This window comes from Pseudomonas sp. F2 (genome assembly GCF_057174385.1).
Genome location: NZ_CM169904.1, coordinates 4405550 through 4519864, shown reverse-complemented (window position 1 = coordinate 4519864; position 114315 = coordinate 4405550). Strand labels below are relative to the sequence as shown.

103 protein-coding genes (2 of these 103 only partly in view) are annotated in these 114315 nt (G+C 60.4%); 61 read left to right on the top strand and 42 right to left on the bottom strand.

Annotation, left to right across the window (positions count from 1 at the left end; translation table 11 throughout):
- Nucleotides 1-94: the start of a LysM peptidoglycan-binding domain-containing protein gene (locus tag AC193Q_RS20405; protein ID WP_121182890.1), read on the bottom strand. The gene continues 932 nt to the left of window position 1, outside the view; only the first 94 of its 1026 coding nucleotides appear in the window; it begins with the start codon at nucleotides 92-94; the stop codon falls past the left edge of the window.
- A 159-nt stretch (nucleotides 95-253) separates the two neighbouring features.
- Between AC193Q_RS20405 and def the strand changes: the two genes are divergently transcribed.
- The 5 genes from def to AC193Q_RS20380 all read left to right on the top strand — a co-directional run bounded on the left by def (nucleotide 254) and on the right by AC193Q_RS20380 (nucleotide 4965).
- Nucleotides 254-760, top strand: a complete 507-nt coding sequence (def, locus tag AC193Q_RS20400; protein ID WP_027610272.1) for a peptide deformylase — start codon at nucleotides 254-256, stop codon at nucleotides 758-760.
- 57 nt (nucleotides 761-817) lie between these two features.
- A complete protein-coding gene (gene fmt, locus AC193Q_RS20395) occupies nucleotides 818-1777 on the top strand; it encodes a methionyl-tRNA formyltransferase (RefSeq protein ID WP_047297428.1) in 960 nt (319 codons plus the stop codon).
- Nucleotides 1774-3084 carry a 16S rRNA (cytosine(967)-C(5))-methyltransferase RsmB gene (gene rsmB / locus AC193Q_RS20390; protein WP_121182888.1) on the top strand — a complete coding sequence of 437 codons (1311 nt, stop codon included), beginning with the start codon at nucleotides 1774-1776 and terminating at the stop codon, nucleotides 3082-3084. The genes fmt and rsmB overlap by 4 nt, the downstream gene beginning before the upstream one ends.
- 22 nt (nucleotides 3085-3106) lie before the next feature.
- On the top strand, nucleotides 3107-4483 hold the full coding sequence (gene trkA / locus AC193Q_RS20385; protein ID WP_003220233.1) for a Trk system potassium transporter TrkA: 1377 nt from the start codon (nucleotides 3107-3109) through the stop codon (nucleotides 4481-4483).
- 167 nt (nucleotides 4484-4650) lie between these two features.
- Complete coding sequence (locus AC193Q_RS20380; RefSeq protein WP_007960748.1) at nucleotides 4651-4965, top strand: tetratricopeptide repeat protein; 315 nt, start codon at nucleotides 4651-4653, stop codon at nucleotides 4963-4965.
- Between the two features lies 1 nt (nucleotide 4966).
- Here the strand turns inward: AC193Q_RS20380 and AC193Q_RS20375 are convergent, their stop codons facing one another.
- The 3 genes from AC193Q_RS20375 to AC193Q_RS20365 form a co-directional block, all read right to left on the bottom strand.
- The gene (locus AC193Q_RS20375) at nucleotides 4967-5206 is read right to left on the bottom strand and encodes a PilZ domain-containing protein (RefSeq protein ID WP_007960749.1); all 240 of its coding nucleotides are present in this window, start codon (nucleotides 5204-5206) and stop codon (nucleotides 4967-4969) included.
- A gap of 110 nt (nucleotides 5207-5316) precedes the next feature.
- Complete coding sequence (locus tag AC193Q_RS20370; protein ID WP_041073613.1) at nucleotides 5317-6204, bottom strand: lysophospholipid acyltransferase; 888 nt, start codon at nucleotides 6202-6204, stop codon at nucleotides 5317-5319.
- Nucleotides 6205-6244: 40 nt separating this feature from the next.
- Nucleotides 6245-6802 (bottom strand): DNA-3-methyladenine glycosylase I, encoded by a 558-nt coding sequence (locus AC193Q_RS20365; protein ID WP_047297424.1) that lies wholly within the window; start codon nucleotides 6800-6802, stop codon nucleotides 6245-6247.
- An 81-nt stretch (nucleotides 6803-6883) separates the two neighbouring features.
- Here AC193Q_RS20365 and glyQ point away from each other — a divergent pair, with 81 nt between their 5' ends.
- The 4 genes from glyQ (at nucleotide 6884) to AC193Q_RS20345 (ending at nucleotide 11294) form a co-directional block, all read left to right on the top strand.
- Entirely contained in the window at nucleotides 6884-7837 is a 954-nt protein-coding gene (gene glyQ / locus AC193Q_RS20360; RefSeq protein WP_003187265.1) for a glycine--tRNA ligase subunit alpha, read from the top strand.
- Complete coding sequence (gene glyS, locus AC193Q_RS20355; RefSeq protein WP_047297423.1) at nucleotides 7834-9888, top strand: glycine--tRNA ligase subunit beta; 2055 nt, start codon at nucleotides 7834-7836, stop codon at nucleotides 9886-9888. The genes glyQ and glyS overlap by 4 nt, the downstream gene beginning before the upstream one ends.
- A gap of 4 nt (nucleotides 9889-9892) precedes the next feature.
- Nucleotides 9893-10432 (top strand): D-glycero-beta-D-manno-heptose 1,7-bisphosphate 7-phosphatase, encoded by a 540-nt coding sequence (gene gmhB, locus AC193Q_RS20350; RefSeq protein ID WP_183082868.1) that lies wholly within the window; start codon nucleotides 9893-9895, stop codon nucleotides 10430-10432.
- A gap of 82 nt (nucleotides 10433-10514) precedes the next feature.
- Nucleotides 10515-11294, top strand: a complete 780-nt coding sequence (locus tag AC193Q_RS20345) for a lysophospholipid acyltransferase family protein (RefSeq protein WP_047297421.1) — start codon at nucleotides 10515-10517, stop codon at nucleotides 11292-11294.
- A gap of 167 nt (nucleotides 11295-11461) precedes the next feature.
- Here AC193Q_RS20345 and AC193Q_RS20340 read toward each other — a convergent pair whose 3' ends face one another.
- Nucleotides 11462-12994, bottom strand: a complete 1533-nt coding sequence (locus tag AC193Q_RS20340; RefSeq protein ID WP_121182884.1) for an ATP-binding protein — start codon at nucleotides 12992-12994, stop codon at nucleotides 11462-11464.
- A gap of 167 nt (nucleotides 12995-13161) precedes the next feature.
- Between AC193Q_RS20340 and AC193Q_RS20335 the strand changes: the two genes are divergently transcribed.
- Nucleotides 13162-13881: a response regulator transcription factor gene (locus AC193Q_RS20335; RefSeq protein ID WP_047297419.1), complete on the top strand. Its 720-nt coding sequence runs from the start codon at nucleotides 13162-13164 to the stop codon at nucleotides 13879-13881.
- Nucleotides 13882-14016: 135 nt separating this feature from the next.
- Here AC193Q_RS20335 and gyrB read toward each other — a convergent pair whose 3' ends face one another.
- From gyrB to dnaA, 4 genes are read right to left on the bottom strand one after another with little or no spacing between them, the layout of a single operon-like run.
- On the bottom strand, nucleotides 14017-16434 hold the full coding sequence (gene gyrB / locus AC193Q_RS20330) for a DNA topoisomerase (ATP-hydrolyzing) subunit B (protein ID WP_007960764.1): 2418 nt from the start codon (nucleotides 16432-16434) through the stop codon (nucleotides 14017-14019).
- Nucleotides 16435-16439: 5 nt separating this feature from the next.
- Nucleotides 16440-17543, bottom strand: coding sequence for a DNA replication/repair protein RecF (recF, locus tag AC193Q_RS20325; RefSeq protein WP_003220208.1), 1104 nt, complete (start codon nucleotides 17541-17543; stop codon nucleotides 16440-16442).
- 14 nt (nucleotides 17544-17557) lie between these two features.
- Entirely contained in the window at nucleotides 17558-18661 is a 1104-nt protein-coding gene (gene dnaN / locus AC193Q_RS20320; protein WP_003220202.1) for a DNA polymerase III subunit beta, read from the bottom strand.
- Between the two features lie 39 nt (nucleotides 18662-18700).
- Nucleotides 18701-20224, bottom strand: coding sequence for a chromosomal replication initiator protein DnaA (gene dnaA / locus AC193Q_RS20315; RefSeq protein WP_041073598.1), 1524 nt, complete (start codon nucleotides 20222-20224; stop codon nucleotides 18701-18703).
- 566 nt (nucleotides 20225-20790) lie between these two features.
- Between dnaA and rpmH the strand changes: the two genes are divergently transcribed.
- The 24 genes from rpmH to AC193Q_RS20195 all read left to right on the top strand — a co-directional run bounded on the left by rpmH (nucleotide 20791) and on the right by AC193Q_RS20195 (nucleotide 44848).
- Complete coding sequence (gene rpmH, locus AC193Q_RS20310; protein ID WP_003213577.1) at nucleotides 20791-20925, top strand: 50S ribosomal protein L34; 135 nt, start codon at nucleotides 20791-20793, stop codon at nucleotides 20923-20925.
- 16 nt (nucleotides 20926-20941) lie between these two features.
- On the top strand, nucleotides 20942-21343 hold the full coding sequence (gene rnpA, locus AC193Q_RS20305) for a ribonuclease P protein component (protein ID WP_011336726.1): 402 nt from the start codon (nucleotides 20942-20944) through the stop codon (nucleotides 21341-21343).
- Complete coding sequence (yidD, locus tag AC193Q_RS20300) at nucleotides 21336-21581, top strand: membrane protein insertion efficiency factor YidD (protein ID WP_080921994.1); 246 nt, start codon at nucleotides 21336-21338, stop codon at nucleotides 21579-21581. The genes rnpA and yidD overlap by 8 nt, the downstream gene beginning before the upstream one ends.
- A gap of 2 nt (nucleotides 21582-21583) precedes the next feature.
- Complete coding sequence (gene yidC / locus AC193Q_RS20295; protein WP_027610285.1) at nucleotides 21584-23266, top strand: membrane protein insertase YidC; 1683 nt, start codon at nucleotides 21584-21586, stop codon at nucleotides 23264-23266.
- Between the two features lie 81 nt (nucleotides 23267-23347).
- A complete protein-coding gene (gene mnmE, locus AC193Q_RS20290) occupies nucleotides 23348-24718 on the top strand; it encodes a tRNA uridine-5-carboxymethylaminomethyl(34) synthesis GTPase MnmE (RefSeq protein ID WP_182403187.1) in 1371 nt (456 codons plus the stop codon).
- A gap of 551 nt (nucleotides 24719-25269) precedes the next feature.
- Entirely contained in the window at nucleotides 25270-27168 is a 1899-nt protein-coding gene (gene mnmG / locus AC193Q_RS20285) for a tRNA uridine-5-carboxymethylaminomethyl(34) synthesis enzyme MnmG (RefSeq protein ID WP_095667935.1), read from the top strand.
- On the top strand, nucleotides 27165-27809 hold the full coding sequence (gene rsmG / locus AC193Q_RS20280; protein WP_483878726.1) for a 16S rRNA (guanine(527)-N(7))-methyltransferase RsmG: 645 nt from the start codon (nucleotides 27165-27167) through the stop codon (nucleotides 27807-27809). Before mnmG ends, rsmG begins: the two co-directional genes overlap by 4 nt.
- An 18-nt stretch (nucleotides 27810-27827) precedes the next feature.
- Nucleotides 27828-28625, top strand: a complete 798-nt coding sequence (locus tag AC193Q_RS20275) for a ParA family protein (protein ID WP_041073588.1) — start codon at nucleotides 27828-27830, stop codon at nucleotides 28623-28625.
- Nucleotides 28626-28634: 9 nt separating this feature from the next.
- Nucleotides 28635-29507, top strand: coding sequence for a ParB/RepB/Spo0J family partition protein (locus AC193Q_RS20270; RefSeq protein WP_095667937.1), 873 nt, complete (start codon nucleotides 28635-28637; stop codon nucleotides 29505-29507).
- 148 nt (nucleotides 29508-29655) lie between these two features.
- Complete coding sequence (locus tag AC193Q_RS20265) at nucleotides 29656-30063, top strand: F0F1 ATP synthase subunit I (protein WP_003229783.1); 408 nt, start codon at nucleotides 29656-29658, stop codon at nucleotides 30061-30063.
- A gap of 16 nt (nucleotides 30064-30079) precedes the next feature.
- Nucleotides 30080-30949 carry a F0F1 ATP synthase subunit A gene (gene atpB / locus AC193Q_RS20260; RefSeq protein WP_047297389.1) on the top strand — a complete coding sequence of 290 codons (870 nt, stop codon included), beginning with the start codon at nucleotides 30080-30082 and terminating at the stop codon, nucleotides 30947-30949.
- Nucleotides 30950-31082: 133 nt separating this feature from the next.
- Nucleotides 31083-31340 (top strand): F0F1 ATP synthase subunit C, encoded by a 258-nt coding sequence (gene atpE / locus AC193Q_RS20255; protein ID WP_003097235.1) that lies wholly within the window; start codon nucleotides 31083-31085, stop codon nucleotides 31338-31340.
- Nucleotides 31341-31399: 59 nt separating this feature from the next.
- Nucleotides 31400-31870 (top strand): F0F1 ATP synthase subunit B, encoded by a 471-nt coding sequence (locus AC193Q_RS20250; protein WP_011336718.1) that lies wholly within the window; start codon nucleotides 31400-31402, stop codon nucleotides 31868-31870.
- A gap of 12 nt (nucleotides 31871-31882) precedes the next feature.
- The gene (locus AC193Q_RS20245; RefSeq protein WP_007911956.1) at nucleotides 31883-32419 is read left to right on the top strand and encodes a F0F1 ATP synthase subunit delta; all 537 of its coding nucleotides are present in this window, start codon (nucleotides 31883-31885) and stop codon (nucleotides 32417-32419) included.
- A gap of 21 nt (nucleotides 32420-32440) precedes the next feature.
- A complete protein-coding gene (gene atpA, locus AC193Q_RS20240; RefSeq protein WP_041073579.1) occupies nucleotides 32441-33985 on the top strand; it encodes a F0F1 ATP synthase subunit alpha in 1545 nt (514 codons plus the stop codon).
- A gap of 50 nt (nucleotides 33986-34035) precedes the next feature.
- Nucleotides 34036-34896, top strand: coding sequence for a F0F1 ATP synthase subunit gamma (gene atpG / locus AC193Q_RS20235; RefSeq protein ID WP_007954161.1), 861 nt, complete (start codon nucleotides 34036-34038; stop codon nucleotides 34894-34896).
- Nucleotides 34897-34923: 27 nt separating this feature from the next.
- Complete coding sequence (gene atpD / locus AC193Q_RS20230) at nucleotides 34924-36300, top strand: F0F1 ATP synthase subunit beta (RefSeq protein WP_007954162.1); 1377 nt, start codon at nucleotides 34924-34926, stop codon at nucleotides 36298-36300.
- A 45-nt stretch (nucleotides 36301-36345) separates the two neighbouring features.
- Nucleotides 36346-36771, top strand: coding sequence for a F0F1 ATP synthase subunit epsilon (locus AC193Q_RS20225; RefSeq protein WP_007954164.1), 426 nt, complete (start codon nucleotides 36346-36348; stop codon nucleotides 36769-36771).
- A 117-nt stretch (nucleotides 36772-36888) separates the two neighbouring features.
- Entirely contained in the window at nucleotides 36889-38256 is a 1368-nt protein-coding gene (gene glmU / locus AC193Q_RS20220) for a bifunctional UDP-N-acetylglucosamine diphosphorylase/glucosamine-1-phosphate N-acetyltransferase GlmU (RefSeq protein ID WP_121182877.1), read from the top strand.
- A gap of 158 nt (nucleotides 38257-38414) precedes the next feature.
- Nucleotides 38415-39191, top strand: a complete 777-nt coding sequence (locus AC193Q_RS20215; RefSeq protein ID WP_047297387.1) for a DeoR/GlpR family DNA-binding transcription regulator — start codon at nucleotides 38415-38417, stop codon at nucleotides 39189-39191.
- Between the two features lie 2 nt (nucleotides 39192-39193).
- Nucleotides 39194-41026, top strand: coding sequence for a glutamine--fructose-6-phosphate transaminase (isomerizing) (gene glmS / locus AC193Q_RS20210; RefSeq protein WP_121182875.1), 1833 nt, complete (start codon nucleotides 39194-39196; stop codon nucleotides 41024-41026).
- A gap of 75 nt (nucleotides 41027-41101) precedes the next feature.
- The gene (locus tag AC193Q_RS20205; RefSeq protein WP_047297376.1) at nucleotides 41102-42028 is read left to right on the top strand and encodes a LysR family transcriptional regulator; all 927 of its coding nucleotides are present in this window, start codon (nucleotides 41102-41104) and stop codon (nucleotides 42026-42028) included.
- 102 nt (nucleotides 42029-42130) lie between these two features.
- On the top strand, nucleotides 42131-42757 hold the full coding sequence (locus tag AC193Q_RS20200; protein ID WP_121182873.1) for a glutathione S-transferase: 627 nt from the start codon (nucleotides 42131-42133) through the stop codon (nucleotides 42755-42757).
- 60 nt (nucleotides 42758-42817) lie between these two features.
- Entirely contained in the window at nucleotides 42818-44848 is a 2031-nt protein-coding gene (locus AC193Q_RS20195) for a pyridoxamine 5'-phosphate oxidase family protein (protein ID WP_121182871.1), read from the top strand.
- Between the two features lie 115 nt (nucleotides 44849-44963).
- On the opposite strand, the gene AC193Q_RS20190 is transcribed toward AC193Q_RS20195, so the two are convergent.
- Genes AC193Q_RS20190 through AC193Q_RS20155 form a run of 8 tightly spaced genes read right to left on the bottom strand, consistent with a single transcriptional unit; the run spans nucleotide 44964 to nucleotide 53969 of the window.
- The gene (locus tag AC193Q_RS20190) at nucleotides 44964-46094 is read right to left on the bottom strand and encodes a glycosyltransferase family 4 protein (protein ID WP_121182869.1); all 1131 of its coding nucleotides are present in this window, start codon (nucleotides 46092-46094) and stop codon (nucleotides 44964-44966) included.
- Nucleotides 46095-47225, bottom strand: coding sequence for a glycosyltransferase family 4 protein (locus tag AC193Q_RS20185; RefSeq protein WP_121182867.1), 1131 nt, complete (start codon nucleotides 47223-47225; stop codon nucleotides 46095-46097).
- Nucleotides 47209-48585, bottom strand: coding sequence for a glycosyltransferase family 4 protein (locus AC193Q_RS20180; protein WP_121182865.1), 1377 nt, complete (start codon nucleotides 48583-48585; stop codon nucleotides 47209-47211). Before AC193Q_RS20180 ends, AC193Q_RS20185 begins: the two co-directional genes overlap by 17 nt.
- Nucleotides 48582-49847: an ABC transporter ATP-binding protein gene (locus AC193Q_RS20175; RefSeq protein ID WP_121182863.1), complete on the bottom strand. Its 1266-nt coding sequence runs from the start codon at nucleotides 49845-49847 to the stop codon at nucleotides 48582-48584. The genes AC193Q_RS20180 and AC193Q_RS20175 overlap by 4 nt, the downstream gene beginning before the upstream one ends.
- A complete protein-coding gene (locus AC193Q_RS20170; RefSeq protein ID WP_047297369.1) occupies nucleotides 49847-50644 on the bottom strand; it encodes an ABC transporter permease in 798 nt (265 codons plus the stop codon). The genes AC193Q_RS20175 and AC193Q_RS20170 overlap by 1 nt, the downstream gene beginning before the upstream one ends.
- Complete coding sequence (locus AC193Q_RS20165; RefSeq protein WP_047297368.1) at nucleotides 50644-52086, bottom strand: mannose-1-phosphate guanylyltransferase/mannose-6-phosphate isomerase; 1443 nt, start codon at nucleotides 52084-52086, stop codon at nucleotides 50644-50646. The genes AC193Q_RS20170 and AC193Q_RS20165 overlap by 1 nt, the downstream gene beginning before the upstream one ends.
- 3 nt (nucleotides 52087-52089) lie before the next feature.
- Complete coding sequence (gene gmd, locus AC193Q_RS20160; RefSeq protein ID WP_007960806.1) at nucleotides 52090-53058, bottom strand: GDP-mannose 4,6-dehydratase; 969 nt, start codon at nucleotides 53056-53058, stop codon at nucleotides 52090-52092.
- On the bottom strand, nucleotides 53055-53969 hold the full coding sequence (locus tag AC193Q_RS20155) for a GDP-mannose 4,6-dehydratase (protein ID WP_121182861.1): 915 nt from the start codon (nucleotides 53967-53969) through the stop codon (nucleotides 53055-53057). The genes gmd and AC193Q_RS20155 overlap by 4 nt, the downstream gene beginning before the upstream one ends.
- A gap of 427 nt (nucleotides 53970-54396) precedes the next feature.
- Between AC193Q_RS20155 and AC193Q_RS20150 the strand changes: the two genes are divergently transcribed.
- From AC193Q_RS20150 to AC193Q_RS20120, 7 genes are read left to right on the top strand one after another with little or no spacing between them, the layout of a single operon-like run.
- A complete protein-coding gene (locus tag AC193Q_RS20150; protein ID WP_121187682.1) occupies nucleotides 54397-56004 on the top strand; it encodes a glycosyltransferase in 1608 nt (535 codons plus the stop codon).
- The gene (locus AC193Q_RS20145; protein ID WP_121182859.1) at nucleotides 55998-57302 is read left to right on the top strand and encodes a glycosyltransferase; all 1305 of its coding nucleotides are present in this window, start codon (nucleotides 55998-56000) and stop codon (nucleotides 57300-57302) included. The genes AC193Q_RS20150 and AC193Q_RS20145 overlap by 7 nt, the downstream gene beginning before the upstream one ends.
- Nucleotides 57299-58189, top strand: a complete 891-nt coding sequence (locus tag AC193Q_RS20140) for a class I SAM-dependent methyltransferase (RefSeq protein WP_483878725.1) — start codon at nucleotides 57299-57301, stop codon at nucleotides 58187-58189. The genes AC193Q_RS20145 and AC193Q_RS20140 overlap by 4 nt, the downstream gene beginning before the upstream one ends.
- Nucleotides 58186-59340, top strand: a complete 1155-nt coding sequence (locus AC193Q_RS20135; RefSeq protein ID WP_121182855.1) for an acyltransferase family protein — start codon at nucleotides 58186-58188, stop codon at nucleotides 59338-59340. The genes AC193Q_RS20140 and AC193Q_RS20135 overlap by 4 nt, the downstream gene beginning before the upstream one ends.
- Complete coding sequence (locus tag AC193Q_RS20130) at nucleotides 59334-60161, top strand: class I SAM-dependent methyltransferase (protein ID WP_121182853.1); 828 nt, start codon at nucleotides 59334-59336, stop codon at nucleotides 60159-60161. Before AC193Q_RS20135 ends, AC193Q_RS20130 begins: the two co-directional genes overlap by 7 nt.
- Nucleotides 60162-60221: 60 nt before the next feature.
- Nucleotides 60222-61412, top strand: a complete 1191-nt coding sequence (locus AC193Q_RS20125) for a DUF3142 domain-containing protein (protein ID WP_121182851.1) — start codon at nucleotides 60222-60224, stop codon at nucleotides 61410-61412.
- The gene (locus tag AC193Q_RS20120; protein ID WP_483878724.1) at nucleotides 61399-63531 is read left to right on the top strand and encodes a hypothetical protein; all 2133 of its coding nucleotides are present in this window, start codon (nucleotides 61399-61401) and stop codon (nucleotides 63529-63531) included. The genes AC193Q_RS20125 and AC193Q_RS20120 overlap by 14 nt, the downstream gene beginning before the upstream one ends.
- On the opposite strand, the gene AC193Q_RS20115 is transcribed toward AC193Q_RS20120, so the two are convergent.
- Complete coding sequence (locus AC193Q_RS20115) at nucleotides 63528-64157, bottom strand: LysE family translocator (protein WP_121182847.1); 630 nt, start codon at nucleotides 64155-64157, stop codon at nucleotides 63528-63530. The two genes, AC193Q_RS20120 and AC193Q_RS20115, sit on opposite strands and share 4 nt — an antisense overlap.
- Before the next feature lie 144 nt (nucleotides 64158-64301).
- Between AC193Q_RS20115 and AC193Q_RS20110 the strand changes: the two genes are divergently transcribed.
- The gene (locus AC193Q_RS20110) at nucleotides 64302-64775 is read left to right on the top strand and encodes an Lrp/AsnC family transcriptional regulator (RefSeq protein ID WP_121182846.1); all 474 of its coding nucleotides are present in this window, start codon (nucleotides 64302-64304) and stop codon (nucleotides 64773-64775) included.
- A gap of 33 nt (nucleotides 64776-64808) precedes the next feature.
- Here the strand turns inward: AC193Q_RS20110 and lpdA are convergent, their stop codons facing one another.
- Nucleotides 64809-66209, bottom strand: coding sequence for a dihydrolipoyl dehydrogenase (gene lpdA / locus AC193Q_RS20105; RefSeq protein ID WP_121182844.1), 1401 nt, complete (start codon nucleotides 66207-66209; stop codon nucleotides 64809-64811).
- A 210-nt stretch (nucleotides 66210-66419) separates the two neighbouring features.
- Between lpdA and hflK (AC193Q_RS20100) the strand changes: the two genes are divergently transcribed.
- The 5 genes from hflK (AC193Q_RS20100) (at nucleotide 66420) to cfaB (ending at nucleotide 73785) form a co-directional block, all read left to right on the top strand.
- A complete protein-coding gene (hflK, locus tag AC193Q_RS20100; RefSeq protein ID WP_121182842.1) occupies nucleotides 66420-68381 on the top strand; it encodes a protease modulator HflK in 1962 nt (653 codons plus the stop codon).
- Nucleotides 68378-69424 carry a protease modulator HflC gene (gene hflC / locus AC193Q_RS20095; protein WP_041073820.1) on the top strand — a complete coding sequence of 349 codons (1047 nt, stop codon included), beginning with the start codon at nucleotides 68378-68380 and terminating at the stop codon, nucleotides 69422-69424. The genes hflK (AC193Q_RS20100) and hflC overlap by 4 nt, the downstream gene beginning before the upstream one ends.
- On the top strand, nucleotides 69421-70482 hold the full coding sequence (gene hflK / locus AC193Q_RS20090) for a protease modulator HflK (RefSeq protein ID WP_121182840.1): 1062 nt from the start codon (nucleotides 69421-69423) through the stop codon (nucleotides 70480-70482). Before hflC ends, hflK (AC193Q_RS20090) begins: the two co-directional genes overlap by 4 nt.
- A complete protein-coding gene (locus tag AC193Q_RS20085) occupies nucleotides 70479-72386 on the top strand; it encodes a cation-translocating P-type ATPase (protein WP_121182838.1) in 1908 nt (635 codons plus the stop codon). The genes hflK (AC193Q_RS20090) and AC193Q_RS20085 overlap by 4 nt, the downstream gene beginning before the upstream one ends.
- A 211-nt stretch (nucleotides 72387-72597) precedes the next feature.
- Nucleotides 72598-73785 carry a C17 cyclopropane fatty acid synthase CfaB gene (gene cfaB / locus AC193Q_RS20080; RefSeq protein WP_483878723.1) on the top strand — a complete coding sequence of 396 codons (1188 nt, stop codon included), beginning with the start codon at nucleotides 72598-72600 and terminating at the stop codon, nucleotides 73783-73785.
- 42 nt (nucleotides 73786-73827) lie between these two features.
- On the opposite strand, the gene cls is transcribed toward cfaB, so the two are convergent.
- A complete protein-coding gene (gene cls / locus AC193Q_RS20075; protein WP_095667958.1) occupies nucleotides 73828-75267 on the bottom strand; it encodes a cardiolipin synthase in 1440 nt (479 codons plus the stop codon).
- A gap of 132 nt (nucleotides 75268-75399) precedes the next feature.
- On the opposite strand from cls, the gene AC193Q_RS20070 reads away from it, so the two are divergent.
- A complete protein-coding gene (locus AC193Q_RS20070) occupies nucleotides 75400-75918 on the top strand; it encodes a DUF3617 domain-containing protein (protein WP_027610324.1) in 519 nt (172 codons plus the stop codon).
- A gap of 94 nt (nucleotides 75919-76012) precedes the next feature.
- Here the strand turns inward: AC193Q_RS20070 and AC193Q_RS20065 are convergent, their stop codons facing one another.
- Genes AC193Q_RS20065 through folE2 form a run of 6 tightly spaced genes read right to left on the bottom strand, consistent with a single transcriptional unit; the run spans nucleotide 76013 to nucleotide 81219 of the window.
- Nucleotides 76013-77344, bottom strand: coding sequence for a dihydroorotase (locus tag AC193Q_RS20065; RefSeq protein WP_121182837.1), 1332 nt, complete (start codon nucleotides 77342-77344; stop codon nucleotides 76013-76015).
- Between the two features lie 3 nt (nucleotides 77345-77347).
- Nucleotides 77348-77908, bottom strand: a complete 561-nt coding sequence (locus AC193Q_RS20060) for a gamma carbonic anhydrase family protein (RefSeq protein WP_047297349.1) — start codon at nucleotides 77906-77908, stop codon at nucleotides 77348-77350.
- A complete protein-coding gene (locus tag AC193Q_RS20055; protein ID WP_121182835.1) occupies nucleotides 77905-78780 on the bottom strand; it encodes a metal ABC transporter substrate-binding protein in 876 nt (291 codons plus the stop codon). The genes AC193Q_RS20060 and AC193Q_RS20055 overlap by 4 nt, the downstream gene beginning before the upstream one ends.
- A gap of 11 nt (nucleotides 78781-78791) precedes the next feature.
- Nucleotides 78792-79658 (bottom strand): metal ABC transporter permease, encoded by an 867-nt coding sequence (locus tag AC193Q_RS20050; RefSeq protein ID WP_047297347.1) that lies wholly within the window; start codon nucleotides 79656-79658, stop codon nucleotides 78792-78794.
- Nucleotides 79658-80326, bottom strand: a complete 669-nt coding sequence (locus AC193Q_RS20045) for an ATP-binding cassette domain-containing protein (RefSeq protein ID WP_121182833.1) — start codon at nucleotides 80324-80326, stop codon at nucleotides 79658-79660. Before AC193Q_RS20045 ends, AC193Q_RS20050 begins: the two co-directional genes overlap by 1 nt.
- Nucleotides 80323-81219 (bottom strand): GTP cyclohydrolase FolE2, encoded by an 897-nt coding sequence (gene folE2 / locus AC193Q_RS20040; RefSeq protein ID WP_121182831.1) that lies wholly within the window; start codon nucleotides 81217-81219, stop codon nucleotides 80323-80325. The genes AC193Q_RS20045 and folE2 overlap by 4 nt, the downstream gene beginning before the upstream one ends.
- 84 nt (nucleotides 81220-81303) lie before the next feature.
- On the opposite strand from folE2, the gene AC193Q_RS20035 reads away from it, so the two are divergent.
- Nucleotides 81304-82506: an N-acetylmuramoyl-L-alanine amidase gene (locus AC193Q_RS20035; protein ID WP_121182829.1), complete on the top strand. Its 1203-nt coding sequence runs from the start codon at nucleotides 81304-81306 to the stop codon at nucleotides 82504-82506.
- On the opposite strand, the gene AC193Q_RS20030 is transcribed toward AC193Q_RS20035, so the two are convergent.
- The gene (locus AC193Q_RS20030) at nucleotides 82503-82880 is read right to left on the bottom strand and encodes a hypothetical protein (RefSeq protein WP_047297507.1); all 378 of its coding nucleotides are present in this window, start codon (nucleotides 82878-82880) and stop codon (nucleotides 82503-82505) included. The genes AC193Q_RS20035 and AC193Q_RS20030 overlap by 4 nt on opposite strands.
- A gap of 233 nt (nucleotides 82881-83113) precedes the next feature.
- On the opposite strand from AC193Q_RS20030, the gene zigA reads away from it, so the two are divergent.
- The gene (zigA, locus tag AC193Q_RS20025) at nucleotides 83114-84319 is read left to right on the top strand and encodes a zinc metallochaperone GTPase ZigA (RefSeq protein ID WP_047297343.1); all 1206 of its coding nucleotides are present in this window, start codon (nucleotides 83114-83116) and stop codon (nucleotides 84317-84319) included.
- Entirely contained in the window at nucleotides 84319-84969 is a 651-nt protein-coding gene (locus AC193Q_RS20020) for a DUF1826 domain-containing protein (RefSeq protein ID WP_121182827.1), read from the top strand. The genes zigA and AC193Q_RS20020 overlap by 1 nt, the downstream gene beginning before the upstream one ends.
- Nucleotides 84970-84973: 4 nt before the next feature.
- On the opposite strand, the gene AC193Q_RS20015 is transcribed toward AC193Q_RS20020, so the two are convergent.
- A complete protein-coding gene (locus tag AC193Q_RS20015) occupies nucleotides 84974-85330 on the bottom strand; it encodes a hypothetical protein (protein WP_047297341.1) in 357 nt (118 codons plus the stop codon).
- A 28-nt stretch (nucleotides 85331-85358) separates the two neighbouring features.
- Between AC193Q_RS20015 and AC193Q_RS20010 the strand changes: the two genes are divergently transcribed.
- Nucleotides 85359-86330: a CobW family GTP-binding protein gene (locus AC193Q_RS20010; RefSeq protein WP_121182825.1), complete on the top strand. Its 972-nt coding sequence runs from the start codon at nucleotides 85359-85361 to the stop codon at nucleotides 86328-86330.
- A gap of 1 nt (nucleotide 86331) precedes the next feature.
- Here the strand turns inward: AC193Q_RS20010 and AC193Q_RS20005 are convergent, their stop codons facing one another.
- Entirely contained in the window at nucleotides 86332-86745 is a 414-nt protein-coding gene (locus AC193Q_RS20005) for a DUF3301 domain-containing protein (protein ID WP_025112628.1), read from the bottom strand.
- A gap of 117 nt (nucleotides 86746-86862) precedes the next feature.
- Here AC193Q_RS20005 and pdxY point away from each other — a divergent pair, with 117 nt between their 5' ends.
- Nucleotides 86863-87735 carry a pyridoxal kinase PdxY gene (gene pdxY / locus AC193Q_RS20000; RefSeq protein ID WP_047297339.1) on the top strand — a complete coding sequence of 291 codons (873 nt, stop codon included), beginning with the start codon at nucleotides 86863-86865 and terminating at the stop codon, nucleotides 87733-87735.
- A 95-nt stretch (nucleotides 87736-87830) separates the two neighbouring features.
- Here pdxY and AC193Q_RS19995 read toward each other — a convergent pair whose 3' ends face one another.
- Nucleotides 87831-88313, bottom strand: a complete 483-nt coding sequence (locus AC193Q_RS19995; protein WP_003229693.1) for an acyl-CoA thioesterase — start codon at nucleotides 88311-88313, stop codon at nucleotides 87831-87833.
- Nucleotides 88314-88595: 282 nt separating this feature from the next.
- On the opposite strand from AC193Q_RS19995, the gene AC193Q_RS19990 reads away from it, so the two are divergent.
- Nucleotides 88596-90359 carry a cation:proton antiporter gene (locus AC193Q_RS19990; protein ID WP_121182823.1) on the top strand — a complete coding sequence of 588 codons (1764 nt, stop codon included), beginning with the start codon at nucleotides 88596-88598 and terminating at the stop codon, nucleotides 90357-90359.
- A 21-nt stretch (nucleotides 90360-90380) separates the two neighbouring features.
- Here AC193Q_RS19990 and AC193Q_RS19985 read toward each other — a convergent pair whose 3' ends face one another.
- From AC193Q_RS19985 to uvrD, 4 genes are all read right to left on the bottom strand, one after another.
- On the bottom strand, nucleotides 90381-90788 hold the full coding sequence (locus AC193Q_RS19985) for an SMI1/KNR4 family protein (protein WP_024164487.1): 408 nt from the start codon (nucleotides 90786-90788) through the stop codon (nucleotides 90381-90383).
- A 137-nt stretch (nucleotides 90789-90925) separates the two neighbouring features.
- On the bottom strand, nucleotides 90926-91801 hold the full coding sequence (locus tag AC193Q_RS19980) for a Tim44 domain-containing protein (RefSeq protein WP_121182821.1): 876 nt from the start codon (nucleotides 91799-91801) through the stop codon (nucleotides 90926-90928).
- Nucleotides 91802-91976: 175 nt separating this feature from the next.
- Nucleotides 91977-92417, bottom strand: a complete 441-nt coding sequence (locus tag AC193Q_RS19975; RefSeq protein WP_027610340.1) for an EamA family transporter — start codon at nucleotides 92415-92417, stop codon at nucleotides 91977-91979.
- 141 nt (nucleotides 92418-92558) lie between these two features.
- Nucleotides 92559-94742: a DNA helicase II gene (gene uvrD / locus AC193Q_RS19970; protein ID WP_041073860.1), complete on the bottom strand. Its 2184-nt coding sequence runs from the start codon at nucleotides 94740-94742 to the stop codon at nucleotides 92559-92561.
- A 225-nt stretch (nucleotides 94743-94967) separates the two neighbouring features.
- Between uvrD and AC193Q_RS19965 the strand changes: the two genes are divergently transcribed.
- From AC193Q_RS19965 to AC193Q_RS19955, 3 genes are all read left to right on the top strand, one after another.
- Nucleotides 94968-97874, top strand: a complete 2907-nt coding sequence (locus tag AC193Q_RS19965) for a GGDEF domain-containing phosphodiesterase (protein ID WP_121182819.1) — start codon at nucleotides 94968-94970, stop codon at nucleotides 97872-97874.
- Between the two features lie 127 nt (nucleotides 97875-98001).
- The gene (gene hexR / locus AC193Q_RS19960) at nucleotides 98002-98868 is read left to right on the top strand and encodes a transcriptional regulator HexR (protein ID WP_007962240.1); all 867 of its coding nucleotides are present in this window, start codon (nucleotides 98002-98004) and stop codon (nucleotides 98866-98868) included.
- A gap of 241 nt (nucleotides 98869-99109) precedes the next feature.
- Nucleotides 99110-99322: a PA3496 family putative envelope integrity protein gene (locus AC193Q_RS19955; RefSeq protein ID WP_121182817.1), complete on the top strand. Its 213-nt coding sequence runs from the start codon at nucleotides 99110-99112 to the stop codon at nucleotides 99320-99322.
- On the opposite strand, the gene AC193Q_RS19950 is transcribed toward AC193Q_RS19955, so the two are convergent.
- On the bottom strand, nucleotides 99264-100226 hold the full coding sequence (locus tag AC193Q_RS19950) for a LysR family transcriptional regulator (RefSeq protein WP_041073865.1): 963 nt from the start codon (nucleotides 100224-100226) through the stop codon (nucleotides 99264-99266). The two genes, AC193Q_RS19955 and AC193Q_RS19950, sit on opposite strands and share 59 nt — an antisense overlap.
- A gap of 190 nt (nucleotides 100227-100416) precedes the next feature.
- Between AC193Q_RS19950 and AC193Q_RS19945 the strand changes: the two genes are divergently transcribed.
- Together AC193Q_RS19945 and oadA are read left to right on the top strand one after the other, a co-directional pair.
- The gene (locus tag AC193Q_RS19945) at nucleotides 100417-101832 is read left to right on the top strand and encodes an acetyl-CoA carboxylase biotin carboxylase subunit (protein ID WP_041073867.1); all 1416 of its coding nucleotides are present in this window, start codon (nucleotides 100417-100419) and stop codon (nucleotides 101830-101832) included.
- 11 nt (nucleotides 101833-101843) lie between these two features.
- Nucleotides 101844-103652: a sodium-extruding oxaloacetate decarboxylase subunit alpha gene (gene oadA, locus AC193Q_RS19940; protein WP_121182815.1), complete on the top strand. Its 1809-nt coding sequence runs from the start codon at nucleotides 101844-101846 to the stop codon at nucleotides 103650-103652.
- A gap of 171 nt (nucleotides 103653-103823) precedes the next feature.
- Here oadA and AC193Q_RS19935 read toward each other — a convergent pair whose 3' ends face one another.
- The 3 genes from AC193Q_RS19935 to AC193Q_RS19925 all read right to left on the bottom strand — a co-directional run bounded on the left by AC193Q_RS19935 (nucleotide 103824) and on the right by AC193Q_RS19925 (nucleotide 108041).
- Nucleotides 103824-106127 (bottom strand): autotransporter outer membrane beta-barrel domain-containing protein, encoded by a 2304-nt coding sequence (locus AC193Q_RS19935; RefSeq protein ID WP_483878722.1) that lies wholly within the window; start codon nucleotides 106125-106127, stop codon nucleotides 103824-103826.
- Nucleotides 106128-106386: 259 nt separating this feature from the next.
- Nucleotides 106387-107223, bottom strand: a complete 837-nt coding sequence (locus AC193Q_RS19930; protein ID WP_047297332.1) for an amino acid ABC transporter permease — start codon at nucleotides 107221-107223, stop codon at nucleotides 106387-106389.
- On the bottom strand, nucleotides 107220-108041 hold the full coding sequence (locus tag AC193Q_RS19925) for an ABC transporter substrate-binding protein (RefSeq protein ID WP_121182808.1): 822 nt from the start codon (nucleotides 108039-108041) through the stop codon (nucleotides 107220-107222). Before AC193Q_RS19925 ends, AC193Q_RS19930 begins: the two co-directional genes overlap by 4 nt.
- Before the next feature lie 109 nt (nucleotides 108042-108150).
- Between AC193Q_RS19925 and AC193Q_RS19920 the strand changes: the two genes are divergently transcribed.
- Complete coding sequence (locus AC193Q_RS19920) at nucleotides 108151-109050, top strand: homocysteine S-methyltransferase family protein (protein WP_121182806.1); 900 nt, start codon at nucleotides 108151-108153, stop codon at nucleotides 109048-109050.
- Nucleotides 109051-109138: 88 nt separating this feature from the next.
- Here AC193Q_RS19920 and AC193Q_RS19915 read toward each other — a convergent pair whose 3' ends face one another.
- From AC193Q_RS19915 to AC193Q_RS19905, 3 genes are read right to left on the bottom strand one after another with little or no spacing between them, the layout of a single operon-like run.
- On the bottom strand, nucleotides 109139-109810 hold the full coding sequence (locus AC193Q_RS19915; protein WP_047297329.1) for a GNAT family N-acetyltransferase: 672 nt from the start codon (nucleotides 109808-109810) through the stop codon (nucleotides 109139-109141).
- 12 nt (nucleotides 109811-109822) lie between these two features.
- Nucleotides 109823-110269 (bottom strand): N-acetyltransferase family protein, encoded by a 447-nt coding sequence (locus tag AC193Q_RS19910; protein WP_483878721.1) that lies wholly within the window; start codon nucleotides 110267-110269, stop codon nucleotides 109823-109825.
- A 10-nt stretch (nucleotides 110270-110279) separates the two neighbouring features.
- Nucleotides 110280-110903 carry an FMN-binding negative transcriptional regulator gene (locus AC193Q_RS19905; RefSeq protein WP_095667978.1) on the bottom strand — a complete coding sequence of 208 codons (624 nt, stop codon included), beginning with the start codon at nucleotides 110901-110903 and terminating at the stop codon, nucleotides 110280-110282.
- A 92-nt stretch (nucleotides 110904-110995) separates the two neighbouring features.
- Between AC193Q_RS19905 and pdxR the strand changes: the two genes are divergently transcribed.
- Entirely contained in the window at nucleotides 110996-112558 is a 1563-nt protein-coding gene (gene pdxR, locus AC193Q_RS19900) for a MocR-like pyridoxine biosynthesis transcription factor PdxR (RefSeq protein ID WP_483878720.1), read from the top strand.
- A 32-nt stretch (nucleotides 112559-112590) separates the two neighbouring features.
- On the opposite strand, the gene AC193Q_RS19895 is transcribed toward pdxR, so the two are convergent.
- A protein-coding gene (locus tag AC193Q_RS19895) for a hypothetical protein (protein ID WP_483878719.1) crosses the window boundary here: on the bottom strand, nucleotides 112591-114315 show its end. The gene runs 2790 nt beyond the window's last position; the window shows 1725 of its 4515 coding nt (coding positions 2791-4515); its start codon lies off the right edge, out of view; the stop codon is at nucleotides 112591-112593.

The window sequence follows — 114315 nt, the reverse complement described above, 5'->3', positions numbered from 1 at the left end:
TGTATTGCTGTGGAAAACCATCCCTGAGTTGCACTTGCCCTTGCGCAGCCGCGGCCGTAGCCAGAAGCAGCAGGGCGAGTAGTGTTTTCCTCATGCAGCGAATCCCTTTATCATGTGCGTTCGCGTGAACCGTCAGAGCCCCCGTGGCTCGCTACTGCAAATTGCATTAGCTACGCTTCACAACGGTAGCCTGCATCTTCGGACCTGCCAGGCCATCGACCCGACTTTACTCAATACGTGCAGCAATCAGCCTATGGCCATTTTAAACATCCTCGAATTCCCGGACCCGCGTCTGCGTACTATCGCCAAGCCTGTGGCTGTAGTGGACGACGAAGTGCGTCAGTTGGTCGATGACATGTTTGAAACAATGTATGAAGCGCCGGGCATCGGCCTCGCCGCGACCCAGGTCAACGTGCACAAACGTATCGTCGTGATGGACCTTTCCGAAGACCGCACCGAACCCCGGGTGTTCATCAACCCCGAGTTCGAATCGCTGACCGACGAGATGGATCAATACCAGGAAGGCTGCCTGTCGGTGCCGGGTTTCTACGAAAACGTCGACCGCCCGCAGAAGGTCAAAATCAAGGCACTGGACCGCGATGGCCAGCCTTACGAACTGATCGCCGAAGGCCTGCTCGCGGTGTGCATCCAGCACGAGTGCGACCACCTCAATGGCAAGTTGTTCGTCGATTACCTGTCCACGCTCAAACGCGACCGGATCAAGAAGAAACTGGAAAAGCTGCACCGCCAGAACGCTTGATGCCCCTCTTCAAAGGCTTGCTGCGGCAAGCCTTTTTCTTTTTATGAGACTCCTTTCATGACTGAGCCACTGCGCATCGTTTTTGCCGGCACCCCGGAATTCGCCGCCGAACATCTCAAGGCCCTGCTGAACAGCCCTTACGAGATCGTTGCGGTCTACACCCAACCGGATCGTCCGGCCGGTCGTGGGCAAAAACTGATGCCGAGCCCGGTTAAGCAGTTGGCGCAGGAAAATAATATCCAGGTGTTGCAGCCGCCGACCCTGCGCAACGCTGAGGCTCAGGCTGAACTCGCCGCACTGAAGCCGGACTTGATGGTGGTGGTCGCCTACGGCCTGATCCTGCCGCAAGCCGTGCTGGATATTCCGCGCCTGGGCTGCATCAACAGCCACGCTTCGCTGCTGCCACGCTGGCGCGGTGCGGCGCCGATCCAGCGCGCCGTGGAACACGGTGATGCCGAAAGCGGCGTAACCGTGATGCGTATGGAAGCGGGCCTCGACACCGGACCGATGCTGCTCAAGGTCGTGACCCCGATCAGCGCCAACGACACCGGCGGCACGCTGCACGACCGCCTCGCCGAAATGGGCCCGCCCGCCGTGGTCCAGGCGATTGCCGGTCTGGCTGCCGGAACCCTCGAAGGCGAAGTGCAGAACGACAAGCTCGCCACTTATGCCCACAAACTGAACAAAGATGAAGCGCGTCTCGACTGGAGTCGTCCGGCGCTTGAGCTGGAGCGTCTGGTGCGTGCTTTCAACCCATGGCCGATTACCCACAGCACCCTCAACGGCGAAGCGCTGAAGGTATTGGCCGCGACGCTGGCTGAGGGCAAAGGCGCACCGGGTGAAATCCTCAGCGCCAGCAAGGACGGCCTGATCGTCGCCTGCGGTGAGCAGGCACTGTGCCTGACCCGCCTGCAACTGCCCGGCGGCAAGGCGCTGAACTTCGCCGATCTGTTCAACAGCCGCCGCGAGAAATTTGCCGTTGGCACTGTGTTGGGTGCTGCGGTGGACGCGCAATGAACCCGCGTCTGGCCGCCGCCAAGGCACTCGCCGCCGTGCTCAGTGGCAAGGCGTCGTTGAACAGCTCCCTGCCAACGCAAATGGACAAGGTCGAAGACCGCGATCGCGGTTTCACCCAGGATCTGGCGTTCGGCACTGCGCGCTGGCAGCCACGGCTGTCGGCACTGGCGGAAAAGCTTTTGCAGAAGCCGTTCAAGGCTGCCGACGCCGATGTCGAGGCGCTGCTACTGGTCGGTCTCTATCAATTGCTCTACACCCGCGTGCCGCCGCACGCGGCGATCGGCGAAACCGTCGGTTGCGCCGACAAGCTGAAAAAGCCGTGGGCCAAGGGATTGCTCAACGCCGTGCTGCGCAACGCCCAGCGCGAAAGCGAGACGATTTTCGCGGAACTTGAGCGCGACCCGGTGGTGCGCACCGCCCACCCGCGCTGGCTGCAAAAATCCCTGAAAGCCTTCTGGCCAGAACAGTGGGAAGCGATCTGCGCCGCGAACAACGCGCATCCGCCGATGATCCTCCGGGTCAACCGCCGGCATCACAGCCGCGACGCCTATCTCGGCATGCTCAGCGACGCTGGCATCGCTGCCACGCCGTGTGTTTACAGCCGCGACGGCATCGTCCTCGAAGCCGCCACCGACGTGCGCAGCCTGCCGGGTTTTGCCGCAGGCTGGATCAGCGTGCAGGACGAAGCCGCGCAACTGGCCGCCGATCTGCTCGATCTGGCGCCGGGCCAACGGGTGCTCGACGCCTGCTGCGCCCCCGGTGGCAAAACCTGCCACATCCTCGAAGCCGAACCGGCGCTGGCCGGTGTGGTGGCCGTGGATCTGGAAGCCAAACGTCTGGTGCGCGTAAAGGAGAACCTTGATCGGCTGGGCCTGAGCGCCGAACTGATCGCCGCTGACGGACGCGATACCGCAGCATGGTGGGACGGCAAGCCGTTCCAGCGCATCCTGCTCGACGCGCCGTGCTCGGCCACCGGCGTGATCCGCCGCCATCCGGACATCAAGCTGACCCGTCAGGCCGACGACATCGCCGCCCTCGCGCAACTGCAAGGCGAGCTGCTCGACACCCTGTGGAAAACCCTCGAAGTCGGCGGCATTTTGCTCTACGCCACGTGCTCGACCTTGCCAACCGAGAACACCGACGTCATCGCCGCGTTTCTCGAGCGCACGCCGGGTGCCCGCGAACTGGATCTGGCGACCACCGCCGGGATCAAACAGCCCCACGGTCGCCAACTGCTGGCCCAGCAGGGCGGGCATGACGGGTTCTACTACGCCAAGCTGATCAAGATCGCTGCCGCGCGCGGCTAAACGGATTCAACGGAGTGACTGGATGAAAATCATCATCCTCGGCGCGGGGCAGGTCGGCGGTTCGCTGGCCGAACACCTGGCGAGCGAAGCCAACGACATCACCGTGGTCGACACCGACGGCGAACGCCTGCGCGACCTCGGCGACCGTCTCGACATCCGCACCATTCAGGGCCGCGGCTCGCTGCCGTCGGTATTGCGCCAGGCCGGCGCCGACGATGCCGATATGCTCGTGGCGGTGACCAACAGCGACGAAACCAACATGGTCGCCTGTCAGGTCGCGCACACGCTGTTCCACACCCCGACCAAGATCGCCCGGGTGCGCGAAGCGTCCTACCTCAATCGCGAAGAACAGCTGTTCCAGAATGAAGCGATTCCGGTCGACGTGCTGATCAGCCCCGAGCAGGTGGTGACCAACTACATCAAGCGTCTGATCCAGCATCCGGGCGCGCTGCAAGTGATCGATTTCGCCGAAGGCCAGGCGCAACTGGTGGCGGTGCGCGCCTATTACGGCGGACCGCTGGTGGGTCAACAACTGCGCCAGTTGCGCGAGCACATGCCGAATGTGGAGACGCGGGTCGCGGCGATTTTCCGCCGTGACCGGCCGATCCTGCCGCAGGGCGATACGGTGATCGAGGCCGACGACGAAGTTTTCTTCATCGCCGCCCGTGAGAATATTCGCGCGGTGATGAGCGAAATGCGCCGTCTCGACGAAACCTACAAGCGCATCGTGATTGCCGGTGGCGGGCAGATTGGCGAGCGTCTGGCCGAGGCCATCGAAAGCCGCTATCAGGTAAAGATCATCGAGATGAACCCGGCACGCTGCCGCTATCTCTCCGACACCCTCGACAGCACCGTGGTGTTGCAGGGCAGCGCCTCGGACCGTGATCTGCTGCTGGAAGAGAACATTGCCGACGCCGACATCTTCCTCGCGCTGACCAACGATGACGAAGCCAACATCATGTCGTCGCTGCTGGCCAAACGGCTGGGGGCAAAGAAGGTGATGACGATCATCAACAACCCGGCGTACGTCGACCTGATCCAGGGCGGCGACATCGACATCGCCATCAGTCCGCAACTGGCGACCATCGGCACTTTGCTCGCTCACGTACGGCGTGGCGATATCGTCAGCGTGCACTCACTGCGTCGGGGTGCGGCGGAAGCCATCGAGGCGATTGCCCACGGCGATGCGAAGTCGAGCAAGGTCATCGGCCGGCCGATCGAGAAAATCGGCCTGCCGCCGGGCAGCACGATTGGCGCGATCATCCGCAACGAAGAAGTGATCATCGCCCACGACGATACGGTGATCGAAACGGGTGACCATGTGATTCTGTTCCTTGTGGATAAAAAGCATATCCGCGATGTGGAGAAGCTGTTTCATGTGGGGCTGAGCTTCTTCTGATCCTGAATGAGCGGTGCCTTCATTGGCCCCATCGCTGGCAAGCCAGCTCCCACAGGTTTTTCGGTTGTTCACACATGTGATGTGCACCCGAGATCCTTGTGGGAGCTGGCTTGCCAGCGATGGCGGCACCGCAGATCTTTCTGACGCACTAGAAAAGGACTCCACCCATGCTCGAATCCCTGGAAAAAATGCTCGCCAAGGGTGTGGATAACTCATTGCTGCGCTTCGGCCTGGGCAAGGGTTATCTGGATCTGGGGGAGAACGCCAAGGCTGCCGAACATTTTCAGCGCTGCGTCGGCTTCGATCCGAAGTACTCGGCGGCGTGGAAGTTATTGGGTAAGGCCCAGCTTGCACTGGGCGAGCACGCCGCCGCGCGGCAGGCGTGGGAGCAGGGTCTGGAAGCTGCCCGCGCCCATGGCGACAAGCAGGCGGAGAAGGAAATGACCGTGTTTCTGAAGAAGCTCGACCGCCAGGCGCAATAAGCTAGAGATAGCGCAGGCCAATGCCCTCGGCATCCACCGTCACCACTTCCATTCGCACCCGTGGCGCGCCGGTGGGCAAATCCTGCACCTGGCCATAAACCACCGCACCCTTGGGCAATGACGCCAGACGCGGATGCTGCACATACACGCCGGTGGCCGACAGATTGCGCGTCTGGCCCAGACATTCACCGAAGCTGTCGTGGGTGATCTTGATGCGGAAGGATTTGCGTTGTTCGGACATCTTTATGCGCCCTTGAATGAACGGGGTTGTGGATAAGCCGCGGAAGCAAGATCAAAAGATCGCAGCCTGCGGCAGCTCCTGCAGGTTATCCACAGAGTGTGCCAACTTGGTCAGTACCAGCGCGCTTCGCCCGGTGGACGTTTTTTGAAGCGCTTCATGCTCCACATGTATTGGCTTGGATACGCGGCAACGTAGCGTTCAACGACTTTGCTCATCGCTGCACAGGACTCCTCGGTATCGGTGCTGTACATGGCTTCCGGCGCCGCCTCGAGGATCACTTTGTAGCCGGAACCGTCCGGCAGACGCAGGGCGTGCAGGAACACGCCGACCGCTTTGCCGCCGGCGAGCATGTTCGGCACGAATTTGCTGGTCAGCGCCTGGGTGGCGAAGAACGGCACGAAAATCCCGGCGGATTCGGCCGGTTCCGGGTCAGCCGGAATGCCCACTGCACCACCTTTGCGCACTTCCTTGATGACGCTGAGGATGCCTTCCTTGGTGGAGGCAGCGACCTTGTTGCCCAGCTGCACGCGTTGCTTGCGCAGTAATTCATCCACCGCCTTGAGCTTCGGCGGGCGGTAGAAAATGATCGGTTTGCACTGGCTGCAATAGAAGTGGTTGAGCACTTCCCAGTTGCCCAGGTGGCTGGTGATGCCGACCACGCCTTTGCCCGAGGCCAGCGCCTCCTTGAGGATGTCGAGGCCTTCGACTTCGCGTACCAGATCGATTGAACGCTGGGCCGGCCAGATCCAGGCGCAGGCGCTTTCGGTCAGGGATTTGCCGATGTCTTTCAGGCTCTGGCCGACCAGACGCTCACGTTCGGCCGGATCCATCTGTGGAAAACATTTGGAAAGGTTGATCCGCACCACGTCGCGGGAACGGTTGGGGGTTTTCCACATGATCCAGCCGATCGCCGAACCCACGGCCTGCACGGCCCGCCATGGCAGCAGGGCAAACAGCCGCAGAGCGCCTACCAGCAAGGCGCCTTTAAACTTTTCCACAGGTCACTCCTGATCTTGTGCTGTGCGCGAGGCGGCCATTCTAACCGCCGTTGACCAACTGCGCGTAGCGGTCGCAGTCCTGAGTGTGATCCATGACCATGCCCGAGGCCTGCATCAACGCGTAGCAAATGGTCGGGCCGACGAAGGTGAAACCGGCCTTTTTCAGGGCCTTGCTCATTGCCAGCGCTTCGGCCGTGATCGCCGGGACTTCGCTGCGATCCTTGAAATGATTGATGATCGGGCGATCGCCGACAAACGACCAGAGAAACGCCACCGGGTCTTCCAGCGCCAGCCAGGCCTGGGCATTGCGCCGGGCGGCATTGAGTTTGAGACGGTTGCGGATGATCCCCGGATCGAGCATCAATTCAGCGATTTCGGCGTCGCTCATCTGCGCCACACGCTGCACATCGAAGCCGTACAACACCTCGCGGTAGCGCTCGCGTTTGCGCAACACGGTGATCCACGACAGCCCGGCCTGGAACCCTTCGAGCAAAAGCAACTCGAACAAACCCTGCGCATCGCGTAGCGGCGTGCCCCACTCCTGATCGTGATAAGCCATGTACAGCGGATCTTCGGTACACCAAAAGCAGCGTGGCATAAGGCTCCAGGGGGTGGAGGTGCGACTGAATCGGGTATACTCCCGCTCTTTAAATCGCAGCCCAAGAAACAGGTGAATTTCGTGAGCCAGCCTACGCCAGCCGTGCGTACCTTCCAAGACTTGATCCTCGCGCTCCAGCAATACTGGGCCGAGCAAGGTTGTGTGGTACTTCAGCCCTACGATATGGAAGTAGGCGCCGGCACTTTCCACACCGCGACCTTCCTGCGCGCCATCGGCCCGGAAACCTGGAACGCCGCGTACGTGCAGCCAAGCCGCCGCCCGACTGACGGCCGCTACGGGGAAAACCCGAACCGTCTGCAGCACTACTATCAGTTCCAGGTGGTGCTGAAGCCGAACCCGGACAATTTCCAGGAACTGTACCTGGGCTCGCTCAAGCATGTCGGCCTGGACCCGCTGGTCCACGACATTCGCTTCGTCGAAGATAACTGGGAATCGCCGACCCTCGGCGCCTGGGGTCTGGGCTGGGAAGTCTGGCTCAACGGCATGGAAGTGACTCAGTTCACTTACTTCCAGCAGGCTGGCGGCATCGAGTGCTACCCGGTGACCGGCGAGATCACTTACGGTCTGGAACGTCTGGCCATGTACCTGCAGGGCGTGGATTCGGTCTACGACCTGGTCTGGGCTGACGGTCCGTTCGGCAAAGTGACCTACGGCGACGTGTTCCACCAGAACGAAGTGGAGCAGTCCACCTACAACTTCGAACACGCCAACGTCGACAAACTGTTCGAACTGTTCGACTTCTATGAAAGCGAAGCCAAGCGCCTGATCGAACTCGACCAGCCGCTGCCGTTGCCAAGCTACGAAATGGTCCTGAAGGCCTCGCACACCTTCAACCTGCTGGATGCGCGCCGGGCGATCTCGGTGACCGCGCGTCAGCAATACATTCTGCGCGTTCGCACCCTGGCGCGTTCCGTTGCGCAAGCCTACCTGCTGGCGCGCGCCAAGCTGGGCTTCCCGATGGCGACCCCGGACCTGCGTGACGAAGTACTGGCCAAGCTGGAGGCTGCACAATGAGTGCTCAAGATTTTCTGGTTGAACTGGGCACTGAAGAACTGCCGCCAAAAGCCCTGAACACCCTGGCTGAAGCGTTCCTCGCCGGTATCGACAAGGGCCTGCAAGCTGCCGGCCTGAGCTACGAAAGCAAAACCGTCTACGCTGCGCCGCGTCGCCTGGCCGTGCTGATCACCGCGCTGGCCACCCAGCAGCCGGATCGCAGCATCAACCTCGACGGCCCGCCACGTCAGGCCGCCTTCGACGCTGAAGGCAACCCGACTCAGGCCGCCCTGGGCTTTGCCAAGAAGTGCGGCGTCGAGCTGAGCGAAATCGACCAGAGCGGTCCGAAACTGCGCTACAGCCAGAACATCGCCGGCAAGCCGACCGCGAGCCTGCTGCCGACCATCGTCGAAGATTCGCTGAACGACCTGCCGATCCCGAAACGCATGCGTTGGGGTGCGCGCAAGGAAGAGTTCGTGCGTCCGACCCAATGGCTGGTGATGCTGCTCGGTGACCAGGTCATCGACTGCACCATCCTTGCGCAGAAAGCGGGCCGCGACTCCCGTGGTCACCGTTTCCACCATCCACAAAACGTGCGCATCGGCTCGCCGTCGAGCTACCTGGCCGACCTGCGTGCCGCTTATGTATTGGCCGACGCCAACGAGCGTCGCGAGATCATCAGCAAGCGCACCGAAGAACTGGCGACCCGTCAGGAAGGCACTGCAATCGTGCCGCCGGCGCTGCTCGACGAAGTGACCGCGCTGGTTGAATGGCCGGTGCCGCTGGTGTGCTCGTTCGAGGAACGTTTCCTCGACGTGCCGCAGGAAGCACTGATCACCACCATGCAGGACAACCAGAAGTACTTCTGCCTGCTGGATGCCGAGGGCAAGTTGCTGCCGCGTTTCATCACCGTGGCCAACATCGAAAGCAAAGACCCGCAGCAGATCATCGCCGGTAACGAGAAAGTGGTTCGCCCACGTCTGACCGACGCCGAGTTCTTCTTCAAGCAAGACAAGAAGCAGAAACTCGAAGAGTTCAACCTGCGCCTGCAGAACGTGGTGTTCCAGGAAAAACTCGGCAGCGTCTACGACAAGGCCGAGCGCGTTTCAAAACTCGCGGCGTACATTGCCGCGCGCATCGGCGGCAACGCTTCGTGGGCGGCCCGTGCCGGCTTGCTGTCGAAATGCGACCTGGCCACCGAAATGGTCGGCGAGTTCCCGGAGATGCAAGGTGTCGCCGGTTACTACTACGCGCTCAATGACGGCGAGCCGGAAGATGTCGCGCTGGCGCTGAACGAGCAGTACATGCCACGCGGTGCCGGTGCTGAACTGCCGGCCACCCTGACCGGTGCCGCTGTCGCTATCGCCGACAAACTCGACACGCTGGTCGGTATCTTCGGTATCGGCATGCTGCCAACCGGCAGCAAAGACCCGTATGCCCTGCGCCGGGCGGCGCTGGGTGTGCTGCGCATCCTGATCGAGAAACAACTGGATCTGGACTTGAACGACGCCGTGGCCTTCGCCGTGACTGCGTTCGGCGCCAAGGTCAAGGCTGCCGGTCTGGCCGATTCGGTGCTGGAGTTCATCTTCGACCGTCTGCGTGCGCGTTACGAAGACGAAGGCGTGGATGTCGCCACCTACCTGTCGGTGCGTGCCCTGAAGCCGGGTTCGGCGCTGGACTTCGACCAGCGTGTGCAAGCGGTGCAGGCTTTCCGCAAGCTGCCGGAAGCGGCGGCGCTGGCGGCGGTCAACAAGCGTGTATCGAACCTGTTGAGCAAAGTCGAAGGCTCGGTGCCGACCGTGGTCGAGGCCAAATACTTCGACAACGCCAACGAGTTCTCGCTGTATTCGGCGATCCAGCAAGCGGATCAGGCGGTGCAGCCAATGGCCGCAGCGCGTCAGTACAACGAATCGCTGGCGCGTCTGGCGGCATTGCGCGAGCCGGTGGATGCGTTCTTCGACGCCGTCATGGTCAATGCCGAAGACGCCAAGGTCCGGGCCAACCGCTACGCGCTGCTGGCGCGCCTGCGTGGTCTGTTCCTCGGGGTTGCCGACATTTCGCTGCTGGGTTGAGGGACTGCTGTTGAAACTGCTGATTCTCGATCGGGACGGTGTGATCAATTACGACTCCGATGCTTACATCAAGTCGGTGGAAGAGTGGATTCCGTTGCCCGGTTCGATCGCAGCGATTGCGCAGTTGAGCAAGGCCGGCTGGACGGTGGCGGTCGCCACCAACCAGTCGGGCATTGCTCGCGGCTACTACGACCTCGCCACCCTCGACGCCATGCACGCGCGCTTGCGCGCGCTGGTAGCGGAGCAGGGCGGTGAAGTCGGGCTGATCGTGTATTGCCCGCACGGGCCGGACGAAGGTTGCGACTGTCGCAAGCCGAAACCGGGGATGTTGAAAACCATCGCGGCGCATTACGACGTGGCGCTGACGAATGTCTGGTTCGTTGGCGATAGCCTTGGTGACCTGGAGGCCGCCAAAGCCGTCGATTCACAGCCCGTTTTGGTAAAGACCGGGAAAGGCGAAAAAACTCTGGGCAAGACCCTTCCGGTCGGCACCCTGATTTTTGACGATCTGGCGGCGATTGCCGCAGAACTTATCCACAACTAGAGTGCTTCTGAAGTTCCTGACCAGGGATTGATCGGGAGTGCGCTTGAACAGTCGGGCAGTGCCCGTAACGGTAAACGTCGCCATGTCGATACTGCAGGCCATCAGAATTTTTCTCTTTTACCTGCTGCTGGGCACTACTGCCTTGCTGTGGTGCAGCCTGAGCTTTTTTATCGCGCCCTTTCTGCCGTTCAAGGCGCGATATCGTTTTATCAACGTGTACTGGTGCCGTTGCGCCTTGTGGTTGACCCAGGTGTTTCTCGGCATTCGTTACGAAATCAAAGGCGCGGAAAACGTGCCGGACCGGCCCTGTGTGATTCAGTCGAACCACCAGAGCACCTGGGAGACGTTCTTTCTCTCCGCTTATTTCTCGCCCTTGAGCCAGGTGCTCAAGCGTGAATTGCTGTACGTGCCGTTCTTCGGCTGGGCCATGGCCATGCTGCGGCCGATCGCGATTGACCGCGACAACCCGAAAGCCGCACTCAAGCAAGTCGCAGCCAAAGGCGATGAGCTGCTCAAGGACAACGTCTGGGTATTGATCTTCCCGGAAGGCACCCGCGTTCCCCACGGCACTATTGGCAAGTTCTCGCGCAGTGGCAGCGCCTTGGCGGTGAATGCGGCGCTTCCGGTCCTGCCGATTGCACACAATGCCGGCAAGTTCTGGCCGAAAATCGGCTGGGGCAAGAAGCCGGGTGTGATCACCGTGGTCATCGGTCAGCCGATGTACGCCGAAGGCACTGGACCTCGCGCCATTGCCGATCTGAACGACCGGGTACAGGCCTGGAATGAACAGACTCAGCGCGAAATGGGTTCGCTGCCACCGGCGCCGCAGGCACCTGCCGCGAATGATCAGGTAGCTGTCTGAGATTTGTGGATAACCTGTGTACGGTTTTGTAGAAAAAGCCTGAATATTGAAATTAACTTGTTGATTTACTTATATATTTCTCAAGCTCATAAAACACCGTAAAAGGTGCATAAGTTTTTTTCGGAAGTAAAGAAACCGGCTGATATAGCCGGTTTTTTTGTGCCTGTTCACTCGGCCATCAACGGTAGCTGCAGCCGGAACGTAGTGCCTTCATCGACGATGCTATGGCACTCGATGCGACCGCCATGATGATCGATCACTGCCTTGACCATCGACAGCCCCAGACCGACGCCATCAATTCCCTGCGCCGATGAAAACCGTCGGTATTGAGTGAACAGATCCGGCAGTTCCCCGGCGGCAATGCCTTTGCCCTGATCGGTCAATTCACAGCACAGCCACTCGCCTTGGCAACTGACGCCCAACCGGATAGTGGTGCCTGCCGGGCTGTACTTGATGGCGTTTTCCAACAGGTTGAACAAGGCCCGGGTCAACAGGCCTTGATCCGCGCTGATCAGGCGTTCCTGGGATTGCTCATCCATTGCGTGCAACAGTTTGATGCTTTTCTGCTGGGCAATGGGCAGCGCCTGATCCAGCACGTCCAGCACCAGCATCGCGAACAGACTGGGTTGAAACTGGTAAGCCTCGGATTCCGCACGGGCCAGCAACACGAAACCATCGGTCAATTCCAGCGCGCGGCGTACCTGGCGTTCGATCTGTTCGAACAGCGGTGAGTCCGCTCCGGCTTGATGGCGATGCACATCGAGCAGGGCCAAAATCGCTGAATGTGGGGCGCGCAGGTCGTGAGAAAGAAACCGCAACAAGACCCCACGCTGTTCTTCGGCGGCGCGTTCGGCACTCAGGTCGGTGAGGCTCAGCAGCCAGCCGATGGGGGTATCGCCATCCACCGGCAGCAAAGCCGCGCGCTCCAGACGCAGGCTGCGTTCCTTGTGATCGCGAAACTCCAGCAGCGCCAGGCCGGACAGCGCCGGGCGTGGTTCTGTGGACAACTCCGGGTAACCGAGGCGGGCCAGTTGCTCGACAACGTCGTCACCGACCAGTGGGTCATCGAACAATACGCGGGCCTTGCGATTACCCAGCAGGATCTGTCCCTTGGGATCGCTGATCAGCGTCGCCACCGGCAGGTACTCCAGACCGTCGGCAATGAAGCGCCGGGTATCGCGCGTGCGGCTCATGGCTTGCTCCAGTGCCATGATCTGGCCCTGCAGTTGGTCAGCGCTGGTGAATTGCGCGCGGCGTCGTTCCGGGAATACTTTCGGCTCGCGATCCAGCCGTGCCAGCTCCCAGCCAAAGTACGTCAGCACCACGCTCAGGCGCCGCCAGTTCCAGACCAGGTAGCCGAACAATATGCCAAGCGCTGCCGGCGTTGGTGACCACCAGTGTCGAACTTCCGCCAGTGCGGCGCTGGTGAGCAGCACACCCGCCACCCCGCCCAGCGTTACCCAGATCGCCCAGCGCGGACGCCACGGCAGCAAACCGAGGACAACCGCCACCCATCCCACGGAAAGCAACGCGCTCCAAACCGCTGACGTATCGTGCAGATTAATCTGCGCGCGATACGACAACAGGGCAGTCAGTGGCAACAGCACTAGACTTATCCACAACCACTCACGCCCCAATCGCCGAAACAGGCGCTGCACCTGACTGGGCTCGCGGCTTTCACGCCGACGCGGGCTATTCATGACAAACAGGGCAGGGGACAGTGAATGCTTTCATGGGCCACAGGTCTGAGGATGTAGATCCGAAGAATCATAGCGGACGTCGACCGATGGTGAACGGCTACTTTTATTGCGCAGGCCGAGCCGTTAACGTGGCCGGCCACTGCCCAAGCAACAAGGAACCCACGCTTATGCGCGTTGCGATACTGGATGATGAACCCGCCGAACTGCGTCGGGTCGAGCAAACCCTGCAGCAGATGGCTGCAGTGGGAGAGCAGCCTTGGTCGCTGCACAGCTTCGAACGGGGGGAGGACCTGTTGCGCCAGCTACGTCGGGACACCTTCGACTTGCTGATCCTTGACTGGCAACTGCCGGACATCACCGGCCTGGTGCTGCTGCGCTGGACCCGCGAACACATGGAATCGCCACCCGCCGCGATCATGCTGACCAGCCGCGACGGCGAAAGCGATATCGTCCAGGCGCTGAACGCCGGTGCCGACGATTACGTCAGCAAGCCTTTCCGCCCCAACGAGCTGAAAGCCCGCGTCGCCGCCGTCCTGCGCCGGCACAGCCAGCCACGCAGTAGCGCTGGCGAAGTCCTGACCTTCAATGACCTGACCTTCGACGATGCCGAACTGAGTGTCACCCGCGAGGGAAAGTCAGTCGTCATGACCGAACGTGAATACCGCCTGGCGCGGTGCCTGTTCAGTAACCTGGGTCGGCCGTTATCGCGGGAGTATCTGTACGAACGCTTCTGGCCCCACGAAGAAGTCGCGTCATCACGGCCGCTGGATACGCACATTTATCGCCTGCGCAACAAACTGGGGCTGACGGCGGATCGGGGATGGCAGTTGCTGACGATTTATGGGTATGGGTATCGGTTGGAGAGTGTGATGGTTGCATCCGAGTAAAAATCAAAAGATCGCAGCCTGCGGCAGCTCCTACCGGTAATCCATGTAGGAGCTGCCGCAGGCTGCGATCTTTTGATCTGCCAACAAAAAGGCCAACGCTTGAGCGTTGGCCTTTTGGTTTGACGCCGACCGGGATCAGAAATCCAGGTTGGACACCGCCAGCGCATTGCTCTCGATGAAGTCACGGCGAGGTTCGACCGCATCACCCATCAGGGTGTTGAAGATCTGATCCGCGCCAATGGCGTCTTCGATGGTGACTTTCAGCATGCGGCGCACGCTTGGGTCCATGGTGGTTTCCCACAATTGATCCGGGTTCATTTCGCCCAGACCTTTGTAGCGCTGGATGGTGTGGCGCTTGGTGCTTTCAGCCATCAGCCAGTCGAGGGCTTCCTTGAACTCGGTGACCGCTTTCTTGCGCTCGCCGCGCTGGATGTAAGCGCCTTCGTCGAGTAGGGTGCTCAGTTGAGCGCCGAGGGTGACGACGGTCTTGTAGTCGTTGCTGCCGAAGAAGTCGCGGTTGAAGGTGACGTAGTTCGACAGACCGTGGGAAATCAGCTCGACCTCCGGCAGCCACACGCCACGTTCACGGTCTTCACGCAGGCTGGCCTTGTAGACCAGGCCCGACTTCTCGACGGTGCGCAGACGCACTTCGTACTGAGCCAGCCAGTCTTGCATCTTGGCGTGGTCGCCAAGCATTTCCAGGCTCACGGCCGGCAGGTAGATGAAGTGCTCGGTCAGCTCCTGCGGATACAGGCGCGACAGACGCTTGAGGGTCTTCATCACCATGCGGAAGTCGTTCACCAGACGCTCGAGCGCCTCACCGGAAATGCCCGGGGCCTCTTCGTTCAGGTGCAGGCTCGCATCTTCCAGGGCCGACTGCGTCATGTACTCTTCCATGGCGTCGTCGTCTTTGATGTATTGCTCTTGCTTGCCTTTCTTGACCTTGTACAGCGGCGGCTGGGCGATGTAGATGTAACCGCGCTCGATCAACTCCGGCAACTGACGGAAGAAGAAAGTCAGCAGCAGGGTACGGATGTGCGAACCGTCGACGTCAGCATCGGTCATGATGATGATGTTGTGATAGCGCAGCTTGTCGATGTTGTACTCTTCGCGACCGATACCACAGCCGAGTGCAGTGATCAGCGTGCCCACTTCCTGGGACGAGATCATCTTGTCGAAGCGTGCTTTCTCGACGTTGAGGATCTTGCCCTTCAGCGGCAGGATTGCCTGGGTCTTGCGGTTACGTCCCTGCTTGGCAGAGCCGCCCGCGGAGTCACCTTCCACGAGGTACAGTTCGGACAGCGCAGGATCTTTTTCCTGGCAATCAGCGAGCTTGCCCGGCAGGCCGGCGATGTCCAGCGCGCCTTTGCGGCGGGTCATCTCACGGGCCTTGCGCGCCGCTTCACGGGCACGCGCCGCGTCGATCATCTTGCCGACGACCAGCTTGGCTTCGTTCGGGTTTTCCAGCAGGAAGTCGGAGAAGTACTTGCCCATCTCCTGCTCGACCGCGGTCTTCACTTCGGAAGACACCAGCTTGTCTTTGGTCTGCGAGCTGAACTTGGGATCCGGCACTTTTACCGAGATGATCGCGGTCAGGCCTTCACGGGCATCGTCACCGGTGGTGGCGACTTTGTGCTTCTTCGCCAGACCTTCCTGCTCGATGTAGTTGTTCAGGTTACGCGTCAGTGCGGAACGGAAACCCACCAGGTGAGTACCGCCGTCGCGCTGCGGAATGTTGTTGGTGAAGCACAACAGGTTCTCGTTGAAGCTGTCGTTCCATTGCAGGGCGATTTCCACGCCGATGCCGTCTTCACGCTGGATGTTGAAGTGGAACACCTGGTTGACCGCAGTCTTGTTGGTGTTCAGGTATTCAACGAATGCACGCAGGCCGCCTTCGTACTTGAACAGCTCTTCCTTGCCGCTGCGCTCATCCTTGAGGACGATGCCGACACCTGAGTTAAGGAAGGACAGTTCACGAATGCGCTTGGCCAGGATGTCCCAGCTGAAGTGAATGTTCTTGAAGGTTTCACTGGATGCCTTGAAGTGGATCTGGGTACCGGTGGTTTCGCTGTCGCCAACGATCGCCATCGGTGCCTGAGGCACGCCGTGGACGTAGGTCTGTTCCCAGATCTTGCCACTGCGGCGTACGGTCAGTACCAGCTCTTCGGACAGCGCGTTCACAACCGACACACCTACACCGTGCAGACCGCCGGAGACCTTGTAGGAGTTGTCGTCGAACTTACCGCCAGCGTGGAGGACGGTCATGATGACCTCGGCAGCGGAAACGCCTTCCTCTTTGTGCACGTCTACCGGGATGCCACGGCCGTTGTCTTTAACGGTGATGGACTCATCCGGGTGGATGATGATGCTGATGTCGTCGCAGTGGCCGGCGAGGGCTTCGTCGATCGAGTTGTCGACCACCTCGAACACCATGTGGTGCAGACCGCTGCCATCGTCGGTGTCACCAATGTACATACCGGGACGTTTGCGTACGGCATCCAGGCCTTTCAGCACTTTAATGCTCGTTGAGTCGTACGTATTTTCTTCGCTCAATGCCTTCACTCCCGATGGTCGTGGGTCTGGGTGATACGGCCCTGTTCCACGTGGAACAGAGCGACTGGCGTTTCCGTCTGCCAGCCTTCCCTCAATAATTCGTGATCTACACAGGTGATGAAAACCTGGCAGCGTAAGTCTTCCAGCAAGCGGCACAGCGCGCGGCGGTGGCTCTCGTCCAGCTCGGACGGCAAGTCATCCACCAGATAAATACACTGGCCGCGTCGGGCCTGGCTCACCAGATGCCCCTGGGCAATTCGCAAGGCACAGACCACCAGTTTCTGCTGACCCCGGGACAAAATGTCCGCGGCATTGTGTGCGCCCAATCTAAGACGCAAATCAGCCCGTTGCGGTCCGGCCTGGGTATGACCCATTTGCTGGTCCCGTTGCACGGAGCCAGCCAGTACGGCACTCAATTCCCGGTCCTTGTCCCAGCCTCGGTAATAGCTGAGCGTCAAACCTTCAAGCTCAACCAGTTCGCTCAAGGTTTGTTCAAAGACTGGTTTCAAGGCTTTGATATAAGCGCGGCGGTATTCATCGATTTCAGCGCTGGCCTGGCACAGCTCCCTGTCCCAAACCGCTTGCGAAACGGCGTCAAGTGTACCATGCCGCAGCCAGGAGTTTCTCTGGCGCAAGGCCTTCTGCAAACGCTGCCAGGTCGCCATGAAACGCGGTTCAACGTGGAACACGCCCCAGTCCAGAAACTGCCGGCGAATCTTCGGCGCGCCTTCGAGCAAGCGGAAGCTGTCGGGATTTATCAGCTGCAACGGCAGGATTTCTGCCAGTTGCGCAGCGCTACGGGCGTTCTGGCCGTCGATGCGAATCTGGAACTCGCCCTGACGGTCGCGAGATATGCCCAACGCACTGTGGCCACCCTCGGCCAATTCGACCTGACCGAACACGGTGCAGGCGAGTTGCTCGTACTGGATGACCGGCAACAGCCGCGTGCTACGAAACGAACGGGCAAGCCCCAGCAGATGAATGGCTTCCAGAACACTGGTTTTGCCGCTGCCGTTGGCGCCGTAAAGAATGTTGATGCGGGGGGAGGGGGAGAAGGTCACCGGGTGCAGATTGCGCACCGCGGTGACCGAAACACGACTTAACGACATCCAGGATCAGCTGATTACAGACGCATCGGCATGACAACATAAGCCGAGTCGTCATTGTCGGACTCTTGCACCAGCGCACTGCTGTTGGAGTCGGACAGGATCAGGCGAACCTGTTCGGTGGTCATCACGCCCAGCACGTCGAGCAGGTAGCTCACGTTGAAGCCGATTTCCAGCGAACCGCCGTTGTATTCAACGCCCACTTCTTCTTCCGCTTCTTCCTGCTCCGGGTTGTTGGCCTGGATCTTCAACTGACCGTTGGCCAGTTGCAGACGGATGCCGCGGTACTTCTCGTTGGACAGGATCGCGGTACGGCTGAAGGCTTCACGCAGAGCCTGACGATCGCCCAGTACCAGCTTGTCGCCACCCTTCGGCAGAACGCGCTCGTAGTCCGGGAACTTGCCGTCGACCAGCTTCGAGGTGAAGGTGAATTCGCCGGTGGTGGCGCGGATGTGGTGCTGACCCAGAACGATGCTGACGTTGCCGTCCGGCTCGGTCAGCAGACGCGCCAGTTCGAGGATACCTTTGCGCGGCACGATCACCTGGTGGCGATCCGGCTGACCGATATCGGCCTGCATCGAGCACATCGCCAGACGGTGACCGTCGGTGGCCACGGCACGGATCACACCAGCCGAGACTTCCAGCAGCATGCCGTTGAGGTAGTAGCGCACGTCCTGCTGGGCCATGGCGAAGCTGGTGCGTTCGATCAAACGACGCAGTTTGCTTTGTTCCAGGCTGCAGGTCAGCGAACCCGGGCCTTCCTCAACCGTCGGGAAATCGTTGGCCGGCAGGGTCGACAGGGTGAAACGGCTACGACCGGCCTTCACGACCAGTTTCTGCTCGTCGACCTTGATGTCGATCAGTGCGTCGTTGGGCAGGCTCTTGCAGATGTCCATCAGCTTGCGCGCAGGCACGGTGATGGAACCGGTTTCGGCCGGCTCTTCGAGTTGCACGCGCCCCACCAGCTCGACTTCCAGGTCGGTACCGGTCAGCGACAGTTGCTGGCCGTCGACGACCAACAGCACGTTGGACAGTACCGGCAAGGTCTGTCGGCGCTCGACGACGCCTGCGACCAGTTGCAGGGGTTTCAACAGGGCTTCGCGTTGAATGGTGAAATGCATGGTCTAGTCCCTTGCCTTAATAAGCTGCGCTGGTGTTCATCAAGTGGTCAGTGTACGCAGCAGGTTCTTGTAGTCCTCGCGGATGTCCGCGTCGGATTCCTTAAGTTCGTTGATCTTGCGGCAGGCGTGCAACACCGTCGTGTGGTCGCGACCACCAAACACATCGCCGATTTCCGGCAGGCTGTGGTTGGTCAGCTCCTTGGACAATGCCATGGCCACCTGACGCGGACGTGCCACCGAGCGCGAACGGCGCTTAGACAGCAGGTCGGAAATCTTGATCTTGTAGTACTCGGCGACGGTGCGCTGAATGTTATCCACAGAGACCAGTTTGTCCTGCAGTGCCAACAAGTCCTTCAGGGATTCGCGAATCAATTCGATGGTGATGTCGCGGCCCATGAAGTGCGAGTGAGCGATCACGCGTTTCAGCGCACCTTCCAGCTCGCGGACGTTGGAACGAATGCGCTGGGCAATGAAGAACGCCGCGTCGTGAGGCAACTCGACTTTGGCCTGATCAGCCTTCTTCATCAAGATCGCCACGCGGGTTTCCAGCTCCGGCGGCTCGACGGCAACCGTCAGGCCCCAGCCGAAGCGGGACTTGAGGCGCTCTTCAAGGCCTTCGATTTCTTTCGGGTAGCGGTCACTGGTGAGAATGACCTGCTGGCCACCTTCAAGCAGGGCGTTGAAGGTGTGGAAAAACTCTTCCTGGGAACGCTCTTTACGGGCGAAGAACTGAATATCGTCGATCAGCAGAGCGTCCACCGAACGGTAGAAACGCTTGAACTCGTTGATCGCATTCAGTTGCAGCGCCTTGACCATGTCGGCCACGAAGCGCTCGGAATGCAGGTACACGACCTTGGCATTCGGGTTCTTCTTTAATAGATGGTTGCCCACCGCGTGCATCAAGTGGGTTTTACCCAGGCCGACGCCGCCATACAGGAACAGCGGGTTGTAGCCGTGCTTGGGATTGTCCGCCACCTGCCAGGCCGCCGCGCGGGCGAGCTGGTTGGACTTGCCTTCGACGAAATTCTCGAAGGTGAAGGTGCGGTTCAGGTAACTGGTGTGCTTGAGCGCGCCTTCGACCTGCACTGTGCGCTGTTCGGCGCGAACCGGGGCCTGTTGCGAGGCGGCACCGGCCATCGGGTCAAAGCTGTCGCGGGACGGCTCTTCACTGACTTCCTCGGTTTTCTGCGTCGAGCGCTTGGCCGGGGCTGCACTTGGAGCGGGGGCTGGCGCACTGGCCGGCGCGGTATTGGCCTGCGCCTGGGATACCTGCGCAGCGGCCAACGGCGCATTCGGCGCGGCGCGCGGGGCCGAACTGCGTTTGCTGCCTATTAATAAGGAAAGCGCTGGCGCCATGCCATTGCCGTGCTCATCCAGCAGTTCAAGGACGCGACCGAGGTACTTTTCGTTGACCCAGTCCAGCACAAAACGGTTCGGTGCGTAGACGCGCAACTCGTCGCCTTCGGCTTCGACCTGTAGTGGACGGATCCAGGTGTTGAATTGTTGGGCAGGCAGCTCTTCGCGCAAAAGCTCCACGCACTGCTGCCAAAGTTCCACTGACACGGATATCCCCTAAGTTGAAAGCCGGTGAGGCAAAAACAAGCGGCCATTGTAGCGGCGAGCCGTCCACTTATCCACATGCAGGTGGTGTGGCGAGCATGATTAATCAATGCGTTAACCGGGAAAAAGGCGACCAACGGTGTGTGCATAAGCTCTGTGGATAACCGCCTCTGAGAGCACTGGACAACTGGGGGTAGAACTCGGTGGATAATCAGCCTGTGGATAACAGGTCATTCCACGCACAGGTTATCCGATAGCACAGCACAGGCTGAACACGGTTTTCCACCGTAGTTGTCATTCTCTGTACATCACGCTTTATAAGGCCTGAGCACAGTTATCCACAGAAGAGGGCCGGCCTAGCTTTTACAAGCTTTACAGAAAAGCTTTAAATAATTCCCTTCTTTATTTTTATGTCTGGCTAACAGGATTTCGGTTACATGAGCTCCAGAGATCTATTTATAAGGAAACGCTGGTTGGAAATTGACCTGAAGGCTTGCTTTCTCTAGAATCCCCGGTCTCTTAAAACGGGGGCCATTCCGGCCCGTTGTGGACGAACCAGGTAACACGACATGAAACGTACTTTCCAACCAAGCACTATCAAACGCGCTCGTACCCACGGTTTCCGTGCTCGCATGGCTACCAAGAACGGTCGTGCCGTCCTGTCGCGTCGCCGCGCCAAAGGTCGTGCGCGTCTGGCAGTTTGATAATCCGGCACTGGAGGTGAGTCAGGACTTCAGTCGGGAAAAGCGTCTGCTTACCCCCCGGCATTTCAAGGCAGTCTTTGACTCCCCTACCGGCAAGGTTCCGGGGAAAAATCTCCTGCTCCTTGCGCGCAACAACGATCTTGATCACCCCCGTCTCGGGCTGGTTATCGGGAAAAAGAGCGTAAAGCTCTCCGTTGAGCGCAATCGCCTCAAACGTCTGATGCGCGAATCGTTCCGTCTGCACCAGGATTCTCTGGTCGGCTGGGACATCGTTATCGTCGCGCGCAAAGGTTTGGGCGACGTAGAAAACCCCGAATTGATTCAGCATTTCGGCAAACTCTGGAAGCGCCTGGCCCGTAACAAGCCAGTTCCAGCAGTCAAAACCGAAACTGTAGGGGTAGACAGTCCAGATGCGTAAACTGGCCCTCGTTCCGATCCAGTTTTATCGCTACGCCATTAGTCCTTTGATGGCCAATCACTGTCGTTTCTACCCCAGTTGTTCTTGCTACGCGTATGAAGCCATCGAAAATCATGGCCTTCTGCGCGGTGGCTGGCTGACCTTTCGTCGTTTAGGTCGCTGTCATCCGTGGAATCCCGGTGGTTATGACCCGGTTCCACCTATCCCTACCTCCCGTTCTTCTTCGATGGCCGAGTAATCATGGATATCAAACGCACGATCCTGATCGTCGCCCTGGCAATCGTGTCCTACGTCATGGTTCTTAAATGGAACCAGGATTATGGCCAGGCTGCCCTGCCGACTCAGAATGTTGCTTCCAGTACGACTGCATCCGGTTTGCCGGACACCGTTCCTGGCAATAACGCTTCCGCCAGTGACGATATTCCGCGTGCCGCCAGCGATACCAGCGCACCTGTGGAAACGCCAGTCGCTGCCAGCAAGGATCTGATCCAGGTCAAAACCGACGTGCTCGATCTGGCGATCGATCCACAGGGCGGTGACGTTGCTCAACTGACTTTGCCACTGTATCCACGTCGTCAGGACCGTCCTGATGTGCCGTTTCAACTGTTCGACAACGGCGGCGAGCGTACTTATCTGGCACAAAGTGGCCTGATCGGCACCAACGGTCCGGACGCAAGCCCGGCCGGTCGTCCGGTTTACGCTTCGGAGAAGAAAAGTTATCAACTGGCTGACGGTCAGGACCAGCTGGTTGTCGACCTGAAGTTCAGCAAGGACGGCGTCAATTACATCAAGCGTTTCACTCTGAAACGCGGCCTGTATGACGTGACCGTGACCTACCTTGTGGATAACCAGAGCGCTCAGCCTTGGTCGGGTTCGATGTTCGCCCAGCTGAAGCGCGATGCCAGTGCCGACCCTTCGTCGACCACTGCCACCGGCACCGCGACTTACCTGGGCGCTGCCCTGTGGACAAGTTCCGAGCCGTACAAGAAAGTCTCCATGAAAGACATGGACAAAGGTCAGCTCAAGGAAACCGTCACCGGTGGCTGGGTAGCCTGGCTGCAACACTACTTCGTGACTGCGTGGGTTGCGCCGAAAGGCGAAAACAACATCGTTCAGACGCGTAAAGACAGCAAAGGCAACTACATCATCGGTTACACCGGTCCTTCGCTGACCGCTGCACCGGGTGCGAAAGTTGAAACCAGCGCCATTCTGTACGCCGGTCCGAAAAGCCAGGCCGTGCTGAAACAGTTGTCCCCAGGTCTGGAACTGACGGTCGACTACGGCATTCTGTGGTTCATCGCTCAACCGATCTTCTGGCTGCTGCAACACATTCACGCGATTGTGGGTAACTGGGGCTGGTCGATTATCTTCCTGACCATGCTGATCAAAGGGATCTTCTTCCCATTGTCGGCCGCCAGCTACAAATCGATGGCGCGCATGCGTGCCGTTGCGCCGAAACTGGCTGCATTGAAAGAGCAACATGGCGATGACCGGCAGAAAATGTCGCAAGCCATGATGGAGCTGTACAAGAAAGAGAAGATCAATCCGCTGGGCGGCTGCTTGCCGATCCTCGTGCAGATGCCGGTTTTCCTTTCGCTGTACTGGGTTCTGCTGGAAAGCGTGGAAATGCGCCAGGCGCCATTCATGCTGTGGATCACTGACCTGTCGATCAAGGATCCGTTCTTCATCCTGCCGATCATCATGGGCGCGACCATGTTCATTCAGCAGCGTCTGAACCCGACTCCACCGGATCCGATGCAGGCGAAGGTGATGAAAATGATGCCAATCATCTTCACCTTCTTCTTCCTGTGGTTCCCGGCTGGTCTGGTGCTGTACTGGGTTGTGAACAACTGCCTGTCGATTGCCCAACAGTGGTACATCACGCGTAAGATCGAAGCGGCGACGAAAAAAGCCGAGGCGTAACTTACTCTGTGGATAACACCACTCAAAACGCCCCCTAGTGGGGCGTTTTGCTATCTGCCACTTTTGTCTGGATTCCGGTTTATGAGCGTACCTCGTGAAACCATCGCCGCTGTCGCCACCGCTCAAGGTCGCGGCGGTGTCGGCATCGTCCGTATTTCCGGGCCGTTGGCCAGCGTCGCAGCCAGAGCCATCAGCGGCCGTGAATTGAAACCGCGTTACGCGCATTACGGTCCGTTTTTCAGTGATGATCAGCAAGTGCTGGACGAAGGACTGGCCCTGTATTTCCCGGGGCCGAACTCGTTCACCGGCGAAGATGTGTTGGAACTGCAGGGCCACGGCGGCCCGATCGTTCTGGATATGTTGCTCAAGCGTTGCCTGGAACTGGGTTGCCGTCTGGCCCGCCCCGGTGAATTCAGCGAGCGCGCGTTCCTCAACGACAAACTCGACCTGGCTCAGGCCGAGGCGATTGCCGATCTGATCGAAGCCAGTTCTGCACAGGCTGCACGTAATGCCTTGCGCTCGCTGCAGGGAGCGTTTTCCCAGCGTGTGCATAACCTCACCGAACAACTGATCGGCCTGCGCATCTACGTGGAAGCTGCCATCGACTTTCCGGAAGAGGAAATCGACTTTCTTGCCGATGGCCATGTGTTAAGCATGCTCGACAAGGTACGCGAAGAGTTATCCACTGTGCTGCGAGAAGCCGGACAGGGTGCCTTGTTGCGCGACGGTATGACCGTGGTGATTGCCGGTCGTCCGAATGCCGGCAAGTCCAGCCTGTTGAATGCACTGGCTGGCCGCGAAGCCGCGATCGTGACTGAGATCGCCGGTACCACGCGGGACATTCTGCGCGAACATATCCACATTGATGGCATGCCGTTGCACGTGGTGGACACCGCCGGTCTGCGCGATACCGATGATCAGGTGGAAAAGATTGGTGTTGAACGAGCGCTGAAGGCGATCACCGAAGCCGACCGGGTGCTGCTGGTGGTCGATGCCACTGCGCCGGAAGCGGCGGATCCGTTTGCCCTGTGGCCGGAATTCCTCGAAACCCGGCCAGATCCGGCCAAAGTCACCTTGATCCGCAACAAGGCTGACCTGACGGGTGAGACGATTGCCCTGGAAGTCAGTGACGATGGCCACGTGACCATCAGCCTCAGCGCCAAATCCGCCGGCGAAGGTCTGGAATTGCTGCGCGACCACCTCAAGGCCTGCATGGGCTATGAGCAAACCTCGGAAAGCAGCTTCAGTGCCCGTCGCCGCCATCTGGAGGCCCTGCGCCACGCCAGTGCAGCGCTGGAACATGGTCGTGCACAGCTGACGCTGGCAGGCGCCGGTGAACTGCTGGCCGAAGATTTGCGTCAGGCACAGCACTCACTGGGCGAAATCACCGGGGCATTCAGCTCCGATGACCTGCTCGGCCGGATCTTTTCCAGCTTCTGCATCGGTAAATAAGCTCTCTGCTGTAACCAGACAGGCCCATTCGCGGCCTGTCTGCACCCTCATTTCCAATTCCTTTCTCCAGTGCCGGGCAGATTCCCTCTCCCTCAGCGGATTTCCGTCGGCCGTCGTACAGTCGCTCAGCCGATTTCTGTGGATTAAGCCCTGTGAATAACTGCCACTGAGGGCAGTTGATAACAGGGCTCCAAAACTGGATATAACTGCCTCTGTGGATAACAACCCCATTCATCCACAGGCTTAAACCGGTTATCCAAGGGCCTCATTGGCACCTGGTCACAGGGTTTTGAAACGCTGTACATACTGAAATATAAGGCTTGTAGCGATCTATCCACAGAAAGGATGGTCAATAAGAATAAACATAAAAACAAAGGTTTTATAAATTTCTCTCTTTTTTATTCTTTTGATCTCGAGTTCTCCACAGCTGGTTAAATTTTGTGCAAAGGGTTCTTTAGGAAGGGCGAAGTCCCTATACTTGTCGACCAGGTTCAGAAACCTGATCTCAAACTATTCCTGAATGACCTACTTAAGCAGGCACGAGGTGCGTGGTGGATTTCCCTTCCCGTTTTGAAGTGATCGTCATCGGCGGCGGTCATGCCGGTACCGAGGCAGCACTGGCCTCAGCACGTATGGGGGCAAAAACCCTGTTGCTGACGCATAACGTGGAAACCCTCGGTGCCATGAGCTGCAACCCGGCAATCGGTGGCATTGGCAAAAGCCATCTGGTCAAGGAAATCGATGCCCTCGGCGGCGCGATGGCCGTGGCTACCGACCTGGGTGGCATCCAGTTTCGCGTGTTGAACAGCCGTAAAGGCCCGGCCGTGCGTGCGACCCGTGCCCAGGCGGACCGGATTCTGTACAAGGCCGCTGTCCGCGAAATCCTGGAAAACCAGCCGAACCTGTGGATATTTCAACAGGCTGCTGACGACTTGATCGTCGAGCAGGAACAAGTGCGTGGTGTGGTCACACAAATGGGTCTGCGCTTCTTCGCCGATTCCGTGGTACTGACCACCGGAACGTTCCTCGGTGGACTTATCCACATCGGTTTGCAGAACTTCTCCGGCGGTCGTGCCGGTGATCCGCCATCGATTGCCCTCGCACATCGTCTGCGTGAACTGCCGCTGCGTGTCGGTCGCCTGAAAACCGGTACGCCACCGCGTATCGATGGCAAGTCTGTGGATTTCTCGGTGATGACCGAGCAACCAGGCGATACGCCGATCCCGGTGATGTCGTTCATGGGCAACAAGGAACAGCATCCACGCCAGGTCAGTTGCTGGATTACTCACACCAACGCCCGCACCCACGAAATCATTGCGGCGAACCTCGACCGTTCGCCGATGTATTCCGCTGCCGGCGAGATCGAGGGCATCGGCCCGCGTTACTGCCCATCGATCGAAGACAAGATTCATCGCTTTGCCGACAAGGAAAGCCATCAGGTGTTCATCGAGCCGGAAGGCCTGACCACCCATGAGCTGTACCCGAACGGGATATCCACAAGCTTGCCGTTCGACGTGCAATTGCAGATCGTGCAATCGATTCGCGGCATGGAAAACGCACACATCGTGCGTCCGGGTTATGCGATCGAGTACGACTACTTCGATCCGCGCGACCTGAAGTACAGCCTGGAAACCAAAGTCATCGGCGGTCTGTTCTTCGCCGGGCAAATCAACGGCACCACCGGTTACGAAGAAGCCGGTGCGCAAGGTTTGCTCGCCGGGGCCAACGCTGCGCTGCGCGCCAAGGGCAAAGAAGCCTGGTGCCCGCGCCGCGATGAGGCGTACATCGGCGTACTGGTCGACGACCTGATCACCCTCGGTACCCAAGAGCCGTACCGCATGTTCACTTCCCGAGCCGAGTACCGCCTGATCCTGCGTGAAGACAACGCCGACCTGCGTCTGACCGAAAAAGGCCGCGAACTGGGTCTGGTCGATGACGCGCGTTGGGCGGCGTTCTGCAAGAAGCGCGAAAACATCGAACTGGAAGAGCAGCGCCTGAAAAGCACCTGGGTTCGCCCGGGCACGCAGCAGGGCGATGCGATTGCGGAAAAATTCGGCACACCGCTGACTCACGAATACAACTTGCTCAACCTCTTGAGCCGTCCGGAAATCGACTACGCTGGTCTGGTCGAAGTGACCGGGCAGGGCGCCGAAGATCCACAGGTCGCCGAACAGGTTGAAATCAAGACCAAATACGCCGGTTACATCGACCGTCAACAGGACGAAATCGCCCGTCTGCGCGCCAGTGAAGACACGAAACTGCCTGTGGATATCGATTACACCAACATTTCCGGTCTCTCCAAGGAGATCCAGAGCAAGCTCGGTGCGACGCGTCCGGAGACGCTCGGCCAGGCTTCGCGGATTCCGGGCGTGACCCCGGCAGCGATTTCGCTGTTGATGATTCATTTGAAAAAACGCGGCGCGGGCCGTCAGTTGGAGCAAAGCGCTTGAGTTCTAAGGTCACTTCGCAACACGCCGAAGAGTTATCCACAGGAGCCCGCGCGCTCGGTGTCGATCTCAGCGCAGCCCAGCACGAATTGCTGCTGGGTTACCTGGCCCTGTTGATCAAATGGAACCAGGCCTACAACCTGACTGCAGTGCGCGACCCGGACGAGATGGTCTCGCGGCATCTGCTCGACAGTCTGAGCGTGATGTCGTTTATCGAAGACGGTCGCTGGCTCGACGTCGGCAGCGGCGGCGGCATGCCGGGGATCCCGTTGGCGATCCTGTATCCGGACTCGCAAGTGACTTGTCTGGACAGTAACGGCAAGAAAACCCGCTTCCTGACTCAGGTCAAACTCGAACTCAAACTGGATAACCTGCAAGTTATCCACAGTCGTGTCGAAGCTTTCCAGCCTGCTCAGCCATTTAACGGGATCATCTCCCGGGCGTTCAGCAGCATGGAGAACTTCACCAACTGGACTCGCCATCTGGGCGATGCCGACACGCGCTGGCTGGCAATGAAGGGCGTTCATCCGGCCGATGAGCTGGTAGCATTGCCGGCAGACTTCAAACTCGATAGCGAACACGCCCTGGCCGTCCCCGGTTGCCAAGGCCAACGCCATCTGCTGATACTGCGCCGCACGGCATGATTGGGAACACAAGCAAGAATGGCTAAGGTATTCGCGATAGCGAACCAGAAGGGTGGTGTGGGCAAAACCACCACCTGTATCAACCTCGCAGCATCCCTGGTCGCGACCAAGCGCCGGGTGTTGTTGATCGATCTCGATCCACAGGGCAACGCCACCATGGGTAGCGGTGTGGATAAACATGGCCTGGAAAACTCGGTCTACGACCTGCTGATCGGCGAATGCGATCTGGCCCAGGCCATGCACTTCTCGGAACATGGCGGTTATCAACTGCTGCCGGCCAACCGGGATCTGACGGCGGCCGAAGTGGTGCTGCTGGAGATGCAGATGAAGGAAAGCCGTCTGCGCAGCGCGCTGGCGCCGATCCGTGAAAACTACGATTACATTTTGATCGACTGCCCGCCGTCGCTGTCGATGCTCACCCTGAACGCACTGGTCGCTGCTGACGGGGTGATTATCCCCATGCAGTGCGAATATTTTGCGCTCGAAGGCTTGAGCGACCTTGTGGATAACATCAAGCGCATCGCCGAACTGCTGAACCCCAACCTCAAGGTCGAAGGTTTGCTGCGCACCATGTACGACCCGCGGCTGAGTCTGATGAATGATGTTTCGGCGCAGCTCAAGGAACACTTTGGCGAACAGCTGTACGACACAGTGATCCCGCGCAACATCCGTCTGGCCGAAGCGCCGAGCTACGGTATGCCGGCACTGGCCTACGACAAGCAATCGCGCGGCGCGCTGGCCTATCTGGCCCTGGCGGGCGAAATGGTTCGCCGTCAGCGCAAAAATTCACGCATCGCCGCTGCCCAGCCAACTTAAGGAATCCCCATGGCCGTCAAGAAACGAGGTCTCGGACGTGGACTGGATGCACTGCTGAGTGGTCCGACCGTCAGCGCGCTGGAAGAACAGGCGGCGCAGGCCGATACCCGTGAACTGCAACACCTGCCTCTGGATCTGCTGCAGCGCGGCAAATACCAGCCACGCCGCGACATGGACCCGCAGGCACTGGAAGAGCTGGCGTCGTCGATCAAGGCGCAAGGCGTGATGCAGCCGATCGTGGTGCGCCCGATTGGCGGCGGCCGCTTCGAAATCATCGCCGGTGAACGCCGCTGGCGCGCCAGCCAGCAGGCCGGCCAGGAAACCATCCCGGCGATGGTCCGTGATGTGCCGGATGAAACCGCGATCGCCATTGCGCTGATCGAGAACATCCAGCGTGAAGACCTGAACCCGATCGAAGAAGCCGTCGCCTTGCAGCGTCTGCAGCAGGAATTCCAGCTCACACAACAACAGGTGGCCGAGGCTGTGGGTAAGTCCCGCGTGACTGTGGCTAACCTGTTGCGACTTATTGCACTGCCGGAAGTCATCAAGACCATGCTGTCCCACGGTGACCTGGAAATGGGTCATGCCCGTGCTTTGCTCGGTCTGCCGGACAATCAGCAGGTGGAAGGGGCGCGACATGTTGTCGCACGCGGCCTGACTGTGCGCCAAACTGAGGCACTGGTTCGCCAGTGGTTGAGTGGCAAACCGGAGCCTGTGGAAGCGCCCAAACCCGACCCGGATATCGCCCGGCTCGAACAGCGTCTGGCCGAGCGCCTAGGCTCTGCGGTGCAGATCCGCCACGGGAAGAAGGGAAAAGGTCAGTTGGTGATCGGTTACAACTCCCTCGATGAGCTTCAAGGTGTGCTCGCACACATCCGCTGAAACATTTCCTCATGTAGCGCGCAGTCGGAAATCACTACCTGACAGTTGAATAGGGGCAGAACCGCCCCTATACTCTGCGCGCATTTTGTCGGCACAAATTATGCCAAGTTATTGAATTTCGGCAGCCGGCCATTGGAGAGCAAACGTGATGGAAACCCGCAAGCCAAACCGCCTGCCGTTCCATCGCCTGGCGGTTTTTCCGGTGTTGATGGCTCAATTTGTCATTTTGCTCATTGCCGCTTTGGCGCTCTGGCAATGGCATGGAGTCGTTGCCGGATACTCGGGACTTTGCGGAGGCCTGATAGCCTTGCTGCCCAATGTTTATTTCGCTCACAAGGCATTTCGGTTTTCCGGCGCCCGAGCAGCCCAGTCCATCGTCCGGTCATTTTATGCCGGCGAGGCAGGCAAACTGATTTTGACGGCAGTGCTGTTTGCACTGGTGTTTGCAGGTGTGAAGCCATTGGCGCCGATCGCAGTATTCGGCGCTTTCGTGCTGACTCAGTCGGTCAGCTGGTTCGCTCCCCTGCTGATGAGAACAAGACTTTCGAGACCTTAGGGCGTTTGAGGCAACCATGGCAGAAACAACCGCTTCGGGCTATATCCAGCACCACTTGCAGAACCTGACCTTCGGTCAGCTACCTAACGGCGGCTGGGGCTTTGCCCATTCCGCAGCAGAAGCCAAGGAAATGGGCTTCTGGGCTTTCCACGTCGATACCCTCGGCTGGTCGGTCGCGCTGGGTCTGATCTTCGTTTTCCTTTTCCGCATGGCGGCAAAGAAAGCGACTTCGGGTCAGCCGGGTGCTTTGCAGAACTTCGTTGAAGTATTGGTCGAATTCGTCGATGGCAGCGTGAAAGACAGCTTCCATGGCCGGAGCCCGGTGATTGCACCGCTGGCACTGACCATCTTCGTCTGGGTGTTCCTGATGAACGCCGTCGACCTGGTACCGGTCGACTGGATTCCTCAGCTGGCCATCCTGATCTCCGGTGACCACCACATCCCGTTCCGCGCCGTGTCGACCACTGACCCGAACGCGACCCTGGGCATGGCGTTCTCGGTTTTCGCACTGATCATTTTCTACAGCATCAAGGTCAAGGGCATCGGCGGTTTCATCGGCGAACTCACCCTGCACCCGTTCGGCAGCAAGAACATCTTCGTTCAGGCCCTGCTGATCCCGGTGAACTTCCTGCTGGAATTCGTGACCCTGATCGCCAAGCCGATCTCTCTGGCCCTGCGTCTGTTCGGCAACATGTATGCCGGCGAGCTGGTGTTCATTCTGATCGCTGTGATGTTCGGCAGCGGCCTGCTCTGGCTGAGCGGCCTGGGCGTTGTTCTGCAGTGGGCGTGGGCTGTGTTCCACATCCTGATCATCACCCTGCAGGCGTTCATCTTCATGATGCTGACCATCGTCTACCTGTCGATGGCGCACGAAGAAAACCATTAAGAGCAGCCTCGGCTGATCTGATGTCCCTCCCGGTCAAACGGGAGGGGGCTCTTAACCGGGCCTCTGAAACGATTTGTTTTACCGCTTTAATCTAAAAAACCTAAACCATACGACGTAAAAGTCGGGAGGAAAGATGGAAACTGTAGTTGGTCTAACCGCTATCGCTGTTGCACTGTTGATCGGCCTGGGCGCACTGGGTACCGCAATTGGTTTCGGCCTGCTGGGCGGCAAGTTCCTGGAAGGCGCAGCGCGTCAGCCAGAAATGGTTCCAATGCTGCAAGTTAAAATGTTCATCGTTGCCGGTCTGCTCGACGCCGTAACCATGATCGGTGTTGGTATCGCTCTGTTCTTCACCTTTGCGAACCCGTTCGTTGGTCAGATCGCTGGCTAATTACCCGGATTCTTCCGAGTAATTTGATGTGATGGACAACGTAACTGCGAGGTGTTGGCGTGAACATTAATGCGACCCTGATTGGCCAGTCCGTTGCGTTCCTGATTTTTGTACTGTTCTGCATGAAGTTCGTATGGCCTCCGGTCATTGCGGCATTGCACGAACGTCAAAAGAAGATCGCTGATGGTCTGGACGCTGCCAGCCGAGCAGCTCGTGACCTGGAGTTGGCCCAAGAGAAAGCGGGTCAGCAACTGCGCGAAGCGAAAGCTCAGGCAGCTGAAATCATCGAGCAAGCCAAGAAACGCGGTAACCAGATCGTTGAAGAGGCTGTTGAAAAAGCCCGTATCGACGCTGACCGTGTGAAGGTTCAGGCTCAAGCCGAGATCGAACAGGAACTGAACAGTGTCAAAGACAAGCTGCGCGCCCAAGTGGGCTTGCTGGCTGTCGGCGGCGCCGAGAAGATCCTGGGTGCCACAATCGATCAAAACGCGCACGCAGAGCTGGTTAACCAACTGGCTGCTGAAATCTAAGCGAGGGCGATCATGGCAGAACTGACCACGTTGGCCCGACCTTACGCTAAGGCGGCCTTCGAGCACGCTCAGGCCCACCAGCAACTGGCCAATTGGTCAGCCATGCTCGGCCTAGCAGCAGCGGTGTCGCAAGACGACACCATGCAGCGCGTGCTCAAGGCCCCGCGACTGACGAGCGCAGAAAAGGCCGCCACGTTCATTGACGTGTGCGGCGACAAGTTCGATGCCAAGGCACAGAATTTCATCAATGTCGTTGCCGAAAACGACCGTCTCCCGCTTCTGCCGGAGATCGCCGCTCTTTTCGACCTGTACAAGGCCGAACAAGAGAAATCGGTAGACGTTGAAGTGACCAGTGCTTTTGCATTGAACCAAGAACAGCAAGACAAACTCGCCAAGGTTCTTAGTGCACGACTCAACCGGGAAGTGCGCCTGCAAGTTGCGGAGGATGCTGCCCTTATAGGTGGTGTCGTTATCCGCGCCGGCGACCTGGTTATCGATGGCTCGATTCGCGGCAAAATCGCGAAACTTGCCGAAGCATTGAAATCTTGAGTTTGAAGGGGCAGCAGAGCAATGCAGCAACTCAATCCTTCCGAAATAAGTGAAATTATCAAGGGCCGCATCGAAAAGCTCGATGTGACCTCCCAAGCCCGTAACGAAGGCACTGTCGTCAGCGTATCTGACGGCATCGTGCGGATTCACGGTCTGGCCGACGTCATGTACGGCGAGATGATCGAGTTTCCGGGCGGCGTCTACGGTATGGCTCTCAACCTGGAGCAAGACTCCGTAGGTGCCGTTGTACTGGGCGCATACACCAGTCTGGCTGAAGGCATGAGCGCCAAGTGCACCGGCCGCATCCTCGAAGTTCCGGTAGGTAAGGAACTGCTGGGTCGCGTAGTCGACGCACTGGGTAACCCTGTTGACGGTAAAGGTCCACTGGGCAACACCGAGACCGACGCGGTCGAGAAAGTTGCACCGGGCGTGATCTGGCGTAAGTCGGTAGACCAGCCTGTACAGACTGGCTACAAGGCTGTCGATGCCATGATCCCTGTCGGCCGTGGCCAGCGTGAGCTGATCATCGGTGACCGTCAGATCGGTAAAACCGCTCTGGCGATCGACGCGATCATCAACCAGAAAGACAGCGGCATTTTCTGCGTCTACGTGGCAATCGGTCAGAAGCAATCGACCATCGCCAACGTGGTTCGCAAGCTGGAAGAAAACGGTGCACTGGCTAACACCATCATCGTTGCAGCGAGCGCTTCGGAATCTGCAGCACTGCAATTCCTGGCTCCGTACTCCGGTTGCACCATGGGTGAATTCTTCCGCGACCGCGGTGAAGACGCGCTGATCGTTTATGACGATCTGTCCAAGCAAGCAGTGGCTTACCGCCAGATTTCCCTGCTGCTGCGCCGTCCACCAGGCCGTGAAGCTTACCCAGGCGACGTGTTCTATCTCCACTCCCGTCTGCTGGAGCGCGCATCCCGCGTTTCGGAAGAGTACGTAGAGAAGTTCACCAACGGCGCAGTGACCGGCAAAACCGGTTCCCTGACCGCACTGCCGATCATCGAAACCCAGGCTGGCGACGTTTCCGCGTTCGTTCCGACCAACGTGATTTCCATCACCGACGGTCAGATCTTCCTGGAATCGGCCATGTTCAACTCGGGCATCCGTCCTGCAGTGAACGCCGGTGTTTCGGTATCCCGTGTGGGTGGTGCCGCTCAGACCAAGATCATCAAGAAGCTGTCCGGTGGTATCCGTACCGCTCTGGCTCAGTACCGTGAACTGGCAGCATTCGCCCAGTTCGCTTCTGACCTGGACGAAGCGACCCGCAAGCAACTTGAGCATGGTCAGCGCGTTACCGAGCTGATGAAGCAGAAGCAATACGCACCGATGTCGATCGCTGACATGGCGCTGTCGCTGTATGCCGCTGAGCGTGGGTTCCTGACTGACATTGAAATCGCCAAGATCGGCAGCTTCGAACAAGCGCTGATTGCTTTCTTCAACCGCGATCACGCCGATTTGATGGCCAAGATCAACGTTAAAGGTGACTTCAATGACGAAATCGACGCTGGCCTCAAAGCCGGTATCGAGAAGTTCAAGGCCACCCAAACCTGGTAAGCCGCAGCGGGAGCCGCAAGGCTCCCGCTTGCTAACCTGATAGGTGTTACATGGCAGGCGCAAAAGAGATTCGCAGTAAGATTGCGAGCATCAAAAGCACGCAAAAAATTACCAGCGCCATGGAAAAAGTGGCGGTCAGCAAAATGCGCAAGGCACAAATGCGCATGGCTGCTAGCCGTCCTTATGCGGAACGTATCCGCCAGGTAATTGGGCATCTGGCCAACGCCAACCCGGAATACCGCCACCCGTTCATGATCGACCGTGAAGTAAAGCGCGTCGGTTATGTCGTAGTGAGCAGTGACCGTGGTCTGTGCGGCGGCTTGAACACCAACCTGTTCAAGGCCCTGGTCAAGGACATGGCGGTAAACCGCGAAAACGGCGTCGAGATTGATCTGTGTGTTGTTGGTAGCAAGGGTGCGGCCTTTTTCCGCAACTTCGGCGGTAACGTCGTTGCAGCTATCAGCCACCTGGGTGAAGAGCCGTCGATCAATGATCTGATCGGCAGCGTCAAGGTGATGCTGGATGCCTACCTGGACGGCCGTATTGACCGCCTGTCCGTGGTATCCAACAAGTTCATCAACACCATGACGCAACAGCCTACCGTGGAGCAGTTGATTCCACTGGTGGCGACCCCGGATCAAGAACTCAAGCACCACTGGGACTACCTCTACGAACCAGACGCCAAAGAGCTGCTAGACGGCTTGATGGTGCGCTACGTGGAGTCGCAGGTGTACCAGGCGGTGGTCGAGAACAACGCGGCCGAACAAGCTGCGCGGATGATCGCGATGAAGAACGCTACCGACAACGCCGGTGATTTGATCAGCGATTTGCAGCTGATCTACAACAAGGCGCGTCAGGCTGCGATCACCCAAGAGATCTCGGAAATCGTCGGCGGCGCTGCCGCGGTTTAACGGTTCAAATATTCAGAGGATCCAGCTATGAGTAGCGGACGTATCGTTCAAATCATCGGCGCCGTTATCGACGTGGAATTCCCACGCGACAGCGTACCGAGCATCTACGACGCCTTGAAGGTTCAAGGCGCCGAAACCACTCTGGAAGTTCAGCAGCAGCTGGGCGACGGCGTGGTACGTACCATTGCGATGGGCTCGACCGAAGGCTTGAAGCGCGGTCTGGACGTCAACAACACTGGCGCAGCCATCTCCGTACCGGTCGGTAAAGCGACTCTGGGCCGGATCATGGACGTACTGGGCAACCCGATCGACGAAGCTGGCCCGATCGGCGAAGAAGAGCGCTGGGGTATCCACCGCGCCGCTCCTTCCTTCGCTGAACAAGCGGGCGGCAACGAGCTGCTGGAAACCGGCATCAAGGTTATCGACCTGGTTTGCCCGTTCGCCAAGGGCGGTAAAGTCGGTCTGTTCGGTGGTGCCGGTGTAGGCAAAACCGTAAACATGATGGAACTGATCCGTAACATCGCCATCGAGCACAGCGGTTATTCCGTGTTCGCCGGTGTGGGTGAGCGTACTCGTGAGGGTAACGACTTCTACCACGAGATGAAGGACTCCAACGTTCTGGACAAAGTGGCCCTGGTTTACGGTCAGATGAACGAGCCGCCGGGAAACCGTCTGCGCGTAGCACTGACCGGCCTGACCATGGCCGAGAAGTTCCGTGACGAAGGTAACGACGTTCTGCTGTTCGTCGACAACATCTATCGTTACACCCTGGCCGGTACTGAAGTATCCGCACTGCTGGGCCGTATGCCTTCGGCAGTAGGTTACCAGCCGACTCTGGCTGAAGAGATGGGCGTGCTGCAAGAGCGCATCACTTCGACCAAGCAAGGTTCGATTACTTCGATCCAGGCGGTATACGTACCTGCGGACGACTTGACTGACCCGTCGCCAGCGACCACCTTCGCCCACTTGGACGCCACCGTCGTTCTGTCCCGTGACATCGCTTCCCTGGGTATCTACCCAGCGGTAGACCCACTGGACTCGACTTCGCGTCAGCTGGATCCGAACGTGATCGGCAACGACCACTACGAAACCGCTCGCGGTGTTCAGTACGTGCTGCAGCGCTACAAAGAGCTGAAGGACATCATTGCGATCCTGGGTATGGACGAGCTGTCGGAAGCCGACAAGCAGTTGGTAAACCGTGCTCGTAAGATCCAGCGCTTCTTGTCGCAGCCGTTCTTCGTGGCTGAAGTCTTCACCGGTGCTTCGGGTAAATACGTTTCCCTGAAAGACACCATTGCTGGCTTCAAAGGCATCCTCAACGGTGACTACGACCACCTGCCAGAACAAGCGTTCTACATGGTTGGCGGCATCGAAGAAGCGATCGAGAAAGCCAAGAAACTGTAATCCCGGCGCCCGGCAACGGGCGCTAATTTAGGTTGAGGCAATCAGATGGCTATGACAGTCCATTGCGATATCGTCAGCGCGGAAGGGGAAATCTTTTCCGGCCTGGTCGAGATGGTGATTGCGCACGGTGCACTGGGTGATCTTGGTATCGCTCTGGGTCACGCGCCGCTGATCACTAATCTGAAGCCAGGTCCGATCCGCCTGATCAAGCAAGGCGGGGAAGCCGAGGTGTTCTACATCTCCGGTGGTTTCCTCGAGGTTCAGCCGAACATGGTCAAGGTGCTTGCCGATACCGTGCAACGTGCCGCCGACCTGGATGAAGCTCAGGCTCAAGCAGCCCTCAAGGCTGCCGAAGCTGCTCTGCATGAGAAGAGCGCAGATTTCGATTACGGAGCTGCGTCCGCACGTCTGGCCGAGGCTGCAGCTCAGCTGCGCACCGTCCAACAGATCCGCAAGAAGTTTGGCGGTTAATCCGTCAGCCACTTGTTGTGCGATTGATAAAAAAGGGTAGCCTCGGCTACCCTTTTTTCTTTTCCGATTTTTACAACCCGGTCGCAGTTGCTGACCGCCCAGGATTGGTAGCCAGTCATGTCTCTCGAAATCGTTATTCTCGCGGCCGGTCAAGGCACCCGTATGCGTTCGGCGTTGCCCAAAGTGCTGCACCCGGTTGCCGGCAACTCCATGCTTGGGCATGTTATCCACAGTGCACGGCAGCTCGATCCACAGCGTATTCATGTGGTGATCGGTCACGGTGCCGACGTGGTGCGCGAGCGTCTGGCGGCTGATGATCTTAATTTCGTCCTGCAGGACAAACAATTGGGCACTGGACATGCCACCGCTCAAGCGGTCCCGTTCATCAGTGCTGAAACCGTACTGATTCTTTACGGTGACGTGCCGTTGATCGAAGTCGAAACCCTGCAGCGTCTGCTCAAGCACGTCGTACCGGGGCAGATGGGCCTGCTGACCGTTGAGCTGGAAGACCCGACCGGTTACGGCCGCATCGTGCGCGGGGCTGACGGCAAGGTCGCTGCCATCGTCGAACACAAAGATGCCAGCGAAGCCCAGCGCGCGATCACTGAAGGCAACACCGGCATCCTCGCTGTCCCGGCCAATCGCCTGGCCGACTGGATGAGCCGCCTGTCAAACAACAACGCGCAAGGCGAGTACTACCTGACCGACGTGATCGAAATGGCGGTCAACGATGGTCTGGTGGTGGCCACCGAGCAGCCGCACGACCCGATGGAAGTGCAAGGCGCCAATGATCGCAAGCAACTGTCGGAACTGGAGCGGCATTACCAGTTGCGCGCCGGCCGCCGCCTGATGGCGCAAGGCGTGACCCTGCGAGATCCTGCGCGTTTCGATGTGCGGGGCGAAGTCACCGTCGGTCGCGATGTGCTGATCGACGTCAACGTGATTCTCGAAGGCAAGGTTGTCATCGAGGACGACGTGGTAATCGGCCCGAATTGCGTGATCAAGGACAGCACCCTGCGCAAAGGCGTGGTGATCAAAGCCAACAGCCACATCGAAGGTGCGGTGCTGGGTGAAGGCAGCGATGCCGGTCCGTTCGCCCGTCTGCGTCCAGGCACGGTTCTGGAAGCGCGCGCGCATGTGGGTAACTTCGTTGAACTGAAAAACGCGCGCATGGGCGAGGGCGCCAAGGCCGGGCACCTGACCTACCTGGGCGACGCGGAAATCGGTGCACGCACCAACATTGGCGCCGGCACCATCACCTGTAACTACGATGGCGCCAACAAATGGAAAACCGTGTTGGGCGAGGATGTATTCATCGGCTCCAACAACTCATTGGTCGCGCCTGTGGATATCTCGTCCGGGGCAACCACCGCGGCTGGCTCGACCATTACCCAGAATGTGGATAACGCGCAGTTGGCGGTGGGTCGGGCGCGGCAGAAGAATATCGATGGCTGGAAGCGGCCGGAGAAGATCAAGAAGAGCTGAGTTATCCACAGCTGCTTTTAGATCAAAAGATCGCAGCCTTCGGCAACTCCTATAGAGGATGCCGGGGGCTGCGATTTTTTTATGGCCTGAGCTTGACGATTGAAGGGCAATAGGTTTTTATTGCTTCCGTTATCTTTCGAATCGAAACTTTAGCCGCCATGTCGAAACGCAACACGCCCCAACGCCGCCACAACATTCTCGCCTTGCTCAATGAGCAGGGCGAAGTCAGTGTGGATGAACTGGCCAAGCGCTTCGAAACTTCGGAAGTTACGATCCGCAAGGATCTGGCAGCACTTGAGAGCCATGGTCTGTTGCTGCGTCGTTACGGCGGGGCGATCACCATGCCGCAGGAGTTGGTCGCTGAACCCGGCCAGAGCGTTTCGAAATACAAACAGGCGATTGCCCGCGCTGCCGTCAAACGCATTCGCGAGCACGCCCGCATCATCATCGACAGCGGCAGTACCACCGCCGCCATGATTCCCGAGCTGGGCCAGCAGCCGGGTCTGGTCGTCATGACCAATTCCCTGCATGTCGCCAACGCTTTGAGCGAACTCGAGCACGAGCCGGTGCTGCTAATGACCGGCGGTACCTGGGATCCGCATTCGGAGTCCTTCCAGGGCCAGGTGGCCGAGCAGGTACTACGCTCTTACGACTTCGACCAGTTGTTTATCGGCGCCGATGGCATCGATCTGGTGCGCGGTACCACCACATTCAACGAGTTGCTCGGTTTGAGCCGGGTGATGGCGGAAGTGGCGCGGGAAGTGATCGTGATGGTCGAGGCCGACAAGATCGGCCGCAAGATCCCCAACCTGGAGCTGCCGTGGAGCAGCGTCCATACCCTCATTACCGATGATCGCCTGCCACAAGAGGCCCGCGATCAGATTCAGGCCCGCGGTATCACCGTGATTTGCGCGGCTGTCAGTCAGGAGAAATAAGCATGTGTGGAATTGTCGGCGCAGTTGCTGAACGTAATATCACCGCCATCCTGCTCGAAGGCCTCAAGCGCCTTGAATACCGCGGCTATGACAGCGCCGGTGTAGCGGTTTTCACCAACGACGCAAAGCTCGAGCGCATGCGTCGTCCGGGCAAGGTCAGCGAACTGGAAACCGCGCTGGCCGAACAGCCGCTGGCCGGCCGTCTCGGTATCGCCCACACCCGTTGGGCCACCCACGGTGCCCCTTGCGAACGTAACGCGCACCCGCATTTCTCCGGTGACATCGCCGTGGTGCACAACGGCATCATCGAAAACCACGAAGCCCTGCGTGAGCAACTGAAAGCGCTGGGTTACGTGTTCACTTCGGACACCGATACCGAAGTCATCGCGCACCTGCTGAGCCACAAACTCAAGGATCAGCCTGACCTGACCGTTGCGTTGAAAGCCACCGTCAAAGAGCTGCACGGCGCCTACGGCCTGGCCGTGATCAACGCACAGCAGCCGGATCGTCTGGTTGCCGCACGCAGTGGCAGCCCGTTGGTGATCGGTCTGGGCCTGGGTGAGAACTTCCTCGCGTCCGACCAATTGGCCCTGCGCCAGGTCACTGACCGCTTCATGTACCTGGAAGAAGGCGATATCGCCGAAATTCGCCGCGATAACGTGCAGATCTGGGACGTCAACGGCAACGCCGTCGAGCGCCAGACCGTGCAGTACAGCGATGGCGCCGAAGCCGCCGACAAGGGCGAATTCCGTCATTACATGCTCAAGGAAATCCACGAGCAACCGTCCGTAGTTCAGCGCACCCTCGAAGGTCGCCTGAGCAACAATCAGGTGCTGGTGCAGGCCTTCGGTCCACAGGCTGCCGAATTGTTCGCCAAAGTGCGCAATGTGCAGATCGTCGCCTGCGGTACCAGTTACCACGCCGGCATGGTCGCGCGTTACTGGCTCGAAGAACTGGCGGGTATCCCGTGCCAGGTCGAAGTCGCCAGCGAATTCCGCTACCGCAAGGTGGTGGTGCAGCCGGATACCCTGTTCGTCACCATTTCGCAGTCCGGCGAAACTGCCGACACCCTGGCCGCGCTGCGCAACGCCAAAGAGCTGGGCTTCCTGGCCAGCCTGGCAATCTGCAATGTGGGCATCAGTTCGCTGGTGCGTGAGTCCGACCTGACTTTGCTGACCCAGGCCGGTCGCGAAATCGGTGTGGCTTCGACCAAGGCGTTCACCACGCAACTGGTCGGCCTGTTGCTGCTGACCCTTTCGCTGGGTCAGGTACGCGGCACGCTGGGTAAAGACGTCGAGGCCACGCTGGTGGAAGAAATGCGTCGCCTGCCGACCCGTCTGGGCGAAGCGCTGGCCATGGACAGCACGGTGGAAAAAATCGCCGAACTGTTTGCCGAGAAGAACCACACCCTGTTCCTCGGCCGTGGCGCGCAATTCCCGGTGGCAATGGAAGGCGCCCTGAAGCTCAAGGAAATCTCTTACATCCACGCCGAAGCCTACCCGGCCGGTGAGCTGAAGCACGGCCCGTTGGCGCTTGTGGATAACGACATGCCGGTGGTCACCGTGGCGCCGAACAACGAACTGCTGGAGAAGCTCAAGTCCAACCTGCAGGAAGTCCGTGCCCGTGGTGGTGAACTGATCGTATTCGCTGACGAGAAAGCCGGGATGACCAATGGCGAAGGCACCCACGTGGTGCAGATGCCGCACATCCACGACATCCTTTCGCCTATCTTGTACACCGTCCCGCTGCAACTGCTGTCGTACTACGTCGCCGTGCTCAAGGGCACCGACGTCGATCAGCCGCGCAACCTGGCGAAGTCGGTGACGGTGGAATAAGTTATCCACAGCTGACATTGACCCGCAAAAATCGCAGCCTCGGCTGCGATTTTTGTATCCGACTCGAGGGCATCCATGGACCGCTTCCAGGAAATGCAGATCTTCGCCACGGTGGCTCAGGCGCAGGGCTTCTCGGCAGCGGCGCGACGCCTTGGCTTGTCCGCCGCCAGTGTCACCCGCGCGGTTGCGGCGCTGGAGCAGCGCATCGGTACGCAGTTGCTGATTCGTACCACACGCAGTGTGCATCTGAGCGAAGCGGGGCAGCGTTATCTGGAAGACTGTCGGAGAATTCTCGCCGAAGTGCAGGAAGCCGAGGATTCGGCGGCCGGCAGTCATGCCCAGCCCCGTGGGCAATTGACGGTGACCGCGCCAGTATTGTTCGGTGAGCTGTTTGTCACACCGCTGATGGCGGCTTATCTGACGCAATACCCGGACGTTTCGATCAATGCGCTGTTGGTTGATCGGGTGGTGAGCATGGTCGAGGAGGGCATCGATGTCGCGGTGCGCATCGGTGAGTTGCCGGACAGCAATCAGCACGCAATCCGGGTTGGCGAAGTACGGCGGGTGATCTGTGCGTCGCCGGCCTATCTGGCCCGGTACGGCCGCCCCGAGCATCCACAGGCACTGGCCGGCGCGCCGGTAGTGGCGACCTCGGCCATCGGCCAGTTGCGCAGCTGGCCGTTTGTGGATCAGGGCGAAGCGATCAGCGTGCGGCCTGAACCGAGGCTGGTGGTCACCGCCAACCAGGCGGCGATTACTGCGGCTTGCCTGGGCTTGGGGCTGACCCGGGTGTTGTCTTATCAGGTCGCCGGCAAGGTGGCCTGCGGTGAACTGGAAATTGTCCTCGCCGATTTCGAACTGCCGCCGCTGCCGATCCATGTGGTGTATCAGGGCGGACGCAAGGCACCGGCGCGGGTGCGCAGTTTTGTCGACCATGCAGTGAAAGCCTTGCGAGAGCATCCGGCGCTGCAGAACGCAGCGTTATTTCATCCAGTGAAATAATCGATTGCGATTGGTGGTGATTCTGGTGCTTTGAGGATGGGGGGAAGATGGCCTCCATCGGCGCTGCCATCCCGAACGGCGCCACCTCCAGCGGAGTCGACCATGCAAGCGATCAAACTCTACAACTTCCCGCGTTCCGGCCACGCCCATCGGGTGGAGCTGATGTTGTCCCTGCTGCAACTGCCGACCGAACTGATCCTGGTCGATCTGGCCAAGGGTGAGCACAAGCAGGCGCCGTATCTGGCGATCAACAGTTTCGGCCAGGTGCCGGCGATTGACGATGACGGCGTGGTGCTGGCCGACTCCAACGCGATTCTCGTGTACCTGGCGCTCAAGTATGGCAATGGTCGCTGGCTGCCGACCGATCCGCTGGGTGCTGCAAGGGTCCAGCGCTGGTTGTCGGTCGCTGCCGGACCGATTGCTTTCGGACCTGCTGCTGCCCGCTTGGTGACGGTGTTTGGCGCACAGTTGAATGCTGAAGAAGCGATTACCCGTGCGCACAACCTGCTCAAAGTGATGGACGTGGAACTGGGCAAGACCCCCTATCTTGCCGGCAGCGAGCCGACCATCGCCGACGTGTCCGCCTACAGTTATATCGCCCATGCGCCGGAAGGCAACGTGTCGCTGGACGACTACGCCAACGTGCGTGCCTGGCTGGCGCGGGTTGAAGCCTTGCCCGGTTTTGTCGGCATGCCGCGCACGGTCGCTGGTCTGCAAAAGACTGCCTGAGGTTCAGCCCTGATCTGATCAAGTTATCCACAATGCGCCGGCGGCGCGGGGAGAGGCGTGATGGAACGTTCACCGTGGCACGCTGGCGAGCAACAACTGCAGGCCCATGTCGGCGTCGCCGAGCGCATGGAGGCCTTTGGCCGAAAAGTGATTCGCGACTGGATGCCGGATCAACACCGCGCCTTTTATGAGCAATTGCCGTTCATGCTGTACGGCGCGGTCGATGCTGACGGGCGTCCATGGGCCAGTGTGCTCGAAGGCGCGCCAGGGTTTGCCCATTCGCCTGATCCCGCGCACCTGCATTTCGCCAGCCAACCCGCTGCTGATGATCCAGCGCAATTGCGCAATGGCGAACCGATCGGATTGCTCGGCATTGAATTGCATACCCGTCGCCGCAATCGCCTCAACGGTCATGTCGCCAATCTCACCGAGCAGGGTTTCGAGGTGAGCGTGGATCAGGCTTTCGGCAACTGTCCGCAATACATCCAGCTACGCCAGTTCCAGCGCGTACCGCTGAGCGATCCGCAGACGCGGCCAGCGCAGCACGGCAACGGTCTTGATGACGCGGCCCGGGCGATGATCGAAGGCGCCGACACCTTCTTTGTCGCCAGTTACGTCGATGCCGACGGACAACGTGCGGTGGATGTTTCCCATCGTGGCGGGCAGGCCGGATTTGTCCGGGTTGAAGGTAATCGTCTGACCATCCCGGATTTCGCCGGCAACCTGCACTTCAACACGCTCGGCAACCTGCTGCTCAATCCCAAGGCCGGCCTGCTGTTCATCGACTTTTCCACAGGCGATGTGCTGCAACTGAGCGGGCGGACCGAAATCATCCTTGAAGGGCCGCAGATTGAAGCGTTCCAGGGCGCCGAGCGTCTGTGGACATTCGAGGTCGAGAAACTCGTGCGGCGTCCGGCGGCACTGGCCCTGCGCTGGCGCTTCGACGGTATGTCGCCCACCAGCCTGTTGACCGGCACCTGGGCCCAGGCGGACGCGCGTCTGCAGGCCAAGGCACTGGGTGACCGCTGGCGGCCGCTGCGGGTAACCCGCATCGAAAGGGAGAGCCAGCACATCCGTTCGATCTATCTGCAACCGGACGACGGTGCAGGGATGCCAGTGTTTCAGGCCGGCCAGCATCTGCCGCTGCGCTTCACTCTGAACGGGGAAACGCATATCCGCACCTACAGCCTGTCGAGCGCGCCATCGGATGATTTCCTGCGCATCAGTGTGAAACGCGAGGGCTTGATCTCTGGCCATTTGCACCAGCAGATCCGGGTCGGCGATGTTCTTGAGGCACGGGCGCCACAGGGGCACTTCACGGTGGCGCCGCTGGAACAACGGCCGCTGGTGCTGCTGGCGGCGGGGGTTGGCATTACACCGTTGCTGTCGATGCTGCGCGAGGTGGTGTATCAAGGTCTGCGCACTCGGCGGATTCGGCCGACGTGGTTGCTGCAAAGTTCGCGCAGCCTGGCCGATCAGCCATTTCGCCAGGAACTTGATCGCTTGCTGGAAAGTGCTGGCGACGCGGTACGGGTGATTCGCCTGCTCAGTCAGCCGGAAGCCGATGCGCACGAGGGCGAGGATTTCGACCGCCATGGGCGCATTGATGGGGCACTGCTGCGTGATCTGCTGGAGGTCGAGGATTACGACCAGATCGATTTTGCTGTGTGTGGCCCCGGCGCTTTCACCCAAGGTGTCTACGACGGTCTGCGCGAGCTGGACATTCGCGACGCACGGATTCACGCCGAAACCTTCGGCCCGTCAACGCTCAAGCGCCTGCCGGACCCGGATGCGGTGGTCATCGAGCAGCCACCGGCCGCGATCACGTCAGTGCCGGTGATGTTCGAGCGTTCTGCCAAGGAGGCGCGCTGGCAGCCGGACGGCGGCAGTCTGCTGGAGCTCGCAGAAAGCCGTGGCCTGCGCCCCGAGTTCAGTTGCCGTGGAGGTTCGTGCGGCACCTGCAAGACACGTTTGGTCAGTGGCGCGGTGAATTATCCACAGCCCCCGGCGGACATGCCGGAAGCGGGGCAGGTGCTGATTTGCTGCGCGGTGCCGGCGCAGAGCGAGCAGTTGCTGGTGCTGGATCTGTAACGCAATTCCCCTGTAGGAGCTGCCGCAGGCTGCGATCTTTTGATCCTGGGTTTTTAAAATCAAAAAGATCGCAGCCTGCGGCAACTCCTACAGAGGATTGATGGGTTGTGGTGGATCAGGCGTAAGACAGGTCTTTCTCTTCGAGCAGCTCCTGATACAACGCGGTCCACTTGCGGCCCATCTCGTCGGCGGTGAACAACTGCCGGTACCGCGCCTCGGCCTTGATGCCCATGGCCGCCGCGCGTTCGGGGTTTTCCCAGAGGGTACGCATCGCCTCGCGAAACGCCTGTGGATGACTCGGTGGCACCACCAACCCGGTTTCGTTGTGTATATTGATGTAGCTGGTGCCGGTGCCGATCTCGCTGGAGATCATCGGCTTGCCGTACATCGCGCCTTCGAGCAGCGAAATGCCAAACGCTTCGGAGCGCAGGTGCGAGGGGAATACGATGGCGTAGCTCAGTTGCAGCAGGGCGACCTTGTCTTCATCGCCCAGGCGCCCGAGGAAGTGGATATTTCGCAGTCCCAGCGCGGCAGCCTGAGCATGCAGTTCCAGTTCCAGCGGCCCGGCACCGACGATGACCACTGGATAATCCACGTCCTTCAAGGCATCGAGCAGGATGTGCAGACCCTTGTAATAACGCATGACCCCGACGAACAGGAAAAACTTGTCCCCAAGCTGTTGGCGCCAGCGATTTATGCGTTCGCTGTCGGCCTGTGGATAACCCGCCTTGTTCAAACCGTATGGAATCACCCGGGTCTTGTCCTGGAATTGCTGCAACACGTCGCTGGTGTGCAGGTAGTTCGGCGAGGCCGCGACAATCCGGTCGGCGCTGGCCAGGAAGCGGTTCATCAGCGGGCGGTAGAGTTTGAGCAGATGTTTTTGGCGAATGATGTCGGAGTGATAGGTCACCACGCTCGGTTTGTTCAGGCCACTGGCAAAGTGCACCAGGTCCATGAAGGGCCAAGGAAAGTGGTAGTTGATCACATCGGCTTCGGCCGCCAGTTCGCGAAACTGTTTGAACACGCTCCAGGAAAACCCGGTGGAGGCGAACTGGATGTCGAGTCTGGCGCGATGCACTTCGTGTGAGCCGAGTTGCATCACGGGAGGGGTCGGGTCGGCGCTGAGGGTCAGCACCTGACCGTCGATGCCGTGATGCGCGCCGCTTTCGCAGAGCTGGAAGATCACTTGTTCGATGCCGCCGACCGAATCTGGCAGGTACGTCTTGAAGAAATGAAGAACTCGCATTCAGCCTCCCATGGCCTGGCGGTAGGCACCGGCGGTGGCCTGTGCGCAACGTTCCCAGGAAAATAGCCGCGTCCGGTGCAATCCGGCTTCTCGGCAGGCCTGCCAATGCGCTTGATCGTCGATCAGGCGGATCAGCGCATCACGCAAGCCCTGTGCATCATCAGCTTCAATGTAGTTGCCCGCCGCGCCGGCGACTTCCGGCATGGCTGAAGAACGGGTGAGAATCACCGGAGTGCCACTGGTCATGGCCTCAAGTACCGGCAGCCCGAAGCCCTCATACCGCGACGGAAACACCAGCGCCCGGGCGCCGGCCAGCAGTTGTGCGACCTGTTCATCCGGCAGATAGCCGAGCAGGCATACGTGACCCGACGCGAGGGCCCGGCGCAGCTCATCGCTGAACTGCGTCTGCTGCCAACCGGCCATACCGACGATCAGCAGGGGAAAACGCTGGCGCACGGCCTCCGGCAGCAGGGCATGGGCGCGCAATGCCAGGCTCAGATTCTTGCGCGGCTCCAGCGTGCCGACACACAGGAAATATTCGCGCGGGGCAACGGCATGTGCCTTGAGCACCGCTTCGAGGGCGTCGGGTTGCCGTGGGTGGAAGCGCTCGGCCACACCCAGTGGCGCCACCACGAAACGCTCGGCCGGCAGACCAAAAAAAGCCTGCGCCTCGTCGGCAATCGCCTGCGAGTCGGTGATGATCCGTTGCGCCTGTTGCACGCCCGCAGCGAGGCGCCGTTCGATTTCCTTGAGGCGCGCCAAGGGCTGGGTCTCAGGAAAGTGCAGATGGGTCAGGTCGTGCAGGGTGATCACGGTCGGGCCATCGAAGGCCAGCGGCCACAGGCTCGGCTCGTGATACAGGTCGATGCCTTGCGTGCGGCCCTGATCGAAACGTTTCTGTTCCAGCCAGCGCCGCGCCTGATAGGCCCCGGGGATCTGCCGCAGCAGTGGCGTCAGGCGCGAGTAGCCGGGCATGGCCGCTTCCGGCAGGACCGAGCTCCAGCCCCAGCCGTGGAACAACGCCACTTCGACATCGGTTGTGTCGCGCAAGGCGCGGACCAGTTCGGCGACGTAGTGGCCGATGCCAGTGCGTGGCGCCTGAAGAATCCGCGCGTTAAGAGCAATGCGCATGCTGGCCTTCGGATGCGGGCAGTGGATGGTTCAGGTTGCGCTCGATGCGCTGCACCAGTTGCGCGCTTGCTTCGCGCCAGCTCAGCCAACGCCATTGGTCGAGGCTCAGAGATGCCGGAAACTCACCCGAGCGTTCCATCCCGAGCACCAGGTCGGTAAGGCTCTGCGGGTTGTGCAGGTCGAAATACGCCATGTAATCGCCGCCGATTTCGCGGAACACCGGAATGTCGCTGGCCATCGCTGGCAAGCCGCGTTGCATGGCTTCCACCAGCGGCAGGCCGAACCCTTCGACATGCGACGGGAATACCAGCGCGGTGGCGTGGGAATAGGCGTGCTCAAGGCTTTTGTCCGAGAGCGAGTTGAACATGAACAGGCGACGGTTCAGTTGTGGGTGCTGGCGGATCCGCTCGATCAGGGCTTCGCACTTCCAGCCGATTTTCCCGGCGATGCACAAGCGCGCCGTGGAGCCAGCCGCCCAGGCACGTTCGAAGGCATCGAGCAGGTAGGCGTGGTTCTTGCGCGGCTCGATGGTGCTGACCATCAGGAACACCGGCTCCGGGGTATTGAACAGGCTCAGCAGGTTGCGATCGACCTCGGCTGCGGCGTCGGTCAGGTCCAGTTCGGAACCCAGGTGGAAGTAGTCGAACCAGCGCTGCTGGACCTGTTGCGTGCCGATCCGGCGCAACATCTCCTGGCGCACCTGATCACGAATGGTGGTCGAGATCGCGACATAGCCATCGGCCGTGCGTGCAATCCAGTCGAACCAGTCATTGAACACCTTGACCAGACCCGCGTCGCAAAACTGCGGATGGGTCAGCGGGATCAGGTCGTAGATCACCGAAACGATACCCACGCCATCGCGTTTGAGTTGTTCGGCCAAGGGGAAAAAGTTGGCGTGCCAGGAGGAATCGAGCAACACCAGTTGATCGCCGGCCCGATGTTGCAGCGGCACACAACGCTCGGGGATCGGTTTGCCCTTGAGCAGGCGCCCGAGTACGCGCATCGGCAGGCTGAAACAGGCAAACGCCGTGAGCCGGCAGAGCACGTACAGCACTCGCCGGGCGAAAAGCGACTGGCTGAAAGGCCGGCGTCGTTCCAGAGCGCGATGGCGCAACCAGAAGCTGTTGGCCCACTGTTCCAGCTTCACCCGCAGGCTGGTCAGATTGATTGTCGGGGTTTTGATCGGCGCCAGGCTTTTCACCTCGTACAGGGCACCGTCGAGCATCACCACCGGGATGCATTCGCGCTCGGCGTTGGCTTCTGGCAACTGTTGAATGACGTTGCGCACCACGCGTTGAATGCCCGAGTTGGCGGACGGGTGTTCGAAAACGTAGGTGCACTCCATCAACAGTCGTGTCATCGCGAGATCTCCCTGTCTACCTGCTGCGCCGGGTGTTCGCTGGAGCGGCTGATCTCGGTCCGGGCCTGCAGCCATGAGCAACCGACAAAGTCTTCCTGACGGTTGTTGATGACGTGGAAGACCAGACCGTAATCGCGCCATTCGAAATTGCGATCCAGATGCGAATCCAGACGCGACAGGCTCAGCGCCACCGAATAGCTGCCCTTGCCCAGGCGCATGTCGAAGGCGAAGCGGAACGTCACCTGCTCTCCGGCGCTCAGGTCGCTGATTGCCTGGTCCTGGCGATGGGTATTGATGCCGTAGATCGCCTGGCCGAGGCGATCCTTGATCAGAAAGCCCAACACCAGACGCTCGATGTCTTCGCGCACCTTGGTCTGCACTTCCAGCACCACTGGCTGGCCGACTTCCGCCACTTCCAAACTGCGCCCTTGAGCGTCGAGCAGGCGCACGCTGACGATTCCCGCTTCACCAGTCCCGGAAATGGTCTGCACCTGGCCGTTGGCGAGCATTTCCTGGCGCACGATCTGCCCTTCGCGCTGGGCGAGCATGGCGTTGTAGTAATCCATGACCTCTTCGGGTTTGCCGCGCATGGCCAGGCGACCGTTCTCCAGCAGGATCGCGGTGTCGCAGATCGACTGAATCGCCGAACGGTCGTGGGACACGATCAACAACGTGGTGCCAGCCTTGCGAAAGTTGCGGATGCGCTCGAAGCTTTTGTGCTGGAAGTAGGCATCGCCCACCGACAGCGCTTCATCGACGATCAGGATGTCCGGACGACGTGCGGTGGCAACGCTGAAAGCCAGGCGCATCTGCATGCCGCTGGAATACGTGCGCACCGGGTGATCGATGGCTTCGCCGATTTCGGCAAAGCTTTCGATCTGCGGCATCAAGGCTTCGATCTCTTCGACCTGCATGCCCAGCAACTGGCCGGCCATGAACGCGTTCTGACGCCCGGTGAAATCCGGGTGGAAACCCATGCCCAGTTCCAGCAGCGCGGCCACGCGACCTTGCAGTTGAATCTGCCCGCAGCTGGGTTGCGTGGTGCCGGTGATCATCTTCAGCAGCGTACTTTTGCCCGCGCCATTGACCCCGACGATGCCAACGGCTTCGCCGGGCTGAATCTCGAAATCGATGTCCTGCAGGATCCAGTGCAAGTGGTGCCGGGTGCCGGAAAACGGCACCAGCCACTCGAACAACCGGCTCCAGCGATTGGGGTATTGCTTGTAGGCCTTGCCCAGGCCGCTGACGCGTATATGTCCCATCAGAGTTCATCCACCATTTCGCCGACACGTTGCCGGAACAGGCGCAGCGCCATGGCGCAGAACAGCAGGCCGAGGATCAGCAACGGCAGCAGCGACGGCCAGTTCGGCCACTGGTTGTAGAGGAACAGGTTCTGGTAACTGGTCATCAGTGCCGTCATCGGGTTCAGGCTGATCAGGTGCTGGATGCCCGGCGGCAGGATCGACAGTGGATAAACGATGGGGGTCAGCCAGAACCAGAATTGCAGGCAGATGCCGAACATCTGTCCGACATCGCGGAAGAATACGTTGAGGATACCGAGGATCATCCCCAGCCCGGCGGCGAAGATCACCTGCACCAGCAACAGTGGAATCAGCGCCAGCAAAGCCATGCCGGGCAGGCGCCCGCTGATCAGCAGAAAACCGAAAAACAGCGCCAGGATAATCGCGAAGTTGATCCCGGCGTTGAGCAGCGCAATCACCGGCAGGCAGATCCGCGGGAAGCTGATTTTCTTCAGCAGGTTGGCGTTTTCCAGAAACATGCTCTGGCTGCGCGAGGTGATTTCCGCGAACAGTCCCCAGGTCAGCAGGCCGGCGCACAGGTACACACTGTAGGCCAGGCCGTCATCCACACCCGGCAGGCGCGCGCGCATGATCTGGGAAAAGATCACCGTGTACACGACGATCATCGACAACGGGTTGAGCACGGTCCACAGCGCGCCGAACAGCGAATTGCGATAACGCGCCTGAAACTCCCGCTTGACGCTGCCGAGGATGAAGCCGCGGTAGCTGCGCAGCGAGCGATACAGGGAAAGCAGCATCAAACCGTCCTGCCGTATTGGTCTTCGAAGCGCACGATATCGTCTTCACCCAGGTATTCGCCGCTTTGCACCTCGATGATCACCAGGTCGATCACGCCGGGGTTTTCCAGGCGATGGCGGTGCCCGGCGGCAATGAACGTCGATTCGTTCTTGGCCACCAGATGCGTACCGCTGCCGTTGTTGGTGACCTTGGCCATGCCTTCGACCACCACCCAGTGTTCGTTACGGTGATGGTGCATTTGCAACGACAGCTTGCCACCGGGCTTGACCACGATGCGCTTGATCTTGAAGCGCGGGCCTTCCTCGAGCACGGTATAGGTGCCCCACGGACGGCTGACCGTGCGATGCAAGCGGTAGGCTTCGTGGGACTTGTCCTTGAGCTGCTTGGCGACGCGCCGCACATCCTGGGCGCGATCGGCGTGGGCCACCAGCACGGCATCGGCGGTGTCGACGATGATCAGGTTATCCACACCCACGGCGGCCACCAGCCGGCCTTCGCTCTGCACGAAGTTGTTGTGACTGTCGATGAACACCGCTTCGCCGCTGGCGCGATTGTTGTCGGCATCGGCCGGCACCAGTGCTGCCACGGCGCCCCATGAACCGATGTCGCTCCAGTCGAAACCGGCGGGCACCACCACGACTTTTTCCGAGCGTTCCATCAACGCGTAATCGATGGAAATGTCGGTGATTTCAGCGAACAGCGCTGCTGACAGTTCCTGTTGCAGACAGCCGACGGTTTCCACCGGGGCGCTGGCCTCCATGCAGGCGCGGGTCTGCTCCAGCAACTCCGGTGCGTGCAATTGCAGCTCGTTGATCAGGGTCGCGGTGGTGAAGCAGAACATGCCCGAGTTCCACAGGAAGTTGCCGCTTTCCAAATAATGCGTGGCGGTTTGCAGGTCAGGCTTTTCCACGAAACGCTGCACTTTTGCCGCGCCTTTGGCATCCAGTGGCGCGCCGGTTTCGATGTAGCCGAAGCCGGTTTCCGGGGCGGTCGGCAGTACGCCGAAGGTCACCAGATAACCGTCCTTCGCCAGGTTGACCGCGTGTTCGACGGCGCTCTTGAGGGCTTGCTGATTAACGATCAAATGGTCGGCGGGCATCACCACCATGATCGCATCGTCACCGTGCAACGCTTGCAGTGACAAGGCCGCCGCAGCAATCGCCGGGGCGGTGTTGCGCCCGGTCGGCTCCAGCAGGAAGTGTCCGCGATGGCGCGATACGTGGGCGGCGCAATAGTGATCCTTGCTCTGGAAGTAGTATTCGCGGTTGGTCACCGTAACGATGTCGCCCCAGCCGTCCAGCAATGCGGCGGCACGCTGATAGGTCTTGCCCAGCAGCGACTGGCCGTCGGGCAGGGTCATGAACGGCTTGGGATGGCCCTCGCGGGACACCGGCCACAGACGAGTGCCGGCGCCGCCGGACAGAATCACGGGGATCAGCATGGCCTACTCCTTGGCGACGCGTTTCATGTCCGCATCCATCATCATGCGGATCAGAGTGTCGAGGTCGGTTTTCGGTTTCCAGCCCAGCACGCGCTGCGCCTTGGCCGGGTTGCCAAGCAGCACTTCGACTTCGGCGGGGCGGAAGAACGCCGGGTCGATCTTCACGTAATCGCGGTAGTTCAAACCGACGTGATCGAAAGCGATGCGGCACATCTCGCGCACGGTGGTGGTGACGCCGGTGGCGACCACAAAATCGTCAGGTTTGTCCTGCTGCAGCATCAGCCACATGGCTTCGACGTAGTCACCGGCAAAGCCCCAGTCGCGTTTGGCGTCGATGTTGCCCAAGGCCAGTTCCTGCTGCTTGCCCTGTTTGATCCGGGCAGCGGCGTCGGTGACCTTGCGCGTCACGAATTCGATGCCGCGCAGTGGCGATTCGTGGTTGAACAGGATGCCGCTGCTGGCGTGCAGGTCGAAACTTTCGCGGTAGTTGACGGTGATCCAGTGGCCGTAGAGCTTGGCGACACCATAGGGGCTGCGCGGGTAGAACGGCGTGTTCTCGTCCTGTTGCTCAGCCTGGATCAGACCGAACATTTCGCTGGTCGAGGCCTGATAGAAACGGGTGTGCGGGCTGAACTGGCGGATCGCCTCGAGCAGGTGGGTCACGCCCAGGCCATCGACGATGCCGGTGGTCACCGGTTGATTCCAGGACGCGGCGACGAAGCTTTGTGCGGCCAGGTTGTAGACCTCGTCCGGCGCCGACTTGATCACCGCGCGCTGCACCGAGCAGGCATCGGCCATGTCACCGTCCAGGTAGACGATGTCGCCTTCGACGCCCATCTCGCGCAGGCGCCAGCGTGAATCGCTGCTGCGCCGTGCGACCAGACCGTGAACCTTGTAGCCCTTGTCGAGCAGCAGTCTGGCCAGATAAGCGCCGTCCTGGCCGGTGATCCCTGTGATCAGTGCACTTTTCATTCTTGTCGTACTCGCTGCTCCCAGTCGGACAGGATCGCCCGCAAGGATTGTTGTGTTGTAATTTTCGGCGCCCATTCCGTGACTTGGGCAAGCCTTGCATGACTGCCGCAAACGCGACGCTGATCCGCGCGGCGCATGCGCGCCGGATCCTGGACCAGTTGCAGGTCGACCTCGGCAAGGTCGGCCATTTGCTCGATCAAACTGCGGATGCTTTGCTCGCGGCCCGAGCAAATGTTGTAGACCTGCCCCGGCGTACCCTTTTCCAGCAGAGCGAAATACGCCGAGATCACATCGCCGACATCGAGGAAATCGCGCGTGACGTCAATGTCGCCGACTTCCAGTTGCGCGGCTTGCAGGCCTTGTTTGATGCGGTTGATCTGGCGTGCAGCACTGGCGATGACAAAGTTGTCTTTCTGCCCGCTGCCGATGTGATTGAACGGCCGCGCCACCAGCACTGGCCAGCCTTCACTCAGGCCCCACTGCAGGCTGAGAAACTCTGCCGACAGTTTGCTCACCGCGTATGGATTGCGCGGGCAGGGCGGTTGCAGTTCGGTAATGGGCAGGGCGCTCTCGTCGACTTGTCCATAGACGTCGCCGGAACTGACATACAGGAACGTCCCGCGAAAACCGCGGGCCTTGAGGGCCTGCAACAGATTGAGGGTACCGAGCAGATTGATTTCGAGCGTTCGGCCCGGGTCACGGAAAGCTTCGGGAACGAAGGTCTGACCGGCCAGGTGAATCACCGCGTCGGGCAATTGTGGCCACAGATCGGTGAGGCTGGTCGCAGCCGTGAGATCGTAAGGCGCCCCCGCAGGCAGCAGTTCCCACGTCGAGCCAGGCTGTTCCAGATGCGACTGGAGATGTTGTCCCACGAACCCACTGAGGCCCGTGATGAACAGACGCTTTTTCAAACACTGACCCCTTGGTCTTTAACCTTCGCCACTTTCCCATAGGCTTTGGGGAAAAGTCTGTCAGGCCGGATGAGAAAGACCGGCAGGACAATCGGCAAAGTCGTTGTTGTAGTTATTTGTTACCAATCTGTGCCAAATGATCGGCAATTTCAACAGCGCAAACCGTGACCGGTCAGTTCTCGTCAGCGTAGCCCTATTTATTCTTGTCGGGCGGTTCCCGGATTCGCAAAGGATGTGTTTAGAATGGCCCTCGTCGCCATCTCCCCAGGTTCGCCGGGGTAATTGCGCAACAGGGTGAAACCAGCCACTAAAACAAGAACGAAGACGAGCTCAGGACGAAGGACGAGCAGCGGTGATCCCGACTCGATTCAGCGCCTGGTCGTCATAGCGTGAAACTGCCGGGATGGTGGTGTCACCGTGGGATGCCATGAATTTCATTCTTTACTCGGACGTCAATGACCGCTCCATCAGCCAGAGTCTGGGGCGTCCGGAATACAGCTATTACTTCGTGCTCAAGGCCTACCGTCCTGTGCTGGAAAGCCTTGGACAGGTGCACGTCGTGTCGTCGGCGGCCGAAGTCGACCCGTTGTATCGGCAGTTGCAACTGGCCGGTCAGGACTGCCTTTTTCTTTCGTTTGCGCCGCCGCATAAAACCCCGACCGACCTGCAATGCCCCGTGGTCTGCGTGATCGCGTGGGAGTACGACTCGATCCCGGATGACCCTCATGAAGATGCCCGGCATGACTGGAGCCAGATCCTGGCCCGCCACGGTCGGGCGATCACGTTGTCCAGTCACACGGCACAAGCCATTCGCCGGACCATGGGCGAAGATTTCCCGGTCCTGATATTGCCGACACCGTTGTGGGAAGGCTTTGCCGGGGTGCGCCAGCAGTACCCTGCTGCGCCGGTCAACCCAGGCACGGTGTTGCAGATCAAGGGCTGCATTATCGATAGCCGCACGCTCGGGTTGTCCGCCGATGGGCTGATCGCACCCGCTGTCGATGTACAGGAGCCGCAGCCCGCCGCGGTGGTTACGCCCGAAGCAGCGCCGTTACCGCCACTGACCTTGCGCCGACGTGCGTTCATCACCAAACACTACCTGCGCGAAAGTTATCGCGCCGCCGCGACCCCGACTGACCACGGGCCGCTGTTTTTGCTCAAGCACAATCTGTTGTTGTGGTATCGCGAAGCCGTTCGCGACTTGCTGCCGCTCGCCCTGCGCCGCCAGCTCTTCCGGTTACGTAGCCCGGCCCCCGAGCCGTTGCCGCCGGCCGTCATCGTCGAAACACCGCCGGTGGTCGAGCATCCGCAGGCCAGCCTGCCGGACATCAGTGCCACGGTACAGACCGAGGTCAGCGGTGTGGTCTATGTGAGCGTGTTCAACCCTGAAGACGGACGCAAGAACTGGCATCACCTGATCACGGCGTTCTGCTGGGCCATGCGCGATGTCGAAGATGCCACGCTGGTGCTGAAGATGACGCAGAACGATCTGGCGACTTACTACGTGCACCTGATTACCTTGTTGTCGCAGCTGTCGCCTTTCGCCTGCCGGGTGGTGGTCATGCACGGCTACCTGGAAGACCAAGAGTTCGCCAGGCTGTACGGTGCTGCCAGTTTCTACGTCAACGCGTCCCGCTGCGAAGGTTTGTGCCTGCCACTGATGGAATTCATGTCCTGCGCTCGTCCGGTGATCGCGCCGGACCACACGGCAATGCACGACTACATCGACGAGCGCGTCGGTTTCATCGTCAAGTCCGGCCGTGAGCCGACGATCTGGCCGGATGACGTGCGGATCCTCTACCGCACCCTGCGCCATCGTCCGGATTGGGGCTCGTTGAAAACCGCCTACGAAAACAGTTACGCCATGGCCAAAAACGATCCGGTGGCTTATCAGGCCATGGCCCTGGCGGCCAATGAGCGCATGCGCGAGTACTGCAGTTTTGCTCCGGTGCAGCAGCGTCTGGCGCAGTTTTTTCAACTGACGCCGAGTGCAAGCCCACAGCTGATCGCCGAGGCGGGGACTGCATCATGCTGATCATCATTCATTCGGAAACCAACAAGAGCAACATCCAGCAGAACCTCGGCCGGCCCGAGTACAGCTATTACTTCGTGCTCAAGGAATTCCGCCCGGTGCTGGAACGCCTTGGGCAAGTCATTGAAGTGAGCAACCCGGACGAACTGGTTGATCGCCTGTACTTCGATTGTCTGAGCCGTGGCGAAGCGTGCGTGTTCCTGTCGTTCTCGCCACCGCATCGCACACCGATTCATTACGCCTGCCCGACCATCCCGGTATTTGCCTGGGAATTCAGCACCATCCCCACCGAAAGCTGGCACGGCGAGCCACGTCACGACTGGCGCGTGGTGTTGAACGCCTGCGGCATGGCGATTACCCATTCGAGTTTCACGGTGAACGCAGTCTGCGACGTGATGGGCGCGGACTATCCGATCTGCGCGATACCCGCGCCAGTCTGGGACCGTTTTGCCGCACGCGGTGCGCAGTTGCGCAAGCAGCCTGTGGTCGAAGCGGTGCAGTTGAAGTTGCGTGGCCTGTTGCTCGACAGCCGCACGGTGGATCTGCGCGCGTACGGTCCGCCGGGGTTGCGCGAAGGCACGCCAATGTCGTTTGCCGGGCCACCGCAGGACTGCCAACTGCAACTGGACGGCGTGGTCTACACCTCGGTGTTCAACCCGTACGACGGGCGCAAGAACTGGCAGGACATGATCAGTGCCTTCTGCACCACGTTCCGTGACGTCGCCGATGCGACATTGGTGCTGAAGCTCACGCACCATGACATCGCCAATGCCCTGAATGACATGCTGCATCACCTGTACAAGAACCAGTCCTACCAGTGCCGGATCGTGCTGATCCACGGTTATCTGGCGGACGCCGACTACGAAGCGCTGGTGCAGGCCACCAGCTATGTGGTCAACAGCTCCTATGGCGAAGGGCAGTGCCTGCCGCTGATGGAGTTCATGTCCTGCGGCAAACCGGCGATCGCCCCGCTGAATACGGCGATGGCCGATTACGTCGACAGCGACAACGCGTTCATCGTTGATTCCACCGACGAGCTTACGGCTTGGCCTCACGACCCACGCGCGGCTTACCGTACCTTGCGCTACATGACCGATTGGGACTCGTTGTGCGCTGCGTACCGCGACAGTTATGAGGTGGCGAAAAACGACGTCGAACGCTATGCGCGAATGTCCGGGCATGCCGTTCACAACCTGCAGAAGTTCTGCAGTCAGGCGAGTGCAGAAGAACGCCTGCGGAGGTTTTTTGCGCAGCGTGCGCAGGCCCTCAAGCCGTTCCCCGTGGAAGCCTCGGGCGCATGATCCGGCGTCTGCTCGCACGCTTGCTCCCGGTTCCGTCGCCTGCTGCACCTGCACCTGCGCCAAGCGCGCAGGTCTCGCCACGGGATGTGGGGTTGCATGACGCGATTCTCGACGGCTGGTTTTTGCCGGGCAGCGGTGAGTTGCTCAAGGGCTTCGCGATCACGGCTGACGACACCTTGCTCGACGTCGGTTGCGGCGAGGGCGTGGCGACGCTGTTCGCTGTGCGGCAGGGCGCCTCGGTGATCTTCACCGACAGCGAACATGACAAGGTCCGCGATCTGGCCCGGCAGGTCGAGGTGCAGAGCAACCAACCGAGCCTGGGGCTGGTCAGCAACAGCCTGCCATTGCCGCTGGCCGCCGGATGTGCGAGCAAAGTGGTGTGCATGGAAGTGCTGGAGCACATCGATCAGCCGGAACCGTTCATGGCCGAACTGGTGCGCATGGGCCGCCCCGGTGCGCAGTATCTGCTGAGCGTGCCGGCGCCGGTGGGCGAGCACCTGCAACAAGGCATCGCCCCGGCCAGTTATTACCAGACGCCCAACCATGTGCAGATTTTCACCGAGCAGCGCTTTGCCGAACTGGTGGAGAACGCTGGGCTGGTGATCGAGCATCGGCAGGCCAGCGGCTTCTTCTGGGTGATGGGCATGATCTTCTTCTGGGCCAGCGAGCGCGCTGCCGGCCGGGACCTCGGTGGCGCGGTACGCGACCGGATTCAGGCGCCGTACCCGCCGTTGATGGAAAGTTGGGCACGGACCTGGCAAGACCTGCTGGCGCAGCCCGACGGTTTGGCAATCAAGCAGATGCTCGACCGCTTCATGCCCAAGAGCCAAGTGATCATCGCCCGCAAACCGCTGGCTGGCGAAACCTGCACCGCGGGCCAGCCATGAGCGCCAGGCGGATCATGGACATCGAGGTGCTGCGTGCCATCGCCGTGCTCGGCGTGCTGTTCCATCACTTGCAGGGCAGCCTGTTCACCGACACGGTGCCGCTGCTGGAAAACATTCACGCCTGGGCGCAACCGTGGTGGGGCGTTGATCTGTTTTTCGCGATCTCCGGCTTCGTCATCGCGCGCAGCCTGATCCCCGCGCTGCAAGGCTGCACGACGCGTCAGGAGTGCTGGCAGCAGACGCGCAATTTCTGGCTGCGCCGGGTGTTTCGCCTGTTGCCGTCGGCCTGGTTGTGGCTGGCGCTGATCTTGCTGGCGTGCGTGTTTCTCAACCGCTCCGGGGCCTTTGGCAGCTTGCACGCCAACTTGCAGGCGACGCTGGCGGGGGTGTTGCAGTACGCCAATTTCCGTTTTGCCGACAGCTTTTTTCATTACGAATACGGCAGCAGTTTTGTCTACTGGAGCCTGGCGCTGGAGGAGCAGTTCTACCTGCTGTTCCCGCTGCTGATTGTGCTGTGCCGCAAGCATCTGGTCTGGGCCTTGCTGGCGCTGGTGGCGGTGCAACTGTTCACCCTGCGCACACCGTTGCTGATGGTGGTGCGCACTGATGCCCTGGCGCTCGGCGTGCTGCTGGCGCTGTGGAGCGCGCAACCTTCCTGGCAGCGCTGGCAGCCGACGTTTCTGCGGCGGCCGTGGGCCGGGGTATCGGTGCTGATCGGCGTGGCACTGCTGATGAGTTTCATGGCCACCGACCGTTTCACCTTCGCGCCTTACCGCATCGGTTCGATTGCCATGCTCGGCGCGCTGCTGGTGTGGATTGCTTCTTACAACCGCGATTACCTGCTGCCAGCGGGCCATTTGCAGCGGCTGATGGCGTGGATCGGCAGTCGTTCCTACGGCATTTACCTGATTCATATCCCGGCCTATCTGCTGGTGCGGGAGCTGACTTTCCGTCTGCAGGCTGCCGGTTTGCCGAGCCCGGCCGGGCACCCGATGCTGACTGTGCTGATCGCCTTCGGCCTGATCGTGCTGCTCAGCGAGCTGAACTACCGCTTCATCGAAATGCCGATGCGCAATCGCGGTGCCGCCCTGGTGCGGCGCCTCGACACGTCCCGAACTGCCGTTTCAACCCCCGGAGCCACCTCATGCTGAGCCTATTGAAAAAACTCACGGCGGCGACGCCTGCACCGGCCCCCGCGCAACCCGTCGCCCCGGTGGCGGACAAGGTCGATCCGTACATGCTCGGCCTCTACGATGCCAAGCTCAGCGGCTGGTTCAACCAGGAGACCGGCGAGCTGTTCAAGGGCTTCCCGGTGACCGCCGATGACACCTTGCTCGATGTCGGCTGTGGTGACGGCGGCAACGTGCATTTTTGCGGCATGCGCGGGGCGAAGATCATCATCGCCGACATCGACGGCGCCAAGGTCGAGGCCACCCGCCAACGCCTGAGCGATACCCCGGCGCGCAGCGTCGAGTGCCATGTCACCGACTGTAATCCGTTGCCGATCGCCGACGGCACCGCTACCCGAGTGGTCTCCACCGAAGTCATCGAGCACGTCGACGACCCGACGCGGTTTCTCGCCGAGCTGGTGCGGGTCGGCCAGTCCGGTGCGCTGTACCTGCTGAGCGTGCCGCACCCAAGCTCGGAAGATTTGCAGAAGGACATTGCGGCGCCGGAGTATTTCCAGAAGCCCAACCACATTCGCATCATCAGTGAAGATCAGTTCAAGACGCTGGTCAGCGACGCCGGGCTGGAGATCATCAGCCACAGCCAGTACGGTTTTTACTGGTCGATGTGGATGCTGTTGTTCTGGGAAGCCAAGGTCGATTTCAGCAACCCTGATCACCCGTTGCTCGAGCATTGGGCCAACACCTGGCAAGCGGTGCTCGATTCCCCCCGTGGTGCGCAGATCAAGCAGGCGCTGGACGCGGTCGTGGCGAAGAGTCAGGTGATCATTGCCCGCAAGCCTTGAGTCGCTCCTCCAGGGATTTGTGTACCCTGCATTTTTGTATTGGCAGGGAATAAGCATTTCATGCGGTTCGGCTTTTCGATTTTGATCGCGGCAACGCTGCTGCTCGCTGCTTGCGAGCGGCAGGATGCCCCCGCCCTCGATCAACAACTTTATATCTGGCAACGTCAATGGACGCCGGCCCATGACGCCGCCCTGCGCGAAAGCCGCGAGAGCTTCTCGACATTGCGCGTGCTGGCCTTGCAGGCATTCCCCAATGACGGCTGGCATCGGGCGCAAATCGATGCGCCGTTGCTCAAGCGCGATGGCCGACCGCTGATTGCGGTGGTTCGTCTCGACGGTCAGCTCAAGGCGCTCGATCAGCGACAGGTGAACACACAGATCCTTCAGATGCTGGCTGACTGGCAAGCGCAGGGCCTGACGGTGAGCGGGGTCGAGATCGATCACGACGCCGGTAATGCGCGTCTGCCGGCGTATAGCGAATTTCTCGTGCGTCTGCGTGGTGCATTGCCGGCCAACTTGCCGCTGAGCATCACTGCGTTGCCGGCGTGGCTCGACAGTTCGCAACTGCCGGCACTGCTGGCGAGCGTCGACAGCAGTGTGCTGCAGGTGCACGCGGTCAGCGATCCGCGTCGTGGTCTGTTCGACCCCGAGCAGGCGCGGCGCTGGGCCAAGGCCTGGGGGCGGGTGAGCGACAAACCGTTTTATCTGGCGCTGCCGGCCTACGGCGTGGCGCTGCTGCCGGATGCCGATGGCGTTCCGGTGGTGGAAAGTGAAGTGCCACTCGAGCGCGGCGGCCAGCGGCGCGAATTGCTCGCCGATCCTCAACAATTGAGCCGGCTGGCTAGTGACATGCGCGAGGATCGCCCGGAACATCTGGCCGGGTTGATCTGGTTTCGTCTGCCGCTACCCAATGATCGCCGCGCCTGGAGTCTCAGTACGCTGCGCGCTGTGGCCCTTGGCGATACGTTGAGCAGCCGGCTCGGTCTGACGTTCAGCGACCACGATGGTTTGCAGGACATCGCCCTGCGCAATGTCGGTAATCTCGACAGTGCCTGGCCCACGCGTATCACCGTCAAGGCCAGCGCTTGCGAGGGCGCCGATGCGCTCGCCGGTTACGCGTTGCAACAAAGCGCGGATCTGCTTACCTTCACCCGCCTGCGCGACGGTCGTCTGCCGGCGGGTGGACAACGCGCCATCGGTTGGGCGCGCTGTGCATTTATTGATCAAGGAGGTTCGCATGTTGACCCGTAACTGGCCCCGCCATCTGCTCTGCCTGAGCCTCAGCCTGCCGCTGGGTTCGGCGCTGGCCTGCGGCCCGGACTTTCCGATGCGCCTGCTCGACAATCGTGGGCAAAGCCTGGCCGAGCTGCCGGAGGGCAACTTCAACTTCGAGATCAGCCGCCTCGGCAAAACCATTGCCGGACTGAAGAGCGTTACCGCCGCGACGCACAATCCCGATGACATGTACGGCGACGAGAACGAACCTGCGGCGCTTCGCGAAAAAGCCGAACAGGTGGGTCTGAGCGCCGAGCAACAAGCACTGGTCAAGCAACTGCGCGGCCTGACCGATGCGCGTCAGGTCGAGGCGCAGGGCGCCAGCCTGCCGGCGGAAATCCGCTTGTACGTGGCCGGCGCGGTGGCGTTTGCCACTGGCGATCATTCGCTGGCGATCGAATACTTCAACAAAGTGCTGGCGCTGCCGGCCGATCAGCGTCCGCTGCGCAGCACTTGGGCGGCGTACTCCCTGGGCCGCGCCTGGTTTGCCATGAGTGCCGAGGCGGGCGATGTCATCGAAGTGCTGGAGGACGCACGCGCAGCCTTCCGTCAGGCACGACAATTGAGCATCGATGGCTTCAGCGATCCTCTGGAACTCGGTGTCGCCAGTCTCGGTGAGGAGGCGCGAGTGCTGCGCAACGCCGGTGACTGGAACGGCGCCATCGAATTGTACGAAGCGCAGAACCTGCACGGCTCGGCCGTGGGTTATACCTCGCTGAAACAACTGATGAATGAGCTGGCCGAACTGCCCGAGCCGCAACTGGCCAAGTTGCTGGAGCGCAAGGCTGTGCAGCAATTGGTTACCGCCTCGTTGATCAGCCGGATGGGCTGGTCGTTCGACGAACAACCGCCGAACGAGAAGAAGCTGATCAAGCTGTTGCAGAACAGCACCCGTGGCAGCCTGGAAAACGCCGATCGACTGGCGGCCATGAACTATCAACAAGGTGATTACGCCAGCGCCAAAGCCTTCCTTGAAAACGCCGGTGACGGCGGCTTGGCGTGGTGGTTGCGGGCCAAGCTGGCGGTGCGTGACGGTGATAAAAATGCCGCGGCTGCCGCCTATGCCAAAGCTGCGCAGGCTTTCCCGCAGAGCGAGGATTGGGGCTACCGGCGCACCCCGGACTGGGACTTCGAAACCGTCCAGCCGAAATGCCGGGTCGAGGGTGAGAGCGCGATTCTGGCGCTGCAACGTGGCGAATACCTGCAAGCGTTCGTGCAGTTGTATCGCAGCAACAGCATCTACTGGTTCGACGCGGCAACGGTGGCCGAGCGCGTGCTGACGGTCGATGAGCTCAAGCGCTATGTCGATGACAACGTACCGGCGCCGCCGGCATTGACCCAACAGCAGCGCGACAACTACGTGCCGCTGCCGGTCGCCGCCAGCCTGCGCAATCTGCTGGGACGGCGCTTGCTGCGAGAAGGGCATTACGAGGAAGCGGTCGGCTATTTCGACAATCCGGATCTGCAGCACAAGGCCCGGCTCTATGGCGAACAACGAATGAAGGCCGACGCTGCGTGGTGGCCGACCAAACGCGCCAGCGCCTTGTACAACGCGGCGTGGACCGCACGTGAATGGGGCATGGACATTCTCGGTTACGAGATGGCGCCGGATTACGCCACGTTCGGCGGCAGCTACAGTCTGGAAAACACCGAGCTGAAAGTCGGGCCGCTGGTGGCCGAGGCTGAAGTCCAGCGCCAGAAGGCCAGCCAGGCGCAACCGGACGAGCGTTATCACTACCGTTTTGTCGCCACCGCGCTGGCCAGCCGGGCTGCCGACAACTTGCCGCACACCAGTCAGGCGTTTGCTGCGGTGTTGTGCAATGCCGCCGGTTTCAACAGCAGCCTTGAAGAACAGAGCGCGTTGTATCGACGCTACGTCAACGAAGGCCCGTACGTGCCTTGGGCGGTGGACTTCGGCAATCAGTGCCCGTACCCGGATTTCGAAAACGCCGACAAGCGTTACGTCACCCAGGTGACCGATGCCGTACGCAATACGTTGCGTCCGTACAAATGGCCGGTGGTCGGTGTCCTGGTGCTGTTCAGTGCGGGCGCCTTGGTGTTGCTCAGTCGTCGGCGCAAGGCGCGCAAGCCCTAAGCCTGCTGGATAAACGTCAGGCGCACGGCAAAGCCGATCAACAGGCTGCCGAACAGCCATTGCTGGACGCGTTGGGCAGTAGGACTGTGTTGCAGCCAACGACCCAGCGCGGCGCCGGTCAGGGCATAGGCACTGTCGAACAGCAGCCCGACGCCCACCAGCAGAACACCCAGGGTGGCAAACTGGGTCAGCACAGCTGCGCCGTCATTGACGATGAATTGCGGCAACAGCACTGAGCAGAACAGCAACGCCTTGGGATTGAGCAGATTGGTCAGCAGGCCACGGCGAATCGCCTCGCGCCATTGCCCTTGGGTGTGTGTCACGGCAGGCGTGTTCAGGTTCGGCAGCAAGCTGCTGCGCAGGCATTGAATGCCGATCCACAGCAGGTACGCCGCCCCAGCCAGGCGCACCAGATCAAACGTCCACGGCGCTGCCTTGAACAGCGCCGCCAGACCCAATGCCGCCAATGCCACGTGACAGCCCCGGGCGATCGCCAGGCCAACGGCGGTTGCCAGCGCCGCACCGCGACCCTGGCGGGCACCGGTTTGCAGCAACAGGATCATGTCCGGCCCCGGCAACAGGAAGACCACCGCCAATGCCAGAAAAAACAGCCAGATACTTGTCATGTCGCAGCCCTTTCGTTGTCGATTCGGTGAGCAAAGTTTAGGGCGCAAGGGCGGGGCAGGTGCTTGCGAAGTCAGCTTCAAAAAGCCACAGGATTGGCATAACCTGCTTTCTTTTTGCCCCTTGACCAGCAGGATCTGCCAACCATGAAACTCGACGCTTTTGACCGCAAGATTCTCGCGGCGCTGCAACGCAACGGCCGGCTGAGCAACGTCGAACTGGCGGATGAGATCGGCCTGTCGGCGTCACCGTGCCTGCGTCGGGTGCGGATGCTCGAGGAGGCCGGGGTGATTCGTGGCTATCAGGCCAACCTCGATCGCGATGAGGTGGGGTTGGGGCTGACGGTGTTTGTCGGGGTCAAGTTCGAGCGCCACAACGATGAACAGGCCGAAGCCTTTTACGCGGCGGTCACGGCACTGCCGGAGGTGATTTCAGCGTTTCTGGTGTCCGGGGAATCGGACTTTCTGTTGCAAGTGGTGGTGCCGGACCTGCGCGCGTATGACCGCTTTCTCAGCGGCTGCCTGCTGAAGCTGCCGGGGGTGAGTGACATTCGCAGCAACTTTGCAATTCACACCGTGAAGACGCCGGGGGCGTTGCCGTTGGGGCATCTGCCGCTGTAGAGCGGGTTGCTCCCACAGAGTTTGGGTGACCACCTACATCTGCGTCGCCATCCCCTCGACATTCATCGCCGCCTGACGCAGCGCCTCGGAGCGGGTCGGGTGCGGATGGCAGGTCAGCGCGATGTCTTCGGCCGAGGCGCTGAACTCCATGGCCACGCAATATTCACCAATCATTTCGCTGACACTCGGGCCGACTAGGTGCACACCGAGGATTTCGTCTGTGCGTTCGTCGGCGAGGACTTTGGCAAAGCCTTCGGTTTCGTGATTGATCTTCGCCCGACTGTTGGCGGTGAACGGGAATTTGCCGACTTTGTAGGCACGTCCTTCGGCCTTCAGTTGCTCTTCGGTCTTGCCGACGCTGGCCAGTTCCGGCCGGGTGTAGATGACGTTGGGAATCAAGTCGTAATTGACCTCGCCGGCCTTGCCGACGATCTGTTCGACACAGGCCATCGCTTCGTCTTCAGCTTTGTGCGCGAGCATCGGCCCGGACGTTACGTCGCCGATTACCCAGACGCCATTGACTTCGGTGCGGTGCTGGCGGTTAGCGAGCATGCCGCGCTTGTCGGTGCTCAGGCCGACGTTCTCCAGGCCCAGGCCTTTGGTGTACGGGCGCCGGCCGATCGCGACCAGTACGTAGTCGGCGTCCAGTAACTCGGCGCTGCCGCCCGCTGCAGGTTCGACGCTGAGTTGCACTCCGTTGGCCGAGGGCGTGGCGCTGGTGACCTTCGAGCTCAATTTGAAGCTGATGCCTTGCTTGCTCAGCGAACGCTGCAGGGTCTTGCCGGCCTCGGCATCGACGCCCGGACAGATGCGGTCGAGGTATTCGACCACGGTCACCTGGGCGCCGAGACGCCGCCAGACCGAGCCCAGCTCCAGGCCGATCACTCCGGCACCGATGACCACCAGATGCTTCGGTACTTCGCTCAGCGACAGTGCACCAGTGGAGTCGAGGATGCGCTGATTGTCGATCTCGACGCCGGGCAGGGGCGTGGGTTCGGAGCCGGTGGCAATGATGATGTCCTTGGCGCTCAGCTCGGTCGTGTTGCCCTGATCGTCGGTCACCGTGACTTTGCCCGGACCCTCGATGTGGCCCCAGCCTTTGATCCAGTCGACCTTGTTCTTGCGAAACAGAAACTCGATGCCTTTGGTCAGGCCGCTCACGCTGTCGTCTTTCTGTTTCATCATTTGCGCGAGGTTGAGCGTGGGTTTGACCTCGATGCCGAGGTTGGCGAACTCCGCACCCATGGCCGCGTCGTACAGCTCCGAAGCATGCAGCAAGGCCTTGGACGGCATGCAGCCGACATTCAGGCACGTGCCGCCGAGGGTGGCGCGGCCTTCCACACACGCGGCTTTCAGGCCCAACTGGCCGGCGCGGATCGCCGCGTTATAACCACCGGGGCCGCCGCCCAGAATGACCACGTCGTAGTGACTCATGCTCTTGCTCCTCGTTGGGGATGCGGATCGCTAAAAGTAGTAGGCGATTAAAATTACGAACGTAATATGTGCGTTTCCGGACATTTCGGTCAAGGCTTCAGGCAAGCGACAGGTTGCGCATCTTTAGATAAGCGAATTTGTGTACGAATATTTCACGCTTTTCGTTATATCGTAACGATTGGACCGGTGAATCAATGGCTTTGGGGTGATATGCAAGTCGATCTGGATGTCGATGGCACGCAAGTGACCGGGTTGCCGCGCTTTCAGCAAGCGGCTGCGCAGGGGCGACGATTGCGCCGTCTGGCCTTTGGCCTCGGTGGATTGGCCGGGGCAGGGTGGGTGCTGGCGTTGTTTGTCGAGCTGTTTGCCGCGCAATCGATATGGCCGGCCTTGCTGGTGAATCTGGGCGCGGCGTTGCTGGTGCTGGTCGCCGGACTGCAGTCGGCGTGGTGGGTGACTCAATGGCGTGCACGGGTCATGCACCCAGTGGCGCAGCAACCGCTGAACGAGGTCGAGCAAACCGCTCCTGACGGCTGGTACGAACGGTTGCTGGAGCATTTGAGTCAGCGCGGTCTGCACCTGCTCGGTCAGATTGGCGCGGCCACGTTGTGGCTGGGCGGCTGGTCGGTGCTGGCGATTATCGGCATCGAACAAGTCTGGAACCTTGCGTTGCCGCCCGCTGCGGTTGGGCTGTCGGCCACGGTGGGCGCCGTGCTGATGTTGCTGTTGGGTTTCGGCCTGTTGGTGCTGGAGCGGCAACTGGCTCAGGAGAATCCGGCGCAATGGCCGGAAGCCGGTTCGCTCGCACAACTGTCGCGCGTCGCGATCATCAGTCTGGTACTGGGTGCGATGTGCCTGTTGTTTGCCAGTGAAACTTCCGTGTGGCCGGTGCGGCTGGCGGTTCTCATCGGGATCCTGCCGGGATCGGTCGCGATCGAGTTGCTATTGCGCGCAGTTCTGTCGGTGTTCAGCCCTCGACGCGAGCAGCTGGAACCGACCCTGCTGGCGCGCAGTTTTGTTGCCGATATGCTGCGTTGGCCACCACAGCCGTTACTCGCTTTGCAGCACGAATTGCACAACCGTTTCGGCATCGATTTGCGCCAGATCTGGGCGTTCAGCTACATGCGCCGCGCTTTTCTGCCGGTGCTGGCGCTGGTCGCCGCCGTCGGCTGGCTGCTGACCGGGATCCACGAAATCCCGCTGCAGGGGCGCGGTATCTACGAGCGCTTCGGCAAACCGGTACAAGTCTTTGGCCCTGGCTTGCACGCCGGTTTGCCGTGGCCACTGGGCCGTGTATTGAGCGTCGAGAACGGCGTGGTGCACGAATTGGCAACCAGCGTCGGCGATGCTCCGGCGCCAACCCAGGCTGAGCCTGCCGAAGGCCCGGCGCCGTTGACCGCCAACCGCTTGTGGGATGCCAGCCACGTTAACGACAAATCCCAAGTGATCGCCAGCAGCCGTGGCGATCAGCAGAGCTTTCAGATCGTCAACATGGACGTGCGCTTCGTTTATCGCATTGGTCTGAGTGATCAGGATGCTTTGGCCGCGACTTACAACAATGCCGATGTGCCGACGCTGATTCGCAGCACCGCGAGCCGGATTCTGGTGCACGATTTTGCCTCGCGTACCCTCGACGGTCTGCTCGGTGCTGACCGGGTAGGGCTGGGCGAAGAAATCGGTCGCGCGGTGCAAGGCGATCTGCAGAAGCTCAACAGCGGTGTGGAAATTCTCGCCACCGTGGTCGAAGCGATTCACCCGCCAGCCGGCGCCGCCAACGCTTATCACGGTGTGCAAGCGGCACAGATCGGCGCTCAGGCGTTGATCTCCCGTGAGCGCGGTGCGGCGGCTGAAGCCAGTAACCAGGCGTTGTTGCAGGCCAGCCTTGCCCGTGATCAGGCCAGTGCCAGCGCTCGTGAAATCAACGCCACGGCGCAGGCGGCAGACCTGAAGTTCAGCGCTGAACAGAAAGCTTATGCCAGCGCTGGTCAGGCATTCGTGCTGGAGCAATACCTCAGCCAACTTAGCCACGGTCTGAGCAAAGCCAAACTGTTGGTACTCGACCACCGATTAGGCGGCAGCAGCAATGCGCCGACTATCGACCTGCGTACGTTCACGCTGCCGGCTGATCCGACGCCCGCGCGCACCACCGCTCAACCAGGAGTTGCCCCTTGAGCCAGTCGCACACTCACGATTCCCATGACCACAGCGGCCACGATCACGGCCACGCCGGGCATCACCATCATCATGGGCATCATCACCATCACCACGGTGCGCCGGAAGACGCGGGACCGTTCCCTTGGCGGCGGATGGGCTGGGCACTGTTGCTGGTGGGGTTTGCCATCGCGGCGGCGAGCCTGGTGCAAGTGCGCTCGGGGGAGGCCACGGTCATCACCCGTTTCGGTAATCCCTCGCGGGTGCTGCTTGAGCCGGGTTTGAGCTGGCGCTGGCCGGCACCGTTCGAAGCGGCGATCCCGGTAGACCTGCGCTTGCGTACCACTTCCAGCGGTTTACAGGACGTCGGTACCCGCGACGGTTTGCGCATCATCGTTCAGGCCTACGTGGCGTGGCAGGTGCAGGGTGATCCGGACAACGTGCAGCGTTTCATGCGCGCGGTGCAGAACCAGCCGGACGAAGCGGCGCGGCAGATTCGCACCTTTGTCGGCTCGGCGCTGGAAACCACCGCCAGCAGTTTCGACCTGGCGGATCTGGTGAATACCGATGCCGGCAAAGTGCGTATTGCCGATTTCGAAGCGCAACTGCGTCAGCAGATCGACCAGCAGTTGCTGGCCACTTACGGTGTGCGTGTGGTGCAGGTGGGCATCGAACGCCTGACCTTGCCTTCGGTCACGCTCACCGCCACGGTCGATCGGATGCGCGCCGAGCGTGAAACAATTGCCACCGAACGCACCGCCATCGGCAAGCGAGAAGCGGCGCAAATTCGATCTGCCGCCGAGCGCGATGCACGAATTGTTCAGGCTGACGCGACAGTTAAAGCCGCAGAAATCGAAGCGCAATCCCGAGTCGAAGCGGCGCAAATTTATGGCCGTGCCTACGCTGGATCGCCGCAGTTGTACAACCTGCTGCGTTCGCTGGACACCCTGGGCACTATCGTCACGCCGGACACCAAGCTGATCCTGCGTACCGACGCCGCACCATTCCGTGTGCTGGTGGACGGCCCGCCGAATGTCGAAAATAAATCCGGATCGCAGCCATGAGTGATGAAGTTCCACGTGGAACACATTCGCTGAGCAGTCCGTGGATTCAGGCCGGACGTTTGGCGTTTTTCGCCTTGTATGCTGTGACGGTATTGGCTGCGTTGGCTTGGGCATTTTCCAATGTGCGGCAGATCGATCCGCAAAATCGGGCCGTGGTACTGCATTTTGGCGCGCTGCAGCGTATTCAGGATGCCGGGCTGTTGCTGGCCTGGCCGCAGCCGTTCGAGCAGGTGGTTTTACTACCGGCAGCGGATCGGGTGATTGAGCGCCGAGTGGAAAACCTGCTGCGCAGCAGCGAGGCGATCAAGGCTGATCGTGTAGCGACTTTCGCCACACCGCTGAGCGATGCCCTGGCCGGTTCCGGTTACTTGCTGACGGGGGACGCCGGCGTGGTGCAACTGGATGTGCGGGTGTTTTACAAAGTGACCGACCCTTACGACTTCGTCCTGCAGGGTGATCATGTGCTGCCGGCGCTGGATCGGCTGGTCACCCGCAGCGCTGTGGCTTTGACCGCCGCGCGGGATCTGGACACGATTCTGGTCGCCCGTCCGGAGTTGATCGGTGCTGATAACCAGGCCGCCGAAAGACGTGAGCGTCTGCGCGGTGATCTGGTGCAAGGCATCAACAAGCGCTTGGCTGAGTTGAAGGCAAGCGGGCAGGGCATCGGCATTGAAGTGGCGCGGGTCGACGTGCAGTCGAGTCTGCCGGATCCTGCGGTCAGCGCTTTTAATGCGGTTCTGACCGCCAGCCAGCAAGCCGACAAAGCCGTCGCCAATGCACGCACCGAAGCAGAAAAACTCACCCAGACCGCCAATGAACAAGCCGACCGCACCCTGCAAGTGGCCCACGCGCAGGCCAGCGAACGGCTGGCAAAAGCCGCTGCCGACACCGCCACGGTGCTGAGCCTGGCCAAGGCGCAACAACAGGGTACGGACCCGCAGATGCTCCTGCGGCTGTACCGTGAACGCATGCCGAAGATTCTCGGCCAGGCCGGTTCAGTGACCACGGTCGATCCAAAAGACGATTCCCGCCTGATCATTCAGGGAGCCAGTAAATGACTGCGACCACTGCCGCACCGAGCCTGTTGTCCTCGGCCGAACAGCGCCGCGCCGCACGGCAATTGACCCTGGCGATGCTCGCCCTTGGCTTGCTCGGCCTCGGTCTGCTCTGGCGCTGGCTGTTACCGGAGCAAACCGGTGTCAGTCAGTTGCTGCTGGGTTTCGCTTCTCTATTGGTGGCGGTGCCGGTGATGCGCTCGGCGTGGTACAGCCTGCGTTATCCGAGCCTGCACGGCATCACCGATCAACTGATTGCCCTGGCGATGCTTGGTGCCTGGGCGACCGGCGATCTGCTGACCGCCGCGTTGCTGCCGATCATCATGATCTTCGGCCACGTGCTGGAAGAGCGCAGCGTGATCGGCTCGCAGGAAGCGATTCACGCCCTCGGCCAGTTGACCCGCAGTCACGCGCGCAAGATTCAGACCGATGGCTCGATCATCGAAGTCGATAACGGCACGCTGAAACCCGGCGACACGGTAGAGGTGCGCGCCGGAGATCGGGTGCCAGCGGATGGCCGAGTGTTGTTCGGCCAGGCCAGCCTCGACACAGCGTCGATTACCGGTGAGTCGGTTCCGGTGGAAACGGCGGTGGGCATGACGGTGTTTGGCGGCGCGATCAACCTCGATGGCTTGCTGCGCATCGAGGTGACCCGTACCGGCGATCAATCGACGCTGGGCAAAGTCATTGCGCTGATGCAGAACGCCGAGCGCTCGAAGCCGCCCATCACGCGCCTGCTTGAGCGCTATGCCGGTAGCTACATGGTGCTGGTGTTGCTGCTGGCGGCGGTGACCTGGTTTATCACCCATGACGCGCAGGCGATGCTCGCGGTGCTGGTGGCGGCATGTCCCTGCGCTTTGGTGCTGTCGGCACCGGCCACAGCGATTGCCGGTGTGGCGGTGGCGGCGCGCCACGGCATTCTGATTCGCAGTTCGGCGTTCCTTGAGGAGTTGGCAGATCTCACTTCACTGGTGGTCGACAAAACCGGCACGCTGACTTACGGCACTTTGCGTTTGCAATCGATCAGCAGCCCACGGCTGGATCAGGCCTCGGTGATGACACTGGCCGCCAGCCTCGGGGCGGCCAGCAGCCATCCGGTCAGCCGCGCGTTGGCCGGGCTGGTCAGTCAGGACCAGAGCCTGCCGCTGACGGATATTCATGAGCGTCAGGGTCTCGGTGTAGTCGCCACGACCGCCCAAGGCGAGGCGGCGTTGGGCCGGCTCGAGTTGTTCGCGCAACTGGGCATCGTCACCACCACCGTTCCCGAGCACGACGGGCCGATTGCCGGATTGGCACTGAACGGCGAATTTGTCGCCTGGCTGTTGCTGGCCGACAGCGTCAAACCGGAAGCCCGCTTTGCCCTCAGCGAATTGCGCGAGCTCGGTCTGGGTCGCCAGTTGCTGCTGACGGGCGACCGCCAAAGTGTTGCTCAGACCCTGGCCCGCGAGGTCGGCCTGCAAGAGCTGGAAGCGCAGGCGCTGCCCGAGGACAAACTCAACCGCGTACTGAAGGAAATCGACAACGGTTATCGGCCGATGGTGGTGGGCGACGGCATCAATGATTCGCTGGCACTGAAGGCTGGTGTGGTCGGTGTCGCAATGGGCGCGGACGGCGCTGACATTGCGCTGGCCTCGGCGGATATCGTCTTGATCGGCAGTGATCTGCGCCGCCTCGGTACTTGTGTGCGGCTCAGCCGCCAATGCCGACGAACCTTGCAGGTTAACGTGATCATCGGTCTGGGCTGGACACTGGCGATTGTCGTCTTCGCCGCCTTCGGCTGGCTCGGCGCGGCCGGGGCGATGATCGCCGCGCTGCTGCACAACCTCAGTACGTTGCTGGTGTTGGGCAATGCCGGACGGCTGCTGCGGTTTCAGGAGCCATTGCTCAAGCTCAAGGACGGTCATTGAAATGAGTTTCAGCGAACTGTGCGCCGAATAGGCAGTCATCTATGTAGAAGGCGCACACTTCATTGCCGGTTTCCGTGTCGAAATCACGGGTTGCATTCCGGCCTGCTGGAGCGTCTGAAACGATAGTCTCGGCTAATTAAATCGATAGCCTGCTATTTTTCAAGGATGGTCTACCCTCAGATCTGACGTCTGAAACAAGGGGGGATTTTCCATGCTCGCGCAACTTCCACCGGCCTTACAGAATCTGCAGCTTCCGCTTCGCTTGCGACTCTGGGACGGCCATGAGTTCAATCTGGGGCCGACGCCCAGCGTCACCATCGTGGTCAAGGACCCGACGATGGTCACCCAGTTCACCCATCCAAGCCTCGACGCGCTGGGGGCGGCGTTTGTTGAAGGCAAGCTTGAACTGGAGGGCTCGATCAGCGAGGTCATCCGGGTCTGCGACGAATTGAGCAGCGCCTTGCTCGATGAAGATGAAGGCGCTCAGCCAGTGCGTGCAGTGCATGACAAGGAAACCGACGCCAAAGCCATTTCCTATCACTATGACCTGTCCAACGCGTTCTATCAGTTGTGGCTGGACAGCGACATGGCGTATTCCTGCGCATATTTCGAAACGGGCAGCGAAACCCTGGAGCAGGCGCAGCAAGCCAAATTCCTTCATCTGTGTCGCAAGCTGCGTTTGCAGCCGGGCGATTACCTGCTGGATGTCGGTTGCGGCTGGGGTGGTCTGGCGCGTTACGCCGCGCGTGAATTCGGCGCCAAAGTGTTCGGCATCACCCTGAGCAAGGAACAGCTGGAACTGGCCCGTGAGCGCGTCAAGGCCGAAGGCCTGGAAGACCAGGTCGAACTGCAACTGCTCGACTACCGCGACCTGCCGCAGGACGGGCGTTTCGACAAGGTGGTCAGTGTCGGTATGTTCGAGCACGTCGGCCACGCCAACCTCGCCGAATACTGCAAAGTCCTGTTTGGCGCGGTGAAGGAGGGCGGTCTGGTGATGAACCATGGCATCACCGCCAAGCACACCGACGGTCGCCCGGTGGGACGCGGTGCCGGCGACTTCATCGAGAAATACGTGTTCCCCAACGGCGAGTTGCCACACCTGGCGATGATCTCCGCCGAGATCAGCGAAGCCGGGCTGGAAATCGTCGATGTCGAAAGCCTGCGCCTGCATTACGCGCGCACGCTGGATCACTGGAGCGAGCGGCTGGAGGATAACCTCGAGGCCGCCGGGAAACTGGTGCCGGATCAGGCGCTGCGCATCTGGCGCCTGTATCTGGCCGGGTGTGCCTACGCGTTTGCCCGGGGCTGGATCAATCTGCATCAGATTCTGGCAGTCAAGGCTCATCCGGACGGCAGCCATGAACTGCCCTGGACCCGTGACGACATCTACAACCCTTGATGCCTGAACCATGCCCTCTCCCTTGGAGAGGGTGATGGGCTTCTAGAGGATCGGTGAAATAAGCCGGGCGATCCGCATGCCGAGCTGTTGCAGGCGGTGGATCTCCCGGCTTTCCTCTTTGGCAACCTCGTAAGCCTGCTCGAAATCATCGTTGAGCATCCGTTCCACGTGGGCGGCGAATTCGCTGTCGACGGTCAGTAGCATCACTTCGAAATTCAGCCGGAACGAACGGTTGTCCAGATTGGCGCTGCCGATGGCGCTGATTTCGCTGTCGATCAACACCACTTTCTGATGCAGGAACCCCGGTTCGTAGCGGAACACCCGCACGCCGGCGCGCACCGCTTCGAATGCGTACAGGCTGGACGCGGCGTAGACGATGCGGTGATCGGGGCGCGATGGCAGCAGCAGGCGCACGTCGACGCCGCGCAGCACCGCCAGGCGCAACGCGGCGAACACGGCTTCATCGGGAATGAAGTACGGGCTGGTGATCCACACCCGCTCGGTTGCGGCGTGGATCGCTTCGACGAAGAACAGCGAACAGGTTTCGTAGGCGTCGGCCGGGCCGCTGGCCAGCAACTGACAGAGCACGCCGTCGTCCGGGTAAACATCCGGCAGGATCAGCGGCGGCAATGTGCGCGCGGCCCAGAACCAATCCTCGGCAAATGACTCCTGCATGCAGGCCACCACCGGCCCGCGCACTTGCACATGGGTATCGCGCCATGGCGCCAACGGCGGCTTCTCGCCCATGTATTCATCGCCAACGTTGTGCCCCCCAACAAAGCCGAGCACGCCATCGACCACGACGATTTTGCGGTGGTTGCGGAAATTCACCTGGAAGCGATTGAGCCAGCCGCTACGTGTGGCGAAGGCTTTGACCTCGACACCGCCATCGCGCAACGCCTGTACATAACTGTGGGGCAGGGCGTGGCTGCCGATGCGGTCGTAGAGCAGATAAATCGCCACGCCTTCGGCAGCTTTCTTCAGCAACAGATCGCGCAGGCGCTGCCCGAGGCGGTCGTCATGGATGATGAAAAACTGGATCAGTACGGCTTCGCGCGCTTGATCGATGGCCTGGAAAATCGCCTCGAAGGTCGCGTGGCCATTCACCAGCAGTTGCACTTCGTTATTCGCCAGGCATGGCATCCGCCCCAGTTTGGGCATGGCCCGTAGCGAGGCATAGGCATTTGAGGCGCGGGCGGTGAGGGCTTCTTCGACCCACGGTCGCCAGTTCAACTCGGAGATCGCCTGGCGCATCTGTTCGTTGGCCTGGCGCCGTGCCTTGATATAGCCGTCGAAGGTGCTGCGGCCGAAAACCAGATAAGGGATGAGTGTCAGGTAGGGAATGAAAATCAGCGACAATGCCCAGGCGATCGAGCCCTGGGCGGTGCGAACGGTCAGCACCGCGTGGATCGCGGCGATCAAGCCGAGGCTATGTATGAGGGCGATCAGATAGCCGAAAATGTGCGGTCCAAAATAATCCATGGGGCAGCCTTGCTCCTGAAGACTCAATGCGTAACAGACCATGTTCCGAGGCGAATGTCGCTATTTAATTGGTGCATGAACCGAAGCAATCGGCCGACGTCTAACGGCCACTACTGATCAGGAGTTTTTTCGATGAACGTTCGTCTGCTGGGTTTGGCGCTGGGCCTGGGTTTGGCAATGCCGGTGGTTGCGCAGGCGCAAATGCTGCAGCCGGGGCTGTGGGAAATGACCTCGAGCAACGTCAAGGTCGATGACCAGCCCATGGATGTGCAATCGATCCTCGGCCAGTTGCAAGGCCAGATGACCCCGCAACAGCGGGCGGCGCTCGAGAAGAACGGGATCAACATCGGCGGCAAGGGCATTCGTGCCTGCCTGACGCCGCAGCAGGTCGCGACCAACGATATTCCGCTGGCCGATCCGCAGTCGGGCTGCAAGCAGCAGATCACCGAGCGCACCGGCAACCAGTGGAAATTCCGCTTCAGCTGCCCGAAAGCGCAAGGCACGGGTGTCGCGACGTTCCTCAGTGATCGTGAGTTCACCACCGTGGCCAACGGCACGTTCAATGCGATCGGAATCAACCAGAAGGGCAGTCTGGAAACCCGTGCGGTGTGGTTGGGTCAGGATTGCGGCACTGTGAAGCCAAGAGCTTAAAAGCTTCGCGAGCAAGCTCGCTCCCACAGGGCCAGAGCGATTCCTGGTGGGAGCGAGCCTGCTCGCGAAGACGTTCTGTCAGACACCTGATCATTCAACGCATAAACCGCAGCGGCAGCCCCTGACAGCTTTCGTTGATGCGCTGCTCCCGCCAGGCAATCTGCCCCGACACCAACGTCGTATCCACCCGATAGCGGAAAGTCTTGTCAGCAAACGGCGACCATCCGCACTGCGACAGAATCGGTTGCCGCGACACCTCCATGGCCGCGGGCTCAACCAGCACCAGATCCGCCCAATACCCCTCGCGCAAATAACCCCGATCCGGAATCGCAAACAGATCCGCCACCCGATGGCTGGTCTTCGCCACCAACGTGGTGATCGGCAGCACGCCATCGGCCACCAGCTCCAGCAGTGCCGGCAGGGCGTGTTGCACCAGCGGCAAACCGGACGGTGCTTCGGTGTAAGGACGCTGTTTTTCCGCCCAGGTGTGCGGTGCATGATCGCTGCCGATCACATCCAGCCGGTTACTCAGCAGCGCCGCGCGCAAGGCATCGCGGTCGGCCTGGTTCTTGATCGCCGGGTTGCATTTGATCAGGTTGCCGAGTGCTGGATAGTCGCGGTCATCGAACAGCAGGTGGTGCAGGCAGACTTCAGCGCTGATGTGCTTTTGAGTGAGAGGCTTGTCTTCGAACAGCTCCAGCTCGCGAGCGGTGGTCAGGTGCAAAACGTGCAGGCGGGTGCCGTGACGTCGGGCCAGTTCCACCGCCAGCGAAGAGGATCGGTAGCAAGCTTCGGCATCGCGGATCAGTGCGTGGATATTCGCCGGCAGGTGGTCGCCGAGGCGTTCGCGCAGACGTGCTGCATTGGCCTCGATGCTTGGTGTGTGTTCACAATGCGCCAGCAGAATCGTCGGCACTTCGGCGAACAGACGTTCGAGGGTCTGCGGATCATCCACCAGCATATTGCCAGTGGAGGCGCCCATGAACACTTTGACCCCGGCCACTTCGCAGGGGTTGAGCGCGGCCACGGTGTCGAGGTTGTCCTGACTGACACCGAAGTGGAAGCCATAGTTGGCCACGGAGTTGATCGCCGCCCGACGCTTTTTATCCGCCAGCGCTTCCAGGGTGAGCGTGGCCGGTTGGGTGTTGGGCATGTCCATGAAACTGGTGATGCCACCCGCCACCGCTGCGCGCGACTCGGAGTGAATACTGCCCTTGGCCGGCGCTCCCGGTTCGCGAAAATGCACCTGATCATCAATCATCCCCGGCAACAGCCATTGGCCATTGGCGTCGATCTCCACACGGGCATTTTCACCGTCGATGCGGCCCGCGATCTTGACGATGCGACCATGGCTGACCAACAGATCGCCGTCGAACTCGCGTCCTTCATTGACCAGTCTGGCGTTGCGAATCAGCACGCTGCTCATGGTTCAGAACTCGTTCTGCAAGGCTTTGTAACCGCGCACCAGATCGACATTGGTGCGCGCCACGTCTTCGGAAAACTCCGAGGCGCTGACACTCACCGGCGGGAACTGCGAGAGGTCGGTGTTGGGGCCGATGCGGGTGGTGGAGGGCACGTAGAACGCGTCCGGCAAATCGCGGCCATCGACCACCGAGTTGTGCCGCACCACACAGCCGTCACCGACCACGCAATTGAACAGCACGCTGTTGAAGCCGATGAACACCCGGTCGCCGACCACGCACGGGCCATGCACGATCGAGCGGTGAGCGATCGAGGTGAATTCGCCGATGGTCACGGCAGCGCCGGATTTGGAATGGATCACCACGCCGTCCTGGATGTTCGAATTGGCGCCGATGGTGATCGGCTCCATCGTGCCCGAAGCGTCGACTTCGTCGGCGCGGATCACTGCGTAGGGGCCGACGAAAACGTTCTCGCCAATGATCACCTTGCCGCAGATGATCGCGGTTTTGTCGACGTAGGCCGACTCGGCAATTTGCGGCAAATCGCCTGAGGGGTTTTTGCGGATCATGGTTGGCTCAGCGCGTCGTAAAGGGTGTTGAGGTTGTATTCGAACAGTCCGGTAAAGCTGCTGGCCGGGCCACTGGCGGCGAGGGCATCGGAGTACAACGTGCCGCCGATATGCGCGCCACTTTCCTCAGCGATCTGCTTGAGCAGGCGCGCGTCCTTGATGTTTTCCATGAACACCGCTTTGACCTTGGCCTGACGGATCTGCGTGATCAGTGCAGCGACTTCGGCGGCCGATGGCTCGCGCTCGGTGGACAGACCTTGCGGCGCCATGAAGTCGATGCCGTAGGCCTGCCCGAGATAACCGAAGGCGTCGTGGCTGGTGACGATCTTTCGATTGCCCGGTGGCAGCGAGCCGAGCTTGGTCTTGGCTTCGGCGAGCAGGGCGTAGATCTGTTTCAGGTAGGTCTGGCTGTTGCGTTGATAATCGGCCTTGTTCGTCGGATCGGCAGCGATCAGCGCCTTGGTGATATTGGCGATGTACAGCTCAGTGTTAGCCAGGTTGTGCCAGGCGTGCGGGTCGGGAATGGTTTCACCGTCTTCATCGAGCGAGCGCGGAATCACACCGTGGCTGGCACTGATGAGCGGGGCCTGGGTGCCGGTGCTGGTCACCAGTCGATCGAGCCATGGTTCGAAACCGAGGCCGTTCTTGATGATCAGCTTGGCGTTAAGCAGCGCTTTGGCGTCGTCCGGTGTTGGCTCATAGGTGTGCGCGTCGGCGTCCGGGCCGACCATGTTGGTGATCTGGATATGCTCGCCGCCGACCTGATGCACCATGTCGGCGAGGATGCTGAAGCTGGTGACCACCGGCAATTTTTCCGCCGCCGATAACGACATCGACAGCAGCAAGCTGAACAACACGAGTAGAACGCGCATCGGGAAACACCTCATTGGGATGTGAGCAAAGGCGGGCGGCGCAGCAGACCGTGAACCGGTCCGAACACCACGGACAGCAAGTAGACGGACCCCGCGACCAGCACGATGGCCGGCCCGCTGGGCAGCGAGTAGTCGAACGACAGCAACAATCCAAGCCACACCGACAGGCAGCCAATGAGTGCGGAGATGGCAATCAGGCTTGGCAGACGACGACTCCAGAACCGTGAGGCAGCGGCAGGCAGCATCATCAGACCCACCACCATCAAGGCGCCGATGGCCTGGAAACCGATCACCAGATTGAGCACCACCAGGGTCAGGAACACGCCGTGGGCGAGAGGGCCGAGGCGGCTGACGGTTTGCAGGAATAGAGGATCGAGGGTGTCGAGCAGCAGCGGTTTGTAGATGACTGCCATGGCGATCAGGCTGAGGGCCGAGACCCATAACATGCCGTTGAGTGTCGGGCCGTCGACGGCGAGCGCCGAGCCGAACAGCAAGTGCAGCAAGTCGAGGCGTTTGCCGGCGATGCCGAGAATCAGCACGCCGCTGGCGAGTGAGATCGGGTAGATCGCGGCGAGGCTGGCATCTTCGCGCAAACCGGTGCGACGGGTAATCCACGCAGCCAGCCCGGCCATGCTCAGGCCCGCACCCAGACCGCCGAACGTTAGCGCGGGCAGACTCAGACCGGCGAACCAGAAGCCCAATGCGGCGCCGGGAAGAATGCCGTGAGCGACGGCGTCGCCGATCAGGCTCATGCGCCGCAGTATAAGAAAAACGCCGAGCGGTGCTGTGCTGCAGGCCAATACCAGTCCGCCGAGCAGCGCTCGGCGCATGAACAGGAACTCGCTGAACGGTTGCCAAAGGTGAGCGACGGTGAGCATCAAGCCACCTGCGTGCCAGGTGTTTGCTGGATCAGCTCGACGCTGTCGCCAAACACGCATTCGTGGTTTTTGATCAGCAGTGTCTGCGGGATGTGTTGGCGGACGGCGGCCAGGTCGTGGCAGACCACCAACAAGGTTCGACCTTCGGCGTGCCAGGCGTGGATGTGTTGCCAAAGCAATTGCTGACCCAGTTCGTCGAGCGCAGCGTGGGGTTCGTCGAGAAGGAGTAGTGGCGCGTCAGCCAGACTCAAACGGGCGAGCAATGCGCGTTGCAGTTCGCCACCGGAGAGCGCCATCAGTGGGCGCTTCTCGAGTCCGCTCAAGTGCCAATTATCGAGTGCATGAGTGAGGCGCTGTGCGCGCAGTTGGGTTGACAATCGACGGCCCCAGAACCCGGCAGCCACCAGTTCTTCCAGGCTGATGGGAAACTGTCGATCGAGGTGTTGCTGTTGCGGCAGGAACGACAATCCTCCTTGGCGTGGAACCCCTAGCGCAATTTTTCCGGTCAAGGGTTTTTGCAGCCCGGCGATGACTTTCAGCAGGCTGCTTTTACCGCAGCCGTTAGCGCCGACGATAGCGCTCAGACTGCCACTTTCCAGCGTGACCGTCAGTGGTGAAGTCAGCGGTTGCCCCGGGGCGCCCCAACTCAAAGAATGGCAGCGGATCATGCGTGTTCTCGATGCCAGTGGCTTTCGGCGACGGCGTCGTGGGCGTGCAGACTTTCAGCGTGAATCACTCGCAGGTGGAATCCGCTGACACCGGGGCAGCGCCGCAGGGCCAGATTGAGTCGTCGCGCGGCGTCTTCGCAGAACATCAGGTTCTGCCCATTGGCCAGTGCAAAGGCTTGTTCGTCGGCGCGTTTCACGGCGGTTTGCACGGCGGTACCCAGTGCGGCTTCAGCGTCGTTGATGATCACGCTCAGGGGCAGCTCATCGATAAACTCATCCAGGTGCATATGCAATTGCGCGATGCTGCGTTGGCTGTGCGGAGTGGCAACGATGCCGTGGCTTGATCCAAGCCAAGCCAGAACTTCAGCGTGCTGCAGTGGCTTATTGGCAAAATCATCGATGAACTGCTGCTGGATCAGTTGCCTCGCTAATGCGGCTGAGCACGGGCAGGTCGAGGAGTAGGGCACATCGATCTTGAGTTCCACGTGGAACACGTTGTTTTTGAGGCTGGCAGAAATGCTCACTGGATAGCTTTTCCACCCCGCCAGTGGGCTGACCAACGCGGGTCGTTTCAGCAGCACTTCGCTGTGGATGTTCAGATAGGCATTGCTGGATAAGCCCTCGTGGCTGGCCAGAAAATCGTCCAGCACCTGATGCAAAACCCGTGGAGAAAGGTTCTGCTGCTCAAGCGTTGCCAAGGCCAGATACAACCGTGACATGTGAATGCCACGCGCCTCACCATCGTCAAGACTGACGCCTGCATCTGCCTTAGCGCTCAGACGCTGGCCATCCAATAAAACCGGCAAGGCAATGCCGCGCATTCCCACCCACTCAAGCGGTAATGCTTGTCGAGAGGCTTGAGTGGCGATATCCGGAAGTGTCAGCGAATTCATGTTCGGAACCATCGTGTTGACTGAATTGGATGTTACATTATAACAATTCAAATCACGATGCTTTCTTCATGAACGGGTTTTCATATGCACAGACGCCACTTGCTCAGTTTGTTTTTGGCCAGCGCAGCCTTGGCTCTGCCCTTCAGTGTCTCGGCAACCCAAGTGCGAAATGCGCGGCTCTGGCGTTCGGGTGAAAAGCTGCGACTGGTCTTCGATTTAAGCGGCCCGGTGCGCTACAAAACGTTCACGTTGAGCGCGCCAGAGCGCTTGATCATTGACCTGTCCGGGGCGAGTCTGAGTGGTGATTTCAGTCAATTGCCGTTAGCAGATACGGCCATTCGCTCGATCCGCGCCGGGCATTTTGGTCAAGACGATACCCGGATCGTTCTCGATCTGAACACTACCGTTGTATTGAACAGCTTTGTTTTGGCACCGCAGAATGGTCAAGGGCACCGTTTGGTTCTCGACCTGGTGAACGCTGATAAAGTCCTGAGCAGCGCAGTGGTTCCACGTGAAACATCCACGAATAACCATCACCTTAAACGCGACATCATTGTCGTGGTTGATCCCGGACACGGTGGTAAAGACCCTGGCGCCGTCGGCGCCAAGGGTGAGCGGGAAAAGGACGTGGTGCTGTCCATCGCACAATTGCTCGCCAAACGTCTTAAAAAGGAGAAGGGCTTCGACGTGAAATTGGTGCGCAATGACGATTTTTTCGTGCCCCTTCGCAAGCGTGTAGACATTGCCCGTCAGCACAAGGCCGACATGTTTATCTCCGTGCACGCCGATGCAGCGCCGCGACTGACGGCGTCGGGAGCTTCGGTGTATTGCCTGTCAGAAGGGGGTGCGACGTCAGCGACTGCACGCTTCATGGCACAGCGCGAGAACGGCGCAGATCTGCTTGGCGCGACCAGTCTGCTCAATCTCAAGGACAAGGATCCGATGCTCGCCGGCGTGATCCTCGACATGTCGATGAACGCCACCATCGCCGCCAGTCTGCAACTCGGCAGCAGCATATTGGGCAGTCTGCAGGGCATCACCACATTGCATCAAAAGCGCGTGGAACAGGCGGGATTTGCGGTGCTGAAGTCGCCGGATGTGCCGTCGATCCTGGTAGAAACCGGGTTTATTTCCAACGCGCGTGACAGCCAGCGCCTAGTGACAACTCGACATCAACAGGCTATCGCTAATGGGTTGTTTGAAGGATTGCAGCGCTATTTCCAGCAGAACCCGCCAACCGACAGCTACATCGCCTGGCAGCAGGCGCAGCAAAAGGTGCAGGTTTAGCAGCCGGTGATCCGGCTGCAGGTGAACTTCGCGCTGCTGCCGCCTGAGCTGGAGAAGCGATTGATCGTCGTCCAGCCAACTCGACGGGTGTAGCCGACCCAGGCTTCGCCGTCAGAGGCGATGCCGGTGAAGAACGTCAGTTGGCCGAACCGACTGTTGGTCTGCGCCCAGTAGCGTTTGCCGTCCTTTTCAAAGCCGCGCAGGTAAATCGTGCGGCCCACCGTATTCACGCTGTAGGCGTTGCCTTGCGCATCGACACATGCCAGCAGGTTAGCGCTGTGTGTGCACTTGGCGAGCATCGGCGCTTGTCCCCATACGTTGGCACCCGACAGCAATGCCAGACTCATTAGCGAGCATTTCAGGACATTTTTCATCACGGTTCCCGACGGGCAGATGGCATGCAGCTTCATGCTCTTTATCGGTTTGGGCAAGAGCAGGTCTGGCTAATTCATATTGTTATACTATAACATTAATTTTATTGAGCCTGAGTCCGCCGATTTAAAGCGTCAGCTTCTGCCGTCACGCTGTCTTGAAACTCTAGAACGAGGCGCGTTACGCCAAATCCGGCATAAACGCCCATCGGCCACCATCTGATGAGGATTATCCAATGTCATCTCCGCTTCCCGTGACCGTTCTTTCGGGCTTTCTCGGCGCTGGAAAAAGTACGGTTTTGAATTACGTACTACGTAATCGAGAAGGTTTGCGCGTTGCAGTCATCGTTAACGATATGAGCGAGATCAACATTGATGGCAGCGAAGTCCAGCGCGATGTCCGCCTGAACCGTGCTGAAGAAAAACTGGTAGAGATGAGCAACGGTTGTATCTGCTGTACGTTACGCGAGGACCTGTTGGAAGAGGTCAGCAAACTTGCTCGCGAAGGCCGTTTCGATTATCTGCTCATCGAATCCACCGGTATTTCCGAGCCGCTGCCGGTCGCCGAAACCTTCACCTTCCGCGATGAGCTGGGTCAGAGCCTCGCCGACGTTGCTCGACTCGACACCATGGTCACGGTAGTCGACGGCGTGAACTTTCTCCTCGACTATCAGGCTGCCGAGAGCCTCGCGTCCCGCGGCGAGACCTTGGGCGACGAAGATGAACGCTCGATCACCGACCTGTTGATCGAACAAATCGAGTTTGCCGACGTACTGCTGATCAGCAAGATCGACCTCATCAGCCGCCAGGCGCGTGACGAACTCACGGCAATTCTCAAGCGCCTCAATGCCCAGGCGGAAATCATCCCGATGGTGATGGGCGAGGTGCCGCTGGAGAAGATCCTCAACACGCGCCGATTCGATTTTGACAAAGCCGCCCAAGCGCCGGGCTGGCTGCAGGAATTGCGCGGTGAGCATGTACCGGAAACCACCGAGTACGGCATTGCTTCCACGGCTTATCGCGCACGCCGCCCGTTCCATCCGCAGCGTTTTTACAGCTTCATTGACCGTCCATGGACGAACGGCAAATTACTGCGCTCCAAGGGCTTTTTCTGGTTGGCCAGCAAACCCTCCGACGCAGGAAGCTGGTCGCAGGCAGGCGGCCTGATGCGCCACGGTTTCGCTGGACGCTGGTGGCGTTTCGTGCCGAAAAACCAATGGCCGCAGGATCAGGACAGTACCGCAGCAATCATGGAAAACTGGACGCCGAGTGTCGGAGATTGTCGTCAGGAGCTGGTGTTCATTGGTCAGAACATCGATTTCGTACAGCTCAAGTCGGAGCTTGATGCCTGCCTGCTGACTGACGAAGAAATGGCTGCTGGCGTAGACCGTTGGCGCACGCTGCCGGATCCGTTCGGCCCTTGGCACGATGAGGCCGCCTGATGCTTGCGCTCAAGCTGCAGCAGAATCGAGTACGTCATCAGCATCATGGGGCGACGCCGAAAACGCTGACTCGAATCCTCGAAGACGACGTCAATCTTGCGGTCTGGCAGCGCCAACTGCCGCTGCACATCGCCGATTTCGCAGCGTTGTTGCTGTCGCTCAACGAGCCACTGACGCAGTCGCTCTGCCTCGAATTGCCGGATGAAGACGGCGAGCCTGATCTCAGTGGACTGGCCGCCGGGTTCCGTGATCTGGAAGGCTACGAAGGCTTTGTCGCTGATCTGAGATGGCTGGTCAGTGCCTTCGCCTGCCTGCTGGGTGCACGGCGTATTGGCCTGCGCCTGCGGGTGCTGGACAAGGCCATGTGTCCGCGCTTCCACGTCGATCATGTGCCGGTGCGCCTGATCACCACGTATGGCGGAATCGGCAGTCAGTGGCTCGAGGAGGGCGCGATGGACCGTGAGCAATTGGGCCAGGCGAACGCTGAGCCAAACGACATGGCGAACATCCAGCAACTGCACAGTGGCGACGTGGCGCTATTGAAAGGCGAGAAATGGCACGGCAACGAAGGCTTCGGTCTGATCCATCGTTCTCCGCAACTGCCAGCGGGTGAACGACGGCTGCTGCTGACGCTCGACTGGCTCGGTTGATGGCTCAAGGCTTGAGCCATTTACCCTGGCTCTGGCCTTCGCAATACGGCTTCAAATACGCCATGTCTGAAGCCACGCCGTAATAGTGGATATCCTGGCGATAGGGCATATTGGCGACTTGCGCGTTGCTGCACACGCCGAACGCGCCGCTCGGGCATTGATCGACGTACTGCACCTCGACTTTCTGCCCGGCCAGGGTCGGTTGGCAGAACCCGTCGCTGAACAGCTTCTCGGGAATACTGCGGTTTTGCTGGCAAACCTTGACGTCGAGTCGTTCGCCCTGACTGTGCACAACGCAGGCTTGAGCCAAGGCTTCGCTCGACAGCAACATCAACAGCAACGACCATCCCATCCAACGCATGTCCAATCCCCTCAGAAAACGCCCAATCATGTTGCAGAACATTCCTACCCATGTCATCGCCGGCCCTTTGGGCGCCGGCAAGACCAGTCTGATTCGCCAGCTCATGGCCCAACGGCCGGAAGGCGAGCGCTGGGCGGTGCTGATCAACGAGTTCGGTCAGATCGGCCTCGATGCCGCATTGCTGACCCGCGACGCCGATGGTATCGCACTGGGCGAAGTCGCCGGAGGGTGCCTTTGTTGCGTGAACGGTGCGCCGTTTCAGATCGGCCTCGGTCGTTTGCTGCGCAAGGCCAGACCGGATCGGCTGTTCATCGAGCCGTCCGGACTGGGCCATCCGGCGCAATTGCTCAAGCAGTTGGGTGAGACGCCGTGGTTGGGTGTACTGGCGCTGCAGCCATGTGTGTCAGTGCTGGATGCCCAGGCACTGGCAGCCGGGAAAGCGTTGCCACCCGCTCAGCAGGACGCTTTGGGCAGCGCCGGTCTGCTGTTGCTGAACAAGGCAGAAGGTCTGGATGAGGCTGTGCGGCAGACCATCGCCGAGCGTTTGCCGGCGGTCAAATTGATCTGGACGCAGCAGGCGCAACTGTCTTTACGCGAGTTGCCGGGTGTGACGGCGCAAGCACTGGCGGGTGTGGATAACCTTGTTGTTCCGCAGGGGGCGGGACCGATTCCGGCGCTCTGGAGCGACCCGGCATCGCCGATCTGCCTGAGTCAGGCACAAGAGGGCGGTTGGAGCATCGGCTGGCGTTGGCACCCGGGACAGAGGTTCGATACGCAACGTCTGAGCCAATGGCTGCAGAGCCTGAACTGGCGGCGGGCGAAACTGGTTATCCATAGCGCCGAGGGCTGGTTCTCGGCCAATGCCGTGGATAACGCTGAACTGGATTGGCAGCCCAGTGAGTGGCGCCGGGATTCGCGTATCGAGCTGATTTTTGCCGACGCGCACAATGTCGCTGATTTGCAGGCAGGCCTGGCGCAATGCCAGATTCAGGCGAGTTAGTTCAAGGCTTCCACTTATTGTGTTCCTGACGCCACTGGCTCAGCTCGATCACTTCGGCCCGTGGGCGGGTAACCTCAACCACCGGTGGCGTGTCGTCGAACGGCGCCGGGTAGGGCGCCAGTTCAATCTGAGCGCTGTGCGCACCAAACTGGGTGATGGTGCCGTTGTGCCGGGTTTCGCCGGTCACGGTGAACTCGAAGTTATAGACCCGGGCCAGGCGCCGCCGGCCGCTGGCATCCTTGATCAAGCCGATTTTTTTCAACGCGACGTTACCGTCCAGCAGTTCGACGCCGACGTTGATGCAATGCTGCTTGACCCGCTCCAGCGCCCGCTCGCGCAAGCCGTGGTTGTGCCAAAGCCATGCGCCGGCAGCGGCGAACAGCATCAGCACGAAGATGTTTTCGAGGGTCAGCATCAACAAGAAACTCCAAAAGATTGGTCCAGCTTAACTGCGTCGCCGGTCTGTCGTACAGGCTGTGTTTCGTCGCATACTGCGCGGCTTGAATTTCAATCGTTTTACGGAATAACCCGAATGAAACGTACGCCTCATCTGCTCGCCATTCAGTCCCATGTGGTCTTCGGCCACGCCGGCAACAGCGCTGCGGTTTTTCCGATGCAGCGGGTCGGGGTGAACGTCTGGCCGCTCAACACCGTGCAGTTCTCCAACCATACCCAGTACGGCCAATGGGCCGGTGAAGTGCTGGCGCCGCAGCAGATCCCCGAACTGGTCGACGGCATTGCCGCCATTGGCGAGCTGGGCAACTGCGACGCTGTACTCTCCGGTTATCTGGGCAGCGCCGCGCAGGGCCGGGCGATTCTCCGTGGTGTCGAGCGCATCAAATCGGTCAATCCGAAGGCGTTGTACCTGTGTGACCCGGTGATGGGCCATCCGGAGAAAGGCTGCAGCGTGCCGGCCGAAGTCAGCGACTTTCTGCTGGAAGAAGCCGCGGCGGTGGCGGACATCATGTGTCCGAACCAGTTGGAACTAGACAGCTTCTCCGGGCGCAAGCCGCAGTCGCTGTTCGATTGCCTGGCGATGGCCCGGGCGCTGCTGGCGCGCGGGCCGAAAGCGGTGCTGGTCAAGCATCTGGATTATCCGGGCAAGCCGGCGGATGGTTTCGAGATGTTGTTGGTGACCGCTGATGAAAGCTGGCACTTGCGCCGGCCGCTGTTGGCGTTTCCGCGTCAGCCGGTGGGCGTGGGCGATCTGACGTCCGGGCTGTTCCTCGCGCGGGTGCTGTTGGGCGACAGCCTGGTGGCGGCGTTCGAGTTCACCGCAGCGGCGGTGCATGAGGTGCTGCTGGAGACCCAGGCGTGTGCCAGTTACGAGCTGCAACTGGTGCGGGCGCAGGACCGGATCGCGCATCCGCGGGTGAAATTCGAGGCGACGGCGATCAGTCTGTAATCGCGTTATTGTTCAAAAGATCGCAGCCTGCGGCAGCTCTAACAGGGTGAACATTAAGCCTCTGTAGGAGCTGCCGCAGGCTGCGATCTTTTGCTTTAAGCGTCGCCCTTGATCTCCTGATAACGCTTCTCCAGCTCCTGACGAATCTGCCGACGCTGCTGCGCCTGCATATAACGACGCTTGTCTTCGCTGTTCTGCGGTTGCAGCGGCGGTACGGCGGCCGGTTTGCGTTGGTCATCCACCGCAACCATGGTGAAGAAGCAGCTGTTGGTGTGGCGTACCGAGCGCTCGCGGATGTTCTCGGTCACCACTTTGATGCCGACTTCCATCGAAGTATTGCCGGTGTAGTTGACCGACGCGAGGAAGGTCACCAGTTCGCCGACATGGATCGGCTCGCGGAAAATCACCTGATCCACCGACAGCGTCACCACGTAGCGGCCGGCATAGCGGCTCGCGCAGGCGTAGGCCACTTCGTCGAGGTATTTGAGCAGGGTACCGCCGTGGACATTGCCAGAGAAGTTGGCCATGTCGGGGGTCATCAATACCGTCATCGACAGTTGGGCGTTTCCGGGTTCCATAACGTTCTCACGGATCAAGGCTGGATGGCTGGACGCACCTCTGCGGGTGCCTGGTGGCTTTTTCAAAAGCACCGTTATCGGGACGCCAGACGGCTGGCTGCCGTCACGCCGCGACCGATCTGTTTCCTTATATTGCACCGCCTTCCAGCCGGAAGTCGCGGTGTTAACCTGCAAAAGGCCCTGCCCAAGGGCAATTCCTACACGAAAAGCGGATTTTTACCCAACTCGCTCAGAGCTTTCTGAAGTCTCACGGCGGGTCACGTCATACAAGGAGCCCACACCATGCATGCCATCAGCTTTATTCAGGACCTGGCAGTGATCATGTTGGTCGCAGGTGTGGTCACCGTGCTGTTTCACCGCTTCAAGCAGCCGGTGGTGCTCGGCTACATCGTCGCCGGTTTCATCATCGGCCCGCACACCCCGCCGTTCGGACTGATCCACGACGAAGAAACCATCAAGACCCTCGCCGAGCTGGGGGTGATTTTCCTGATGTTCTGCCTCGGGCTGGAGTTCAGCCTGCGCAAGTTGTTCAAGGTCGGGGCCACGGCGTTTATCGCGGCGTTCCTCGAAATTGTACTGATGATCTGGATCGGCTATGAAATCGGCCGCTGGTTCGACTGGAACACCATGGACTCGTTGTTCCTCGGCGCAATCCTCGCCATCTCCTCGACCACCATCATCGTCAAGGCGCTCAACGACCTGAAGATGAAGAACGAGCGCTTCGCCCAGTTGATCTTCGGCGTGTTGATCGTCGAGGACATCCTCGGCATCGGCATCATCGCCTTGCTGTCGAGCATCGCGGTCAGCGGCACGGTCAGTTCGGGCGAAGTGTTTTCCACGGTCGGCAAACTGTCGTTGTTCATGATCGTCGCGCTGGTGATCGGCATTCTGCTGGTGCCGCGTCTGTTGGCTTATGTCGCCAAATTCGAAAGTAACGAGATGCTGCTGATCACCGTGCTCGGCTTGTGTTTCGGCTTCTGCCTGCTGGTGGTCAAGCTCGAATACAGCATGGTGCTCGGCGCCTTCCTGATCGGCGCGATCATGGCCGAGTCGCGGCAGTTGCTGAAGATCGAGCGCCTGATCGAACCGGTTCGCGACCTGTTCAGTGCAATCTTCTTCGTCGCCATCGGCCTGATGCTCGATCCGATGATCCTGCTGCAATACGCGTGGCCGATCGCGGTAATCACCGTGGCGGTGGTACTCGGCAAGATGTTGTCCTGTGGCCTCGGGGCGTTTATCGCCGGCAATGACGGACGCACCTCACTGCGGGTCGGGATGGGGCTGTCACAGATTGGCGAATTTTCCTTCATCATCGCCGCGCTCGGGATGACGCTGCAGGTCACCAGCCACTTTCTTTATCCCGTCGCGGTGGCGGTGTCGGTGATCACCACGCTGCTGACGCCGTACCTGATCCGCGCGGCCGATCCGCTGTCGATCAAACTCTCTGCGGCGGTACCCAAGCGTCTGGGCCGAGTATTCGGCATGTACGGCGAGTGGCTGCGCAGCATTCAGCCGCAAGGCGAGGGCGCGATGCTGGCGGCGATGATCCGGCGGATTCTGTTGCAAGTCGGGGTCAACCTGGCGCTGGTGATCGCGATCTTCTTCAGCGGTGCGTTCTTTGCCGGACGGCTGTCGGAGTGGATGCAGGACTGGGTCGCTGATCCGAGCTGGCAGAAGGCGTTGATCTGGGGCGGGGCGCTGCTGCTGTCGCTGCCGTTTCTGATCGCCGCGTATCGCAAGCTCAAGGCGCTGTCGATGCTGCTGGCGGAGATGGGCGTGAAGCCGGAGATGGCCGGGCGGCACACGCAGCGAGTGCGGCGGGTGATCTCCGAAGTGATCCCGATCATCTCGCTGCTGGTGATCTTCCTGCTGTTGGCAGCCTTGTCGGCCAGTATCCTGCCGACCAACAAGTTGCTGGTGCTGGTCGCCGTGGTGGCGGCCGCCGTGGCGGCGCTGCTCTGGCGCTGGTTCATCCGCGTGCACACGCGGATGCAGGTGGCTTTGCTGGAAACCCTCGACAATCACAAGGAGTCGTCGGGGCACTGACCGCCCGGGGCGTCTGGTGAATCAGCTTTCCAGCCAGACGTCCCGCGCCCAGTGCCACACCGATTCCCAGGACTCTTCGGTGATCAGCTCTTCTTCGCCGGACCACAGCACCACGGTGCCGTCTTCTTCGACGCAGTAGTAGTTGTCGCCGTCCTGGCAGATCGGGATCAGGTCGCGCGGTACGCCAGCGTCCCAGGCGTTGGCCGCGACATCCGGCAAGTAGGTGTGCGATTGCGGGTCGGTGACGGTCACCGGCTCGAGGCTGCCATACACAACATCGCTGACGGTCAGCAGAAACTCTTTGAAGACGAACGGGATGTTGATGAAGAGTTCTTCTTCGATCTCCACCAACTGGTCTTCGTCGGGCAGCTCCAGGGGAACCGGTACGGGTTCGTTGGCTTCGCGCAGTTGTTCGATGATTTCTTCCACGTCCGGGATCCTCTTGCTTGAATGGCGCGGTTTATATGGGCCGGTTTATACAGTAGCTCGCTATAGATGCAACCGCGAAATAGAAAACCCCGGCCTGAGCCGGGGTTTTTATTACCACATGCGTAACGCGGTGGGGATCAGCCGTTCTGGCGGATACCGGCCACCAGCCAAGGCTGGTTCTCGCCCTGTGGACGTTCCATGTTCCAGCTTTCGCTGAACACTTCGCCCTGGTCGAAACGCGAGGTCTTCGACACGCCGCTGAAGGTCAGGGTGGCGATGGTCTTGCCGGCGCGATCATCCACGCCGTCCAGCTGCACTTGCAGGTTGTCGATGTAGGTCGACTGGAAGCCATCGCCCAGATCCGCACGCTCACGCTTGAGGAACTCGAGCATCTGCGGGGTCACGAACTCGGCGATCTTGTCCATTTCGTTGGCGTCCCAGTGCTGCTGCAGCGACTGGAAGTGGCTGCGCGCGGCTTCAAGGAAGCGCTGTTCGTTGAACCAGGCTGGCGCGTTGATCACCGGACGAGCGGCAGCCGGAGCAGCCGAACCACCGAAGATCGAACCCATGGCAGCAGGCTTCTGTTCGAATACTTCACGCTGCATCGGCGCGCCGGCCGGAGCCAGGTGCTCCTGCTGCTTGCGTCGACGAGCGGCGATGAAGCGGAAGATCACGAACGCGATCACGGCCATGATCAGGATGTCGAAGATCTGCATGCCCTGGAAGCCGCCGCCCATGAACATGGACGCGAGCAGGCCACCGGCGGCGATACCGGCCAGAGGGCCGAGCCATTTCGAAGCGCCGCCAGCCTTGGCCGCGGCACCGGCAGCGCCGGCTGCACCAGCGGTCGCTGCTGCGCCGCCCATGCCTGGGGAAGAAGGAGCCATCTGGCTGGTCTGGTGCGTCGGCGCAGCGCCGGCACTTTTGCCACCACCAAAGCGCTTGGCGTTGGCGTCGAGGCTCATCGTCAGGCCGATGCACAACGCCATGGCGATGCTAAGAAAACGTTTCATAAAGGGAATTCCCGTTTGTGGAGACACGCGCGCCATGTTGCACAGCTGAAGTGTTACTGGCTAGCGAGAGAGTGTTTCGGGCTTTTGCCTGACAGGTTACGTTCAGCTCCGTCGAAGCAATAAGGCCATGTACTTTTGTCTGTAGGAAAAAGGGATAGGTTCAGCGAGAAATCGCTTAACGACGTAGCGCCAGCATCACCACACCGGCCGTGATCAGGCCGATGCCGCCCCATTGGCGCAGGTCGAGCTTCTCGCCCAGCAGGATCACGCCGAGCACCGCCACCAGCACCACGCTGAGCTTGTCCACTGGCGCGACCAGCGAAGCCGGGCCGACTTTCAGCGCGCGGAAATAGCACAGCCACGACGCGCCAGTACCCAGGCCGGACAACAACAGGAACAGGTAGCTCTTGGCGGAAATTGATCCCAAGGACTGATATTGCCCCGTCGCGTACAAAATCAAGGCCAGGCTGACCAGTACCACGATGGTGCGCAGCAGAGTGGCGAAGTCGGAATTGACGTTTTCGATGCCGATCTTGGCAAAGATCGCCGTCAGCGCGGCGAACGTCGCCGAGAGCAGGGCCCAGAATGTCCAGGAAGAGAAGAAGCCTGAGCCCATGCAAATATCCTTGTTAGATCATCCAACGCCGACCCCTGTGGGAGCGAGCCTGCTCGCGAAAGCCACACTGCGGTTTATCAGATCAACCACGGTGATGTCATTCGCGAGCAGGCTCGCTCCCACAGAAAAGCGAAACCGGCGTCAGATCGCTTCCAGCTTGGCATACCCCAGCATCAGCCACTTGCTGCCTTCGCTGAAATTCACCTGCACCCGTGCCTGCGCGCCGGAACCTTCGAAGTTGAGGATCACGCCGTCGCCGAAGATCGAATGGCGTACCGCCTGACCCAGGCTGAAGCCGGTTTCCGGAATCTCGCTGCCGCTGAACAGGTTGCTGCCGCTCATCGACTGGTTGCCGCCAAACGGTCGGCTGACGCTGTTCGACAGACGCACTTCCTGGATCAGCCCCTTCGGCACCTCGCGGACGAAACGCGAAACCTTGTTGTAGGTCTCGCTGCCGTACAGGCGTCGGGTTTCAGCATAGGTCATCACCAGATTCTGCATGGCGCGGGTAATACCGACGTAGGCCAGACGGCGTTCCTCTTCAAGGCGCCCCGGTTCTTCCAGGCTCATCTTGTGCGGGAACAGGCCTTCTTCCATGCCCACCAGGAACACGTAAGGGAATTCCAGACCTTTGGCGCTGTGCAGGGTCATCAGTTGAATGCTGTCTTCATGCTCGTCGGCCTGAGTGTCGCCGGCTTCCAGCGACGCGTGGCCGAGGAATGCCGCCAGGGGCGTCAGCTCTTCGTCTTCTTCGGTGTTTTCGAAGTTGCGCGCGGCGCTGACCAGTTCCTCAAGGTTTTCTACCCGGGCCTGGCCTTTCTCGCCTTTTTCCGCTTCGTGATAGGCGATCAGCCCCGATTGTTCGATGACGGTCTGGGTCATCAAATGCAACGGCATCTCCATGCACTTGGCGGCGAGATTTTCGATCAGCTCGATAAACGCCCCCAGGGCGCCGGCAGCACGACCGGTCAGGCCTTTATTGGCGACCAGTTGCCGCATCGCTTCCCACATCGACACATCGCTGTGACGGGCATGGTCGCGGATCGCCTCGACGGTTTTCTCGCCAATGCCACGGGCCGGGACGTTGATGACCCGCTCCAGCGCGGCATCGTTGCCGCGACCTTCCAGCAAACGCAGGTAGGCCATGGCGTTCTTGATTTCCGCGCGCTCGAAGAAGCGCTGGCCGCCATAGATACGGTACGGAATGCGCTCGCGCAGCAAGGCTTCTTCCAAAACGCGCGATTGGGCGTTGGAGCGGTAAAGAATCGCGATGTCGCTGCGAGCCAGGCCGGTTTTCAGCGCGCTTTCGATGGTTTCGACAACATAGCGTGCTTCGTCGTGTTCGTTGAACGCGGCATACAGGTTGATCGCTTCGCCATCGCCACCGTCGGTCCACAGCTCTTTGCCGAGGCGTCCGGTGTTGTTGGCGATCAAGGCGTTGGCCGCTTTGAGGATGCCGGCGGTGGAGCGGTAGTTCTGCTCCAGGCGGATGGTCACCGAATCCGGGAAGTCGGATGAGTACTGATGAATGTTCTCGATTTTCGCCCCGCGCCAGCCGTAGATCGACTGATCGTCGTCGCCGACCACCATCAGGCTGTCACCGCCCTTGCCAAGCAGGCGCAGCCAGGCGTACTGCACGGCGTTGGTGTCCTGGAACTCGTCCACCAGAATGTGGCGGAAGCGCTTTTGATAGTGCGCCAGCAGACCCGGATGATCGCGCCACAGGTCGAGGGCGCGTAGCAGCAGTTCGGAAAAATCGATGACGCCGGCGCGCTGGCAGGCCGCCTCGTAGGCTTCATAGATGCCGCGCATGGTCGCCAGGTACAAGTCGCCGCTGGCCTGAATGTGCTGTGGGCGCAGACCTTCGTCTTTCTGCCCGTTGATGAACCATTGGGCCTGACGCGCCGGCCAGCGTTGCTCGTCCAGCCCCAGCTCGCGGATCACCCGCTTGACCAGGCGTTGCTGGTCGTCGCTGTCGAGAATCTGGAAAGTCTGGCTCAACCCGGCTTCCTGCCAGTGCGCCCGCAACAGGCGGTGCGCCAGGCCGTGGAAGGTACCGACCCACATGCCGGCCGGGTTGATACCCAGCAACTGCTCGATGCGATGACGCATCTCGGCAGCGGCCTTGTTGGTGAAGGTCACCGACAGAATGGAGTGGGGCGAGGCGTTTTCCACCTGGATCAACCAGGCGATACGGTGCACCAGCACTCGGGTTTTACCGGAACCGGCACCGGCCAGGACCAACTGACGGCCAACGGGGGCTGCTACGGCCTGGCGTTGGGCATCGTTGAGGGAGTTCAGCAGAAGGGAGAGATCATCGCGCATCGGGGCATTCTAGGGTGCGCCGCAGGCCCGGGCAAACCGAGCTTTGCATTAGCCGATGAAAGCGCCGTCGATGACGACCGGTCGGTCACTGGCTACAGGCTTCGGCCCGCCTCGCTTTGCGGGTTTTGCCGGTGATCGGACGGGAAAAGTTTCCGGCAAATTATGATCTGGAGCAGTTTGGCAACGGGGGCTGCTTGTGTATGCTCCGTCCACGTTTCGGGCCCAATGCTCACTCTTATAAGAACAACAACATTGCACAAGACCCTCAGCTCAGACCTGTCGGGCCCCTCTGTGGAACCCCGGGTCATCCGCAAGCATTACGCCGTCGAAATGGCGGTCGAACGCACGCGCCTGCTGTATCAGGGCTCGCTGCTGCCGACGATGTTCATGTTGCTCAATGGTCTGGTCTGCGCCGCTTTGCTCTGGAGCCCGCAGCGCTATTTCGTGGTCAGCATCTGGCTGGTCTGGTTGTTGTCGCTGGTGGCGCTGCGGGTGATTCAGGTCGCGGCGTTCGATTCGGCGATCCCGGACCGTCAGGCCCAGCCGATCTGGTTCCGCATGTTCCTGTTAGGCTCGACCATGACCGGCCTGACGCTGGCTGGCGCCGGCATTGCGCTGGTGCCCGCCGACAACTTCATGCAGCAAGCCTGGGTGTTCGGCCTGATCGGCGCCGCGACATTGTCGGCCAGCGTTGCTTATGCCGTCAGCCTGCCAGCGTTTCTGTCCTTTACCTTGCCGTGCCTGCTGCCGGCGATCGGCTACCTGTTCTGGGGCGGCGACGAACAGGCCCGCGGCTGGGGCTGGCTCGGGCTGATTCTGCTCGGTTCGCTGAGCGTGGTCGCCTGGCAGGTCAATCGGTTGATCGACCGCGGTTTGCTGCGGCGTTTTCAGAACCAGCACCTGATCGAGCACCTGCAGCAGGCGCAGAACCGCAGCGAGCAGCTCAATCAGGCGCTGGCCAAGGAAATCGAACAGCGGCGCTGCGCCGAGGGCCAATTGCGTGAGGCGCAGGTCGAGCTGGAGGACCGGGTGGCACAGCGCAGTCGCGAACTGGACGTGGCCAACCAGGCGCTGAGCAAAAGCGAAGCCCGCCTCGCCCTGGCGTTGAAGGCCAGTGAATTGGGGTTGTGGGACTGGAATCTGCAAACCGACGAAGTCCATCACACGCAGATCCAGGAGCTGTTCGGCCTCGCACCGGAGTACGTCACGGCGATCCTGCGCGACCTCAAGCCACGCCTGCACCCCGAGGATGTGCCTGGACTCAAGCAGGCGCTGATCGAGCACCTGAAGGGGCGCTCCGAGGACTATCAGATCGAATACCGCGTACGGCACGGTGACGGCCATTGGGTATGGATCGAAGACCGCGGCCGCGCTGTGGAGCGCAGTGACAGTGGCCGGGTGATCCGCATGGTCGGTACCCGGCGCGACATCAGCGCGAGCAAAAGCCTTGAAGAACAGCAGCGACTGGCGGCCACGGTGTTCGAAGCGGCCAGCGAAGGTATCGTCATTCTCGACCCGAACTACGCGCTGATTGCGATCAATCAGGCGTTCAGCCGGGTCACCGGTTATGACATCGAAGACATGCTCGGGCGCAATGTCGTCGAGTTGCCGTGCAGTCGTGATGCGCGGCGACATTACGTTTCGATCCGCCACGCACTGGAGCAGCACGGCAGCTGGCAGGGCGAACTGGTGGAGACCCGCAAGAACGGCGAGCTGTATCCGCAGTGGCTGCAACTCAACGCGGTGCGCGACAGTCGGGGAAACGTCAGTCATATCGTTGGCTTCTTCGCCGATCTTTCTGCACGGCGCGAATCCGAAGAACGCATGCGCTACCTGACGCACTACGATGAACTCACCGGGCTGGCCAATCGTTCGCTGTTCCGCGAGCGCCTGCACGAAGCCCATCAGCGCGTGCGTCAGGGCGGCCGGCGCAGTCTGGCGCTGCTGCACATCAATCTCGATCGCTTCAAGCTGCTCAACGACAGCCTTGGTCATGAGGTCGCGGACCAACTGCTGCAGAAAATGGCCCGACGTCTGGTCAACGCGCTGCCGGAGGCTGACACCATCGCGAGACTGTCCGGTGACGAGTTTGCGGTGCTGTTCGATGCTTACGGCAACCTGTCGAGCCTGGCGCGAGTCGCCACGCGGCTGTCGAGCAAGCTGCGCCTGCCGTTGACGGTCGAAGGGCATGAACTGGTGGTCAGTGCCTCGATGGGCATCAGCATGCTGCCGGACAACGCCCGAGAGATTGCCGCGCTGGTCAGTCAGTCGAACATGGCCATGCAACACGCCAAGCACTTGGGCGGCAACAATTTCCAGTTCTATACCGACAGCTTGCAGGCCAGCACCCTTGAGCGTCTGCAACTGGAGAACCAGTTGCGCAAAGCCATCGAAGACAAGCAACTCAAGGTGTTCTACCAGCCGAAGCTGTGCCTGCAAACCGGGCGCCTGAATGCGGCGGAAGCGCTGGTGCGCTGGGATCATCCGACCATGGGCCGGGTGCCGCCGGGGGACTTCATCGGCCTGGCCGAGGAAACCGGACTGATCGGCCCGATCGGCGAATTCGTGCTGCGCCAGGCCTGCTGGCAGGCGTGCGAGTGGCAGCGCCAGGGGCTGGCGCCGATTCGGGTATCGGTGAACCTGTCGGTGCATCAACTGCGTCAGGGCAAACTGGTCAGTCTGGTGCGGCAGGTGCTGGAGGAAACCGGGCTGGCGCCGCACTACCTCGAACTGGAACTCACCGAGAGTCAGTTGCTGGACAGCGTCGAACACATCATCGCGACCTTCCAGCAACTGCGCGATCTGGGGGTGAAGCTGGCAATCGACGATTTCGGCACCGGCTATTCGTCACTGAGTTACCTCAAGCGGATTCCGGTGGATTACGTGAAGATCGATCAGGCGTTCATTCGCGGGCTGGGGCAGGGCAGTGAGGACGCGGCGATCACCCGGGCGATCATCGCCATGGCTCACGGGCTGTCGTTGAAAGTGGTGGCCGAAGGTGTCGAGCGGCAAGAGCAGCTGGATTTTTTACGCGTCGAGTGCTGCGACGAAGTGCAGGGTTATCTGATCAGTCGTCCGGTGGAGGCCGACCGTCTGGCCGGGCTGTTGCGCGAACAGGAAAAACCGCTTTAAGGGCTACATGCACTCCATCGCGCCTGATATGGGGACATGGAGTTACGCATTGAGCAGGCAAAAAGCCAATTCATGTAGTATAACTACAAGCGTGCTACATCCTTGCCCATAAGAAGAGTCCAGCCCCTTGAATCTGCTGCAACACATCGCCCAGTCACGTCACCTGTTACGCAAGTCGGAGCTCAAGGTCGCCGACCACGTGCTGCTTGACCCTGCGGCGGTGATGCACAGTTCCATGGCCGATCTGGCCCACAGCGTCGGCATCAGCGAACCGACCATCGTGCGCTTCTGCCGGGCCATTGGCTGCTCCGGGTTTCAGGATCTCAAACTCAAACTGGCGCAGAGCCTGGCCGCCGGTGCCAGCTTCGGCCAGTTCGCGATCCATGAAGACGACTCGGTCGCCGACTACAGCCTGAAAATTTTCGACACCACATTGCATACGCTGATGGAGGTCCGCGAGAAGCTCGATCCGGTGGAATTGCAGCGTGCCGTGACGCTGATGTCCCAGGCGCAGCGCGTCGAGTTCTACGGCTTTGGTGCGTCGGGCGCGGTGGCGGCGGATGCGCAGCACAAGTTCTTCCGTCTGCTGCTGACCGCTGCGGCGTATTCCGATCCGCACATGCAGGCGATGTCGGCGGTGACCTTGAAGCCGACCGACGTGGCGATCTGCATTTCCCAGTCCGGGCGCTCCAAGGATCTGCTGATCACTGCCAACCTGGTGCGCGAGAGCGGCGCTTCGCTGATCACTTTGTGCCCGAGTCAGACACCGTTGGCCGAGCTGTCGACGGTCAACCTGGCCATCGATGTACACGAAGACACCGAGATCTACACACCGCTGACCTCGCGCATTGCGCACCTGGTGGTGATCGACGTGCTGGCGATGGGCGTGGCGATGGCGCGTGGGCCGAGTCTGGTCAATCACCTGAAGAGCGTGAAGCGCAGCCTGCGCAGCTTGCGGTTGTCGCCCAAGGCCGTGAAAGCCCTTGACGACTAAAGTCATCCTAAGGTCGTTCCGACCTTTAATCGCGAGCAGGCTCGCTCCCACATTTGAGCTCGGTGTGACACAAAATTTGTGTTCACAGAAAATCCACTGTGGGAGCGAGCCTGCTCGCGAAGGCGTCCTCAGAAACACCACAACCCTGCGCAACTTTCATCGCACTGTCATCCCCGCGCAGCCAAACCGTCATCCCTCACGCCTATCGTGAAACTCCCGTACTCGCCTTGGGAGACTCGAAATGGCTCAGCCCTACGAAGAACGCAACAGCGCCGCGAAAACCCGTCGTCAGCAGGAAGACCAGCGCCGTATGGAATTCCGTCGCGCCATCGAAGATCGCTTCGAACTCCGTCAGCTTCAGAGCGAAATCAGCGATTTTCCCGAGGACATCGAACTCAACTACTGGCAGGCCGCACCGGCAGTTTCCCGTCGAAACGCTCAACCAGCGCGCTGATCTGCACCCGCTCGCTGCGGATAAACGCCAGGAAGGCATGCGCCACCGGTGACAGCCGTTTGGCCTTGGCTTGCACCAGACACCAGCTGCGAAACAGCGGCAACTCTTCGACCGGCAGCTCCACCAGGCCGCCGGTCGCCAGTTCCAGGTTCAGGGCATGGCGGGTCAACAGCGCCAGGCCCAGACCCGCCACGACGCATTCACGTTGAGCTTCGGCCGAGGCCACTTCCTGAGTCTGGGTGAAGTGCACGCGTTTCTCTTTGAAATACTCTTCACAGGCCAACCGCGTACCTGAACCCGGTTCGCGGATCAGCAGCGTGTAAGGCTCAAGATCCTGCAGACGCAGCGGCCCCATGTGCGCCAGCGGATGGTCCGGGCGCGCCACGGCGACAATCGGGTTGTTCAGAAACGGCAGAAACTCCAGACCCATGTCCTGCGGCACCATTGACATGATCACCAGATCATCGCGGTTGTCCGAGAGGCGGCGAATCACCTGGCCGCGGTTGACCACAGTCAGCTGCAGGTTCACTTCCGGGTGCTGGCGCTTGAACGCGGCGAACAGGTGCGGCACGAAGTATTTGGCACTGGATTCCACCGCCAGCTTCAACTGGCCTTGCAGCGAGCCCTGCATGTCCGACAGCTGCATGTCGAGGTTTTCCAGGCGGCCGAAGATGTCCCGGCTGGCGCGCTGCAGGGCTTCGGCGGCCTCGGTCATGTAGAGTTTTTTGCCGACGTAATCGAATAACGGCTGGCCGATCAGCTCTTCCAGCTGACGAATCTGTAGGCTGACGGCCGGTTGCGTCAGAGACATTTCATCGGCGGCGCGGCTGTAGGAACGTAAATCACACACTTCGTTGAAGATCTGCAATTGGCGTAATGTCATACGCATCAAGGACTTACGCATTTCTTATAGGCTCTGACGGCAGGCTGATGGTTTAACTATAAGTCTTTGCTTATGCCTGACCCAATTTTTATTCATTTTTGTTAATCCTTTGCGAGCGCTAGTGTGGGGCTGCGACTAAATTGAAACATTTAGTCACGCGTCGACCTGGGTCTAGCAGGTCGTGGTGCCACCGGCTCAAGGGAACCTCCAAGTGATAACAAAGATCCTGATCGCCAACCGTGGTGAGATTGCCGTACGAATCGTGCGAGCCTGCGCCGAAATGGGCATTCGCTCGGTTGCGATTTTTTCCGACGCCGACCGCCATGCCCTGCATGTGAAGCGCGCGGACGAAGCCCACAGCATTGGTGCCGAGCCTCTGGCCGGTTACCTGAACCCGCGCAAGCTGGTGAACCTGGCGGTGGAAACCGGTTGCGATGCATTGCATCCCGGTTACGGCTTCCTGTCGGAAAATGCCGAGCTGGCAGACATCTGCGCCGAACGCGGAATCAAGTTCATTGGCCCGTCGGCGGAAGTCATTCGCCGCATGGGCGACAAGACTGAAGCCCGGCGCAGCATGATCAAGGCCGGCGTACCCGTCACCCCAGGCACCGAAGGCAACGTCTCCGGTATCGAAGAGGCCCTGGCCGAAGGCGACCGCATCGGTTACCCGGTGATGCTCAAGGCTACTTCTGGTGGTGGCGGGCGCGGCATCCGTCGCTGCAACAGCCGCGAAGAACTCGAACAGAATTTCCCTCGGGTGATTTCCGAAGCGACCAAGGCTTTCGGTTCGGCGGAAGTGTTCCTGGAAAAATGCATCGTTAACCCGAAACACATCGAAGCGCAGATTCTCGGCGACAGTTTCGGCAACGTCGTGCACTTGTTCGAGCGCGACTGCTCGATCCAGCGCCGCAACCAGAAGCTGATCGAGATCGCCCCGAGCCCGCAACTGACCCCGGAACAGCGCGCCTACATCGGCGACCTGTCGGTGCGTGCGGCCAAGGCTGTGGGTTACGAAAACGCCGGCACCGTGGAGTTCCTGCTCGCCGAGGGCGAGGTGTACTTCATGGAGATGAACACCCGGGTCCAGGTGGAGCACACCATCACCGAAGAAATCACCGGGATCGATATCGTCCGCGAACAGATCCGCATCGCTTCCGGCCTGCCGCTGTCGGTGAAGCAGGAAGACATTCAGCACCGTGGTTTCGCGTTGCAGTTCCGTATCAACGCCGAAGACCCGAAGAACAACTTCCTGCCGAGCTTCGGCAAGATCACCCGCTACTACGCCCCCGGCGGCCCGGGTGTGCGCACCGACACGGCGATCTATACCGGTTACACCATTCCGCCGTTCTACGATTCGATGTGCCTGAAACTGGTGGTCTGGGCGCTGACCTGGGAGGAGGCGATGGACCGTGGCCTGCGCGCGCTGGACGACATGCGCCTGCAAGGCGTGAAGACCACCGCCGCGTACTACCAGGAAATCCTGCGCAATCCGGAATTCCGTAGCGGCCAGTTCAATACCAGCTTCGTTGAAAGCCACCCTGAACTGACCAACTACTCGATCAAGCGCAAACCCGAAGAGCTGGCCCTGGCCATCGCCGCCGCCATCGCCGCCCACGCAGGCCTGTGAGGAATATAAGAATGAGCAAGAAGATCTTTGTCACCGACACCATCCTGCGCGACGCTCACCAATCGCTGCTCGCCACCCGTATGCGCACCGAAGACATGCTGCCGATCTGCGACAAGCTCGATAAGGTCGGTTATTGGTCACTGGAGTGCTGGGGCGGCGCGACGTTCGACGCCTGCGTACGCTTTCTGAAAGAAGACCCGTGGGAGCGCCTGCGTCAACTGCGTGCCGCGCTGCCCAACACCCGCCTGCAAATGCTTCTGCGCGGGCAGAACCTGCTCGGCTACCGCCACTACAGCGATGACGTGGTCAAAGCCTTCGTCGCCAAGGCCGCGGTCAATGGCATCGACGTATTCCGCATCTTCGACGCAATGAACGATGTGCGTAACCTGCGCGTGGCCATCGAAGCGGTGAAAGCTGCCGGCAAACATGCGCAAGGCACTATCGCCTACACCACCAGCCCGGTGCACACCATCGACGCGTTCGTGGCGCAGGCCAAGCAGATGGAAGCCATGGGGTGCGACTCGGTGGCGATCAAGGACATGGCCGGTCTGCTGACCCCGTACGCCACCGGTGAACTGGTCCGCGCCTTGAAGGCCGAACAGTCGCTGCCAGTGTTCATCCACTCGCATGACACCGCTGGTCTGGCCGCGATGTGCCAATTGAAAGCTATTGAAAACGGCGCCGATCACATCGATACCGCGATCTCCAGCTTCGCCTCGGGCACCAGTCATCCGGGCACCGAGTCGATGGTTGCTGCGCTCAAAGGCACCGAATACGACACCGGTCTGAACCTGGAGCTGCTGCAGGAAATCGGTCTGTACTTCTACGCCGTGCGCAAGAAGTACCACCAGTTCGAAAGCGAATTCACCGCAGTCGATACCCGTGTGCAAGTCAACCAGGTGCCGGGCGGGATGATCTCCAACCTTGCCAACCAGTTGAAAGAGCAGGGCGCGCTGAACCGCATGGCCGAAGTGCTGGCGGAAATCCCGCGGGTGCGTGAAGACCTTGGCTTCCCGCCGCTGGTGACTCCGACGTCGCAGATCGTCGGCACTCAGGCGTTCTTCAACGTGCTGGCTGGCGAGCGCTACAAGACCATCACCAATGAAGTGAAGCTGTACCTGCAAGGTGGTTACGGCAAGGCGCCGGGCGTGGTCAACGAGAAGTTGCGTCGTCAGGCCATCGGCAGCGAAGAGGTGATCGACGTGCGTCCGGCCGATCTGCTCAAGCCGGAAATGACCAAGTTGCGTGCCGACATCGGCGCACTGGCCAAGTCCGAAGAAGACGTGCTGACCTTCGCCATGTTCCCGGACATCGGGCGCAAGTTCCTCGAAGAGCGTGCCGCCGGCACCCTGGTTCCGGAAGTGCTGTTGCCGATCCCTGAGGCCGGTGGTGTGGTGAAGGCTGGCGGCGAAGGCGTGCCGACCGAGTTTGTCATCGACGTCCACGGCGAAACCTACCGCGTCGACATCACCGGTGTCGGTGTGAAGGCCGAAGGCAAGCGTCACTTCTACCTGTCCATCGACGGCATGCCGGAAGAGGTGGTGTTCGAACCGCTCAACGAATTCGTCGGCGGTGGCAGCAGCAAACGCAAGCAGGCGTCGGCACCGGGCCATGTCAGCACCACCATGCCAGGCAACATCGTCGATGTGCTGGTCAAGGAGGGCGACACCGTCAAGGCTGGCCAGGCTGTATTGATCACCGAAGCGATGAAGATGGAAACCGAAGTCCAGGCAGCGATTGCCGGCAAGGTCACCGCCATTCATGTGGCCAAGGGCGACCGGGTCAACCCGGGCGAAATCCTGATCGAGATCGAAGGCTGAGATAACCGCCGCGATCCAACGCTTTAAACCTCGGGGGGGCATGTGCTCCCCTTTTTTTCGCCTGCAATATGCCGTTCTCTGTAGGCGCTGCCGCAGGCGGCGATCTTTTGACTTTGCTCTTGGAGATCAAAAGATCGCAGCCTGCGGCAGCTCCTACAGGGTAGCGTTGTGTCAGAACGCCATGCGCCACTGGCCTGCCACGCCGTAACTGCGGCTGTCGTTGCCGGCCTCGCCGCTGAGGCCTATGCCCAAGATGTTGCGATCGGACAGCGTCAGGTCCAGACCGGCGTCCAGCGTAAAGCTGTTGCGATCCATCCCGGCGCCGGTGACTTCATAGCTTCTGCCACCCTTGACCAGTTGCTGGCGCGTTACGTTATCCAGATCGCCGTAGGTATGTTTCACGCTCGCGCTCAGGTGCGGCGTCAACTGCATGCCGTTGGACAGCTGGTTGGTGTTCGCCAGGCGCAGGCCGAGGGTGCTGCTCGGATTCGCTCGGGTTTGACCCTGAACCTTGAGCGCCGCGTCGCCACCTTTCTCGGTGTAGCCGTCACGTTTATAGCGTTGATAGCCGACGCTGGCGAACGGCTCGATGCTGACGTTGCCACGACCGAAGTTGTAGCCGACTTCGGCAAAGGCGTGCTGGGTGCTGGCGTCATAGCTGCTGTTGAGCCGATCACTGAAACCCTTGAACGCAACGCGACGTTTGCCGCTGCCGTCATGGCTGCCGTACGAGGCCCCCAGGCGCAAAGCTAACGGGCCATCCTGACGCAACGCGTAGGCGCCGAGGTGCCAGCTGTCGAGATCACCGTCGTACTGCCGGGCATCGAAGCGGGTCTGCGCTTTTGCACCCATCAGGCCGACGTGCCATTGCTCGTCGATTCGCCAGTCGGACCCCATGACCAGACCTTGGGTGGAATGCTTCAGAACACTGGCGGCGTCACGATCTACCTGGCCGCCATGCCCCAGTGCCTGCAGCCAGACCCGCCCGTTGCCTTCGCCACCAGCCGCTCGGCGCGGTGCATTCCCTGAGCTCTGCGCGCCATTGCCGCTGTCCAGTTGATGCATGGCCGAAAGCATGCTGGCGCTGAGCGGATTGACGCTGCTCAGTGTGGCTTTGGCGAGGTTGGCGTTGCTGCCGGCGGCGAGTTGTTCGAGAGCCAGGCTGGCCGTCGGCTTGCTGGAGCCGAGCAGGGCCGTGACGGCAGTATTTTGAGGGGTGGCCGCGCTGATGGCTTTGCTTGTCTGGCGAAGTGTCTCAGGCTCTTGAGGTTGCTGAGGTTGCTGAGGTTGCTGAGGTTGCTGAGGTTGCTGAGGTTGCTGAGGTTGCTGAGGTTGCTGAGGTTGCTGAGGTTGCTGAGGTTGCTGAGGTTGCTGAGGTTGCTGAGGTTGCTGAGGTTGCTGAGGTTGCTGAGGTTGCTGAGGTTGCTGAGATGGGGAGGGGGGCTCGTCAATGCTCTGGGCGAGCGCCTGGCTATTCTGCGTGGTCGCAAGGTTTTCGAGCGGCACATCGTTACGGGCATAGAGCAAGCCCACTCGTTGTGCTTCGTAGTGCAGCGTCGGGGTCATGTATGCCAGAGCGTTTTCAACGGTGCCGAACTGTCCCTCAATCTGTTCCGCTTGCAGAACGGTGTGTTGGCTGCTTTGCGGATAGTCGCCGGCGGTGACGAGTTTCAGGGTGGCGTCACCCAAATGCGCGGTTCCTTTTACGACCACCGTCTGACTGTTGCCGGAGGCATCCACGGCATAGGCCAGCACGGCAGAACGGGCCAGGCGCAGATCTCCCGCGATCTTGGGTGCGCCATAGACATCGTCGACGGTCATGCGTCCGTGCAGGTTCAAATGATTAACCGCACCATTCCCGGCTATATGGGCGTTTTCATGAACATCCACCGTGCCGTCGATGAGGCCCTGGTTGGTCAGGTCACCGCCAGCCGCGACAGTGGCGCCGCCATTGATCGCTCCTTTGTTGATCAGAATCCCCTCGGTCACTGCCGTGCCCAGAATTTGCCCATCGTTGACCAGCAATGCCTTCGGATGGACCAGTACGCCGATGTTGAAATCACCCGGTCCGCTACGGGTCCAGCTCCCGCGCCTGACCTCCAGCCCGCTGAAGTTACGGGTTTCACCCAGCACGCCTTTTTTGTTCGCGTCGAGTTGCAGCAGGTTGTCGCCCCCGCCACCGTCGACCAGACCGGCGAAACTGCCCCGAGATTGCACGGTGACAAGATCGTTGCGGCCATCGAGCGCCAGCGCTACACCCTCCTGCGCCGGATACGCTTTGCTGACCTTCAGTTGGACGGTGTCCGGATGATTGGCGAAAGCGTTGATCGCTGATTTGAATGTTTCAGTGGGCGCGGGAGAGATGGCTTGAGTGTCGGGCGGTGTGTCCTGAGCCATGGACAGATCAGCACATCCCATGGCCAGGGTAATGGCCAGTGTCAGGTGTTTGGGTCGAAAGTGGAATTGAACGGGCATCGAGTTCAGCCTCTCGTGGAAGGAGGCCAAACTCTAAGTTGGAGCCTGCAGGCACCGATGTCAGCCGGATCGCTCGGTGCTGCGGGCTGCGTCGTTTTGATCGGCGGAAAAGGCCGGATCAACGCAGATTTGCGCATTACGTCCTGCCGGCCTGCTGCCCTTTCCTACAAGTTGTGTTGTCACTGGCCGCTGGTAATGATCAGAAACTCATCTGCCACTGCTCGATCCGCCCGTGGTCGATGTCTGTCGACGCATCAGCTCAGCTACGCCGCACATAAGCCTTGCCATAATGCCGCTCCATGCGCGCCTGAATCAGCTCCAGACCGATCGACATCAGCCAGTAAATGATCGCCGCCGTGGTCAGCATCTCGATGTAGCGGTAGCTCGAGCGTCCGTAGGACTGTGCCAGAAACATCACTTCCCAGACGCCCATCACCGAGATCAGTGACGAGTCCTTGAGCATCGAGATGAACTGGTTGGTGGTCGGCGGGATGATCGTGCGCATCGCCTGGGGCAGGGTGATGCGCCAGAAGATCACGCTCTCGCGCATGCCTAGGGCCAGCGAAGCTTCGCGTTGGCCGTAGGGCACGCCGAGGATGCCAGCGCGGAAAATCTCGCTCAGGTACGCGCCATAGTTGAGTGACAGGGCAATGATCCCGGCGACCACTGCGCCGGGCACCACGCCCAATTGCGGCAGGCCGAGGTAGATCAACAGGATCTGGATCAGCAGCGGCGTGCCGCGAAAGAACGAGGTGTAGAAACTGGCGATCCCGAACGCCACGGCGCTTTTCGACAGGCGCGCGAGGGCGGTGACGAAGCCCAGCAAAGACGAAGCGACGATGGCGCACGCGCAAAGAAACAGGGTCAGCGCCGCACCCTGCAGAAAGCCGTTGGGCGCCAGGTGCACGCCAAGCAGATTCGGCAGCTTGTCGAGGATGATCGAGAGCTTCAGATCGAAGCTCAGGAAAAACCCGGCGAACAGGCTGAACATCACCGCCCAGGTCAGGTACAGGCGCGTGCGGAAACCAAGCAGCCGTTGCAGGCGCGATTCAGCCACCGGTTGCGGCGGCTGTGGGGGTGTCGGGAAGGCAGTCATTGGCTGATATCGGCGCCGATCCATTTCTGCGACAGCGTGCTCAGCGTGCCGTCCTGCTTGAGTTGCGCGAACACCTCGCGCACCTTGGCGTCCCACTGGGCGTCACCCTTTTCGATGGCCACCGAGTTCGGCTCCGAGTACAGCTGCGCGCCGGCCAGTTTGAAGCGCTGGTCCTGATTCAGGCGCGGCTGCGCGGTCACCAGGTTGGTGAGGATGGCATCCAGGCGCACACCGGCGCCCAGGCCTAGGTCCTGGAAGGCGACGTTGTCGGTATCGTACGGAGCGATCTGCACATCTTCGAACGGGTACTCCAGGTGCGTGTCTTCGGCGCCTTCAATGACCAGATTCTTGTTCAGATAACTTTCGTAGCTGCTAGCGCTGGTCAGGCCGACTTTTTTGCCGCTCAAGTCCTTGGCGCCGTGGATGCGATCGTCCTTGGCGTTGACCACGATCACGGCGGGCGAGGCGTAGTACTCGACCGGGAAATCGAACACTTCGGCGCGGGCCTTGCTCGGGGTCATGGAGCAGATGCAGATGTCGTAGCGCCCGCTCCAGCGGCCGGCAGCAATCACGTCCCAGGATGGCGTTTCCAGGCGCAGCTTGACCCCCAGTTTTTCCGCGACGGCTTTGGCGACGTCGACGTCGAAGCCGTCGAGTTGATTCTGCTCATTGAGAAACGAGAAGGGCGGGTAGCTTTCCATCAGCACGCCGACCAGTTCTTTTTTATGTTCGACGCGATCGAGTGTGGCGCCGCCGAAGGCTTGAGTGGACGCGGCCAGAATCGTCAGGCCCAAGGCCAGTAGCGGTTGAAGTTTCACAGTCGACACCTGAAAAAGGGGTTGTTATTAACCGAATGGTGCGTATTAAATAGTTATAAGAACTACTCTGGTAGTGAGAAATATTCATAAGCATATGAGCGAAAAGCATATGGGCACAGCAAGCACGGTAATTCTCGATGGCGGCATGGGCCGTGAGTTGCAACGCGCCGGGGCGCCGTTTCGGCAGCCCGAGTGGTCGGCGCTGGCCCTGATCGAAGCGCCGCAAGCGGTCGAAGCGGTGCACGCCGCCTACATCGCCAGCGGCGCGAATGTGATCACCAGCAACAGTTATGCGGTCGTGCCGTTTCATATCGGCGAGGCGCGGTTTGCCGCTGAAGGTCAGGCTCTGGCGGCGTTGGCCGGGGAGCTGGCACAGCGTGCGGTACAGGCTTCGGGCAAAGCGGTGCGGGTGGCCGGTTCGTTACCGCCGCTGTTCGGTTCCTATCGCCCGGACCTGTTCGAAGCGACGCGGGTGAACGAATTGCTGGCGCCACTGGTGACCGGCCTGGCGCCGCATGTCGATCTGTGGCTGGCGGAAACCCAGAGCTCGATCATCGAGGCGCGTTCCATTCGTGCCGGTCTGCCGCAGGACGGCAAACCGTTCTGGCTGTCGTTTACTTTGAAGGATGAAGACACCGACGAAGTATCGCGTCTGCGCTCCGGTGAGCCGGTGGCTGAGGCTGCGGCCGTGGCGGCGGAGCTGGGCGTCGAGACGCTGCTGTTCAACTGCAGCCAGCCGGAAGTGATCGGCGCGGCGATTGATGCAGCGCGCGCCACCTTCGAACGCCTGGGCGTGCAGATTCACATCGGCGCGTATGCCAATGCGTTTCCACCGCAACCGAAAGAGGCGACGGCCAACGACGGCCTCGACCCGCTGCGCGATGACCTGGATCCGCCGGGTTATTTGCACTGGGCGATTGACTGGCAGCAGCGGGGCGCCAGCCATTTGGGCGGTTGCTGCGGGATCGGGCCGGAACACATTGCGGTGCTGGCGCAGAAACTGGGGTAAACAACAGATCAAAAGATCGCAGCCTTCGGCAGCTCCTACAGGGGATTGATGTTCACCCTGTAGGAGCTGCCGATTTTGCTTTGACGATTTAACTACGGCACTCGACCAAGCCTTTCACCTGCCCGGTCGGCGTCTGGTTGGCATCGCTCAACCACTGCTCGAACCCTGCCGCAATCGCCGGCCACTCTGAATCCAGAATTGAATACCACGCGGTATCGCGGTTCTGGCCCTTGACCACCATGTGCTGGCGGAACACGCCTTCGAAGCTGAAGCCCAGGCGTTCGGCGGCGTATTTGGAGCGGGCGTTGCCGTTGTTGCATTTCCATTCCAGGCGCCGGTAGCCCAGCGCGAAGGCATATTTGGCGAGCAGGTACACCGCTTCAGTGCTTTTCGGCGAGCGCTGCATCGACGCGCCGAAGGTCACGTGGCCGATCTCGATGCGGCCCTGCGCCGGGACAATCGACATCAGACTCAAAATGCCCTGCACCTGGCCTGTAGCGCGGTCGATGATGCTGAAGAAATACGGATCGCTGCTGGCCGCATGGTTGTTCAGCCAGTCATTGAACGCGCTGCGCTGCGGAAACGGCCCGTAGGGCAAGTAATCCCACAGCTTAGGGTCGGCGCCGGGGCCCTCAAGGGCGTTAAACAGCTCGTCGCCGTGGCGCGCCGGGTCAAGTCTTTCCAGGCGGATAAAGCGGCCTTCGAGCAGTTTGCTGGTGGGCGCCGGGACGCCTTTCCAGTCGGCAAGGGAAGTGGTCATGTACGCGGCTCCTTAAATGGCTTTGCGAAACTGGATGAACCCCGGGCGCTCGGCGATGCGCTCGTAGAGCTGGATCGCGGTGGCATTGGTTTCGTGGGTCAGCCAATGCACCTTGCAGCAACCGTCGGCCTTGGCGGTGGCGTAGACGTGTTCGATCAGCCGGCGTCCGACGCCAGTGCCACGGGTCTCCGGCGTCACCAGCAGGTCCTGCAGGTAGCAAGAGTTTTCGATGCTCCAGTTCGAGCGGTGGTAGATGAAATGCACCATGCCCACGGCCTTGTCATCGGCCCAGGCGAGGGCGGCGTGGGTCGGTTCACTCGGGTCGAGGAAACGCTGCCAGGTGCTGTGCGTGACGGTGTCCGGTAACTCGGTGTTGTAAAAGCGCAGGTAGGCCTGCCACAACGGCAACCAGGCGGCGTGATCACCGGCAGTCACCGGGCGGATCTGGATCTGACTCATGCTGATTTCCTTAACGCATCAAGTGGGCGAGGGTCTGGTCATGGATGTCGGGGCTGGCAGCCAGGCCTTCGCGCACGCCGGCAATGTCTTCGGCGCTGCGGTTCTGGCTGAGCTTGCGCTTGCCTTCGAGGCGGTCGATGGGAATGGCGAAACCGACGATCGCCTTGAGCATGCCGTCGATATAGTCGGCCGGTGCGTCGTCGACCTTCCACGGTTGCGCGCGACCGGCTTCATGGCGATCAGTCAGTGTGCTGACGATGTCGAGCAGGCGCCCGCCGTCGCTGAAGGTTTCCGCGTGGCCGTAGGCGTGCACGGCGACGTAGTTCCAGGTCGGCACGACTTTGCCGTGCTCGGCCTTGCTCGGGTAAAACCCGGGGCTGACGTAGGCGTCGGGGCCGGTAAATATCAGCATCGCTTCAGCGCCGTCGCGCAGGTCTTTCCATTGCGGATTGGCTTTGGCCAGGTGCCCGTACAGTGTGCCGTTCGGGCCTTGTTCGCGGTGCAGCAGCACCGGCACATGGCTGGCTTGCAGACCGTTTTCACCGTGACTCACAAGAATGGCAAGGCGAGTGGCGAGGATCAGTTCGTGCAATTGCGACAGGTCGTCGATGGCGAAGGCGCGGGGCGTGTACATGGAGAGATTTTCCTTGGCGAATGCCTGCATCCTAGGCAGGCTATTGGTCTGTTGTAAGAGCCATTGATGACCAATTTCATAGGTCCATTGCCATGCCCGAATCGACCACACTGTCTATGCCGTTCAATCCGGCCGGAATCGAACTCGATCGCCGTCGGGGTCTGAGCCGGCAGCTTTATCAGGCGTTGCGCGCGCGCGTGCTGGATGGACGCCTGGCCAGTGGCACACGCTTGCCTGCCAGTCGCGATTTGGCGCTGGCCCTGGCGATTTCGCGAAACAGCGTGGTGCGGGCCTATGACCAGTTGTATGCCGAGGGTTTTATCGAGGGGCGGGTGGGGGACGGCACGTATGTTGCCCAATTGCCCCAGACAGTGCTGCCGGCAAAAAAACTATCCACAAAAATATCCACAGGCTTTTCAACAGGCTTATCAACAGCCTTATCCACAGATGGGCTGGATTTGCCTGTGGATTCATCCAGCAAGGTTATCCACAGTGCCGCGCTGACTCGCATCAAAAACAATCATTTGTCCCGTCCACCGAGTGGCCCGCCCCGGGCTTTTCGGGTGGGCGTTCCAGCGTTCGATCTGTTTCCTTTCGATGTCTGGGCCAAGCTGAATGCGGCTTTCTGGCGCAAACCGGATCTGCAGCAACTGTGTTACGGCGATCCGGCCGGCGATGCTCGATTACGCGGCATGATCGCCGCCTATTTGCGCAGTTCACGAGGCCTGCCATGCACAGCTGAGCAAATTGTGATCACCAGTGGCGCGCAGCAGGGGATCAGTCTTTGTGCACAGCTGTTGGTCGAGCCGGGTGACGGCGTGGCGATCGAGAATCCGGGCTATCGGGCGGCCGGTCATGCCTTCGCCGTGGTCGGTGCGCGGTTGCACGGAGTGGCGGTGGACAGTGAGGGAATCGACTGCAATCAACTGGCGGACCTGAAGGACTGTCGCCTGACTTACGTCACACCATCGCATCAGTACCCCACCGGCGTGGTCATGAGTCTGGCTCGACGGCTTGAGCTGTTAGCCTGGGCCGAGCGCGCACAGGGCTGGATCGTCGAGGATGATTACGATGGCGAGTACCGTTACAGCGGTGCGCCGCTAGCCCCTTTGGCTGCCCTTGACCGACAGGGGCGCGTCCTTTATGTCGGCACATTCGGCAAAGTCGCTTTTCCGGCATTGCGTCTGGGTTATCTGGTGTTGCCGCCGGGATTGGTGGATGCCTTTGCCCAACGGCGCGCCGTGGATGTGCGTCATTCGGAAGTCAGTACGCAAGCGGTGATGGCCGAGTTCATGGCCGCCGGGCATTTCCAGCGGCACATCCGGCGCATGCGTCGCGCGGCGTTGAGTCGGCGCAACAGTCTGCTCGGTGGCTGGCCGCAAGATATTGCGGGCATCGGCCCATTGCCCGCTGTCGCCGCCGGGCTGCACTTGACCGTTGCCGTCGAGAATGTGGCACGCGAACGCGAACTGATTGAGCTGGCGCGCGGTGTCGATGTCGAAATCAATGCCTTGAGCAGCTATTGGCTGGAAGACTCGGCGGTTCCGGTCGATCGTCGTGCCGGGTTGGTTCTGGGCTTCGCAGCCGTGTCTGAACAGGCGATCGAGGCGGCGCTCCAGCGTTTGCGAACGGTTTGGTGCACCCCTTTGACTTGAAGCGGGAGCCATGCAGGCGCCCGCATCCGTTCTCAAGGGCGTGGTTCGAGTTGCAGGAACACACTCAGATCACTGATCCGGCGCAAGACGTAATCAAGCGGCGTCAGACTACTCAAGGCTTTACGACGTTCGGCACTGAGCGACTGCAGGTGTGCATCGGCGATTTTCAGGTGTGCGGCGGTGAATTGTTCTGGCGGGTCTGCCAGCGAATCATAGTGAAAGTGCGCCAGCCACAGCGGTCGGTCCTGATCAGTGCTGTCGAGTATCTGATATTCCTGAAAATAATCCTGGCGCTTTTTGGTCCTGATCCGCCCCTGGTCGTTTCTTGCGACCCGCACTTGGTCGTTTTCCAGCAGCCATTGCAAGTAGGCTTGTCGCGGCTGGCGATGTTTGAGCAGTTCTGCGCGCACGGCGATGCCTTGGGCGCGCAGGCGCTCGGCGGCGCCGTTGAGTTCCATGCTCAAGGTTGCGACGGGCAGCCGCGTTCCACCGCCGGCGACGATGCGCGCCTGGGCTTGTTCAACATTGCTTGCCAACTGCTCCAGTCGGCGGGCCTGATTATTGAAGAGATCCTGCATGTCAGCCGGTATGCGGTTGGGTTTGAGCGCATCGCGACGGGTCCGGTCGATGAACGCCTGGACGTGCTCATTTTGCGTCAGGGCGTCATCGATGATGTCGATATCGTCGAGGTGCGCTTTGGGAGCCGCCTTCGGCGCAACCGGGAGTACTTGTTGCAGCAACGCGTCGCTCGCGGTTGCCGGCTTGGCGGGTGCAGGATCGCGTGGACGACTCTTGGTGACCTTGCCGGCGGGGCGAGACGGTCCTGCGACCGGTGGCTTTGCCGCGAGCGGCATGGCTCTGTCGGCGTTCTCCGGCAGCCCTTCGCTCAATTGTTCCTGGGCCAACTGCCTGAACTCACCGATAAGGCTTTTGATTCGCTCGATTTCGGTTCGGTCGATCATGTCGGGGTACTCGCCTGGCAAGTCGCCCAGACGTTGTTCGGCGTCATCATAGACATCGATCAACCGGCTCAAGCGATCGATGCGCGCCTCCACGCTCTGTCCCGTATCGGGCGATCTGAGCAAGGCGGCATGCTGGTGGCTGGCGGTTGCCGCTTCGACAATCAATACACCGGTTGCTTCCCGTGCCGCTTCGGTGGCCGTGGTACGCAGGCATAATTCATGGGACATGCCGATGGCATTCGATTTCAAGTCCCATTGAGTAAAAGCAGGCAGCAGGCTGCGCAATTGTTGGGCGGTGGTCATGCCGGCGCTGCCGGTAGCATCAAGCGCGGCGAGGGAGTCGCTGGACTGTTTCAGGCGGGCAATCATTTCCTGGCTCAACGCCAGGGTTTGTTGCACCTCCTGAATATGCGACTGCAATGCGCTCGATGAATCGATCACGGTGTTCTCGACCAGCTTTTGAGTCAGCTGCGAGTACGCGTTGCGTTTGAGGACGAACCAGAGGCTGAGGTTTTTCTGCAGCAGCACTGTCATGCGCTGCAACTCGCTGAAATAGCCCTCCGTTCCGCCCAGCAGGCGCCACTGGCCGAGGTTTTTCAGGGCCTCGTCGTAATCGCCTATGAGTTTTTCCACCTGCTCAAGGTAGCGTCTGGAGGCCTCTTCATGGGCTTGCCCCGAACTGCCCAGCAATGATGTCTGAGCGGTTTCCAGGGCGGCGTTAGCCGTGGCTTCCTGACCTCTGAAAACGTCCAGGGCCGAGCCCAGTTGGTTTCTTTGCGTTTCCTTTTCCTTGCG

Coding starts and splice junctions, on each gene's coding strand:
- def (WP_027610272.1), top strand. CDS start 254: ATGGCCATTTTAAACATCCTCGAATTCCCGGACCCGCGTCTGCGTACT.
- fmt (WP_047297428.1), top strand. CDS start 818: ATGACTGAGCCACTGCGCATCGTTTTTGCCGGCACCCCGGAATTCGCC.
- rsmB (WP_121182888.1), top strand. CDS start 1,774: ATGAACCCGCGTCTGGCCGCCGCCAAGGCACTCGCCGCCGTGCTCAGT.
- trkA (WP_003220233.1), top strand. CDS start 3,107: ATGAAAATCATCATCCTCGGCGCGGGGCAGGTCGGCGGTTCGCTGGCC.
- AC193Q_RS20380 (WP_007960748.1), top strand. CDS start 4,651: ATGCTCGAATCCCTGGAAAAAATGCTCGCCAAGGGTGTGGATAACTCA.
- AC193Q_RS20375 (WP_007960749.1), bottom strand. CDS start 5,206: ATGTCCGAACAACGCAAATCCTTCCGCATCAAGATCACCCACGACAGC.
- AC193Q_RS20365 (WP_047297424.1), bottom strand. CDS start 6,802: ATGCCACGCTGCTTTTGGTGTACCGAAGATCCGCTGTACATGGCTTAT.
- glyS (WP_047297423.1), top strand. CDS start 7,834: ATGAGTGCTCAAGATTTTCTGGTTGAACTGGGCACTGAAGAACTGCCG.
- AC193Q_RS20345 (WP_047297421.1), top strand. CDS start 10,515: ATGTCGATACTGCAGGCCATCAGAATTTTTCTCTTTTACCTGCTGCTG.
- AC193Q_RS20340 (WP_121182884.1), bottom strand. CDS start 12,994: ATGAATAGCCCGCGTCGGCGTGAAAGCCGCGAGCCCAGTCAGGTGCAG.
- AC193Q_RS20335 (WP_047297419.1), top strand. CDS start 13,162: ATGCGCGTTGCGATACTGGATGATGAACCCGCCGAACTGCGTCGGGTC.
- recF (WP_003220208.1), bottom strand. CDS start 17,543: ATGTCGTTAAGTCGTGTTTCGGTCACCGCGGTGCGCAATCTGCACCCG.
- dnaN (WP_003220202.1), bottom strand. CDS start 18,661: ATGCATTTCACCATTCAACGCGAAGCCCTGTTGAAACCCCTGCAACTG.
- rpmH (WP_003213577.1), top strand. CDS start 20,791: ATGAAACGTACTTTCCAACCAAGCACTATCAAACGCGCTCGTACCCAC.
- yidD (WP_080921994.1), top strand. CDS start 21,336: ATGCGTAAACTGGCCCTCGTTCCGATCCAGTTTTATCGCTACGCCATT.
- yidC (WP_027610285.1), top strand. CDS start 21,584: ATGGATATCAAACGCACGATCCTGATCGTCGCCCTGGCAATCGTGTCC.
- mnmE (WP_182403187.1), top strand. CDS start 23,348: ATGAGCGTACCTCGTGAAACCATCGCCGCTGTCGCCACCGCTCAAGGT.
- AC193Q_RS20275 (WP_041073588.1), top strand. CDS start 27,828: ATGGCTAAGGTATTCGCGATAGCGAACCAGAAGGGTGGTGTGGGCAAA.
- AC193Q_RS20270 (WP_095667937.1), top strand. CDS start 28,635: ATGGCCGTCAAGAAACGAGGTCTCGGACGTGGACTGGATGCACTGCTG.
- AC193Q_RS20265 (WP_003229783.1), top strand. CDS start 29,656: ATGGAAACCCGCAAGCCAAACCGCCTGCCGTTCCATCGCCTGGCGGTT.
- atpB (WP_047297389.1), top strand. CDS start 30,080: ATGGCAGAAACAACCGCTTCGGGCTATATCCAGCACCACTTGCAGAAC.
- atpE (WP_003097235.1), top strand. CDS start 31,083: ATGGAAACTGTAGTTGGTCTAACCGCTATCGCTGTTGCACTGTTGATC.
- AC193Q_RS20245 (WP_007911956.1), top strand. CDS start 31,883: ATGGCAGAACTGACCACGTTGGCCCGACCTTACGCTAAGGCGGCCTTC.
- atpA (WP_041073579.1), top strand. CDS start 32,441: ATGCAGCAACTCAATCCTTCCGAAATAAGTGAAATTATCAAGGGCCGC.
- atpG (WP_007954161.1), top strand. CDS start 34,036: ATGGCAGGCGCAAAAGAGATTCGCAGTAAGATTGCGAGCATCAAAAGC.
- atpD (WP_007954162.1), top strand. CDS start 34,924: ATGAGTAGCGGACGTATCGTTCAAATCATCGGCGCCGTTATCGACGTG.
- AC193Q_RS20225 (WP_007954164.1), top strand. CDS start 36,346: ATGGCTATGACAGTCCATTGCGATATCGTCAGCGCGGAAGGGGAAATC.
- glmU (WP_121182877.1), top strand. CDS start 36,889: ATGTCTCTCGAAATCGTTATTCTCGCGGCCGGTCAAGGCACCCGTATG.
- AC193Q_RS20215 (WP_047297387.1), top strand. CDS start 38,415: ATGTCGAAACGCAACACGCCCCAACGCCGCCACAACATTCTCGCCTTG.
- glmS (WP_121182875.1), top strand. CDS start 39,194: ATGTGTGGAATTGTCGGCGCAGTTGCTGAACGTAATATCACCGCCATC.
- AC193Q_RS20205 (WP_047297376.1), top strand. CDS start 41,102: ATGGACCGCTTCCAGGAAATGCAGATCTTCGCCACGGTGGCTCAGGCG.
- AC193Q_RS20200 (WP_121182873.1), top strand. CDS start 42,131: ATGCAAGCGATCAAACTCTACAACTTCCCGCGTTCCGGCCACGCCCAT.
- AC193Q_RS20195 (WP_121182871.1), top strand. CDS start 42,818: ATGGAACGTTCACCGTGGCACGCTGGCGAGCAACAACTGCAGGCCCAT.
- AC193Q_RS20190 (WP_121182869.1), bottom strand. CDS start 46,094: ATGCGAGTTCTTCATTTCTTCAAGACGTACCTGCCAGATTCGGTCGGC.
- AC193Q_RS20185 (WP_121182867.1), bottom strand. CDS start 47,225: ATGCGCATTGCTCTTAACGCGCGGATTCTTCAGGCGCCACGCACTGGC.
- AC193Q_RS20180 (WP_121182865.1), bottom strand. CDS start 48,585: ATGACACGACTGTTGATGGAGTGCACCTACGTTTTCGAACACCCGTCC.
- AC193Q_RS20175 (WP_121182863.1), bottom strand. CDS start 49,847: ATGGGACATATACGCGTCAGCGGCCTGGGCAAGGCCTACAAGCAATAC.
- AC193Q_RS20170 (WP_047297369.1), bottom strand. CDS start 50,644: ATGCTGCTTTCCCTGTATCGCTCGCTGCGCAGCTACCGCGGCTTCATC.
- AC193Q_RS20165 (WP_047297368.1), bottom strand. CDS start 52,086: ATGCTGATCCCCGTGATTCTGTCCGGCGGCGCCGGCACTCGTCTGTGG.
- gmd (WP_007960806.1), bottom strand. CDS start 53,058: ATGAAAAGTGCACTGATCACAGGGATCACCGGCCAGGACGGCGCTTAT.
- AC193Q_RS20150 (WP_121187682.1), top strand. CDS start 54,397: ATGAATTTCATTCTTTACTCGGACGTCAATGACCGCTCCATCAGCCAG.
- AC193Q_RS20145 (WP_121182859.1), top strand. CDS start 55,998: ATGCTGATCATCATTCATTCGGAAACCAACAAGAGCAACATCCAGCAG.
- AC193Q_RS20140 (WP_483878725.1), top strand. CDS start 57,299: ATGATCCGGCGTCTGCTCGCACGCTTGCTCCCGGTTCCGTCGCCTGCT.
- AC193Q_RS20135 (WP_121182855.1), top strand. CDS start 58,186: ATGAGCGCCAGGCGGATCATGGACATCGAGGTGCTGCGTGCCATCGCC.
- AC193Q_RS20130 (WP_121182853.1), top strand. CDS start 59,334: ATGCTGAGCCTATTGAAAAAACTCACGGCGGCGACGCCTGCACCGGCC.
- AC193Q_RS20125 (WP_121182851.1), top strand. CDS start 60,222: ATGCGGTTCGGCTTTTCGATTTTGATCGCGGCAACGCTGCTGCTCGCT.
- AC193Q_RS20120 (WP_483878724.1), top strand. CDS start 61,399: ATGTTGACCCGTAACTGGCCCCGCCATCTGCTCTGCCTGAGCCTCAGC.
- AC193Q_RS20115 (WP_121182847.1), bottom strand. CDS start 64,157: ATGACAAGTATCTGGCTGTTTTTTCTGGCATTGGCGGTGGTCTTCCTG.
- AC193Q_RS20110 (WP_121182846.1), top strand. CDS start 64,302: ATGAAACTCGACGCTTTTGACCGCAAGATTCTCGCGGCGCTGCAACGC.
- lpdA (WP_121182844.1), bottom strand. CDS start 66,209: ATGAGTCACTACGACGTGGTCATTCTGGGCGGCGGCCCCGGTGGTTAT.
- hflK (WP_121182842.1), top strand. CDS start 66,420: ATGCAAGTCGATCTGGATGTCGATGGCACGCAAGTGACCGGGTTGCCG.
- hflK (WP_121182840.1), top strand. CDS start 69,421: ATGAGTGATGAAGTTCCACGTGGAACACATTCGCTGAGCAGTCCGTGG.
- AC193Q_RS20085 (WP_121182838.1), top strand. CDS start 70,479: ATGACTGCGACCACTGCCGCACCGAGCCTGTTGTCCTCGGCCGAACAG.
- cfaB (WP_483878723.1), top strand. CDS start 72,598: ATGCTCGCGCAACTTCCACCGGCCTTACAGAATCTGCAGCTTCCGCTT.
- cls (WP_095667958.1), bottom strand. CDS start 75,267: ATGGATTATTTTGGACCGCACATTTTCGGCTATCTGATCGCCCTCATA.
- AC193Q_RS20070 (WP_027610324.1), top strand. CDS start 75,400: ATGAACGTTCGTCTGCTGGGTTTGGCGCTGGGCCTGGGTTTGGCAATG.
- AC193Q_RS20065 (WP_121182837.1), bottom strand. CDS start 77,344: ATGAGCAGCGTGCTGATTCGCAACGCCAGACTGGTCAATGAAGGACGC.
- AC193Q_RS20060 (WP_047297349.1), bottom strand. CDS start 77,908: ATGATCCGCAAAAACCCCTCAGGCGATTTGCCGCAAATTGCCGAGTCG.
- AC193Q_RS20055 (WP_121182835.1), bottom strand. CDS start 78,780: ATGCGCGTTCTACTCGTGTTGTTCAGCTTGCTGCTGTCGATGTCGTTA.
- AC193Q_RS20050 (WP_047297347.1), bottom strand. CDS start 79,658: ATGCTCACCGTCGCTCACCTTTGGCAACCGTTCAGCGAGTTCCTGTTC.
- AC193Q_RS20045 (WP_121182833.1), bottom strand. CDS start 80,326: ATGATCCGCTGCCATTCTTTGAGTTGGGGCGCCCCGGGGCAACCGCTG.
- folE2 (WP_121182831.1), bottom strand. CDS start 81,219: ATGAATTCGCTGACACTTCCGGATATCGCCACTCAAGCCTCTCGACAA.
- AC193Q_RS20035 (WP_121182829.1), top strand. CDS start 81,304: ATGCACAGACGCCACTTGCTCAGTTTGTTTTTGGCCAGCGCAGCCTTG.
- AC193Q_RS20030 (WP_047297507.1), bottom strand. CDS start 82,880: ATGAAAAATGTCCTGAAATGCTCGCTAATGAGTCTGGCATTGCTGTCG.
- zigA (WP_047297343.1), top strand. CDS start 83,114: ATGTCATCTCCGCTTCCCGTGACCGTTCTTTCGGGCTTTCTCGGCGCT.
- AC193Q_RS20020 (WP_121182827.1), top strand. CDS start 84,319: ATGCTTGCGCTCAAGCTGCAGCAGAATCGAGTACGTCATCAGCATCAT.
- AC193Q_RS20015 (WP_047297341.1), bottom strand. CDS start 85,330: ATGCGTTGGATGGGATGGTCGTTGCTGTTGATGTTGCTGTCGAGCGAA.
- AC193Q_RS20010 (WP_121182825.1), top strand. CDS start 85,359: ATGTTGCAGAACATTCCTACCCATGTCATCGCCGGCCCTTTGGGCGCC.
- AC193Q_RS20005 (WP_025112628.1), bottom strand. CDS start 86,745: ATGCTGACCCTCGAAAACATCTTCGTGCTGATGCTGTTCGCCGCTGCC.
- pdxY (WP_047297339.1), top strand. CDS start 86,863: ATGAAACGTACGCCTCATCTGCTCGCCATTCAGTCCCATGTGGTCTTC.
- AC193Q_RS19995 (WP_003229693.1), bottom strand. CDS start 88,313: ATGGAACCCGGAAACGCCCAACTGTCGATGACGGTATTGATGACCCCC.
- AC193Q_RS19990 (WP_121182823.1), top strand. CDS start 88,596: ATGCATGCCATCAGCTTTATTCAGGACCTGGCAGTGATCATGTTGGTC.
- AC193Q_RS19980 (WP_121182821.1), bottom strand. CDS start 91,801: ATGAAACGTTTTCTTAGCATCGCCATGGCGTTGTGCATCGGCCTGACG.
- AC193Q_RS19975 (WP_027610340.1), bottom strand. CDS start 92,417: ATGGGCTCAGGCTTCTTCTCTTCCTGGACATTCTGGGCCCTGCTCTCG.
- uvrD (WP_041073860.1), bottom strand. CDS start 94,742: ATGCGCGATGATCTCTCCCTTCTGCTGAACTCCCTCAACGATGCCCAA.
- AC193Q_RS19965 (WP_121182819.1), top strand. CDS start 94,968: ATGCTCACTCTTATAAGAACAACAACATTGCACAAGACCCTCAGCTCA.
- AC193Q_RS19955 (WP_121182817.1), top strand. CDS start 99,110: ATGGCTCAGCCCTACGAAGAACGCAACAGCGCCGCGAAAACCCGTCGT.
- AC193Q_RS19950 (WP_041073865.1), bottom strand. CDS start 100,226: ATGCGTAAGTCCTTGATGCGTATGACATTACGCCAATTGCAGATCTTC.
- oadA (WP_121182815.1), top strand. CDS start 101,844: ATGAGCAAGAAGATCTTTGTCACCGACACCATCCTGCGCGACGCTCAC.
- AC193Q_RS19935 (WP_483878722.1), bottom strand. CDS start 106,127: ATGCCCGTTCAATTCCACTTTCGACCCAAACACCTGACACTGGCCATT.
- AC193Q_RS19930 (WP_047297332.1), bottom strand. CDS start 107,223: ATGACTGCCTTCCCGACACCCCCACAGCCGCCGCAACCGGTGGCTGAA.
- AC193Q_RS19920 (WP_121182806.1), top strand. CDS start 108,151: ATGGGCACAGCAAGCACGGTAATTCTCGATGGCGGCATGGGCCGTGAG.
- AC193Q_RS19915 (WP_047297329.1), bottom strand. CDS start 109,810: ATGACCACTTCCCTTGCCGACTGGAAAGGCGTCCCGGCGCCCACCAGC.
- AC193Q_RS19910 (WP_483878721.1), bottom strand. CDS start 110,269: ATGAGTCAGATCCAGATCCGCCCGGTGACTGCCGGTGATCACGCCGCC.
- AC193Q_RS19905 (WP_095667978.1), bottom strand. CDS start 110,903: ATGTACACGCCCCGCGCCTTCGCCATCGACGACCTGTCGCAATTGCAC.
- pdxR (WP_483878720.1), top strand. CDS start 110,996: ATGCCCGAATCGACCACACTGTCTATGCCGTTCAATCCGGCCGGAATC.